The 113346-nt window shown below is 65.5% G+C and carries 104 protein-coding genes, 1 tRNA gene and 2 riboswitches (1 of these 107 cut by a window edge); of the genes, 39 read left to right on the top strand and 66 right to left on the bottom strand.

What is annotated here, in order from left to right; all coding sequences use genetic code 11:
* The 3 genes from AC1MCD_RS04335 to AC1MCD_RS04325 form a co-directional block, all read left to right on the top strand.
* Positions 1-977, top strand: the 3' portion of a protein-coding gene (locus AC1MCD_RS04335) for a TerC family protein (RefSeq protein ID WP_498676163.1). It extends 220 nt beyond the left edge of the window; 977 of the gene's 1197 nt are visible here — the last part of the coding sequence; the start codon falls outside the window, past its left edge; its stop codon occupies positions 975-977.
* A gap of 185 nt (positions 978-1162) precedes the next feature.
* Entirely contained in the window at positions 1163-4951 is a 3789-nt protein-coding gene (locus AC1MCD_RS04330) for a TM0106 family RecB-like putative nuclease (RefSeq protein ID WP_498678178.1), read from the top strand.
* Between the two features lie 42 nt (positions 4952-4993).
* On the top strand, positions 4994-6229 hold the full coding sequence (locus tag AC1MCD_RS04325; RefSeq protein WP_498676161.1) for an MFS transporter: 1236 nt from the start codon (positions 4994-4996) through the stop codon (positions 6227-6229).
* 36 nt (positions 6230-6265) lie between these two features.
* Here AC1MCD_RS04325 and AC1MCD_RS04320 read toward each other — a convergent pair whose 3' ends face one another.
* The 4 genes from AC1MCD_RS04320 to AC1MCD_RS04305 form a co-directional block, all read right to left on the bottom strand.
* Entirely contained in the window at positions 6266-6562 is a 297-nt protein-coding gene (locus tag AC1MCD_RS04320) for an acylphosphatase (RefSeq protein WP_498676159.1), read from the bottom strand.
* A 5-nt stretch (positions 6563-6567) separates the two neighbouring features.
* Complete coding sequence (locus AC1MCD_RS04315; protein ID WP_498676158.1) at positions 6568-7113, bottom strand: YceI family protein; 546 nt, start codon at positions 7111-7113, stop codon at positions 6568-6570.
* Between the two features lie 131 nt (positions 7114-7244).
* Positions 7245-8186: a pullulanase X25 domain-containing protein gene (locus tag AC1MCD_RS04310; RefSeq protein ID WP_498676156.1), complete on the bottom strand. Its 942-nt coding sequence runs from the start codon at positions 8184-8186 to the stop codon at positions 7245-7247.
* A gap of 238 nt (positions 8187-8424) precedes the next feature.
* The gene (locus tag AC1MCD_RS04305) at positions 8425-9474 is read right to left on the bottom strand and encodes an adenosine deaminase (protein ID WP_498676153.1); all 1050 of its coding nucleotides are present in this window, start codon (positions 9472-9474) and stop codon (positions 8425-8427) included.
* Between the two features lie 48 nt (positions 9475-9522).
* Between AC1MCD_RS04305 and AC1MCD_RS04300 the strand changes: the two genes are divergently transcribed.
* The gene (locus AC1MCD_RS04300; RefSeq protein WP_498676152.1) at positions 9523-12090 is read left to right on the top strand and encodes an excinuclease ABC subunit UvrA; all 2568 of its coding nucleotides are present in this window, start codon (positions 9523-9525) and stop codon (positions 12088-12090) included.
* A 217-nt stretch (positions 12091-12307) separates the two neighbouring features.
* Positions 12308-12949, top strand: a complete 642-nt coding sequence (locus AC1MCD_RS04295; protein ID WP_498676150.1) for a transglycosylase family protein — start codon at positions 12308-12310, stop codon at positions 12947-12949.
* A 130-nt stretch (positions 12950-13079) separates the two neighbouring features.
* Here AC1MCD_RS04295 and AC1MCD_RS04290 read toward each other — a convergent pair whose 3' ends face one another.
* Positions 13080-13670 (bottom strand): hypothetical protein, encoded by a 591-nt coding sequence (locus AC1MCD_RS04290; RefSeq protein ID WP_498676148.1) that lies wholly within the window; start codon positions 13668-13670, stop codon positions 13080-13082.
* Positions 13671-13836: 166 nt separating this feature from the next.
* On the opposite strand from AC1MCD_RS04290, the gene AC1MCD_RS04285 reads away from it, so the two are divergent.
* The 4 genes from AC1MCD_RS04285 to AC1MCD_RS04270 all read left to right on the top strand — a co-directional run bounded on the left by AC1MCD_RS04285 (position 13837) and on the right by AC1MCD_RS04270 (position 16852).
* Positions 13837-14763 (top strand): MSMEG_6728 family protein, encoded by a 927-nt coding sequence (locus tag AC1MCD_RS04285; protein ID WP_498676146.1) that lies wholly within the window; start codon positions 13837-13839, stop codon positions 14761-14763.
* Between the two features lie 4 nt (positions 14764-14767).
* On the top strand, positions 14768-15628 hold the full coding sequence (locus tag AC1MCD_RS04280; RefSeq protein ID WP_498676145.1) for an SDR family oxidoreductase: 861 nt from the start codon (positions 14768-14770) through the stop codon (positions 15626-15628).
* Positions 15629-15688: 60 nt separating this feature from the next.
* Positions 15689-16072 (top strand): DUF1622 domain-containing protein, encoded by a 384-nt coding sequence (locus AC1MCD_RS04275; protein ID WP_282330909.1) that lies wholly within the window; start codon positions 15689-15691, stop codon positions 16070-16072.
* Between the two features lie 105 nt (positions 16073-16177).
* Positions 16178-16852 carry a YqjF family protein gene (locus AC1MCD_RS04270; RefSeq protein WP_498678176.1) on the top strand — a complete coding sequence of 225 codons (675 nt, stop codon included), beginning with the start codon at positions 16178-16180 and terminating at the stop codon, positions 16850-16852.
* A gap of 55 nt (positions 16853-16907) precedes the next feature.
* Here the strand turns inward: AC1MCD_RS04270 and AC1MCD_RS04265 are convergent, their stop codons facing one another.
* Complete coding sequence (locus AC1MCD_RS04265; RefSeq protein ID WP_498678175.1) at positions 16908-19448, bottom strand: Tex family protein; 2541 nt, start codon at positions 19446-19448, stop codon at positions 16908-16910.
* Positions 19449-19550: 102 nt separating this feature from the next.
* Here AC1MCD_RS04265 and AC1MCD_RS04260 point away from each other — a divergent pair, with 102 nt between their 5' ends.
* On the top strand, positions 19551-19847 hold the full coding sequence (locus AC1MCD_RS04260; RefSeq protein WP_498678174.1) for a hypothetical protein: 297 nt from the start codon (positions 19551-19553) through the stop codon (positions 19845-19847).
* A gap of 214 nt (positions 19848-20061) precedes the next feature.
* Here the strand turns inward: AC1MCD_RS04260 and AC1MCD_RS04255 are convergent, their stop codons facing one another.
* From AC1MCD_RS04255 to AC1MCD_RS04245, 3 genes are all read right to left on the bottom strand, one after another.
* Positions 20062-21132 carry an alkene reductase gene (locus AC1MCD_RS04255; protein ID WP_498676143.1) on the bottom strand — a complete coding sequence of 357 codons (1071 nt, stop codon included), beginning with the start codon at positions 21130-21132 and terminating at the stop codon, positions 20062-20064.
* A gap of 102 nt (positions 21133-21234) precedes the next feature.
* Positions 21235-21819 (bottom strand): PKD domain-containing protein, encoded by a 585-nt coding sequence (locus AC1MCD_RS04250; protein WP_498676141.1) that lies wholly within the window; start codon positions 21817-21819, stop codon positions 21235-21237.
* A gap of 350 nt (positions 21820-22169) precedes the next feature.
* A complete protein-coding gene (locus tag AC1MCD_RS04245) occupies positions 22170-22595 on the bottom strand; it encodes a DUF6318 family protein (protein ID WP_498678171.1) in 426 nt (141 codons plus the stop codon).
* A gap of 49 nt (positions 22596-22644) precedes the next feature.
* On the opposite strand from AC1MCD_RS04245, the gene AC1MCD_RS04240 reads away from it, so the two are divergent.
* From AC1MCD_RS04240 to AC1MCD_RS04225, 4 genes are all read left to right on the top strand, one after another.
* A complete protein-coding gene (locus AC1MCD_RS04240) occupies positions 22645-22836 on the top strand; it encodes a hypothetical protein (protein WP_498678507.1) in 192 nt (63 codons plus the stop codon).
* 232 nt (positions 22837-23068) lie between these two features.
* Entirely contained in the window at positions 23069-23503 is a 435-nt protein-coding gene (locus AC1MCD_RS04235; protein WP_498676139.1) for a pyridoxamine 5'-phosphate oxidase family protein, read from the top strand.
* Between the two features lie 19 nt (positions 23504-23522).
* Entirely contained in the window at positions 23523-23960 is a 438-nt protein-coding gene (locus AC1MCD_RS04230; protein WP_498676137.1) for a very short patch repair endonuclease, read from the top strand.
* 215 nt (positions 23961-24175) lie between these two features.
* Positions 24176-24586 carry an Hpt domain-containing protein gene (locus AC1MCD_RS04225; protein WP_498676134.1) on the top strand — a complete coding sequence of 137 codons (411 nt, stop codon included), beginning with the start codon at positions 24176-24178 and terminating at the stop codon, positions 24584-24586.
* On the opposite strand, the gene AC1MCD_RS04220 is transcribed toward AC1MCD_RS04225, so the two are convergent.
* Positions 24559-25317, bottom strand: a complete 759-nt coding sequence (locus tag AC1MCD_RS04220; protein ID WP_498676131.1) for a response regulator transcription factor — start codon at positions 25315-25317, stop codon at positions 24559-24561. The two genes, AC1MCD_RS04225 and AC1MCD_RS04220, sit on opposite strands and share 28 nt — an antisense overlap.
* A 100-nt stretch (positions 25318-25417) precedes the next feature.
* Between AC1MCD_RS04220 and AC1MCD_RS04215 the strand changes: the two genes are divergently transcribed.
* A complete protein-coding gene (locus AC1MCD_RS04215; protein WP_498676129.1) occupies positions 25418-27073 on the top strand; it encodes a sensor histidine kinase in 1656 nt (551 codons plus the stop codon).
* A gap of 41 nt (positions 27074-27114) precedes the next feature.
* Here AC1MCD_RS04215 and AC1MCD_RS04210 read toward each other — a convergent pair whose 3' ends face one another.
* From AC1MCD_RS04210 to AC1MCD_RS04155, 12 genes are all read right to left on the bottom strand, one after another.
* Positions 27115-28308: a 5-methylcytosine restriction system specificity protein McrC gene (locus tag AC1MCD_RS04210; RefSeq protein WP_498678169.1), complete on the bottom strand. Its 1194-nt coding sequence runs from the start codon at positions 28306-28308 to the stop codon at positions 27115-27117.
* Positions 28309-28438: 130 nt separating this feature from the next.
* The gene (locus tag AC1MCD_RS04205; protein ID WP_498676127.1) at positions 28439-30673 is read right to left on the bottom strand and encodes an McrB family protein; all 2235 of its coding nucleotides are present in this window, start codon (positions 30671-30673) and stop codon (positions 28439-28441) included.
* Between the two features lie 87 nt (positions 30674-30760).
* Positions 30761-31000: a PLDc N-terminal domain-containing protein gene (locus AC1MCD_RS04200; protein WP_498676125.1), complete on the bottom strand. Its 240-nt coding sequence runs from the start codon at positions 30998-31000 to the stop codon at positions 30761-30763.
* 60 nt (positions 31001-31060) lie between these two features.
* Entirely contained in the window at positions 31061-31477 is a 417-nt protein-coding gene (locus AC1MCD_RS04195; protein ID WP_498678168.1) for an acyl-CoA thioesterase, read from the bottom strand.
* Between the two features lie 98 nt (positions 31478-31575).
* Positions 31576-33639, bottom strand: coding sequence for an ABC transporter ATP-binding protein (locus AC1MCD_RS04190; protein ID WP_498676123.1), 2064 nt, complete (start codon positions 33637-33639; stop codon positions 31576-31578).
* On the bottom strand, positions 33636-35369 hold the full coding sequence (locus tag AC1MCD_RS04185; RefSeq protein WP_498678166.1) for an ABC transporter ATP-binding protein: 1734 nt from the start codon (positions 35367-35369) through the stop codon (positions 33636-33638). The genes AC1MCD_RS04190 and AC1MCD_RS04185 overlap by 4 nt, the downstream gene beginning before the upstream one ends.
* A 165-nt stretch (positions 35370-35534) precedes the next feature.
* Positions 35535-37133 (bottom strand): MFS transporter, encoded by a 1599-nt coding sequence (locus AC1MCD_RS04180; RefSeq protein WP_498676120.1) that lies wholly within the window; start codon positions 37131-37133, stop codon positions 35535-35537.
* 10 nt (positions 37134-37143) lie between these two features.
* Complete coding sequence (locus AC1MCD_RS04175) at positions 37144-37620, bottom strand: MarR family winged helix-turn-helix transcriptional regulator (RefSeq protein WP_498676118.1); 477 nt, start codon at positions 37618-37620, stop codon at positions 37144-37146.
* Between the two features lie 156 nt (positions 37621-37776).
* Positions 37777-39513: a thiamine pyrophosphate-binding protein gene (locus tag AC1MCD_RS04170; protein WP_498676117.1), complete on the bottom strand. Its 1737-nt coding sequence runs from the start codon at positions 39511-39513 to the stop codon at positions 37777-37779.
* Positions 39514-39515: 2 nt separating this feature from the next.
* The gene (gene speB, locus AC1MCD_RS04165) at positions 39516-40583 is read right to left on the bottom strand and encodes an agmatinase (RefSeq protein ID WP_498676114.1); all 1068 of its coding nucleotides are present in this window, start codon (positions 40581-40583) and stop codon (positions 39516-39518) included.
* Between the two features lie 88 nt (positions 40584-40671).
* The gene (locus AC1MCD_RS04160; protein WP_498676112.1) at positions 40672-41247 is read right to left on the bottom strand and encodes a helix-turn-helix domain-containing protein; all 576 of its coding nucleotides are present in this window, start codon (positions 41245-41247) and stop codon (positions 40672-40674) included.
* Positions 41248-41375: 128 nt separating this feature from the next.
* Complete coding sequence (locus AC1MCD_RS04155) at positions 41376-41600, bottom strand: hypothetical protein (protein WP_498676111.1); 225 nt, start codon at positions 41598-41600, stop codon at positions 41376-41378.
* A 266-nt stretch (positions 41601-41866) separates the two neighbouring features.
* Here AC1MCD_RS04155 and AC1MCD_RS04150 point away from each other — a divergent pair, with 266 nt between their 5' ends.
* Positions 41867-43009: a VIT1/CCC1 transporter family protein gene (locus tag AC1MCD_RS04150; protein WP_498676109.1), complete on the top strand. Its 1143-nt coding sequence runs from the start codon at positions 41867-41869 to the stop codon at positions 43007-43009.
* Here the strand turns inward: AC1MCD_RS04150 and AC1MCD_RS04145 are convergent.
* From AC1MCD_RS04145 to AC1MCD_RS04130, 4 genes are read right to left on the bottom strand one after another with little or no spacing between them, the layout of a single operon-like run.
* Complete coding sequence (locus tag AC1MCD_RS04145; protein ID WP_498676108.1) at positions 43006-44139, bottom strand: LOG family protein; 1134 nt, start codon at positions 44137-44139, stop codon at positions 43006-43008. The genes AC1MCD_RS04150 and AC1MCD_RS04145 overlap by 4 nt on opposite strands.
* An 8-nt stretch (positions 44140-44147) precedes the next feature.
* A complete protein-coding gene (locus AC1MCD_RS04140; RefSeq protein ID WP_498676107.1) occupies positions 44148-44618 on the bottom strand; it encodes an SRPBCC family protein in 471 nt (156 codons plus the stop codon).
* A 53-nt stretch (positions 44619-44671) separates the two neighbouring features.
* Entirely contained in the window at positions 44672-45517 is an 846-nt protein-coding gene (locus AC1MCD_RS04135) for an aldo/keto reductase (protein ID WP_498676106.1), read from the bottom strand.
* Between the two features lie 37 nt (positions 45518-45554).
* Positions 45555-46799, bottom strand: coding sequence for an MFS transporter (locus AC1MCD_RS04130; protein ID WP_498676103.1), 1245 nt, complete (start codon positions 46797-46799; stop codon positions 45555-45557).
* A 169-nt stretch (positions 46800-46968) separates the two neighbouring features.
* Between AC1MCD_RS04130 and AC1MCD_RS04125 the strand changes: the two genes are divergently transcribed.
* The 5 genes from AC1MCD_RS04125 to iolB all read left to right on the top strand — a co-directional run bounded on the left by AC1MCD_RS04125 (position 46969) and on the right by iolB (position 50381).
* Positions 46969-47418 carry a MarR family winged helix-turn-helix transcriptional regulator gene (locus AC1MCD_RS04125; protein WP_498676101.1) on the top strand — a complete coding sequence of 150 codons (450 nt, stop codon included), beginning with the start codon at positions 46969-46971 and terminating at the stop codon, positions 47416-47418.
* Positions 47419-47595: 177 nt separating this feature from the next.
* Entirely contained in the window at positions 47596-47937 is a 342-nt protein-coding gene (locus tag AC1MCD_RS04120; protein ID WP_498676100.1) for an ArsR/SmtB family transcription factor, read from the top strand.
* A gap of 16 nt (positions 47938-47953) precedes the next feature.
* Positions 47954-48436: an SRPBCC family protein gene (locus AC1MCD_RS04115; protein ID WP_498676098.1), complete on the top strand. Its 483-nt coding sequence runs from the start codon at positions 47954-47956 to the stop codon at positions 48434-48436.
* 294 nt (positions 48437-48730) lie between these two features.
* Complete coding sequence (locus tag AC1MCD_RS04110) at positions 48731-49471, top strand: GntR family transcriptional regulator (protein ID WP_190988069.1); 741 nt, start codon at positions 48731-48733, stop codon at positions 49469-49471.
* Between the two features lie 16 nt (positions 49472-49487).
* Entirely contained in the window at positions 49488-50381 is an 894-nt protein-coding gene (iolB, locus tag AC1MCD_RS04105; RefSeq protein ID WP_498676096.1) for a 5-deoxy-glucuronate isomerase, read from the top strand.
* A 109-nt stretch (positions 50382-50490) separates the two neighbouring features.
* On the opposite strand, the gene AC1MCD_RS04100 is transcribed toward iolB, so the two are convergent.
* The 9 genes from AC1MCD_RS04100 to AC1MCD_RS04060 form a co-directional block, all read right to left on the bottom strand.
* Positions 50491-51525, bottom strand: coding sequence for a Gfo/Idh/MocA family oxidoreductase (locus tag AC1MCD_RS04100; protein WP_498676094.1), 1035 nt, complete (start codon positions 51523-51525; stop codon positions 50491-50493).
* A 24-nt stretch (positions 51526-51549) separates the two neighbouring features.
* Complete coding sequence (locus AC1MCD_RS04095) at positions 51550-52350, bottom strand: TIM barrel protein (protein ID WP_498676092.1); 801 nt, start codon at positions 52348-52350, stop codon at positions 51550-51552.
* Positions 52350-53444: a Gfo/Idh/MocA family oxidoreductase gene (locus tag AC1MCD_RS04090; RefSeq protein WP_498676090.1), complete on the bottom strand. Its 1095-nt coding sequence runs from the start codon at positions 53442-53444 to the stop codon at positions 52350-52352. The genes AC1MCD_RS04095 and AC1MCD_RS04090 overlap by 1 nt, the downstream gene beginning before the upstream one ends.
* Before the next feature lie 75 nt (positions 53445-53519).
* Complete coding sequence (locus AC1MCD_RS04085; protein WP_498676088.1) at positions 53520-54578, bottom strand: Gfo/Idh/MocA family protein; 1059 nt, start codon at positions 54576-54578, stop codon at positions 53520-53522.
* Complete coding sequence (locus AC1MCD_RS04080) at positions 54575-55573, bottom strand: Gfo/Idh/MocA family oxidoreductase (RefSeq protein WP_498676086.1); 999 nt, start codon at positions 55571-55573, stop codon at positions 54575-54577. The genes AC1MCD_RS04085 and AC1MCD_RS04080 overlap by 4 nt, the downstream gene beginning before the upstream one ends.
* 101 nt (positions 55574-55674) lie before the next feature.
* Positions 55675-56601: an ATP-binding cassette domain-containing protein gene (locus tag AC1MCD_RS04075; protein WP_498676085.1), complete on the bottom strand. Its 927-nt coding sequence runs from the start codon at positions 56599-56601 to the stop codon at positions 55675-55677.
* Between the two features lie 14 nt (positions 56602-56615).
* Positions 56616-57683: an ABC transporter permease gene (locus tag AC1MCD_RS04070; protein ID WP_498676083.1), complete on the bottom strand. Its 1068-nt coding sequence runs from the start codon at positions 57681-57683 to the stop codon at positions 56616-56618.
* Between the two features lie 64 nt (positions 57684-57747).
* Positions 57748-58743: a substrate-binding domain-containing protein gene (locus AC1MCD_RS04065; protein ID WP_498676079.1), complete on the bottom strand. Its 996-nt coding sequence runs from the start codon at positions 58741-58743 to the stop codon at positions 57748-57750.
* A gap of 146 nt (positions 58744-58889) precedes the next feature.
* On the bottom strand, positions 58890-59894 hold the full coding sequence (locus AC1MCD_RS04060; RefSeq protein WP_498676076.1) for a LacI family DNA-binding transcriptional regulator: 1005 nt from the start codon (positions 59892-59894) through the stop codon (positions 58890-58892).
* A gap of 161 nt (positions 59895-60055) precedes the next feature.
* On the opposite strand from AC1MCD_RS04060, the gene AC1MCD_RS04055 reads away from it, so the two are divergent.
* The 3 genes from AC1MCD_RS04055 (at position 60056) to AC1MCD_RS04045 (ending at position 62671) form a co-directional block, all read left to right on the top strand.
* Positions 60056-61234 (top strand): Gfo/Idh/MocA family protein, encoded by a 1179-nt coding sequence (locus tag AC1MCD_RS04055; protein ID WP_498676074.1) that lies wholly within the window; start codon positions 60056-60058, stop codon positions 61232-61234.
* A complete protein-coding gene (locus AC1MCD_RS04050) occupies positions 61231-62250 on the top strand; it encodes a sugar phosphate isomerase/epimerase family protein (protein ID WP_498676073.1) in 1020 nt (339 codons plus the stop codon). The genes AC1MCD_RS04055 and AC1MCD_RS04050 overlap by 4 nt, the downstream gene beginning before the upstream one ends.
* Before the next feature lie 100 nt (positions 62251-62350).
* Positions 62351-62671: a Gfo/Idh/MocA family protein gene (locus tag AC1MCD_RS04045; protein WP_498676071.1), complete on the top strand. Its 321-nt coding sequence runs from the start codon at positions 62351-62353 to the stop codon at positions 62669-62671.
* Between the two features lie 162 nt (positions 62672-62833).
* Here AC1MCD_RS04045 and AC1MCD_RS04040 read toward each other — a convergent pair whose 3' ends face one another.
* The 12 genes from AC1MCD_RS04040 to AC1MCD_RS03985 all read right to left on the bottom strand — a co-directional run bounded on the left by AC1MCD_RS04040 (position 62834) and on the right by AC1MCD_RS03985 (position 76785).
* Complete coding sequence (locus AC1MCD_RS04040) at positions 62834-64297, bottom strand: sugar porter family MFS transporter (RefSeq protein WP_498676069.1); 1464 nt, start codon at positions 64295-64297, stop codon at positions 62834-62836.
* Between the two features lie 11 nt (positions 64298-64308).
* On the bottom strand, positions 64309-65181 hold the full coding sequence (locus AC1MCD_RS04035; RefSeq protein ID WP_498676068.1) for a sugar phosphate isomerase/epimerase family protein: 873 nt from the start codon (positions 65179-65181) through the stop codon (positions 64309-64311).
* A 93-nt stretch (positions 65182-65274) separates the two neighbouring features.
* A complete protein-coding gene (locus AC1MCD_RS04030) occupies positions 65275-66288 on the bottom strand; it encodes a Gfo/Idh/MocA family protein (protein ID WP_498676067.1) in 1014 nt (337 codons plus the stop codon).
* A gap of 29 nt (positions 66289-66317) precedes the next feature.
* Positions 66318-67235, bottom strand: a complete 918-nt coding sequence (locus tag AC1MCD_RS04025) for a sugar phosphate isomerase/epimerase family protein (protein ID WP_498676065.1) — start codon at positions 67233-67235, stop codon at positions 66318-66320.
* Between the two features lie 100 nt (positions 67236-67335).
* Positions 67336-68850 carry a CoA-acylating methylmalonate-semialdehyde dehydrogenase gene (locus AC1MCD_RS04020; RefSeq protein ID WP_498676063.1) on the bottom strand — a complete coding sequence of 505 codons (1515 nt, stop codon included), beginning with the start codon at positions 68848-68850 and terminating at the stop codon, positions 67336-67338.
* 43 nt (positions 68851-68893) lie between these two features.
* A complete protein-coding gene (iolD, locus tag AC1MCD_RS04015) occupies positions 68894-70822 on the bottom strand; it encodes a 3D-(3,5/4)-trihydroxycyclohexane-1,2-dione acylhydrolase (decyclizing) (RefSeq protein WP_498678164.1) in 1929 nt (642 codons plus the stop codon).
* A gap of 26 nt (positions 70823-70848) precedes the next feature.
* Positions 70849-71772, bottom strand: a complete 924-nt coding sequence (locus tag AC1MCD_RS04010) for a Cgl0159 family (beta/alpha)8-fold protein (RefSeq protein ID WP_498676061.1) — start codon at positions 71770-71772, stop codon at positions 70849-70851.
* On the bottom strand, positions 71769-72803 hold the full coding sequence (gene iolC, locus AC1MCD_RS04005) for a 5-dehydro-2-deoxygluconokinase (protein ID WP_498676058.1): 1035 nt from the start codon (positions 72801-72803) through the stop codon (positions 71769-71771). The genes AC1MCD_RS04010 and iolC overlap by 4 nt, the downstream gene beginning before the upstream one ends.
* Before the next feature lie 202 nt (positions 72804-73005).
* A complete protein-coding gene (locus tag AC1MCD_RS04000; RefSeq protein WP_498676056.1) occupies positions 73006-73410 on the bottom strand; it encodes a tautomerase family protein in 405 nt (134 codons plus the stop codon).
* A gap of 361 nt (positions 73411-73771) precedes the next feature.
* Positions 73772-74674, bottom strand: coding sequence for a succinate--CoA ligase subunit alpha (sucD, locus tag AC1MCD_RS03995; protein WP_190991545.1), 903 nt, complete (start codon positions 74672-74674; stop codon positions 73772-73774).
* Positions 74675-74684: 10 nt separating this feature from the next.
* On the bottom strand, positions 74685-75854 hold the full coding sequence (gene sucC, locus AC1MCD_RS03990; RefSeq protein WP_498676053.1) for an ADP-forming succinate--CoA ligase subunit beta: 1170 nt from the start codon (positions 75852-75854) through the stop codon (positions 74685-74687).
* 223 nt (positions 75855-76077) lie between these two features.
* The gene (locus AC1MCD_RS03985) at positions 76078-76785 is read right to left on the bottom strand and encodes a hypothetical protein (protein WP_498676051.1); all 708 of its coding nucleotides are present in this window, start codon (positions 76783-76785) and stop codon (positions 76078-76080) included.
* Positions 76786-77176: 391 nt separating this feature from the next.
* Here AC1MCD_RS03985 and AC1MCD_RS03980 point away from each other — a divergent pair, with 391 nt between their 5' ends.
* Positions 77177-77845 carry an MBL fold metallo-hydrolase RNA specificity domain-containing protein gene (locus tag AC1MCD_RS03980; RefSeq protein WP_498676049.1) on the top strand — a complete coding sequence of 223 codons (669 nt, stop codon included), beginning with the start codon at positions 77177-77179 and terminating at the stop codon, positions 77843-77845.
* Complete coding sequence (locus AC1MCD_RS03975; RefSeq protein ID WP_498676048.1) at positions 77842-77970, top strand: hypothetical protein; 129 nt, start codon at positions 77842-77844, stop codon at positions 77968-77970. Before AC1MCD_RS03980 ends, AC1MCD_RS03975 begins: the two co-directional genes overlap by 4 nt.
* Before the next feature lie 53 nt (positions 77971-78023).
* On the opposite strand, the gene pcrA is transcribed toward AC1MCD_RS03975, so the two are convergent.
* Positions 78024-80579, bottom strand: a complete 2556-nt coding sequence (gene pcrA, locus AC1MCD_RS03970; protein ID WP_498676047.1) for a DNA helicase PcrA — start codon at positions 80577-80579, stop codon at positions 78024-78026.
* Positions 80580-80680: 101 nt separating this feature from the next.
* Positions 80681-81508 (bottom strand): inositol monophosphatase family protein, encoded by an 828-nt coding sequence (locus AC1MCD_RS03965; protein ID WP_498676045.1) that lies wholly within the window; start codon positions 81506-81508, stop codon positions 80681-80683.
* A gap of 32 nt (positions 81509-81540) precedes the next feature.
* On the opposite strand from AC1MCD_RS03965, the gene AC1MCD_RS03960 reads away from it, so the two are divergent.
* On the top strand, positions 81541-82191 hold the full coding sequence (locus AC1MCD_RS03960) for a hypothetical protein (RefSeq protein ID WP_498676043.1): 651 nt from the start codon (positions 81541-81543) through the stop codon (positions 82189-82191).
* 49 nt (positions 82192-82240) lie between these two features.
* Here the strand turns inward: AC1MCD_RS03960 and AC1MCD_RS03955 are convergent, their stop codons facing one another.
* Positions 82241-83002: a DUF998 domain-containing protein gene (locus tag AC1MCD_RS03955; protein WP_498676041.1), complete on the bottom strand. Its 762-nt coding sequence runs from the start codon at positions 83000-83002 to the stop codon at positions 82241-82243.
* An 83-nt stretch (positions 83003-83085) separates the two neighbouring features.
* On the opposite strand from AC1MCD_RS03955, the gene AC1MCD_RS03950 reads away from it, so the two are divergent.
* The 3 genes from AC1MCD_RS03950 to AC1MCD_RS03940 all read left to right on the top strand — a co-directional run bounded on the left by AC1MCD_RS03950 (position 83086) and on the right by AC1MCD_RS03940 (position 84070).
* Positions 83086-83158: transfer RNA gene (locus AC1MCD_RS03950), tRNA-Arg, on the top strand.
* A gap of 1 nt (position 83159) precedes the next feature.
* Complete coding sequence (locus tag AC1MCD_RS03945) at positions 83160-83642, top strand: DUF6314 family protein (RefSeq protein WP_498676039.1); 483 nt, start codon at positions 83160-83162, stop codon at positions 83640-83642.
* Positions 83639-84070 carry an NUDIX hydrolase gene (locus tag AC1MCD_RS03940; RefSeq protein WP_498676037.1) on the top strand — a complete coding sequence of 144 codons (432 nt, stop codon included), beginning with the start codon at positions 83639-83641 and terminating at the stop codon, positions 84068-84070. Before AC1MCD_RS03945 ends, AC1MCD_RS03940 begins: the two co-directional genes overlap by 4 nt.
* Positions 84071-84150: 80 nt before the next feature.
* Here the strand turns inward: AC1MCD_RS03940 and AC1MCD_RS03935 are convergent, their stop codons facing one another.
* Together AC1MCD_RS03935 and AC1MCD_RS03930 are read right to left on the bottom strand one after the other, a co-directional pair.
* A complete protein-coding gene (locus tag AC1MCD_RS03935; RefSeq protein ID WP_498676035.1) occupies positions 84151-86064 on the bottom strand; it encodes an ABC transporter ATP-binding protein in 1914 nt (637 codons plus the stop codon).
* A complete protein-coding gene (locus tag AC1MCD_RS03930; RefSeq protein ID WP_498676033.1) occupies positions 86061-87731 on the bottom strand; it encodes an ABC-F family ATP-binding cassette domain-containing protein in 1671 nt (556 codons plus the stop codon). The genes AC1MCD_RS03935 and AC1MCD_RS03930 overlap by 4 nt, the downstream gene beginning before the upstream one ends.
* Positions 87732-87986: 255 nt before the next feature.
* Between AC1MCD_RS03930 and AC1MCD_RS03925 the strand changes: the two genes are divergently transcribed.
* Together AC1MCD_RS03925 and AC1MCD_RS03920 are read left to right on the top strand one after the other, a co-directional pair.
* Positions 87987-88769 carry a hypothetical protein gene (locus tag AC1MCD_RS03925; protein ID WP_498676031.1) on the top strand — a complete coding sequence of 261 codons (783 nt, stop codon included), beginning with the start codon at positions 87987-87989 and terminating at the stop codon, positions 88767-88769.
* On the top strand, positions 88766-89503 hold the full coding sequence (locus AC1MCD_RS03920; protein WP_498676029.1) for a hypothetical protein: 738 nt from the start codon (positions 88766-88768) through the stop codon (positions 89501-89503). The genes AC1MCD_RS03925 and AC1MCD_RS03920 overlap by 4 nt, the downstream gene beginning before the upstream one ends.
* Before the next feature lie 272 nt (positions 89504-89775).
* Here AC1MCD_RS03920 and AC1MCD_RS03915 read toward each other — a convergent pair whose 3' ends face one another.
* The 10 genes from AC1MCD_RS03915 to AC1MCD_RS03870 form a co-directional block, all read right to left on the bottom strand.
* Positions 89776-92802, bottom strand: coding sequence for an alpha-mannosidase (locus AC1MCD_RS03915; protein ID WP_498676027.1), 3027 nt, complete (start codon positions 92800-92802; stop codon positions 89776-89778).
* 132 nt (positions 92803-92934) lie between these two features.
* Positions 92935-93831, bottom strand: a complete 897-nt coding sequence (gene fdhD / locus AC1MCD_RS03910) for a formate dehydrogenase accessory sulfurtransferase FdhD (RefSeq protein ID WP_498676026.1) — start codon at positions 93829-93831, stop codon at positions 92935-92937.
* 125 nt (positions 93832-93956) lie between these two features.
* Complete coding sequence (locus tag AC1MCD_RS03905) at positions 93957-95366, bottom strand: molybdopterin molybdotransferase MoeA (RefSeq protein WP_498676024.1); 1410 nt, start codon at positions 95364-95366, stop codon at positions 93957-93959.
* A gap of 10 nt (positions 95367-95376) precedes the next feature.
* The gene (locus AC1MCD_RS03900; protein ID WP_498676022.1) at positions 95377-95730 is read right to left on the bottom strand and encodes a DUF6457 domain-containing protein; all 354 of its coding nucleotides are present in this window, start codon (positions 95728-95730) and stop codon (positions 95377-95379) included.
* Positions 95727-96404, bottom strand: coding sequence for a molybdenum cofactor guanylyltransferase (gene mobA / locus AC1MCD_RS03895; protein WP_498676020.1), 678 nt, complete (start codon positions 96402-96404; stop codon positions 95727-95729). Before mobA ends, AC1MCD_RS03900 begins: the two co-directional genes overlap by 4 nt.
* A 45-nt stretch (positions 96405-96449) precedes the next feature.
* Positions 96450-96950, bottom strand: coding sequence for an HNH endonuclease (locus AC1MCD_RS03890; RefSeq protein WP_190991504.1), 501 nt, complete (start codon positions 96948-96950; stop codon positions 96450-96452).
* A gap of 237 nt (positions 96951-97187) precedes the next feature.
* Entirely contained in the window at positions 97188-97943 is a 756-nt protein-coding gene (locus AC1MCD_RS03885) for an NlpC/P60 family protein (protein WP_498676016.1), read from the bottom strand.
* 172 nt (positions 97944-98115) lie between these two features.
* Entirely contained in the window at positions 98116-98787 is a 672-nt protein-coding gene (locus tag AC1MCD_RS03880) for a C40 family peptidase (protein WP_498678163.1), read from the bottom strand.
* Positions 98788-98857: 70 nt separating this feature from the next.
* Positions 98858-99018, bottom strand: a riboswitch (cyclic di-AMP (ydaO/yuaA leader).
* Between the two features lie 149 nt (positions 99019-99167).
* Positions 99168-99995, bottom strand: coding sequence for a M23 family metallopeptidase (locus tag AC1MCD_RS03875; RefSeq protein ID WP_498676014.1), 828 nt, complete (start codon positions 99993-99995; stop codon positions 99168-99170).
* Positions 99996-99998: 3 nt separating this feature from the next.
* Positions 99999-100217, bottom strand: a riboswitch (cyclic di-AMP (ydaO/yuaA leader).
* A 204-nt stretch (positions 100218-100421) separates the two neighbouring features.
* Positions 100422-101114 carry an iron-dependent transcriptional repressor DtxR gene (locus AC1MCD_RS03870; protein WP_498676012.1) on the bottom strand — a complete coding sequence of 231 codons (693 nt, stop codon included), beginning with the start codon at positions 101112-101114 and terminating at the stop codon, positions 100422-100424.
* 276 nt (positions 101115-101390) lie between these two features.
* Between AC1MCD_RS03870 and serC the strand changes: the two genes are divergently transcribed.
* Positions 101391-102521: a phosphoserine transaminase gene (serC, locus tag AC1MCD_RS03865; RefSeq protein ID WP_498676009.1), complete on the top strand. Its 1131-nt coding sequence runs from the start codon at positions 101391-101393 to the stop codon at positions 102519-102521.
* Between the two features lie 39 nt (positions 102522-102560).
* On the opposite strand, the gene AC1MCD_RS03860 is transcribed toward serC, so the two are convergent.
* From AC1MCD_RS03860 to AC1MCD_RS03850, 3 genes are read right to left on the bottom strand one after another with little or no spacing between them, the layout of a single operon-like run.
* Positions 102561-103880, bottom strand: coding sequence for an MFS transporter (locus AC1MCD_RS03860; protein ID WP_498678160.1), 1320 nt, complete (start codon positions 103878-103880; stop codon positions 102561-102563).
* Positions 103881-103925: 45 nt separating this feature from the next.
* Positions 103926-104468 carry a DUF3027 domain-containing protein gene (locus AC1MCD_RS03855; protein WP_498676007.1) on the bottom strand — a complete coding sequence of 181 codons (543 nt, stop codon included), beginning with the start codon at positions 104466-104468 and terminating at the stop codon, positions 103926-103928.
* Positions 104469-104477: 9 nt separating this feature from the next.
* Complete coding sequence (locus AC1MCD_RS03850; RefSeq protein WP_498676005.1) at positions 104478-104861, bottom strand: cold-shock protein; 384 nt, start codon at positions 104859-104861, stop codon at positions 104478-104480.
* Between the two features lie 270 nt (positions 104862-105131).
* On the opposite strand from AC1MCD_RS03850, the gene AC1MCD_RS03845 reads away from it, so the two are divergent.
* From AC1MCD_RS03845 to AC1MCD_RS03820, 6 genes are all read left to right on the top strand, one after another.
* Positions 105132-105365 carry a hypothetical protein gene (locus AC1MCD_RS03845; protein WP_498676003.1) on the top strand — a complete coding sequence of 78 codons (234 nt, stop codon included), beginning with the start codon at positions 105132-105134 and terminating at the stop codon, positions 105363-105365.
* A 10-nt stretch (positions 105366-105375) separates the two neighbouring features.
* Positions 105376-107874 (top strand): helicase-associated domain-containing protein, encoded by a 2499-nt coding sequence (locus AC1MCD_RS03840; RefSeq protein WP_498676001.1) that lies wholly within the window; start codon positions 105376-105378, stop codon positions 107872-107874.
* Between the two features lie 12 nt (positions 107875-107886).
* Positions 107887-109530 carry a DNA repair helicase XPB gene (locus tag AC1MCD_RS03835; RefSeq protein ID WP_498675999.1) on the top strand — a complete coding sequence of 548 codons (1644 nt, stop codon included), beginning with the start codon at positions 107887-107889 and terminating at the stop codon, positions 109528-109530.
* Between the two features lie 61 nt (positions 109531-109591).
* Positions 109592-110302: a response regulator transcription factor gene (locus AC1MCD_RS03830; RefSeq protein ID WP_058929981.1), complete on the top strand. Its 711-nt coding sequence runs from the start codon at positions 109592-109594 to the stop codon at positions 110300-110302.
* Positions 110303-110304: 2 nt separating this feature from the next.
* A complete protein-coding gene (locus tag AC1MCD_RS03825; RefSeq protein ID WP_498675996.1) occupies positions 110305-111852 on the top strand; it encodes a sensor histidine kinase in 1548 nt (515 codons plus the stop codon).
* A 108-nt stretch (positions 111853-111960) separates the two neighbouring features.
* Positions 111961-112248, top strand: coding sequence for a WXG100 family type VII secretion target (locus tag AC1MCD_RS03820; protein WP_498675995.1), 288 nt, complete (start codon positions 111961-111963; stop codon positions 112246-112248).
* A 5-nt stretch (positions 112249-112253) separates the two neighbouring features.
* On the opposite strand, the gene AC1MCD_RS03815 is transcribed toward AC1MCD_RS03820, so the two are convergent.
* The gene (locus AC1MCD_RS03815) at positions 112254-113267 is read right to left on the bottom strand and encodes an RNase H family protein (RefSeq protein WP_498675993.1); all 1014 of its coding nucleotides are present in this window, start codon (positions 113265-113267) and stop codon (positions 112254-112256) included.
* Positions 113268-113346: the final 79 nt, after the last annotated feature.

Here is a 113346-nt window from a genome sequence, read left to right as displayed (position 1 = left end):
CGGAGAAGGCCCTGTCCGTGGACAACCTCTTTGTGTTCCTGATCATCATGTCCAGCTTCAAAGTCCCCCGCGCGGATCAGCAGAAGGTGCTGCTGTTTGGCATCGTCTTCTCCCTGATCGCCCGCACGGCCTTCATCTTCCTGGGCGCGGCACTGATTAACAGTTTCGCGTGGGTGTTCTATATCTTCGGGCTCATCCTGCTGATCACGGCCGGCAACCTGCTCAAGCCCGATGACCACGACGACGACAGCGAAGGACTGGTGGTCCGGCTCGCCAAACGTTTCCTCCCGGCGTCGCAGCACTACGACGGCGACAAGCTGTTCACCATGGAAAACGGCAAGCGCGTCCTCACCCCGATGCTCCTGGTGATGGTGGCGATTGGCGGCACCGACCTGCTCTTTGCCCTGGACTCCATCCCCGCGATCTTCGGGCTGACCCAAAACGTTTTCATCGTCTTCACTGCCACCGCGTTCTCACTGATGGGCCTGCGCCAGCTGTTCTTCCTGATTGACGGGCTCCTGGACCGCCTGATCTTCCTCGCCTACGGGCTTGCGGGGATCCTGGGCTTCATCGGCGTGAAGCTCATCCTGCACGCGCTGCACGAGAACAACCTGCCGTTCATCAACGACGGCGAACCCGTCAACGTGGTGGAAGTCAGCACCGGCGTTTCCCTGACGGTGATCCTGGGAGTCCTGGTGGTCACCATCCTGGCCTCCATCTTCAGCCCCAAAGGCAAGGCCAAGAACGCGGTGTCCGGCGCCAGGCGGCACGCTGTGGAGTACCTGGACCTGAACTACGAAACGGACATTGTGGAGCGGGACCGGATTTTCGCGAAGATGGTCCGCGAGGAAGACCAGATCCGGAAGTTGCCGGAGAAGTACAAGCGGCTGGTCCGCAACGAAACCGAGTTCATGGACCTCCTCCGCAGCGCCCACGCCGAGCACGACAAAGCCCAGGTGCGGGCCGCGAACTCCTAAATCAGCGCCCCCTTAGAACAACACGGCCTAGAACAACGCGGCCTGGAGCAACGCGGGGGCATTTGATGCCCTCCGGGAGGCCCCGGACGGGCGTGATGTGGCCCCGCGTTGTCAGTCCCTGTTGATAGATTCGAATCATGGCCGGGGAATCAACCGCTGGCCAGGGAATTCAATGGGGAGGCCCCGTGTTTCTGCTCGATCCTGCCAGTGCTGGTCCCGGCAGTGCCCATCACGGCGCGGGCGCGCCGCAGGACCTGGTGTTTTCAGCCAGCGACCTGGTGGCGGCCAGCGAATGTGAGTACCGCACGCTCCGCATCCTGGATGAGAAACTGGGCCGCTCCCCCAAAGCCCAGTTTCCCGAGGACGAGATGCAGCGCCGGGCCGGGAAACTAGGCGACCGGCATGAGGAAAAGGTCCTGGCCGGCCTCATCCAGCAGTACGGCAGCTGGGATGCCGGCCGCGGCGCCGGGGTGTACTCCATCGACCGCGGGGACAACTCACGCGGGGATCTTCTGGCAAAACAGGCCGAAACGGAGCTTGCGCTCCGGGCCGGGGCAGACGTTGTCTTCCAGGCGACCTTCTTCGACGGCGAGTTCCTGGGCTACGCGGACTTCATCGTCAATGAGGCCGCCGGCACCGCCAGCTCTGGCCGCTACGAAGTATGGGACACGAAGCTTGCCCGGCATGCCAAGGTGGGGGCTCTTCTGCAGCTGGCCGCCTACGGCGACCAACTCATCGGCATGGGCCTGGAACCCTCCCCCCGGGTCACGCTGGTCCTGGGCGCCGTGGTAGACGGCGATTACGTCCGCACCCACCACTCCTTGCCGGACCTGCTGCCCGTGTTCCGCGAGCGCCGCGACCGTTTCCGTGATCTGACCGCCGCCCACCGGGACCAGGATTCGTCGGTGCAGTGGCAGCAAGCCGGCATCACCTACTGCGGCCGGTGCAACTACTGCGCCGAGCAGGTCCAGGACCACCGGGACCTGCTCATGGTGGGTGGCATGACCACGATTCGGCGCAAGAAGCTCATTGCCGAGGGCATCACCACCATCGACGCACTGGCCGATCTCCCTCCGGGCAAGGCCTCAGGTTCGGTGGTACGGCTCCGCGACCAGGCAAGGATGCAGCTGGGCCGGGACCTGCCAGACGGTTCCCGCACCTTCACCAAGGACGGCGAAGACCACACGGTGGCATTCAAGGTCCTGCCGGAGAATGCCTTGGCCGGCATTCCGGCGCCCAGCCCCGGCGATATCTTTTTCGACTTCGAGGGAGATCCGCTGTGGCAGGACCCCGCCACCAGCCAGTGGGGGCTGGAGTACCTCTTTGGCGTGGTCGAGGCACCCGCCGGCCCGGCAGGAGACGGCCCGGCGGCTGACAGGCAGAATGGCAGACAAGCCGTCAGGCAGGATGGCGATGTCAGCAGCCCCGTGTTCCGGCCGTTCTGGGCGCATTCCCGTTCCGGGGAACGGCAGGCGTTCCTCCACTTCCTGGCATACGTGGAAGAACGCCGCGCACGGTTTCCTGACATGCACGTCTACCACTACGCCGCGTACGAGAAATCGGCCCTCCGGAACCTGTCCGTGCGCCATCTGGCCGGCGAGGACATCGTGGACAACTGGCTCCGCGAAGGGGTGCTCGTGGATCTCTACGCCACGGCACGGCATTCGCTCCGGATCTCCGAGCCGTCCTACTCCATCAAGAAACTCGAGCCGCTGTACATGGGGGACAATCTTCGCTCCGGAGACGTGAAGGACGCAGGCGCCTCCGTGGTGGCCTACGCCGCCTACTGCGCTGCCCGGGACGGCGGCGATGCCGCGGAAGCTGCGAAGATTCTCGCCTCGATCTCCGATTACAACGAGTACGACTGCCTCTCCACTCTCCGCCTGCGCGACTGGCTGCTGGAACTGCGGGACTCTCCTGCTCACGCTCCGGGCCACACCGCTGCGGGGCCGGGAACAGGTCAAACGCTCGACGGCGGCGCACCGGCTCCGCTTCGATCTGAGACTCCCGACGTTCCGGAAGCCCAGCCCACACCCGGTGAGCTCAGGCTCCAGGAGTATCTGGCGGGTCTCCCGGACACCCGGCCGTGGACGAACGACGAACGGGCCATCGCGATGGTGGCCGCGGCCACCGGGTACCACCGGCGGGAACGGAAGCAGTTCTGGTGGGAACACTTCGACCGCACCGAAGCCGAGATCGACCTCTGGTCCGATCACCGCAACGTGTTTGTGGTGGACACAGCAGAGGTGGTGGCCGACTGGGCGCTGGCCAAGCCCACCGTGCGCATGCGCACCCGCACGCTCAAGCTGACCGGAACCATGAGCGAGGGCTCTGACTTCAAGCCCGGCACCACCTGGTGCCGGCTTTATGATTCACCGCTCCCCGACGGCCTGGAGGATCCGTCCGGAACCACCGGCCGGGGCTTCACCTTTGGCACCCTCGTGACAGCCGTGGAGGACCACCCCCGGATCGCCGGCCAGAGCATCGTCACCATCGAGGAGAAGGAAACCGGCAAGGTTCCGGCGTATCCACACATCCCGGTGGCCCTCACTGAGGACCAGCCGGTCCGCACCGCCAGCATCGAAGCCGCGCTGGCGGAGCTTGCCGCGGTTGTCGGTGCCGCAGTTCCCTCCCTCCCCAAGCATCCCGGCGTCGACATCCTCCGCAAACTCCCGCCGCGCTTCCGTTCGCTCCCCGGGCCTGCCCCTGCCGGAGACGGCGGCCCCCGAACTGACAGCGCTGGCGTACCGGACTACGTCAGCGCCATCACTACCTCGCTGCTCGATATCGATCATTCCTACCTGGCCGTGCAGGGTCCTCCCGGGACAGGCAAAACGTATGTGGGCTCCCACGTCATTGCCAGGCTGGTGGCCCTGGGCTGGAAAATCGGTGTGGTAGGGCAGTCGCATGCCGTAGTGGAAAACATGCTGTGCACCGCCATCGAAACCGCCGGAGTGGATCCCGCCCGGGTGGCCAAGAAGGTGGTCGGCGACCATGCCGTGCCGTGGCAGAAGAAGAAGGACGACGACGTCTCGGCCCTCCTCGCGTCCCCCGGCGGCGCGCTGGTTGGCGGCACCGCCTGGACCCTGACCGGCAAGTCGGTCCCCGCGGGATCGCTGGACCTGCTGGTGATTGACGAGGCAGGGCAGTTCTCGCTGGCCAACACGCTGGCCGTGGCCCGTTCCGCCAAACGACTCCTGCTCCTGGGCGATCCACAGCAGTTGCCGCAGGTCACCCAGGGCTCACACCCCGAGCCGGTGGACGAATCGGCCTTGGGCTGGCTCGCCGCGGGCCATGCCACCCTGCCTGAAAACCTGGGTTACTTCCTGGCCGACAGCTGGCGCATGCATCCCGATCTGTGCCGCGCCGTGTCCGTTCTCAGCTATGACGGCAAGCTCGAAGCGGCGCCCGCTGCTTCGCTGCGGAGCCTGGCAGAGCTGCCGGCCGGCGTCGAAACCGTGTTCGTGGCGCACAGCGGGAACAGCACGTCCTCCCCGGAAGAGGCGGCCGAGGTGGTCAGGCAGGCGCAGCGGCATCTCGGGCTGAAGTGGATTCCGGGAGGCGACAAACCCGCCCGGGCGCTGACCGCCGAGGACATCCTGGTGGTGGCCGCCTACAACGCCCAGGTCCAGCTGATCCGGCAAGAACTGCAGCACGCGGGCCTGCCCGGCGTGCGGGTGGGCACGGTGGACAAGTTCCAGGGCCAGGAGGCGCCCGTTGTTGTGGTCTCCATGGCCTGCTCCGCAGTGGCTGAAGCCCCGCGAGGTGCCGAGTTCCTGCTGAACCGGAACCGGATCAACGTGGCCGTGTCTCGGGGGCAATGGCGTGCGGTGATAGTACGTTCACCCGAACTCACCAACTACATGCCGTCCAAACCTGCGGTACTCGAAGAGCTCGGCGCCTTCATTGGCCTCAGCCCGGGCCGCCGGCGCATAGGAAGCCACGAACGCCCAGGGAGCCATCAACGCGGGTAGCCGTCAACGTCCAGGTAGCCGTCAACAGGGTAAGTTCAGTGGGTGACATCCCAGACCAACAAACTGCCTGTCGGCGCCCTGATCGTCCTTGCTGCCATCGGGTTCACGGCCATCACCACCGAGCTCCTGCCGTCCGGCCTGCTGCCGCAGATCAGCGCCGATTTTAAGGTTTCGGAGGCAACGGCCGGCTACCTGACCGCAGGCTACGCGGCCATCATCGTCATCACCGTCATCCCGTTGTCCATGACCCTGGCGCGGATTCCGCGGCACTACCTGCTCATCGCCCTGATCCTGACCTTCGCCGCGAGCAACGCACTGGTGGCGCTGGTCTCCGACTTCGGCGCCGCCATGGGTTCGCGGGTGGTGGGCGGCATTGCCCACGGCCTGCTGTGGTCCGCAATGGCCCCGTTCGTGGCCCGGATTGTCCCCGCCCACCAAGTAGGCAAGGCCCTTGCCATCGTCTTCAGCGGCAACAGTCTGGGCCTGGCCATTGGCGCCCCGGTGGGCACTGCACTTGGCAACCTCCTCGGCTGGCGCTCAGCCTTCCTGGTCCTGGCTGCCTCCGGCGTGCTGCTGGCCCTCCTTGCGGTGTGGCTGCTCCCACCGGTCCGGCGCATCCCCGATGCTCCGCGCCCGTCGCTCCGGAAAGCGATCAGCCAGCCCGGTGTGAAAACCATCGCCGTGGGGTGGCCGCTGATGCTGATGGCACACTTCGCACTGTTCACTTACATAGCCCCGTTCCTGCGCGAGGTCCGGCTCCCCGACTTCAGCATTCCGCTGTCCATCAGCGTCCTGGGCGTCGCCGGCCTGGTGGGCATCTGGATCGCCGGCATCACCGTGGACTCAAAGCCGCGGCGCTGGCACGGCATCACCGTCGCCGGTGTGGTGGTTTCGCTGCTGCTGCTGCCTCTGGTGGGAACCGCCCTGCCCGGCTTTGCACCGGGCGGCGTCACCACGCAAGGCCTCGCACTGCCGGCAGCCTTGCTCCTCATGTTCGTGTGGGGCACAGGCATCGGCGCCATGGGAATCTACAACCAGTCCGCCATCCTCCGCGCGGGCGGTGAATACCGGGACGCCGCCAACGGCCTCACCGTGCTGACCATTCAGGTGGGCATCACCATAGGTGCGATGTTCGGCGCGGCCGCCCTCACCGTGGCCGGACCTCTCCTGATCCCTGTCGCAGCCGCCATCCCTGCCGCCATCGCGTTTGTGCTGATCATGGCCGGCAGGCGCTACGCCTACCCGCCGGGCCAGCGGGAACGCGTCAGCGGGCCCTGAAGTCCCGGAAGGACCCGTCGGGCCAGCGGGAACGCGTCAGCGGGCCCTGAAGTCCCGGAAGGACCCGTCGGCGTCCGAGATGGCCTCCTCCACGCGTTCCACGCGCCCCGGGGCGTTCTCGGACCTCAGCCAATCCAGCAATTGGTGCACCTGCTCCTGCGGCCCTTCGGCAACCACCGATACGGAACCGTCGTCGAGGTTCTTCACCACTCCCCTGAGCGCCAGCTCGTCAGCCTTGCCCATGGTCCAGAAACGGAATCCGACCCCCTGCACCACGCCAAAGACGCGGGCAGAGAGCCGGATATCACCCCGCTGGGGGCTTCCAGTGGTCATTACACTCAGGCCTGCTTGACCAGCGCAGCTTCGACGTTGATCTTAACTTTGTCGCTGACCAGCAGGCCGCCTGCTTCCAGCGCCGCGTTCCAGGTGAGGCCGAATTCCTTGCGGCTGATGTCGGTTTCAGCGGAGAAACCCGCACGGGTGGCACCGAACGGGTCAACGGCAACCCCCGTGAATTCGACTTCCAACTCCACCGGCTTGGTGACGCCGCGGATGGTGAGATCGCCGGTGAGCGTGTAATCCTCGCCGTCGCCTTCCACCGAGGTGGCACGGAACGTCATCTCCGGGAATTGCTCCACGTCAAAGAAGTCCGGGCCCTTGACGTGCCCGTCACGGTTGGCGTCACCGGATTCGAAGCTGGCGGTTTTCACCGTGGCATGAAGTGACGCATCAGCCAAGGATTCGCCAACTCGGGCTTCCGCCGAAGCGTCCGTGAAGCGGCCACGGACCTTGCTGATGCCTGCGTGGCGGACGGTGAAGCCGATTTCACTATGGGACATGTCCAAGTTCCAGACGCCTGATGTCAGGCCTGAGGGAAGGGTCACTTTTTGCATCTCCTTGTGCTGGGAAACAGTGTGGGAACCGGCTGGTACAGCCGGTTCCCACACTGCTTCACTCAGGACCTTTTGTCCAGAGAATGCGCCGCCCGGATCACCGCGGGCAGCAGTTACCGCTCTCAGCTGTTGATGGTGATGTCCCGCGTGCGGTGGTCGTAGCGGATGGTGACAGTGCCGCCGTCGTGGTGCAGCTCGTGGTTGGGACCATCGAACGTACCGAACGCGCCATAGTTCTCGGTCCACGACCGGTTCAGGGCAATCTTGAAGGTGTAGTAACCGGCAGGCAGTTCGGTGCTCTTCGTCCACAGCTGCGAGCTGAAGTCGAAGTCCATCTGCGACTCGTCATACTGCGGTGCCCAGTTCTCCGGAGCACCCAGGAAGGTGTTGAAATCGCCGGCCACGGCCACGGCTTCGGGCTGCGGGAAGGTTTCCTCATCCGGGCCTTCAAGCGGCTCTGGCGCAACGCCGGCAGCGGTGGCCTTCGTGGCGGGCGCCTTACGCGAACGGACGGCTTTGACCACCGGCTCCACAGCTTCCTCGATCAGCTTCGCGGCCTTGCCCACAGCCTCGGCAGCCTTCTTTGCCGGAGCCTTTTTGGCGGGTGCCTTCTTCGCCGGCGCCTCAGTGGCCACTGCCTTCGCACCGGAAGTCTTGCTGGCGGCCGCCACCTTTGCTGGGACCTTCTGTACCGCGGGAGCGGCGGGAACCGGGGTGCCGGCTGGGACGGGAGTCCCGGCGTCGAGCGCTGCCGCGAAAGTATCCGGATCGGCGAAGGCGACCGTGGCGCGCATGCCGTCCTCGCTGACGGTCCAGCCGGAACGGCCCTTGACCAGCCAGCCGGCCTTGACCAGTTTGGCCGTGGCGGAGGTGAGGGTCTTGTGGCCGCGGGGAATGCCGCCGCTGAGCAGCGTGGCTTCATGTTCGGTGAACGGCACGCGGGCGGTGGCTTCCGCCAGGACCTCACCGGCGTTGCGCGCCTCGCCGTTCCACGTGCCCTCTGTCAGGACATCCAGCACGGTCTTGAGTCGAAGGTAGGTGTTTTCTGCGGTGGACTTGGCCATGATTCCCCTTAGTGAAGCGATCTGTCTTAAGGCATCTTGCCAAGACCGTATTAAATCGCACGACTTGAAATGGTTAACTCTGCGTGTCGTGACCGACTATGACGTCGATTACAGCGGAACTGAGGCAGGAGTCTCGGCTAGTGGGCTGTTTTCTCAACCCTTGACCGCTTTTCCGGGAACCGCCACTCACTTCCCAGACGCGCGCGAGTCCCAGTTTAGCGACCACTTCGGGCCGTAGCTACCCGCGGTTCAACTCGTCAAGAAGCTCGGCTTTCCTCTCTTCGGAAGCAAAGGACGAGTGGATGGAATTGGCTGCGAGCCGCGACCGGTCAAAATCCGACAACTCAAACACTGCCTGCAGCTGCGCGAAGTTGTCATCCACGTAGCCGCCGAAGTAGGCAGGATCGTCCGAATTCACCGAAACGTTGAGCCCGGCGGCAAGCATCGCCGGCAACGGGTGGTCAGCCAAGGTGTCCACGGCCCGGAGCCGGACGTTGGACAGCGGACAGACCGTCAGCGGAATCCGCTCATCCACGAGGCGCTCCACTAGGTCGGGGTCCTCCATGCAGCGGATGCCGTGGTCAATGCGCTCCACGCCCAGGACGTCTAGCGCTTCGATGATGTACGACGCCGGTCCTTCCTCGCCTGCGTGCGCGGTGAGCCGCAGTCCCGCTTCGCGGGCTTTCGCGAACAGCCGCTCAAACTTTGCTGGCGGGTTACCCACTTCGGCCGAGTCCAGGCCGATGGCGGCGATGGGCGCGTTCATGGCCAACAGGCCGGCCAGGACCTCCAGCGCCGATTCCTCGGAAAGGTCGCGCAGGAACGCGGCGATCAGCAGGGTAGAAATTCCGTAGTCCTCCACGGACGCCGCCAGGGCCGAGGCCACACCGTTAACGCAGGTTTCCAGGCTGACGCCGCGGGAGATGTGGGCCTGCGGGTCCATCATGATCTCGGCATGCCGGACGCCGGCAGCGGCGGCCCGGGCCAGGTAGGCGCGGGTCATGTCGGCGAAGTCCTGTTCAGTCTGCAGCACTGCCATGTTGGCGTAGTACAGGTTCAGGAACGACTGCAGGTCACTGAATTCATACAGCGCCCGCAACTCTTCAAGGTCCGCATAGGGAAGTGCCATGCCGTTGCGCTCCGCCAGCTCAAAGATCAGCTCGGGCTGCAGCGTGCCCTCAATGTGCAGGTGCAGTTCCGCGAGAGGCAGAAGTTGCGGCGCTTCGTCGGTCTCGGGAAGCTCCGATTCCGGCAGCGGATCGGCGGCAATGTCCGGGTAATTGTCCATCGGCTCAGGATATCGCCCGCCGGCCGCTTCACGGCTAGAGTCGAACCAATGCGGAACCCTCAGCAGGCTGACCATCCTAACCTCAACGCTTCCGGCCATCTCGCCGACGGCTTCGTCCGGGTCCGGGGAGCCCGCGAGAATAACCTGCGCAACGTGGACGTGGATGTTCCCCGCGACTCCATCGTGGCCTTCACCGGCGTGTCCGGCTCAGGAAAGTCATCACTGGCATTTGGGACCATCTACGCCGAAGCCCAGCGCCGCTACTTCGAATCCGTAGCCCCCTATGCACGCCGCCTCATCCAGCAGGGCCACAATCCCAAGGTGGAGATGATTTCCGGGCTCCCGCCCGCCGTCGCGCTTCAACAGCGGCGCGGCGCACCGAGCAGCCGTTCCACCGTGGGCACGGTGACCACACTGTCCAATTCGCTCCGCATGCTGTTCTCGAGGGCGGGAACCTATCCGCAAGGGGCCGCCCAACTGGACTCCGATGCCTTCTCACCGAACACTGCGGCGGGCGCCTGCCAGGAATGCCACGGGCTGGGTGTGGCCCACACGGTCAGCGAGGATTCCCTGGTGCCGGACACCGGCCTGACCATCCGTGAAGGTGCCATCGCCGCGTGGCCGGGTGCCTGGCAGGGCAAGAACCTCCGCGACATCCTCAGCCACCTCGGCTACGACGTGGACGTCCCCTGGCGGAAGCTGCCCAGGAAGCAGCGTGACTGGATCCTGTTCACGGAGGAGCAGCCCGTCGTCGAGGTCACGCCCGAACGGGACCGTGTGGCCAAGCCCTATAAGGGCCGGTTCTGGAGCGCCAAAAGCTATGTCCTGCACACCCTGGCGGACTCCCAGAGCGCTGCCATGCGTGAGCGCGTGCTGGCGTTCATGGAATCCGGGCCCTGCCCCCGCTGCGGGGGAACCGGGCTCCGGCCGGAGGCTCTCGCGGTGTCCTTCGCCGGCAGGAACATCGCCGAACTGAACGCCGCCCCCATGGTGGAACTGGCCGAGATCATCCGCCCCACTGCAGGCCTTAAGGACGCCGGAACCGCGTCCCGCCGGCAGTCGTCCGGGGAGGAGAACGAGGTGGCCGTCGCCATCACCGCCGACCTCCTGCACCGCATCACGGTGCTGCTGGACCTGGGACTCGGCTACCTCGCCCTGGGCCGCTCCACTCCCACCCTCTCCCCCGGCGAAATGCAGCGGCTGAGAATCGCCACCCAACTCCGGTCCGGACTGTTCGGCGTGATCTACGTGCTGGACGAACCGTCCGCAGGCCTTCACCCGGCCGACGCCGAGCCGCTCCTGGCGGTCCTTGACCAGCTCAAGGCGTCAGGCAACTCGGTCTTCGTGGTGGAACACAACATGGATGTGGTCCGCCGGGCCGACTGGCTGGTGGACGTCGGACCCCGCGCCGGGGAAGGCGGCGGCGAGGTGCTCTACAGCGGGCCCGTCGCCGGCCTGGCTGACGTTGCGGAGTCGGTTACCCGCCCGTTCCTGTTCGACGGCGGCGCGTCCGACGGCGGCGCGTCCGGCGCACGTTTGCCGGCCGCGCGCGGAGGCGCCCGCAAACCCGACGGCTGGCTGGAGCTGACCGGAATCAGCCAGCACAACCTCAAGGACCTTGACGCCCGTTTCCCGATAGGAGTCCTGACGGCAGTCACAGGCGTGTCCGGCTCAGGCAAGTCGACCCTGGTGAGCCGTGTCCTCGCCGACGTAGTGGGTTCCAGCCTGCGGAACCATCCGGCGGCGGAGCCGGGCGAACCGGAGGAGGCAGATCCGTCCGAGCCGTTGACGGTGGGGACGGTCAGCGGCACGGACCGGATCGACAGACTGGTTACCGTGGACCAGAAACCCATCGGCCGGACGCCGCGCTCCAACCTGGCCACCTACACCGGGCTCTTCGACGCTGTGCGCAAGGAGTTCGCCGCCACGGACGAGGCCCGGGCACGCGGATTCGGGGCCGGGCGGTTCTCCTTCAACGTGGCCGGCGGCCGCTGCGAGACGTGCCAGGGCGAAGGCTTCGTTGCGGTGGAACTGCTCTTCCTACCCGGGAGCTACGGTCCGTGCCCTGAGTGCGGCGGTTCACGCTACAACCCGGAAACCCTTGAAGTGACGTACCGCGGCAAGAACGTGGCCGAGGTCCTGCGTCTAACGGTTGACGCCGCTGCCGGGTTCCTGGCTGACATTCCGGCGGCGGCCCGCAGCCTGAAGAGTCTCCGCGACGTGGGCCTGGGCTACCTCCGGCTGGGCCAGCCCGCCACCGAGCTCTCCGGCGGCGAAGCCCAGCGCATCAAGCTCGCCACCGAACTCCAGCGGGCCCGGCGCGGACACACGCTCTATCTTTTGGACGAGCCGACCACCGGACTGCATCCCGCCGACGTCCAACTGCTGATGACCCAGCTCCATGGCCTGGTGGACAGCGGCAACACCGTAGTGGTGGTGGAACACGAGATGGATGTTGTGGCTGGCGCCGACTGGGTCATCGACCTTGGCCCCTCGGGTGGCGATGCGGGCGGACGGATCGTCGCTGCCGGGACCGCTGCCGCCGTCGCGCGTTCCGGCGAAGGCCGCACCGCGCCGTATTTGGCGGCGGCACTCCCCCAGGCCACCACCAGCTAACACCCAGTAAAGATCTCGGTTTGATAACGTTCGGTTGATGGCCTAGCGTGGGACGCATGCCCGCCACGCCGCGGGCGCATGAATGCCCGGTGCTGCCTCCACCTGAACTGCCCGGCCGGCAGACACCGAATTGACCTCTCTTTGTCAGAGGGCGGGCAGTGGCGTGATGACTTCCGGGGACGGAACGAGCGCTGGTGGCCTTCAGGAGCATCACACCATGAAAAACACCACCATTCGTACTGCCGCACGCCGTGGCGCAACAGTCGCCGCCATCGCAGGGGCCGGAATTGTGCTTTCCACCACCGGCGCCAGCGCCGCCACCAGCGGCTCAACCTGGGACGCCCTGGCACAGTGTGAAAGCGGAGGCAACTGGGCCATCAACACCGGCAACGGCTTCACGGGCGGCCTGCAGTTCACCGGCAGCACGTGGGCTGCCTATGGCGGCACGGGTTCCGCTGCAAACGCCAGCCGTGAGCAGCAGATTGCCGTGGCCGAACGGGTCCAGGCCGCACAGGGCTGGGGCGCCTGGCCGGCCTGCGCGGCCAAGCTTGGCCTGAGCGGCGGCGGTGGCGCGCCGGCGCCTGCAGCACAAAGCGTGCCGGTTAACCTGGCGCCGGCTGCTCAGGCGCCCGTTACCCAAACGCCCGTAGTCTACGCACCGGTGGCGGCTCCGCAGCACGTCGCCCCCACGGCGCTGAGCGGTGAGACCTACACCCTGGAAGCGGGCGATACCCTCAGCACCGTTGCCCAGAAACTTGGTATTCAGGGCGGCTGGGAGAAGCTGGCGGACGCCAACCTTGCCACCATTGCCGACCCGAACCTGGTGTTCGCAGGGCAGGTCATCCAGCTCCCCGCCTAGAGGTCAGCCGTTCCGGTGCCCCTTTCCCCTGCCCCGGAACGGCTGAGCAGCAAAACAACGACGCCGGAGCTTCCCCACCCAGGAAGCTCCGGCGTCGTCCGTTGTTCAGTTTTTCGCTGTTGCCCAGCGGCTAAGCGGCCACCGGGATTTCCCGGACGATCCGCACTTTCCAGGCACCGGCATCGCTGGTGTCCAGCAGTGCCACCGTGCCGTGGGCTACGTTCAGTGCCACGCGCTTGGCAGCAAGCAGCTCGAGGTAGAGGTGCTCGTTCATGCGGCTGGGAGTGTCGATGATGTACTTCACGGCGTCGCGGACTTTGCGGTAGTTGGCGCTCTTCTCGCGGTGCAGGTGAAGCTCCAACAGCTGGCGTTGACGAACTTTCGGCTCGTGCTTGTTGAGCCAGGAAACGGCCAAGTGGACGGCGACCACGAGGGTGAGGGACACTGCGTAGATCCACATGCCGCTCGTCAGCAGGAACAAAGGCAGATTACCGATGGCTACGAGCGCAATCACAATCCGCAGCGCAACGATCCGCCGAAGAGTCAGGGCTACGGAGGCCATGGCGGCGCGGAAGCCGTGCTGTTCTTTCTGCGCTTCGGCCGGGTCAAGCGTAAATTCATCAAGGACCAGGATGCCTTTGGCCTCCGGGCCCAGCATCTGCCCGAACTTGGGCTTGAAATGCGACGATGGACCGGCGGTCGTTTCAAGTGAAATTGTCATGGGGGGCTTCCTGGACGGTGGGGCGTTTCGGTGATCTTAGTGGGTAACGGCGTCCGGTGTATGTATTGGTCCACTATGTGAACACCATGGGCCGTCGCCGGAGGCGCCGCGTGTGGCGTCGGGCACTGCAATTGGCACATCCGCCGCGTGCCGTCAGACTGAAGGGATGCAAACCTTCCTTCCGTATCCCGATTTCCGGCAGAGCGCCGCAGCACTGGACACCGCCAGGCTTGGCAAACAGCGTGTCGAGGCGCTGCAGACCCTCCGGGCTCTGGTGATTCCCGAGTACGGCTGGCAGACCCACCCCGCAGTCCGCATGTGGATGGGCCACGTGCCGGCCCTGACCATGTACGGCCTGGCGATGGTGGACGAATGGACCACGCGCGGCCATGCAGACAACACGCGCGCCAACATCACCGAGTTCGCACCCCAGGCAGCCCATCCCGATTACGCCGCCAAGATTCCCATGCCGGAGTGGCTCGGGAACCCTGACTTTCATTTGAGCCACCGCGCCAAACTGCTCCGCAAGGAACCCAAGTTCTACAAGTCGGTGTTCCTGGACGCCGACTTGGATATTGACTACATCTGGCCCGAGCCCAAGCACGAATTCCTTCCGGCCGACCCCGAGGATGACTTCCTGTGGATCCTCCGCGACCCGCACACCGAAGTTGATCCGGAGAAGCTGGACACCGTGGCGCTGCCACCGGTCCGGCGCGCCAACGCCGCCGCTGCTGTCCCGGAGGCCGATGGTTATTCCCCCGTTTACATTGATGACGGGTCGCGCCGCCCCTCCAAGCAGCCGCGCAAACTGCCTCCCAAGCTCGTCAAGAAGCCCACGCGGAAGCGGCAGGCGCAGGAGGAAGCGTTCGCCACGCTGCCCGGCAAAACCACCGTTGCCGTGTCGTTCGAGGACGGCCGCAGGTTCGCCGTGGGGCAGGTCCTTGGCCGGCCCATCACGCTCGACGACGGCCGTTTCGGCCGCAACTTCAGCATCACCGAAGTGATCGACCGGTCCACGTTCGATTACCCCGCACTGCTGCAGGATCCGCGCGTGTTCTTCCCGGTTCCGGCTCCTTCCGTTCTCGCCCCCTGATCGCATGACGATTCTCCTGGCCGGCTGTGGCGATCTGGGAACTGAGGCCGGGCTGCGGTTCGCCGCCGCAGGGCACAGGGTGGTGGGCTGGCGACGTTCGCCGGAAAAGCTGCCGGCGGCGATCGAAGGCGTGGCGGCTGACCTGGGCTCTGCGGATCTGCCACCTGTCCCGGCGGACACTACCGCCGTCGTCGTCGCTGTTGCCGCGGACTCCCCCACGGAATCGGCCTACCGGGCCGCGTACGTGGACGGGCTAACCCACGTCCTCGATGCTTTGAAGCGTGACGGCGTCAAGCCCCGGCGGGTGCTGTTTGTGTCCTCCACCGCGGTTTACGGGGACGCTGCCGGCGGCTGGGTTGATGAGAGTACGACGGTGGCGCCTGGGGGATTCTCCGGGCGCGTCCTCCGCGAGGCGGAGGAACTCCTGCTTTCGCGGCTGCGCGGCACCGGTTCTGCACCTGTGGTGCTGCGGCTCGGCGGGATCTACGGTCCGGGGCGGACGCGTCTGATTGACCAGGTCCGGAGCGGTACTGCCCTCATTCCCGACGAGCCGCGGTTCACCAACCGAATCCATCGGGACGACGCCGCTGCGGCGATCGTGCATTTGGCTTCGATGGCCGCCGACCCCGCCCCAATCTATGTTGGCGTGGACAACGATCCGGCAGATCTGGGCGACGTCCTGCGGTTCCTTGCCGGCGAAATGGGGTATCTCGAGCCACCCGTTGGTCCGGCAGGCGAGGCCCGCGGCGGTAACAAGCGCTGCAGCAACGCGCTGCTCCGGGCTTCCGGGCTCGAGTTGGCCTACCCGACGTTCCGGGAAGGTTACCGCGCGGTTCTGGCACGCACCGGAGTCCGTCACCCGTAGGCTGCTGTCGTAAGGCGCCCCTTCCAAGGGGTGACGGTCACGTGACATACGAGGAGCAGGGTGGATTTCCAGCAGATCATCGAGGCCGTGGGCAAGTTCATGGACTTGGCGGGGGTATCCGTGATGGTTATCGGCGCTGTGGTGTCCATTCCGATGGCCTTGCGCGGTTACCAGCCGCGAAAACTACCGGCCGGGGCCGAGAAGCTGACGGTCTACCGCGCTTATCGGCAACTGTTGGGGAGGTCCATCCTGTTGGGCCTGGAGCTTCTGGTGGCAGCCGACATCATTCGGACAGTTGCCGTGACGCCGACCTTCGAGAGCGTCGGGGTGTTGGCCATCATCGTTCTCATCCGTACCTTCCTAAGCTTCTCGCTGGAGCTGGAAATCACAGGACGATGGCCGTGGCAGAAAGCACCCGCCGGTACGGCGCGAACGGACGCTTAATCCCCCACCGGCGCAAACGCAGTAAGGACAGCAGGAGTGGCGATTTCCCAACCGAAGAAGCTGGATCCTTGGCCGGACGCGCCCCAACTGCCGGGGCCCATCATTATGGACCAGCAATGGAATGATGCCCTGTTCCTGCACTGGCGTTTGCCTGAAGCCGAAGCAGCACACTTCATGCCGCCCGGGGTGGTACCTGACGTTTTCGACGGCTCGTCCTGGGTGGGCCTGATAGGTTTCCGCATGCGGAAGGCCGGGCTCGGCAGCGGTCCCGCGATACCTTACTTCGGGAACTTCGACGAGATCAATGTCCGCCTTTACTCCCGGGAACAGGATGGCACCCGAGGCGTGGTGTTCCTGAGCCTGGACGCCAACCGGCTGCCTGTGGTCTTGGCGGCCCGGGCGGCGGGAATCCCCTACGTCTGGTCCCGCGCGGGCTTCCGTCGGTCGCAGATAGATGACTCCATCGGCTTCACTGTCCGCCGGTTCAGGGACGGGGCGCGGAGCGACTTCGGCGCCGTACCCGATTTGGACACGGTCGCTGCCGATCCGCTGTCCGTTCACTTGACAGCGAGGTTCGGCCTCCACACCACCGTCGGGCGCCACACGCTGTACGTTCCCAACACGCATGCGGCGTGGCCCCTTCACCGGGCCGAGGTGACAAGACTCAACGACGAACTGATCAGCGCCTCGGGAATTAACGTGTCCGGTCCCCCTGACTCTGTCCTCTTCTCCCCCGGAGTTCGGACCCAGTTCGGGCGCCCCCGCGTGCTGCTTCCTTAGCGGCTTTGGCTGGCCCCGACGCTACCGTGGCCAGGCGTCCAACCGGCTTGACAGGTTACTTGCCGAGGCCGGCCTTCCGAAGCGCCTCCGCCATGGCGGTATCGACAGGAGCCGGCATGCTCGCCTGAGGCCGATGGTCGGGACGTTTGCGGGACGTTCCCCGTTCCGGTTCAACGTTCTGACTGCGGGGGCGGGGCCCACCGGAGGCGCCGGGCCGTCGCGCGCCGGCGGAGCCGCTGTCCCGCTCGCCTGCGTTCCGCCCGCCACGCTGGGCATCGTTTCCCCGCGGGTTGCCGTTTCCGCGCGGGTTGCCGTTTCCGCGCGGGTTGCCGACGGAGGGCGGCAGCTCGTCGTCGAGCCTCAACGTCAGCGAAATCCGCTTCCGCTCCGGATCGGCCTCCAGCACTTTCACGCGCACAACCTGCCCCGACTTGACCACTTCGCGCGGGTCGGAGACGAATCGGTTTGCCAGTGCGGACACGTGTACCAGGCCGTCCTGGTGCACTCCCACGTCAACGAAGGCACCGAACGCGGCAACGTTGGTTACAGTCCCCTCGAGCACCATGCCGGGTTTGAGGTCAGAGATCTTTTCGATGCCCTCGGAGAACGTCGCCGCAGCAAAGGCCGGCCGCGGGTCGCGTCCCGGCTTGTCCAGCTCGGCCAGGATGTCCTGGACCGTGGGCAGGCCGAACGTCCCGTCCACAAAGGTCCGTGGGTCCAGGGACGAGGCCGGCGCAGGGCCGGCCGCAACCAGGATTTTCCGGGCAACCGCGTACGCCTCGGGGTGCACACTCGAAGCGTCCAGCGGCTCCGCTCCCCCGGTGATCCGCAGGAAGCCGGCGCACTGTTCAAAGGCCTTCGCCCCCAGCCGCGGAACCTTCTTCAGTTCGCTGCGCTTGGCGAACGGCCCGTGTTCGTTCCGGTAGGCCACAATGTTTTCGCTCAACAGAGGCCCGACGCCGGCCACGCGGCTGAGCAGCGCCGGTGAAGCGGTGTTCACGTCCACGCCCACCGCATTCACGCAGTCTTCCACCACAGCGTCCAGGCTGCGGTCCAGCTTCGATGCCGTGACGTCGTGCTGGTACTGCCCGACGCCGATGGATTTGGGATCAATCTTCACCAGTTCGGCCAGTGGATCCTGCAACCGCCGGGCGATGGAAACCGCGCCGCGTAGGGAGACATCCATGCCGGGAAGCTCCGCGGCGGCGAGGGCGGACGCCGAATACACCGAGGCCCCCGCTTCGGAAACCACCAGTTTCTGTGGTTTTTTCTCGGCTGCGGGCAGCAGCTTGATCAGTTCCGCGGCGAGCTTGTCCGTCTCGCGGGACGCCGTGCCGTTGCCAATGGCCACCAGCTCAACCTCATGCTTCCGTGACAGGGCCACCAAGGTGGCCAGCGCTTCGTCCCATTTCCGGGCCGGCGCGTGCGGGTACACGGTGTCCGTGGCCACAACTTTGCCGGTACCGTCCACAACGGCCACCTTCACGCCGGTCCGCAGCCCCGGGTCCAGGCCCAGGGTGGCGCGGTTGCCTGCAGGCGCCGCCAGCAGGACGTCGCGCAGGTTTGCGGCAAACACCCGGACCGCCTCGTCCTCGGCGGCCGTGAACATGCGGCCGCGAAGGTCGGAGGTCAGCCTGGCGAGCACCCGCGAGCGCCAGGCGATCTCCGCGGTCTGCATCAACCATGCGTCGGCGGGCCGGCCGCGGTCCGCCACTCCGAGACACCTCGCCACCGCAGCCTCATAGCGCGCACGGGCGGCGGCGAGGGCGGCGTCGTTATTCGGATCAGCTTCGGCGAGATCCAGCTCCAGGACGCCGTCCTTCTCGCCGCGCAGCAGGGCGAGGACGCGATGCGATGGCATTCCTGAGGGAACCTGGGTGAACTCAAAGTAGTCGGCAAACTTCTGCCCTTCGGACTCCTTGCCCTTCTTCACGCGCGACACCATCCGCCCCTGGCTCCACAGCCGCTCGCGCAGGTTCGCGGCAAGGTCCGGGTCCTGGGCCGCGCGTTCCACGAGGATGGAACGCGCACCGGCGAGCGCGGTTGCGGCGTCGCCGACGGCATGCTCGGCGTTCAGATACTTGGCTGCCTCGCGTTCGGGGTCCAGGTCGGGCCGCTTGAGCAGCGCGTCGGCGAGTGGCTCAAGGCCGGCTTCGCGGGCGATCTGCGCCTTGGTGCGCCGCTTCGACTTGAACGGAAGGTAGATGTCCTCCAGCCGGGACTTGGTGTCCGCGGCCAGGATCGCCGTCTGCAGCTGCGCGGTCAGCTGGCCCTGCGCGGCGATCGCCTCCAGGACAGTACGACGGCGGTCCTCGAGTTCGCGGAGGTAGCGCAGGCGTTCGTCGAGCTCGCGGAGCTGGGTGTCATCGAGCGTCCCGGTGGCTTCCTTGCGGTAGCGGGCGATGAACGGGACGGTGGACCCGCCGTCGAGCAGTTCCACGGCGGCTTTCACCTGCCAGGTCTTCACGCCGAGCTCAGCAGCGATCTGGGCGTGGATGGCGCTGTCCGAGGTATCGGCGGACGCGGGTGCGGACGGGGCATGCGGAAGTTGGGTGGTCACCAGAACATTTTGCCTTACGGGCCCGGCCGCCTCCATCCGGGTCCGGGGGACGCGGCCGGCCGGGTATTCCACTGCGGGCCGCGAAGTGCTGTAGTGGATATGCAGTCACAGGGAATTACTCTCGAGGAAGAGGCCGCCATGCGGGAACTGCTCATCGTCTTTCAGGATGGATTCGACGAGGCCAACATCACCGTCATGGTCAACGGCAAGGAGGTCCGTCGCGATATTGGTGTCTCAACCAACCCGCTCATCGGCGAAGCCTACGAAGCATCCGTTGAACTCCCGGCCAAAGGTGCCCAGGTCGGCGTTGAGGTCACCAACCGCGGCCTGAAGGCCATCACCAAAGTCAGCGGAAAGCCCAAAAGCCTGCTCGTGTCCATCCAGGACGACAAACTGGTGATGCGGGAAGGAACCGGCCGGGAAGCTTTTATGTAGAGGCCTAGCGATAATCCATTCGCTGGAGTATTCTGGCGTTACCGCTCATTGTGCAGGGCCGAGCGAGCATTCTTCTGATAAAAGAGCCCCACAGCCGTCGGATGGCTTTCGGCTCGAGCTGCCGGGACAGCACACCGAGCAGCCAACGACGGCGGCACCCAAGCAGGGTGCCGCCGTCGTCGTTAAATCAGTGGTCTTGCCGACCCATCGGCTGTCAGGCCGAGTGCACGGGATAATCCGTGTAGCCCGCAGAGCTGTCTGCGTAGAACGTGGACGGGTCCGGTTCGTTCAAGGAAAGGTTCTCCTTCCACCGCCGCGCCAGGTCCGGGTTGGCGATGGCGGGGCGACCCACCACCACAGCATCAGCGTGGCCGTCGGCCACCAGAGCGGCCGCTTCCTCGCGGGTGGTCACGGTGCCGAAGCCGGAGTTCACCAGGAACGTGCCGTTGAAGCGCGCCCGGAGGTCCTGCACCAACTCGCTGGTGGGGTCTTGGTGGAGGACGCTGAGGTAGGCGAGGTTCAGCGGCGCAATGCTGTCTACCAGCACCTCGTAAGTGGCGCGGACATCTGCCGCGTCTGCTTCAATGGCGCCCTGGACATTGTGCTCGGGTGAAATGCGGATGCCGACGCGCTGGGCACCCACTGCCGCCGCCACCGCGTTGACCGTCTCGATGACGAAGCGGGCACGGTTTTCCGGCGACCCTCCGTAGCTGTCCGTGCGGACGTTGGAGCTGGGCGCGAGGAATTCGTGGAGGAGGTAGCCGTTGGCTGAGTGCAGCTCCACGCCGTCGAAGCCTGCGTCTATGGCACTGAGGGCGGCCGTCACGATCTCCTGCATCACCACGGGCAGTTCGTCACCGGTCAAGGCATGCGGCACGGGGAATGGCTTCTTGCCGGACGGAGTGCGGACTTCGCCGCCGATGGCCACGGCGCTCGGGGCCACGATGGTGTGGCCACCGGTGATGTCCTCGTGGGACACGCGTCCACCGTGCATCACCTGGGCGAACATCCGGCCGCCTTCGGCATGAACGGCGTCGGTGACTTTCTTCCAACCGGCGATCTGCCGATCAGTGACAAGTCCGGGCTGGCCCGCGTAGGAGCGGCCGGCCGGGCTCGGATAGGTGCCCTCGCTGATGATCAGGCCGAGGGACGCGCGCTGACGGTAATGCTCCACGAGCAACGGGCCGGGAACACCTTCCTGACCCGCGCGAAGACGGGTCAGGGGCGCCATCACCAGGCGGTTGGACAGTTCGAGCTCACCAAGAGTCAACGGGGAAAACAGCACAGGCAGTTCCTTTCAAAGTGAATTAGTTCTGCTGTGCGCAACTGGTTAGGGACTGCATCTATTCCGGTCGAGAGGACCGTCACACCTGATTGCGGGGAGTGGTTAGTGCGCTGACGGTACCCCTGGGCAACCCTGTCCCTGGGGGTTCACGTTGCAGTCGTCGGCGTAGTTTCGGGTGATGGACCGCCAGACACTGATGGCTTGCGGCGGCGCGCTGAACTGGCCTTGGCCGGGGATGGGCAGCGGCGGTCCGTCGTTCACGGAGTAGGTGCCTTGGAATGACGTGGTAAGGACCACTTGGAAGTCGCCTGTTTGCGCATAAACGTGGCTGGTTCGTGTCTTCTCGCCCCAGCGCTCCTGCGGCAACGGGCCGCCCATCGATGGCTGAGGGCCGAACACGGTGCCGTCGCCGTAGTTCCAGGTGTACTGAACCGGCGTGGCAACGACATGAACTTTCTGCCCGAACATCGTGACGTCGAACTGCTGCTCCGCTGCGTTGGTGTAGAAGTTCGTTTCGGCACCACGGAGCGTGTGTGGACTCGGCTGCGCGACGACAGTGCCGGCGTTGATCGGCAGGCTCTCGAACTGCCGCTGGATATCGGCCGCTATTCGTGGCAAGAGGTCTTCAGGCTGGGCATCGTAGAGACAGGTGGGGCCGGAATGGATCGCCCACACTGGGTTAGCCACACCGGCCGGAGCCTTTAGCCAGATAACAGGAATGCCCTCAGTCCCCTCGGGACCCTTTTCACACTTCAACTGGTATCCGAGGCAGACCGTGTCAAAATCCCCTCCACCAAGGTGGCATTGAAGTTCGTACTTGTACTGATTCGGGTCGCGCTCTAGCTCCCCCGGCTCTGCCCGTCTGATCTTGCCTGTTGAAGGATCGTGGACCCACACCATGACGCCGATACCGGCGTTCTGAAATCCGGAGTCCGCTCCACTCCCAGGCACCGTTGGAGGCAGCGGAGGAACTGCAACGCTGAGCCCAACAACAAGTGACAACGTCGAGAGCCACTGAAAAACCTGACCTATCGCCATTAGCGCAGTGGATGGAGTCCGGAAACGCGCCACACTGTGTCTTCAAATCTCACCAGCAGGACGTTACCGCTATCTGACGGAGTAGTTGCGGCTCTAAACTCTGCTCCGCTCGGGTCGTAGTAACCTATGCTCGCCTGCTGCACCTGAACGACCACTTGGTAGCTTCCATCGTCGCCACGCTCAAACGTACTCGCTGAGGAGGGGACCACAATCTTGCCCCCGACCAGCCAGCGTCCCCCCTGATAATTTGTGGTCAGAGAGTTCGTGATGTTCGCACAAAATTCGCAACCGGGGGAAGTCACGGCTTGTACTCCACTAGTGTCCCCAGTCTGATATGCAAAATTGAGCTGTTCAAACCAGTACCGGGCGAAGGCCTCCAGCCCTTCCTTCGTCTCCGTCTTCGCCACCTCGGGAAGTACCGGCACCGGCACGTTCTGGGCGCGGCCGCTGGCGGACGCCGGCACGTAGGCCGGCGTGGCAGTCGGGGTTGGTGTGGGAGTAGCGCTGGGCGTCTGCGAGACCGCGGGCGATGCGGTGTCCGTTGCACCGGGCCCGCCACCGGCGTTACAGCCGGAAAGCGCCAAGGCCGCCGCCGCCACCGTCGCGACAGTGGCGGCACGCAGGTGCGTCGCGGTGAAGAAGGTATGCGATGTCATGGGCAGCTAATCCCCCGATAGTTTCAAGACGCCTCGCTCCGAACAATGATCTAAGGGTAGCCCAGGACACATCAGAGCGATCAAAGTTATCCACAGGCACCAAGCATCGGTTCTACCACCGCGCGGGTCCCCGAAGAAGTCACAAAGATCCGCGCCTGGCCACAGCGCAGATTAAGCGGCCACAAAAGAAATTCCCACACCCAGCCCTAGAATTCTTCTACTGAACGTAGAACAATGGCCCCATGATGTACACGCACTCCGACGGCCAGCCCGTCCTGGAACTCAACGACGAGCAGTCCTGGAAACTCCTGGAAGCCACCCGGCACGGCCGGCTGGTGGTCTCCGTTGCCGGCGAACCGGACATCTTCCCGGTCAACTACCTCGCTTCGGACCGGAAGATTTACCTCCGGACGGCACCGGGAAACAAGCTGGCCCAGCTCACCATCAACTCGAGTGTCCTGCTGGAAACAGACGGCATTCTCTCTGATGAAGCGTGGTCGGTGGTGCTCAGGGGAACGGCACGGGTCCTGAGCAACTCAGCGGAACTCGCCGCCGTTGAAGAGCTGGGCCTGAAAACCTGGGTGCCCACGCTCAAGGATTTCTACGTGGAGGTTGTGCCCACCTCCGTCAGCGGTCGCCATTTTGAACTGGGCGAACAGCCGGAACGGGAAATCTAGGAACTCCTAGACTGGAACCATGTCGGACAGGCTGACGCCCGAGCAGCGTAGCTGGAACATGTCCCGCATCCGGGGCAAGAACACCAAGCCGGAGTTGCTGGTGCGCCGCCTCCTGCATGCCAAGGGATACCGGTACCGGCTCCACGGCAAGTCCGGCAGCATCCGCCTGCCCGGAAACCCGGACCTGGTCTTCACGGGCCGGCGCAAAGTCATCTTCGTCAACGGCTGCTTCTGGCACTTCCACGACTGCCGCGCGGGCCAGCATGCTCCCAAGGCGAACGCCGCCTTCTGGGAAGCCAAGCGGTCCCGGACCCGGGAGCGCGACGACCAGCAACGCCGCCAGTTGGAAGCCTCCGGCTGGGAGGTACTCACCGTCTGGGAGTGCGAGCTCAAGGACGGCTCAGCCCTCGAAGCCCAACTGGTGGCGTTTCTCGGCGCGCACGCAGCGTCCGCCTGAACTTGAGCCATTCTTGAGTGTTTGCCCGCGCCCGACTTGATCGGCACCGGCAAAGATGAACTCTTACGGCAAACCCGCATACTCCACAAAAAACCCCTATGCCTTGATCCCGGAGGACCTCCGGGCAAAGGAAGCGATTTACCCTGAAGATGCAAGACGACCCACGCCTCCACCCCAGCTTTCTGGAGTGGGCGACACACGCGGAAAGGATAGGAATGGCTCCCTCCGACGATGCAGGGCGCCCCTTGGTGGATCCTTCGGTCCTTGACCGCCTCCGTGATGAGCTCGCTGAGGACGAGGGTTACTGCACCGTTTTTGTGGGCAATTTCATCGACTATTTACCCGTCCGGATCGGCAGGCTTCGCCTGGCGCTGACCACAGGCGACCTGCCAGGAGCCGTTGACGCTGTCCTCAGCCTCAAGACGTCAAGCCAGATGGTGGGCGCAGAAAGGTTGGCCGGGCTGGCCATAGACCTTGAACGCTCCATCCGCGAGGGCTCACCCCGCAAGGAGCCCTCGGTCGCGCTGCCGCAACTGGCCGCCGACTACCTCCGGCCCATCAACCTCTGCTGCCGCCAGACGCTAAACCGCCTGGAGTCTCAGCGCTCCGCCGGCGCCAAGCGGTAGCCGACGCCGCGGACCGTCTGCAGCCAGCGCGGACGCTGTGGTGAATCGCCGAGCTTCTTCCGCAGATTGCCCATGTGGACCTCCACGGACCGCTCGTCTGCCTCGCTGATGTAACTTCCGACGTCGTAATCTTCGTCCCGGAGGCGACGCACCAGATCCGATTTGGTCCGGACAGTCCGTCCCGCCTCGAGCAGCGCGTAGAGCAGTTCAAACTCCGTACGCGTCAGGTTGAGCTCCTCGCCGTCCACGGTGACGGAGCGTGAGGCGTACGTCAGGTCGAGGCCATTGTGGCTGTAGTGGCCGGTTCCGGGATCGCCCAGCTGCTCCCCCGCCGGGCCATCCTCCACCGGTTCAGGACCCGAGCGCGGCCTGCGCATCATCGCCGCAATCCGAGCCCGGAGCTCACGGGGGCGGAACGGCTTGGTGAGGTAGTCATCCGCCCCGGACTCGAGACCGATCAGCGTGTCCAGTTCTTCTGCCCGTGCCGTAAGCATCACGATGTAGGCGTCCGAGAATTCACGGATCTGCCGGGAGACCTCAAACCCGTCAATATCCGGCAATCCCAGATCCAGCGTGATGACATCCGGATTCAGCGATCGTGCCGCCAAAACACCTTCAGTTCCGCTGGCGGCAACGCTCACGTCAAACCCAGCCTGGGTCAGGACCGCGCGGACCAGCTCGCGGATATCCTGGTCATCCTCGATGACCAGGCCCACTCGTGCTTCACTCATACAAGCCCCCTCAGCCAGCTTGACAACGTGAGAAGTATAGCCCGCTGCCGATACCCTGTTGGTATGCGTCTCACAACTCCCACCCTTCTGGCCGCCGTTCATGACTGAGCCAGTAGCGTGGGCGACGGGCCGGCTGCGGTTTTTCCGTCGCCCTTTCTTCGAATACCGGCTCACCGACAAGGTAGTCCTCAGCCAGACGCCACTGTTCATTACTACTCTCCTGACGGCGTTCCTCATGTGGGCGTTCTTCTCAGGGACCATGGACAACCCGCTGTTCGTGGCGTTCCTTCTGTCCCAGCTGGCCATCATGGCGCTGTGTTACCTGGTGCCGTGGGACCGGCTCCCGTACACCAGCTTCCTGGTCATACCCCTCCTGGACTTCATCTCAATCGCGGTGGGCCGGGAGGGCGGGCAGGAGAGCCTGACCGGCATCAGCTTGCTGTCGGTCTTCCCCGTCATCTGGCTTTGCGCGTCGGGCTACTATCCACGGATTTCACTGTGGTTGTCCTTTCTTGCGCCGTTGGCCATCATCTGGGTCCCGCTGTTCATCCACGGGGATGTTTCCGGCCCCAGCCTGGCCAGGTCCCTGCTCCTGCCCGTCATGATGCTGGGCATCGGCGTGTCGGTCAGCGTCCTGACCCTGAGCATGATGCGCCAGCAGCGGACCCTTGAGGAAAAGGACGGGCAACTCCAGGACAGCCTCCGCGGCACCAAACAGCAGGAGGCGCTGCTCAACTCCGTCCTGGAAACCGTGAACATCGGTGTCCTGGCCGTGGACGCAGACGGCCACGACATCCTGATGAACCGGAAACAGCGCGCCAACCACGAACTAGCACGCCCCGCAAACATCGAGGATCCGAACGAGACGCAGCTGCTGGTCTTCGCCCCTGACCGCACCACATCTATTCCCGTGGCGGAGCGACCGGTGCGCAGGGCTGTCCTGGGCGAGACCTTCACGGACTACCTCGTCTGGCTGGGAGAGGGGAAGGAGCAGCGGGCCATCACCACCAGTGCCCGTGCCATGAAAGACTCGGACGGCCAGTTCGCGGGCTCGGTGATTGTGTTCAGCGACGTGACCGACCTGGTGAATGCGCTGGCCGCCAAAGACGAATTCGTCTCCAGCGTGTCCCACGAGTTCCGGACGCCCCTGACGTCCATCCTGGGCTACGTGGAAATCCTGCTGGAGGACGAACCCCGGGAGGACCAGCTGGAGCCGCTGACCATCATCAGGCGCAACTCAGAGCGACTGCTGACTCTGGTATCGGACCTGCTCGCCACCAGGAACGGCCAATTGATCGTGACGCCGCATGCCGTAGACGTTGCCGAGCTGGTGCGTGCCAGCGTCTCCGCGGCCATGCCCAAGGCTGACGCCGCCCGGGTGGTACTCAAAGCTGACGCGCCAGCCCGGCTGGATGCCCACGTGGATGGGCCCCGAATCTCCCAAGTGCTGGACAATCTGGTCTCGAACGCCATCAAATACTCGCCCGACGGCGGGAACGTGGTGGTGTCCCTGGCTCAGGAAGACGGCCACCTGGCCTGCCGCGTCAGCGATACCGGGATGGGCATGAGCAGCGAGGACCAGGCCGAAGTGTTCTCAAAGTTCTTCCGGACCAGCAGTGTACGCCGGACCTCCATCCCCGGGGTTGGGTTGGGGCTGTCCATCAGCAAGGCGATTGTGGAGGCCCACGGCGGCACCATTCAAGTGGAAAGCAAGCTGGGCGAGGGCACCACATTCATCTTCCGCGTGCCGGTCTAAGCCCGCCCGTAAGGCCGCACGGCTGCGGCCCTGGCCGCCGCCTAGCGTCTTAGGGACGTGCGGACGACTTCGTCCCAGGACTGCCGTGCCAGCTCCGCCACCGAGGCAAGGATGTCCGACGGCGGCAGCGACAGATCCAGCGGAAACTCCACTATGTCGATATCAGTGTTGAGGATCCGCCGCAGCTTCATCTCGCCGGCCCCCGCATAGACGAGCCAGGCCGTCGGCACGCCCAGGGCGGTGCAGTGGGCCAGCATCTGATAGTGGTCGACAGTCAGGGACGCACCGAGATCCGCGGCGGCTTTGTACTTGGCGTTGTAGACCACCACGGGGCGGCCGTCCAGAAGGTGCACGGCATCCGGGCTAACCGAGAGCCTGTCGGCATCGTGGACGGCCTCGCTGAGGAGTGCGTTGTACTGCAGCCGGGTCTCCCCCGGATACACCGCCATGGCCTCGCGGAGCGCCGCGCCCACGAAGTCCTCAAACACCTGCGCCATGTCCACCACGAACGACGCCGTCTGCTGCTTGCCCTCGCCCGCTTCGGCCGACGCGTTCCGGAGGATCAGCCCGGCCAGGCGCAGCACCGAGTGGTAGCGGGCGTTCATCCTGCTCGGCGTCCACGACGGCAGCGGAGCACCGGCCGGAAGTCGGGTGACGGCGTCGAGCTTTCCCTTGAGCTGGCGCAAGCGGCTCAGGACCTCAGGCCGGACGCGCGGGACCTGGCCCATGCGTTCCAAAGCCGCGCGCAGGATCCGGTTTTCGGCGATGTCCTCGGTGAACTCGTCGTACGACACCTCCAGCGGCACCAGCATGCCAGGGCGGCGGGAAATCTGGTCCGAAATCCTGATGCGGCCCTTGACCGTGCGGAGGGACTCATCCACCGTCAGGTAGCCCTGCAGTACCCCGCGGCCCAAGGCACGCTCCGCCAGCTGCGCTAGCGACTCCGCCAGCGCACTCCACAGTTCGCGGTCCTCGACAGCGGACACAGAATCGGCCCGGAAGCCCTGGTTACCGCCGTAGCTGAGGAGGAAAAGCAGCCGGCTCAGGCCCAGCCGGTCCTTGGGCCGGACATCAAGCTGCATAGTTGCCGTGCGGACCGAACCCACCTTGCCCACCGGCTCGATCCGGTAAAGGCCCATGCCCATCGGGGACGCCTTAGCCAGCCCGCTCGAGTTTAGGAACGCGGCGCTGGCGGCGTCGAGCCGCTCCACAACGCCGCCGGACAGCTCGTCCAGGACCAGGTGCTTGCTCCCCTTGGCGGGCACGCCGTGCGCCGGAGCCTGCACGGGCTTAGCCGGCACGGGCTTGGCAGGCACTGGCTTCGCCGGTAGCCGCTTGGCCGGGCCAGACTCAGCCGGGAACTCCTTAGCTGGCCGCAAGGCGTCCCAGCAGCGGCTCCAGCCCGAACCGCTCCTCCAGCTGCGCCCGGGTCAGCTGGCCGTGGTAGTGCTCTTCCAGCAGCGGCATCAGCTCGTACTTCCAGATCCGGCGCAGCCCGGCGGGGGTCTGCGCGGCGGGCTTCATGAAGTACGACGGCCCGATCATCAGGTCCCGGTCCCACTCGTCAATGGCCGCGTTGAGCGCATCGAGCAGCAGCGCCGGGGTGGTGTCGAGTTGCCGTGCCTGCAGGAAGCGCAGCAGCGAGCCCTTGACCGGTTCGGTCTGCGGGTGCAGCTCGATGAAGGCGAACCGGCGGCGGATGGCGGCGTCCATCATGGCGATGGACCGGTCTGCGGTGTTCATGGTGCCGATGATGTAAAGGTTGTCCGGCAGCGTAAACGGCTCGTTGGGGCTGTACTGCAGGTAGATCCTGTCGTCGCGATACTCGAGCAGGAAGTACAGCTCACCGAAGACCTTGGCCAGGTTGGCGCGATTCATCTCGTCGATGATCAGGAAGTAGGGCTTCTTTTCGTTTCCTGGCTTGGCTGCTTCCTCCGCCAACCGGCGCAGCGGCCCCGCCACCAGCTTGAAGGACACCTGGCCCTCATCGGTTTTGTCCGGCCGGTAGCCTTCGAAAAAGTCCTCATACGCGTAGGACGGGTGGAACTGCACCAGCTTCACCCGTTCGTCCGTGCTGTCCTGCGCGAGCTCCGCGGCGAGGTGCTTGGCGAGGTACGTCTTGCCGGTTCCGGGCGGACCGTAGAGAACCAACTGGCGGTTCTCCTCCAGCAGTTCAGCGATCTCCTGCAGCGGCTCAAGGTCCATGTGGAGCGAATCCGCGAAGGCGCGGTCCAGCGGGCGAAAGCCCTCCGGCACGGGGACGACTTCGACGGCGGCTGTTGCGGGGTCGTCGTCGTCCGGTTCCGCTTCGCCGGGGACGAGCGCCTGCAGCGCCTGCACCACCTTGGTGACGTCCACGATGATGCCGGCGGTGGCCAGCTGGCGCTGCACGTGGCGGGGCAGCTCGGCCGTGGCGTGCCCTTCGTCGTCGAGCCAGCGGACCTTCCGCCGCATCTGGCGGTTGTCCTCATTGTGCTCAGGTTCGCCCAGCACCACGCCGAGCCGTACCGTGCCCGAGTTCTGGTACAGGACAAGGTCGCCGGGTTTCATGACCGTCAGGAACGCGAACACGGCGGTTTTGGTGTCCTCCCGCTCCACGTAGCCCAGGTGCTTGTAGTCTTCATCCACCGCGTGCTGCACCAGCCCGGCAGTCACGCCGGGGTTGAGGTGGCGGAGGTGTTCGACGTCGAGCGTCACCTTCTCCTCCTCGTGCCAGGAGGTGAGGAGCTCGGCGTTGTCGCTGTGGGTCCGCAGCAGCCAGGCGCGGCGCCCCGGGTCACCGACCTTCCGCCACTGGCTCACCAGCTGGCGGGCGTACCAGTCGATGCGCTGCCCGGCCTGTTCGTCCAGGTGCAGGCGGATGCGGTGGATATCGGCGGTAATGTCCTCGTCCGAGTCACCGTTGGCACCGCCCACCAGGGAAGCGAAGGCGTCACGGATCTCCCGGCGTTCCACATCGGCCACCACCGGTTCAAAATAGCTCGGCCAGGCAAGGTACTCGATGCTGCGGCGGATGGCGGGCTGGTCCTCGGGTGCGCCGGCGGCCAGCTCGTGGAACTTTAGAGGATCCTTCAGCGCCTTGGTGATGGCCGCTGGAACCTGCTGGTCCACGTGCTGCACGAAGCGGCAGAGCCATTTCAGGTGGTCCCAGATGGTCCAGTTGAATTCGGCGGTGCGGTCCCTGATCACGCCGTGGTCCGTCATGTCCTTGTACAGTTCTTCGGGCAGCTCCAGCGCAGGCTCCAGCCAGGACGCAGCTTCTGCCACCCGGGCGCGCTTCACCTTGAGCGACTTCACCTCGTGGGCCAAGGGCAGCGACTGCAGGAAGAGGAGTTCCACGGCGAGCTGTTTCGCCTCGCGGGAGGCGCCCTCGAGGTTCTGCCGCAGGTTGGTCATCATGGGCGCCTTGGCGTCTGCCACTCCCCGTTCCAGGCGTTCCAGCAGCTCTGCCGCGGCGTCGGCCGTCCAGGTCAGGGTCTTGCCGTCCAGGGCCGAGGGCTTGCCCTGCAGGCCCGGACCGAGCACAAACCACGCGGCCTCCTCGATCTCCTTGGAGACGCCGAGGGCGCGGTGCATTGCAGGCTTGGGAGGCGGGGTCATATGTTCAAATTTACAGGCTCAAGCTGGGTGCCTGCTCCTAGGTACCGGTTCCCGCGGACCTTGCGCGGCGGATCTTGACGGTGCGACCTAAGTAACCGCACCGGGCCGCTTGCGCCCAAGAATGAAATAGCCCATGGGTCCGATGAAATTGATGAGGGCCGCCGCCCGCCAGGCCGCCTTTGGCCCGTTGATTTGGGCTGCCGGGCGCTTGCTGATGTCCCGCTGGGCAGCCAGCATCAGCGCCACCTGCACGATTCCTACGGCCACGAATCCCGCCCGTGCCGCCGGTGACATCTCTTTCCAGGTCTTTTTGGTTTTCTTGGCCATGGTCAACGCTCCTTAGTGGATATACCCAGTTTCAGGTCTGCACCGCCGCCGTGCAACGGGTCAAAAGGTGAACGGAGCCATCCGTTCCTTCTGCTCGGGTGTCAGACGCAGGACGCGCCCGGAGGCCTCGTCCACAAAGGCAAGATGGCTGCTGGCCCGGACGCAGTCCTCGCCGGTCACCGGGTCCTGCACCACGTAGTGGATGTCGAAACTGGCGCCCTTCACGGCCCCGATCCACACCTGGACCACGGCCGGGACATTGCGGTACTCAAGGGTCCTGACGTATCGGATCTTGTGGTCCACCACGAGAGCCAGGGTTCCCTCGGGGACCTCGTTGAAGAGCCCGACTTCGGGCTCGACGCCCGGCATGCCGGTACCCCGCGGCGGGCCAAACGCAGCGATCCGGGCTTCCTCCATCATCCGCACAATCTGGACGTTGTTGATGTGCCCGTAGGCGTCCATGTCGCCCCAGCGCATGGGCACCAGGACCTCGATGCGCCGGGGTTCGGCGCTACTTGGAGCCACAGCCGCCGTCTCCTCTGAACCAGCCCGCTGCAGGCCGGTTTCCTGCGCGCTCAGCTGTGGACCGCCGTCGAATCGTCCACAACCGTTTCTTCAATGTCGGAACCGGAGAACTGGGACATGTACAGGCGGTAGTAGGCACCCTGGGCTGCCAGCAGCGTCTTATGGTTGCCCTGCTCCACGATCTTGCCGTTCTCCATCACCAGGATGGTGTCGGCATCGCGGATGGTGGAAAGCCGGTGGGCGATCACAAAGCTGGTGCGGTCCGTCCGCAGCGCCGCCATGGCTTTCTGGACGAGCAGTTCGGTGCGCGTGTCCACGGAGCTGGTGGCCTCGTCCAGGATGAGCAGCGACGGGTTGGCCACAAAAGCGCGGGCGATGGTGATGAGCTGCTTCTCACCGGCGCTGACGTTGTTGCCTTCCTCGTCGATGACGGTGTCGTAGCCATCCGGCAGGGCGCGCACGAAGCGGTCCACGAAGGTGGCCTTGGCCGCTGCCATGACCTGTTCCTCGGTGGCGTCCAGGTTGCCGTAGCGGATGTTGTCGTAGATGGAGCCTCCGAACAGCCAGGCATCCTGGAGGACCATGCCCACCTTGGACCGCAGCTCGGAGCGGCTCAGCCTGGTGATGTCCACGCCGTCCAGGGTGATGGACCCCGAGTTGAGCTCGTAGAAGCGCATCACCAGGTTGACCAGGGTGGTCTTGCCCGCGCCGGTGGGGCCGACGATCGCCACGGTGTGCCCGGGCTCGGCCGTGAAGGACAGGTTCTCGATGAGGGGTTTGTCCTCGGTGTAGCTGAACGTGACGTCCTGGAACTCCACGTGCCCGTCGGTTTTGGCCGGCAGGTGCTCGGTGGCGGTCTCGGCGTCCTGTTCGTCGGCGTCGAGGAATTCGAAGACCCGCTCGGAGGAAGCCACACCGGACTGCAGCATATTGGCCATGCCGGCCATCTGCCCCAGCGGCTGGGTGAACTCGCGGGAATACTGGATGAAAGCCGTCGCGTCACCGAGGGACATCGAACCCGAAGCCACCCGCAGCCCGCCCACCACGGCGATGCCCACGTAGCTGAGGTAGGAGACGAACTGCATGACCGGGAAGATCATGCCGGAGACGAACTGGGCGCCGAAGCTGGCCTTGTAGAGGGCCTCGTTCCGCTCTTCGAAGCGTTCCAGCATGTCGGCGTCACGGCCGAACACCCGCACCAGATCGTGCCCGGAGAAGGATTCCTCAATCTGGCCGTTCAGCTCACCCGTATTCTTCCACTGGGCGGCGAAGAGTTTTTGGCTCCGCGAACCAATCAGTCCTGCCGCAACACCCGACAGCGGAAGTGCGATCAGGGCGATCAGGGCGAGCTGCCAGGACACGATGAACATCATGATGACAATGCCGATCACTGTCAGGACCGAGCTGATCAGCTGCGCGAAGGCCTGCTGCAGCGCCTGCTGGACGTTATCGACGTCGTTCGTCACGCGGGAGAGCACGTCGCCGCGCTGGCGGGTGTCGAAGTAGTTCAGCGGGAGCCGGTTCAGCTTCTTCTCGGTGTCGTCGCGGAGCCGGCGGATCACCTTCATGACGATGCGGTTCAGCACGTAGCCCTGCAGCCACAGGAAGATGTTGGCCACGAAGTACATCAGCAGCACGATGGCGATCAGGACGGACAGTTTCTGGAAGTTAATCCCGGTGCCGGGCACCAGTTCCATCTTCGCGATCATGTCCGCGAAGTTTTCCTGGCCCTGCTGGCGCAGCCCGTCAACGAACTGTTCTTTGCTCGCGCCTGCGGGCAGTTGTTTGCCCACCACGCCGCCGAAGATCACGTCCATGGCCTGGCCCAGGATCTTCGGGGCGATAACGTTCAGGACGACCGACACCACCACCAGGCCCACCACGGCGTAGATGCCTGCGGCTTCAGGCTTCAGCAGGCCCAGCAGCCGTTTGGCAGAGGGCCAGAAGTGTTCCGCCTTTTTGGCGGGCATGCCGCCGAACATATCGCCGTCGGCCTCGGAGGGCTTGAATTCCTCCTCGAAGAATTCGTCGTCCTCCAGGAGGTCCTCCGGGGTTGCCTCGGATTCCGTCTTTTCGAGGTTCAGGCCGGTGGGGTCCTTCTTGGCGGCGCTCATGCCATTTCCTCCACGCTCAGCTGGGATTCAACAATTTCCTGGTAGGTGGGCGAGGTTTCCAGGAGTTCCTCGTGCGTTCCGCGGTCAACGATCCTGCCGTTGTCCAGGACCAAAATCTGGTCCGCTTCGGTGATGGTGGAGATGCGCTGGGCCACGATGATCACGGTGGCATCGGCGGTGGTCCGTTTCAGCGCGGCGCGGAGCCTGGCATCAGTGGCCACGTCCAAGGCCGAGAAGGAATCGTCAAAGAGGAACACCTTGGGCTTGGTGACCAAAGCGCGGGCAATACACAGCCGCTGCCGCTGGCCGCCGGAGACGTTGGTGCCGCCCTGCGCGATGCGGGAGTTCAGTCCGTTCTTTTTCGCCCGGACAAATTCCTCGCCCTGGGCGATGTGCAGCGCATCCCACAGTTCCTGCTCCGTGGCTTCGGTCTTGCCGAAACGCAGGTTGTGCTCGATGGTGCCGGAGAAGAGATAGGGCCGCTGCGGGACCAGGGCAACGCGCCTGGTGATCTCGGCCCGGTCCAGGTTACTGACGGAGACGCCGTCCAGCAGGACTTCGCCCTCGGCAATGTCGTAAAGGCGTGGCAGCAGGGACAGCAGGGAGGTCTTGCCTGCACCGGTGGAACCGATGATGGCCACGGTCTCGCCCGGCTTCGCTGTGAAGCTGATGTTGCTCAGCACCGGCGACTCGGCGCCGGGGTAGGCAAAGGTGACGTTCCTGTACTCCACGACGCCGGCGAGGGCGGCGGGTGTTTCGGGACGTTCGGGATCGTGGATGGAGGGTTCGACGTCGAGCACTTCACCAATGCGGTCCGCGCAGACGGAGGCGCGCGGGATCATCATGGCCATAAATGTGCCCATCATGACGGCCATCAGGATTTGCAGCAGGTACTGCAGGAAGGCGGTCAGGGAGCCCACCTGCATGTCGCCGGAATCCACACGCTGACCGCCGAACCACAGCACTGCGGCAGTGGAAAGGTGCAGGATCATGCCGATGGCAGGGAACATCAGGACAAACAGGGCCCCGATCTTCAGGGAGACGTCGGTCAGGTCCTTGTTGGCGACACCAAAGCGGCCGGTCTCGTAGGGTTCGCGGACAAAGGCGCGGACCACCCTGATGCCGATGATCTGCTCTCGCAGCACGGCGTTGATGCGATCGATTTTCTTCTGCATGGCGCGGAAGAGGGGCATCAGCCGGACCACCAGGTAGCCCACCACCACAACCAGCACAGGCACGGACACCCAGACCAGCCAGGACAGGCTGAGGTCCTCGCGCAGCGCCATGATGATGCCGCCGATGCACATGATGGGGGTAGCCACCATGAAGTTCAGGCCCATCAGCACCAGCATCTGAACCTGCTGGACATCGTTCGTGCCGCGGGTGATGAGGGTGGGGGCGCCGAACGTGTTTACGTCCTTCGCGGAGAAACTGGTGACCTTGCGGAACACCCCGCGGCGGAGGTCGCGCCCTATGGCCATGGCCGTCTTGGAGCCGAAGTAGACCCCGGCGATGGCCGCGCCGACCTGGACCAGGGCCACGAGGAGCATCACGGCTCCGGTGCGCCAAATGAAGTCGGTGTCACCGCGGGAAACGCCTTCATCGATGATCTGGGCGTTGAGGCTGGGCAGGTAGAGCGCCGCGATGGTGGACGCCAGCTGGAAAAAAATCACGGCCACGATGTACGGCATATACGGCTTGGAATAGCGCCGTATCAGGGTCAGGAGCATGCCCATGGGTCCTTAAGGGAGAGAGCGCGAAATGGTGAGACAAGTAGTAGCAGCAGAGGCTGACATTCTTAGCCTACCTACTCTACGAAATCCGTTGCCCGGGCGAAATACGCCCGGGCAAAATCATCCCTGGGGGGTACGCGAAGGTGATCAGTTTGCCGTGGATCAGCGCGCCGCGTTGGTGAGTTCCGGCGTCGAGCTTTCAGCGTCTGCCTTCGACCGGGCGGCCGGCTGGATGTCCACCGTGCGCCGCAGCGGGCGTTCCTTGATGAACAGGACGGAGAGCAGGGCCACTACGGCCACGCCGGCAGAAATCAGGAAGACCTCAGCTGTGGCATCGCCGTAGGCAGCGCGCATGATCTCGCGGACGGGTGCAGGCATGTCCACGAGGTCCATGCTGGCCCCGGCAGAGCCACCCGTCACCGGGATACCGGCTGCTGCCAGACCCTGCGTGGCGAGTTCGTTGACCCGGCTGCTGAGCACGGCACCAAGCACGGCCACGCCGATCGCCCCGCCCACCGACCGGAAGAAGGCCACCGACGCGCTGGCTGTGCCGATGTCCGAAGCGCGGACCGTATTCTGGACGGCCAGCACCAGGTTCTGCATCAGCATGCCGAGGCCAAGGCCAAGGATGGCCGTGAAGAGCCCGGCCTGCCAGAGCTCGGTGGTGTGGTCCATGGTGCCGGCAAGGCCCAGGCCGCCGATCAGCAGGATGGAACCGCCGATCAGGTAGCCCTTCCATTTGCCGGTGCGGCTAATCAGGAGACCCGAAAGAACGGAGCCCGTCAGGTTGCCGGCGATCATGGGAAGGGTCAGGAGCCCGGCTTCCGTGGGAGTGGCGCCGCGTGCCACCTGGAAGTACTGGCCCAGGAAGGTGGTGGAGCCGAACATTGCGACGCCCACTGCCACGGAGGCGATGATGGCCAGCGCGGTGGTGCGTTCGGAGATGATCTTGAGCGGGATGATGGGCTGCTCCACTTTGGATTCAACCAGAACCAGGAGGGCCAGCAGCACTACGCCGCCGCCCACCATGGCGGCCGACTGCCAGGAAACCCAGTCGTAGTAGGCCGGCTTGCCGGCGAAGGAAACCCAGATTAGGAGCAGGCTGACGCCGGACGTCAGCAGGATGGAGCCGAGCCAGTCGATCTTGGCGGGACGCCTGATGTGCTGGATCTTCAGGGTGACCTGCAGCAGGATGAGGGCGACGACGGCGAGCGGCACGCAGACGAAGAACGTCCAGCGCCAGCCCAGCGGGCTGTCCACGATGAATCCGCCGAGCAGCGGTCCGCCGGCGGTGCCGACTGCCATCACGCCGCCCATGTAGCCGGAATATTTGCCGCGGTCACGGGGCGGGATCATGGTGCCGATGATGGCCTGGGCCAGGGCGGTGAGCCCACCCATGGCAGCGCCCTGGATAACGCGTGCTGTGAGCAGCAGCGGGATGGTCTCGGAAAGTCCGGCCATCACCGAGCCGGCCACGAAGATGACGATGCTGAGCTGGACCAGGACCTTCTTGTTGAAGAGGTCGGCCAGCTTGCCCCAGATGGGGGTGGTGACGGCGTTCGCCAGGAGCGCGGCCGTGATCACCCAGGCGAAGTCGGTCTGGGTGCCGTGGAGGTCGGACATGATGGTGGGCAGCGCGTTCGCCACGATGGTGCTGCTGAGAATGGCGGTGAAAAACGCTGCGAGGAGCCCGGTCAGGGCTTCCATGATCTGGCGGTGGGTCATCGCCAAGGGCGGTGCGGCGGGTGGTTGGCTCGACATGTCAATCCTTCTACGGGGTCGGGGTGGTGATGTGTCCGGCCGCCGTTGCCCGGGTTGATTGTTTGAGGGAGTCGGAGAGCTTGGTCAGCATTCGCGCCGTGTCTTCGGCGTCCTCCTGGCTCCAGTCGCTGAGGTAGCCCTGCAGGGTGGCAGTGCGGTGCTCCTCGATCTGCCGGAGCTTCTCCACGCCGGCCGTCGACAGGGCCACCAGCTGGGCGCGCCCGTCCGCCGGGTCCTGCCGCCGGATAACGTAGCCCTGCTCCTCGAGGTCCGCGATATGGCGGCTGAGGACTGGAGCGGAGACGCCGAGGCGCTCCGCGAGGTGCGTGGCGCGGGACTCCCCCTCCCCCACGAACCGCAGCACACCCTGCAACGCCACACCGGTGTCCTGCCCGCTGAAGCTCGCCGCGGCCACACACCGGACCATGCGCTGAAGGTCGAAAATGCGGTAGACCAGGTCCGCTGCGGTGTCCGGCGCGACTGCCATGATGAATGCTCCTCAGTGTTTGCCTCAAGCAACTATATAATTAAATGGTTGCTTTGGGAAACTAAGAAGATGGGCGAGGCCCCCACTCCTTCCGGACCGGGGGCCTCATGGGCCGCTCCGCGCTATGGCGGAGCGGAGTTTTGGTTCCTAGACCGGTCAGCCGTCCAGATGGGTGGGAGCGAACATTTTAAGGAGCGTTTCGACGACGACGACGTTCGGCCCGTCCGCCGCGAAGCCCGCTTTAAGCGCGTCCCCCACGCCCTCAGGGGCCACGCGCGTTGCCGGTATCCCGAACGCTTCAGCGAGCTTGACGAAGTCCGGCCGGGCGAGCTCGGTGGCGGTTGCCTTACCGAAGGCGCCCACCATGTATTCACGCAGGATGCCGTAGCCGCCGTCGTCCACAATGAGCCAGGTGACAGGGATGTTGTGCTGCTTGGCGGTGGCGAGCTCGGAGATGGAGTACATGGCCGATCCGTCCCCGGAGACGGCTAGTACCCGGCCGGCCCTGCCCACCGTTTCCAGGCCTACGGCGCCGCCGATGGCCGCGGGGAAGCCATAGCCAAGGCCGCCGGCGCCTTGGGCAGAGTGGAACTGGCCTTCCCGGGCGTCCCAACAGCTCCAGCCCCAGTACGCGGCGATGGTCATGTCCCAGAAGGTCTGGATGCCCGCCGGCACCGCCTCCCGGATATCGGCCATGAACTTCAGTTCCTTGGCCAGGTCCTGCGATTCCAGCCGGGCGCGGACCTTGGCGAGGGACTCCTTGACCAGCGCTTCGGGGGTGGCGCCATGCCAGTTGGGCCGTTCTGCCTGGCCGGATTCAGCACGCTCACCCGTCAGGGCTTCGTCGAGGGCGGCGAGCGCCTGGCCGGCGTCAGCACGGATACCCAGGCCCGGGCGGTTGGACTCGAGCACCCGCGGCTCGGCGTCGATCTGGATGATCCGGCCGCGGGGCTCGAAGGTGAAGTAATTGGAGGTGACCTCACCCAGGGACGAACCGATCACGATCAGGACGTCCGCAGCCTCCAGGACGTCGGTCATGTACCGGTCCTCGATCCAGGACTGCAGCGACAGTTCGTGGTTCCAAGGAAACGCGCCGTTGCCGCCCGGGGTGCAGATCACCGGCGCCCGCAGTTTTTCCGCGATCGACAGCAGGGACTTCTCCGCCCGGCCCCGCCGGGTACCTCCGCCGGCAATGATGGCCGGACGTTCCGCCGTCGACAGCCACCTCACTGCCTCCCGGATCAGTTCCACCCGCGGAGGGTTGTCCGCCGCCTCGGCCAGCGCGTCCTCCACCGGCGGGACCATGATGGGATCCAGCAGCACGTTCTGCGGGATTTCCAGCCACACCGGACCCTGCGGCGAGGAGATGGCCTCGGTCCAGGCGTCCTGGATGGCCGACGGGATCCCGGACGCGTGCTGGATCAGGCGCTGGCTCTTGGTGACGTTCGCGGCCGAGGCCTTCTGGTCATCGAGCTGGTGCAGCATGCCCTTGCGCCGGGCACCCAGGCCCTCGAGGGGGATCTGGCTGGCCACCACCACCATGGGCACGCCGGTGGCGTAGGCCTCCTGCAGCCCGGCGAGGGACGTCAGCGCGCCCGGCCCGGTGGACAGGAACAGCACACCCACCTCCCCCGTGGCCCGGGCATAGCCGTCGGCCGCGAAGGCGCTGTTGTTCTCCACCCGGGAGGACACAAAATGCAGGTTGCCGCGGCCCATGGCATCAAACAGCCCCAGTGCGTGCTGGCCCGGGATGCCAAAGACGGTCTTGGCGCCGAGCGCTTCAAGGGTCTCGACGACGAGGTCCCCGCCGTTGCGCTGGCCGGCGCCGGTCCCGTCCCCCGCGGAGGCGGAGGCGGAGGCGGTAGCTGCTGTGCCAGGTTCGAAATCAATCATCCTTAGGACTCCTTCGTGGCGGCGGCGAAACCCGCGGGCTGGCGGACATCCTGGCCAAGGGCCTGGGCAGCGTAGCCGTTGGCTGCGCCGAAGCGGTCACCTTCCACTGCATTGTCCGCCATCAGGGTGACCAGCTCATAGGCCACGTGACTGGCGGCCACGCCGGTGATTTCTGCGTGGTCGTAGGCCGGGGCCACTTCGACGATGTCGGCTCCAACGAGATTCAGCCCACGGAGGCCGCGGATGATTTCCAGGAGCTCTCGGCTGGTGATGCCGCCGGCTTCGGGGGTTCCGGTGCCGGGTGCGTGCGCGGGATCCAGGACGTCGATGTCCACGGAGATGTACAGCGGGCGGTTGCCGATCCGGTCGCGCACCTTGGCCACAGTCTCCAGGACGCCCTGGTAGTAGACGTCGGCGGAGGTGACGATGCCGAACCCGAAGCGGTGGTCGTCGTCGAGATCCTTCTTGCCGTAGAGCGGCCCGCGCGTGCCAACATGGCTGATCGCGTCGGTGTTCAGGATGCCTTCCTCGACGGCCCGCCGGAACGGAGTTCCGTGCGTATATTCCGCGCCGAAGTAGGTGTCCCAGGTATCCAGATGCGCATCGAAGTGCAGCATCGCAACGGGGCCGCCCGCACGTTCAGCGGCTGCGCGGAGCAGCGGCAGGGCGATGGTGTGGTCCCCGCCGAGGGTCACCAGTTTGCTGCCGGCAGCTGTGAGGTCCAGGGCGTTCTGCTGGATGGTTTCAATGGCTTCGTTGATGTTGAAGGGGTTGACCGCCATGTCACCGGCGTCGGCCACCTGCACGTTTTCGAACGGGCTGACGTCCCAGGCGGGGTTATAGGGACGCAACAGGCGGCTGGCCTCCCGGACGTGGTTGGCCCCGAACCGCGCGCCGGGCCGGTACGAAACGCCGGAGTCGAAGGGCACACCCACCACCGTCACATCAGCTTTGGCCACCTGGTCCAGGCGCGGGAGGCGCGCATAAGTGGCGGCTCCGGCGTACCGCGGAACGCGGGCAGAATCGATGGGACCGAGGTTCCCATTGGCTTCAATGCGCAGCTCTTTCACGGCGGGCCTCTCCTATAAGGGTTGATCTGTGACAGCCATCATAGACCTGGGTTGCCCCCTGCGCATCAACTGTTTACAAAACCGCGCCCTACCGGCTGGCCGCGGGGACCAGGACCCAGAGAACCTCCGCCGGCTCGTCCGTCGGATTGACCCAGGTGTGTGGTTCGCGCCCGGGGAAGGTCACGGTATCGCCGGTGGTGAGCTCGAATTCCTCGTTGGTCATGATCAGGCGGATGTGGCCCTTGATCACATGGAGCACATCGACATCGCAGTCCACGGCATACAGTTCAGCTTCGCCCCGGCCGTGCGGCCCGATGACGGCCTGGATGATTTGGATGCGCCGCTCGGACCGGGCCGTCAGCAGGCGCTCCACAATGCCTTCGCCACCCAGAGAGATTCGGGGACCTTCATCCCGCTTGGTCAGGTGCGTCTCGGGGGCAGCGAACAGGTCGCCAATGGAGATGGACAGAACCTGGCACAGGGTCACCAGCGAGGCCACGGAGGGAGAGGTAAGGTCCCGCTCCACGCGGCTGAGGAAACCCTTGGTCAGGCCGGTGGCGTCCGCAACCTGTTCGATGGTCAGGCGCTGCGACTGCCGGGCAGCACGGATCCTGGACCCGATGGCCACCGGAACGTTGCTCGGCTCTACTGGCAGTGCCTTCATGTGCGGACCTTTCGTGGCCGGCGGTCCGGCCCCATCCCTGGAGCAATCCTAGTGAACTACATTAGGCGCACGACGGCGGCACTTTCGGTTCCGCATCAACGAAACCGGAAGTGCCGCCGTCGTCCGTTCTATTCAGTTCCGCGGAATTCGTCATCATCCAAGGGAACCACGCGCTCCTCGGCATCCACTTCCACCGGGGGCGTCGGGACCACCGCGTGTTCGGAGTCCACGAGTTCGTCCCCGGCGTCCCAATCATCCTCGCTGATGGGGACATCCTCGGCGTAGTCGTACGCGGGATCCGCTTCAACTGACTCGAGGTGCGGCATGTCCGGTTGGGGTCCGGCGGTGTTCATGGTTCAACCTCCGTTTGATCGCCTGACGTGCTCGTTGTGGTGTCGCCAACGGGCTCCACACCTTCATCACAGCACCGCCCGACAGCCCGGTCAAGGGTCTTTGGAACCGCCTCTGGAACCACCTCGGGAGCGGCCTTGGAGGGGCAAAATTTTAAGGGAAGCCGAAACTCTGCAGTGAGGTCAGCCAGCCGAAAATCCGCGGAATTACGCGGTAAGCTGGCTCCGCAATGGGGCCGAACCATGCCCAGTCCAGCATAGGAGCCCCCGTGACTCACCACGCCAATTCAAGCCCAACCCAGCCGTCCGCCGATGCGTCCCCGGAAGCCGGCACGCCCACCACGGCCGACCTCCGCCGGTGGCGCCAATACCTGGCGGACGAACGCGCAGAGGCCGCCGTCTATCGCGATCTGGCACAGAACCGCGAGGGTGAAGAGCGCGCCATCCTGCTGGCCCTCGCCGAAGCCGAAGGCCGGCACGAGGCACACTGGCTCCAGCTCCTCGGTGAGCACGCACACAAGGCCCGGCCGGCGTCTCTCCGCAGCCAGCTGCTGGGCTTTTTGGCCCGCCATTTCGGCTCTGTCTTTGTCCTGGCCCTGGCCCAGCGCGCCGAAGGCCGCTCCCCCTACGCCAAGGATCCCAACGCCACTGCCGCCATGGCGGCAGACGAACAAATCCATGAGGAAGTGGTCCGTGGCCTGGCCACCCGGGGCCGCAACCGGCTCGCCGGCACCTTCCGGGCCGCCGTCTTCGGTGCCAACGATGGACTGGTCAGCAACCTCTCACTTGTGGTGGGGATGGCCGCATCCGGCGTTGCCAGCAGTGTGGTGCTCCTCAGCGGCATAGCCGGGCTCCTGGCGGGAGCCATGTCCATGGCGGCCGGCGAGTTCGTTTCGGTGCGCTCCCAGCGGGAGCTGCTGGCGGCCACCCGCCCCACCCAGATCACCCTCGCCGCGGCCCCGAAGCTGGACCTCGAACACAACGAGCTCCTGCTCGTCTACTTGGCGCGAGGCATGTCCCGCGAGGCAGCCGAGCACCGCGTTGCCGAACGCATGGGCCTGCTCGGCTGCGACTGCGATCCCAGCCTGTCCCTGCAGCCCGAACTGCCCGAGACCGAGGACCAGCACGAAGCCGTGGGTACGGCGTGGGGTGCTGCCCTGTCCAGCTTCTGCTTCTTCGCCTCCGGCGCCGTGGTCCCCATCCTGCCGTTCCTCTTCGGCCTGACCGGACTGACGGCACTGATTGTGGCCGGCGTGCTCGTGGGGCTGGCGCTGCTGGTGACCGGCGGAATCGTTGGGCTACTGTCCGGGACGTCGCCTCTGAGCCGCGGCCTGCGCCAGCTTGCCATTGGCCTCGGGGCCGCCGCCGTGACTTACGTGCTGGGACTGGCTTTCGGCACCGTGGTGGGCTAGCCGCCCAGCACCGCGAGCGCTTCACCCACGCTGTCCACGAGGAAGATCCGCTCCGCCATGGGCCGGCCTGCGGCCAGTTTGTGCAGCATCGGCCACGCAGGTAACTCCATTTCCCAATGTCGCCTGCCAACGAGCACCATGGGCGTGACTGCTTCCCGGGCGCCGTAGTAGTTTTCGCAGGCGTCCTGGAAGATTTCCTGCACGGTACCCGCCGCTCCCGGCAGGAAGATGACTCCGCCGTCGCAAAGTTCCAGCAGGATCGCCTCACGGATTGAATTGGCGAAGTACTTGGCGATATGCGTGGCGAAGTAGTTGGGCGGCTCATGCCCGTAGAACCAGGTGGGGATACCCAACGAGGGGGTTCCGTTCGGATAACGTTCGACGACGGCGGCCGCCTCGCGTGCCCACGCGGACACTGAGGGCCGGAACCCGGGGACGGTTCCAAATCCGGCCAGCACGTCCTGGAACTCGGCATCCGGAATCCGGCTGAGGTACGCGCCCAGGTTGGCTGCTTCCATGGCGCCGGGGCCGCCGCCGGTGGCCACCATCCGCCCGGACTCTGCAAGGAGCCCGCCGAGCTGCGCTGCCTGGGCGTAGTCCGGGGTGCCTCTTTGTGCGGCATGCCCGCCCATCACTCCCACGGTGGTTCTGCCCGTGGAATGCTCCGACCGCATGAATTCCTCCAGGGCGTCGCCGATGGAGTGGTCGTGCAGCGCCGAAGCCAGCGTGGCATCAAGCCGGCGACGCTGACCGGGGCGGATGCTCCACTGATAAACGAGCGCATCGGGCAGTTCCTCGTAGGGCCTCGATGCCAGCCCGGCGTAGAGTTCCTGCGGCGTGTACAGCCGGGCCCGGTAGGCATCGAACGGCACCCCCTCCAGCCTGGGAAAGATCAGCGCGCCGCGGTGCCGGAGGGCGTCCTCCACCCCCTGATCGAAGGTGCAGCCGAGGAAAATTGCGCCTTCCACGTCCAGTGTCTCCAGCGCCACCTTCCGGCCACGCAGGTCCAGTGACTGGGCGTGCCAGCCGCGCATGGCCACGGCCCCTGCCGCCAGCAGGCGGTCGAAGGCGTCGAGGCTTTCGACCTCAAGGGTCCGCGGGCTCGGGGTCAGGCCGCCGGAGGGGTTCATGCCGGGGCTTAGTCTGTTACCCCGGCGGCGCCCGTCAGGTGCTGATCGAGCCGGAGCAGGGTCTTCTCGATGCTGGCCGGGTGGCGGCGCAGGTAGCCTGCCATCCGGAGGAAAAACTTGCCCCGGACTGCCCTGGCATCCCACTGTTCAGTGACGCGCGTCCCGGCGGTACCGGCGTTGTCGGTGGCCGGTACCAGGATGTAGCGCCAGACGTGGCCGTAGAAATGGCGCCAGGCAATGCGCCGGCCTTCCTCGAATTCGCAGACGGTGTTGAGGATTTTGTAGTCCACTTTCATGTTCATCTCCATGCCGAAGCGGGCTCCGAGTTCGAGCCGCTCCGGGCCGCGGGGCTGGGCACCCTTCACGGTGCCGGAGCCGTCAATCACGCTATGCAGCGCCGGCGTGGCCAGCACCTCGAAGATCTCTTCCGGCGATGCGGGGATGAATCGTTCACGGGACACCAGGTATCGGTTATTCATTCCCCCAGCCTAGGGCCATGGTTAGCCGGGCCCGGCACCGCAGCCGGGACCCTTTAGCCGTTGAACTCTGCCGGATGCGGACCTGTGCGGCCGTCCCGCTCGAGGGCGTCGATCACGGACAGTTCGTCCGCGGTCAGCTCGAAGCCAAAGACGTCCAGGTTCTCCCGGATCCGCTCCGGCGTCACCGACTTGGGGATGATGATCCTTCCCTGCTGCAGGTGCCAGCGCAGGATGACCTGCGCAGGGCTGACACCGTGGCTGTCTGCTATCGCAACCACCGCAGGATCGGCCAGCACGGCGCCCTGGGCAAGCGGGCTCCAGGCTTCCGTAACGATCCCGTGCTCGGTGTTGAAAGCGGCAAGCTCGCGCTGCTGGAGCGCCGGGTGGAGCTCGATCTGGTTGATTGCCGGTACCGTGCCGCCCAGATCAATGACTTTCTGCAGGTGTTCCGGGAGGAAGTTGGAAACGCCGATCGCCCTGACCCTGCCGGCGGCCAGCAACTGTTCCAGCGCACGCCAGGCCTCCAGGTACCGGTCGGTGGCCGGTGCGGGCCAGTGGATGAGGTAAAGGTCGAGGTAGTCCAGTCCCAGCTTCTCCAGGCTGGCCTCGAAGGCAGTCAGGGTGGCGACATAGCCGAGGTCGGCCACCCAGAGCTTGGAGGTGATAAACAGCTCTGCGCGGTCGATGCCCGAATCTGCGATGGCGCGACCGGTGCCCGCCTCGTTGCCGTAGATCGCGGCGGTGTCGACGCTGCGGTAACCGGCAGCCAAGGCGAGGCTGACCGCGGCGGTGGTGTCGGCGTCGGAAACCTGGAAGACGCCGAATCCAAGCTGCGGCATCCGCACCCCGTTATTAAGGGTGATCGCCGGGATGGTTGGGGTGATGGGGGTGGACGTCATGGGTTCTCCTTGGGTGGCGTGTGCGGACGTGGAAAAGCTAGAGCAGGGCGTCTGCGCGTTCGACGGCGCCTTGCTCGCCGGGGGCGGACGGCGCCAGCTGCGCGGGTGAGGGCAGCGCGGCAGCCCGCGCTCCGGTCCGCTTGGCCCCTGCGGCGGCGATGACCATAACGACGAGGCCCAGCAGGGTGATGCCGGCGCCGGCCCAGATGGGTGAGGTGTAGCCGAGGCCGGCGGTGATGGTTACGCCACCGAGCCATGCCCCGAGGGCGTTGCCCACGTTGAAGGCGCCAATGTTGGCTCCGGACGCGAGCGTTGGTGCGCTGGACGCGTACTTCATCACCCGCATCTGCAGGCCGGGAACGGTGGCGAATCCGAAGCCGCCCATCAGGACGATGGAGGCGATGGTGAGCACCTGGTTGCCTGCAGTCAGGGCAAAGCCGACCAGCACCACCACGAGTACGGAGAGCACCACCACGAGCGTGCGGTCCACGTTGCGGTCCGCGGCCTTGCCGCCGAGGGTGTTGCCGATGAACAGGCCAACGCCGAAGACGATGAGCAGCCACGGCACGGTGGACGCCGCGAAGCCGGAAACCTCGGTGAGCGTGAAGGCGATGTAGGTAAAGGCGCCGAACATCCCGCCATAGCCGAGGATGGTGACCAGGATGGAGAGCCAGACCTGGCCGGACCGGAAGGCGCGCAGTTCAGTGCGCAAGGATCCCGGCACCGTGTCGCCGTGTCCGGTCTTGGGCACCAGCGTGAGGATTCCTGCGAGGGCGATGACACCAATCACGGTGATGGCCCAGAACGTGGAGCGCCAGCCGGCAGCCTGTCCCAGCATGGTGCCGAACGGTACGCCCAGGACATTGGCTGCCGTGAGCCCGGTGAACATGATGGCGATGGCGCCGGCTTTTTTGGTGGGAGCCACCATGTCCGCGGCCACCACGGCGCCAATTCCGAAGAAGGCTCCATGGGCCAGGGCAGCAATGATGCGGCCGATCATCATCATCCCGTAATCGGGGGCAATGGCTGAGATCAGGTTGCCGGCGACGAACAGCACCAGCAGGACGGCGAGAACTGGCTTGCGCTCAAAGCGTGTCACCGCCGCGGTGAGCAGCAAGGCACCAACGACGACGGCGAGGGCGTAGCCGGAGATCAGCCAGCCCGCCGTGGCTTCGCTGACCTGGAAATCGGCGGCAACCTCGGGCAGCAGGCCCATGATGACGAACTCGGTGAGTCCGATGCCGAACCCGCCGAGGGCGAGGGCTATCAGGCCGATGGGCATGGGAGTGCTCCTTTGAGAATGTACGGGAAGAGATAGGAAGCGTAAGCTAGTAGTTGTAGACGCGTTATTTATTGTTGCACGAGCAGATACAACGCGCAAGCAACTACTTTGATATGTGTGCCGGTTCACGCCCCAGGCGTCCCTGCATATACCCGGAAAGGACAGGAAAATGGGCATCAAGGACGACGCCGTCGAGGTTCGCGCGCAAGGCTGGCGCACCTTGGCGGCGCTGCACGGCCTGATCGAAGGCGAGCTGGAGCGGTCACTGCAGGCCGAATCAAAACTCTCCGTGGTGGAGTACACCGTCTTGGACGCCCTCAGCCGGCAGGACGGCTGGCACATGCGCATGCAGCAGCTGGCACGCGCCACCGCCCTCAGCGCCAGCGCCACCACCCGACTGGTCAACCGCCTCGAGGACCGCGGGCTGCTGACGCGGATCCTTTGCGCGGATGACCGCCGGGGAATCTACACGGAGCTCACCACCAGCGGCGTGGCCCTGCTTGAGGAGGCCCGGCCGGTCCATGACACCACGCTGGAGCGCGCCCTGGCCGAGGCGCAGGACATTCCGGAGCTTGCCGCTTTGGTCGACGCCCTGCCGCGGCTCCACGCCGCGGCCTAGCCACCACGCTTTTGCGCGTGAGGCTTTAGGGCGCGACCGCCAGGACTCCCCCACACCGCATTATCTGGACAAAAACTCCTTGACCGGAGGCGGCTTCAGGCATAGATTTGTAATCAATCAATCAGTTGATCAATGAAGAAGTTGATTACCGGTTTGATGACGTAGAAAGGCCACACGATGAGCTCCGACGACGGCACCCTGGACTCGGCCTTTATGGCCCTGGCCGATCCCGTCCGGAGGAGCATCATCGCCCGGCTCAGCCGGGGCCCGGCCACCGTGAATGAACTGGCGGAACCTTTCGAGATCTCCAAGCAGGCGGTCTCGAAACACATCCAGGTACTTGAGCAGGCGCAACTGGTCACCCGGACCAGGGATGCACAGCGCCGGCCCGTGCACCTGAACCCCGCACGGCTCGAGGCGCTCACAGCGTGGATTGACCAGTACAGGCTGGTCCGCGAAGGGCAGTTCCGCAGCCTTGACGCCGTACTCAGATCAAACGCCGCGGGCAGCGGCGGCTAAATTCCAAGGAGTCATTATGAGCAATTCCCTGAAGCTCAGCGTTCCGGACGGCGTCCCCTTTATCGACTATGAACGCGAGTTCGATTTCCCGGTTGCCGACGTCTTCCGCGCCCACAAGGAACCGGACCTGATTGTCCAGTGGCTTGGCCCCAGGGGCTACAAGATGGACATCGACCACTACGATTTCCGTACCGGGGGCAGTTACAGCTACCTCCACACCGGGCCTGAAGGGACGCCATACGAATTCAAAGGCATCTTCCATACGGTCCGCGAAAACGAGTTCGCCATCCAGACGTTTGAATTTGGCGGCTACCCGGACGTGGTCAGCCTGGAATTTATGACTTTCGAGGACCTCGGCAACGGCCGCACCCGGCTGCGGGGCCACTCCGTCTACCCCAGCCTGGAGGCCCGGGACGGGATGGCGCAGTCCGGGATGGAAGGCGGCATGACCGAAGGCTACGAGCGGCTCGACGAACTGCTGAGCGGCGCAAAGGTCTAAGACAGCAAAAAGTACGACGGCGGACGGTCACCTTCCCGGCGAAGGTCACCGTCCGCCGTCGTCTGCGGGATGCACAGGGAACACGCGTCCCGAAATCATCTGGACTGACGTCAGGACATTGACACTCGAGCATTTCGCCACCAACTAGCCAATTACACCCCCTTGACGCTCGCCGGGTTGCTGCTAATATCGAGAAAAGGAAGCATGTCCTATCAAAAGAACAAAGGGTGACATACTCGGCCCGTCCTGTTGTTGGACGGGGCGGGATTGAGCCTGGAACGCGGGGAACATTCAGTGGCGAATCAGCTTGGTCTCACCATCGACCGATCCTCCCCCGTGCCCTTGTACCACCAGGTGGTTCAGGGTATTGAGGCCGCGATCCACAGCGGCGTGCTGGAGCCGGGCAGCCGGCTGGAGAACGAAATCGACCTTGCGGCCCAGTTGAACCTCTCCCGGCCAACCATGCGCAAAGCCATGGACGAACTGGTCCGCTCCGGCCTGCTGGTCCGAAAGCGGGGCGTGGGAACGCAGGTGGTTTCCAGCCAGGTCCGCCGGCCCCTGGAACTTTCCAGCCTGTTTGATGACCTGACCAACAACGGGAAGAAGCCCACCACACAGGTGCTGAGCTTTTCCCACATGGAGGCCGACGCCCCCACCCTCGCCACGCTTCAGCTTCCTGCCGGCTCCAAGGTCTACCACTTCACGCGGCTGCGCAAGGTGGGCGGCAAGCCGCTGGCGCTGATGGAGAACTGGGTCCGCGATGACATCGCCACCATGGACGAAGCCATGCTGGCGGCCGAAGGACTTTATGCGATCCTGCGCCGGGGCGGCGTCAACTTCCGCCTGGCCACCCAGCGGATCGGCGCGATGATTGCCAACGACTACCAGGCGCCCCTGCTTGAGACGGACGTGAACTCTGCCCTGGTGACCATGGAACGCACGGCCGTGGACGATACCGGCCGCCGGGTCGAGACCGGACACCACGTGTACCGCGCCGATTCCTACAGCTTTGAAATGACACTCGTACAGCGCTAACGCAAGGATTTCTGCCATGACCAATTGGGTCTATCCCCTGGGCTCCGCCATGGACGGCGACTGGGACGTCTCGCTCGGCACCTCCGATTCCGCCACGGCAGTGGACGGCTGGGCCCACACGGGCCTGAAGGTCGCCACCCTCGCGGCGGGCGCCGCCGTCGAACTTCCCGCGGCCGGAGAGGAACGGATTGTGGTTCCGCTGAACGGCTCTTTCACCGTCACCGTGGACGGCGTGGACCACCTCCTTACCGGACGGCGCTCGGTGTTCCACGGTCCCAGTGATGTCCTGTACTCAGGCACCGGAAAGGCCGTCACCATCAGCTCAACCGACGGCGGGCGCGTGGCCGTCGCCACGGCCCCGGCGCAGGCCTCGCACCCCACCCGCCTCGTGACCGCAGCGGAAACACCTGTGGAACTGCGCGGCGCCGGCAACTGCTCCCGCCAGGTCCACAATTTCGGCACCCCTGCCGCCCTGGAAGCAGACCGCTTTATCGTCTGCGAGGTACTGACGCCCGCCGGCAACTGGTCCTCCTACCCCCCGCACAAGCACGATGAGGAAAAGGACGGGGAAACCAACCTCGAGGAGATCTACTACTTCGAGACCCAGGTTGCCGCCGGATCCAGGGCACCTGCCGACGCCGACGCCATCGGCTACCAGCGCGTCTACGCCTCCGATGACCGCCCCATCGATGTGGCCGCCGAGGTCCGCACCGGCGACGTGGTGCTCGTCCCCTACGGCTGGCATGGCCCCGCCATGGCCGCGCCCGGCTACGACCTGTACTACCTCAACGTGATGGCCGGGCCCGGCCCGGTCCGCGAATGGCTCATCAGTGACGACCCCCACCACGGCTGGGTGCGGCAGAGCTGGGACGGACAGGACATCGACCCCCGGCTGCCGTTCACCGCGTAGCCCGGGTCACGGGGCACATACCCGCAGCCAAGGCAGGCCGAGACAAACAAAAGTGCCCCTTCCTGAAACCAGCGGTTCAGGAAGGGGCACTTTCGTGTGGCGAGGTAGCTCAGCTGGCTACCTTCAGGGCCACCTTGACCGGCGCGCCCGTTGCCAGCGATTCCTGGGCTGCATCGGCCACCCGGGATGCTGCCACGGCGTCCTCCGGCGTGCAAGGGTTCTCCCGCTCGCCCAGGATCAGTTCCACAAACGCTTCCATCTCGGAGCGGTACGCCTGGTCGAACCGCTCGGCGAAGGTCTGGTGCGGTTCACCGGCGGGAAAGGTGATCCCGGCTTCGGCGGACTTCATAGCCGTCTTCCCGTCCAGGCCCACCATGACCGAGCGGCTCGACCCTTGGATCTCCAGCCGGACATCGTGGCCGGCCCCGTTGTACCGGGTGGCGGAAACCGTTCCCACCGTGCCGTCGTCGAACGTAATGACGGCGAGGGCCGTGTCCACGTCGCCCACTTCGCCGATGGCCGGATCACCGTTGTTGGACCCCTTTGCGTAGACTTCCACGATTTCGCGGCCGGTCAGCCAGCGCAGGATGTCGAAGTCGTGGACCGAGCAGTCGCGGAACAGGCCACCGGACGTCGCCAGGAATTCCACCGGCGGCGGCGTCATGTCGCAGGTGACCGCGCGCAGCGAATGGATCCAGCCCAGCTCGCCGGCCTGGTAGGCACGCTTGGCTTCGAGGTAGCCGGCGTCGAAACGGCGCTGGTGGCCGATCTGCACCACGCCGTTGTTGTCCCTGATGTAGTCCAGCACCGGCAGGGCATCGGCCACGTTCATGGCCACCGGCTTTTCGCAGAACACCGGAATGCCAGCGTCCACTCCGGCCCGGATGAGTTCCGGGTGGGTCCCTGTTCCCGTGGCGATGACCAGGCCGTGCACGCCGGAGGCGATCAGGTCCGCCACGGAGGGCAGGAACTCGGCACCGAGGCCTGCGGCAATATTCCGCGCGTGGCCTTCCGCCACATCCGTCAGCCTGAGCCGGACATTGATCCCGCGCGGGTTGAGGACTCCGTTGAGTGCGGCGATGTTGTTGGCGTGCATCACGCCGATGCGCCCCACTCCCACCAGGCCGAGAATGACATCCTTCATAGTGTTCCTTCGTCAGTAGTAGTGCTAATGGATTGTGGCGGGCTGAAGGGGCGCCGGATGGAGGGTGAAGGCCGCCCGGAACGCGTCCAGCGCCGCGTCGCTGTCGCCGCTGGCCCAGGCTTCCAGGCCGACGGTTCCGTCATAGCCGGCCTCGGCGAGCGCCCGGGCGACTGCCTGGTAATTGATTTCACCGGTGCCGGGCTCACAGCGGCCCGGCACATCCGCCACCTGGATTTCGCCGATGTGCGGCAGAGCGGTCCGCACCAGTTCAATCAGGTTCCCCTCCCCCAGTTGTGCGTGGTAGAGGTCCAGCATGAGCTTCACGTTGGGGTGCGCGGCGGCTTCCACCAGGGCCAGGGTGTCCTTGGCGCGGGCCAGCGGGATGCCGGGATGGTCCAGTACGGTGTTGAGGTTCTCCAGGCAGAACGTCACCTGGTGTTCCTCCCCCAGCGCGCCGAGGCGTGCCAGGGTCCGGGCCCCGGTGCTCCACATGCGGCCGGTGGAACGGAAGACGGGCCGTGCCGCTTTCCCGTCCACCAGTTCGGCAGAGTGCACCACCAGGCGGCTGACACCGAGCTCCAGGGCAGTGGGGATCAGGGTCGCCGCGGTCCGGACCACGTCGTCGGCGGTGTCGGGATCCACCAGGCTGCCGGCGGTGTATCCCGTCATCGAGGAAAAGACCGCGCCGGTTGCCTTGAGCGCCTCCAGGTCCTTGGTGCGGGAGTCCCACAGCTCCACGTCGAACCCGGCGTCGTGGATGCGCTGCACCCGTTCGGCAAACGGCAGGTCGGTGAAGAAAATCTCCGCGCAAACGGCCAGCCGCATCAGACTCCTGCCTTAGCGGCCGCGGGGACAGCAACAGGGCCGCCCTGTTTGACGGAGTCGATGCAGGCCAGTGCCATGGAAAGGGCACGGCGGGCGTCTGCGGTTCCAGGCGTGAGGGTGAAATCGCCCGACGGCGGCGGCGTACCGTCGCGCCGGGACCTCACCACAGCGGCGAAGTCTGCGAGTTCATCCGTGTAGGCGTCCCGGAAGAGCTCCACATTGAGCCGCGGGGTGTCTGCCGCAAGGCCGTCGGCGGTGTAGCGGCGGGCTGCAGTTTCTGTGGAACGGCCGGCCTGGACCATGCCCTTGGAGCCGAAGACCTCGCCACGGACGTCGTAGCCGTAGAGGGCGCTGAAGTTTGCCTCGGCCACGGCGATGGCACCGTTGCTGTAGCGGATGGTCACCACAGCCGTGTCCAGGAAACCCTGGTCCCGCAGCCCGGGCTCCACCAGCGCATCGGCGATGGCGTAGACCTCCACCGGCTCGGCCCCTTCGTTGAACCAGTTCAGGGTGTCGAAGTCGTGGATGAGGGTTTCCAGGAAGATGGTCCAGGCGGGGACCCTCGCCGCGTTCGGGATGCTGCCGTTGCCCGGATCGCGGGTCAGCGAGCGCAACAGCTGCGGTTGACCGGCGGTGCCGGCCGCGAGGTCCTTCTTGGCGGCCTGAAAGTCCTCCGCGTACCGGCGGTTGAAGCCAATCTGGAAGTGCACGCCGGCCGCCTCCACAGCGGCGATTGCGGCGTCGAGCTCGTCCAGGCCCTGGCCGGCGGGCTTCTCGCAGAACACGTGCTTTCCGGCCGCGGCGGCCTGGCTGATCAGGGCTGCGTGGAAGCGGGCCGGGCTGGCGATGATCACGGCATCGATCTCGGGATCGGCCAAGATGTCATCCGCGCTGGCGGTGACCTTGGCCGTGCCGAGCGATGCTGCAAGCGCCCCGGCGGATTCGAGGTTGGGGTCGGCGATGGCGGCGAGCACGGCATCGGGGACACGGCGGGCAATGCTTCCGGCGTGGAATGCGCCCATCCAGCCCGAACCGATAAGTCCGATGCGGACCGGTGCCGGGACGGGAACGGGGTTCTGTGCGAGGTAAGCCATGGCTTGTCCTTTCGGGTGGGTCCTAGCGTTTGAGTGGATCAGTGGCGTGCGGGTGGTCTCGTTGGTTGTGGTGCGTCAGTGCCGGGCGGTGCGGACCGGAGTGGCCGCTTCGCCGGGGAACACAACCCCGAGCTGGCGGCGGATCTCATCGGCCACTTCCAGCGTGCGGATGGAGGCCGCCAGCGATCGTTGTTTCACTTCCGTGTTGCCTGCGGCAATCGCCCGCGCCACCGCCGCGGCCTCATAGTGCAGTCCTTCGAAGTGGCCGCCGGCAGGTTCGTTGTGGCGCAGGCGTGTGCCGTCAGGGAAGCGGACCTCGAACCCGCCGGGCATGTTGAAAGGCCCGTCGATGGTCAGCGTTGCTTCGGACCCCACCACTATGGCGGCGGTGGGCGTGAAGTTGTGAACATGGGTGTTCACCACAGCCTGGGCGCCGCCGTCGAACTGTATGACGGCGGACAGCTGGGCGTTGACCCCGGACTCGTGGGGCTGCCCGATGGCGGCCAGTTGCTGCGGGCTGCCCAGCACCTCGGTGACCAGGGCCAGCGGGTAGGTGCCCAGATCAAGCAGCGGGCCGCCGGCCAGTTCGGGATTGAAGATGCGGTGGGAGGGCTCGAAGTGCTCGCCGTACTCCGCGACAACCGTAGTAATGGTACCCAGAGTGCCGGCTTCGATGATCTGCCGGATCACATCAAACTTGGGCAGGAAGAACGTCCACATTGCCTCTGCGGCGAAGACCCCGGCGGTCTCGGCCCGGGCGGCGATGTCCCGCGCCTGGTCCGCATTGAGCCCGATCGGTTTTTCGATCAGGACGTGTTTGCCGGCGTCGATGGCCAGCACCGCGGCCGCGTGGTGGCCGGTGTGGGGCGTGCACACGTAGACGATGTCGATGTCCGGGGCGGCGGCCAGCTCCTCATAGCTGCCGTACGCCGCAGGCACGTCGAAGGTGTCCGCGAAGGCCTTGGACCGGCTCAGCGAACGGGACCCGACGGCGGCGATTACCTGCCCGGTGTGCGCCTGGATCGATTCGGTGAAGCGTTCGGCAATCCAGCCCGGGCCCATGATTCCCCAGCGCAAAACAGGGGCATCTCGGGAGTCGGGGACGCGGGACTGTGGGAGTGCATTAGAGGTCATGCGTAGCTGACTTTCGTGGCAGCACCGTCGCTGTGCAGCGACTGGATCATGGCTTGGGCACCGAGCGAGGCGTTGAGTCCGTCCTGCGCGCCGGCGAGCAAAGGCTTCTCTCCGGCGGCGAGCGCGGAAATCCACGCCTGCAGCTGCAGCCGGTAGGCGTCGGCAAACCGGGGACGCCAGTCCGCCGGGATCTGCTCCTGACGGGTTCCTTCTTGCTGGATCCGCAGCATGGCCGAATCCTGGAGGTCTATGGTTCCCCGTTCCGAAACAACCTCGCAGCGGGTGGTGTAGCCATACTGCGCATTCAGGAACAGCTCCAGCGTGGTGAGGGTTCCGTCCGCGGTGCGGAGCGTCATAAAAGCGGGATCCCGCAGCCCGGCGTCGGCCTGCCGGGTGGTCTTTCCGGCCTGCCATGACACTTCCGTGATGGGAGAGTCCAGCAGCCAGGGAATGATGTCCAGCTCGTGGATGGCCGAATTGGTGATGGCCGATTCGGCGGTGGCACCGGGAGCCGCGGACGCGTTCCGGCTGATGCAATGGACTATCAGGGGCTCGCCCTGCGCCCGGCCATGCACGGCCTGCCGGAGGGCCACGTACCCCGGGTCGAAGCGCCGCATGAAGCCTAGTGAAAGCAGGGAAGCTCCCGTCGCGGCCACCATGTCTGCGTCCGCGGCCACCACTTCGAGGCTTTCCAGAAGGGTCGGTGCCAGCGGTTTTTCGCACAGCACCGGGGTCATCGCCTCAAAGCACTCCAGGACAAGGCCGGCGTGCGTGGAATCGTGGGAGGCCACCACGACGGCGTCCACCTCGCTGGAGTTGATCAGCTCCGATGGATCAGTGGTGATGCGTGCCGACGGCGGTGCTGCCGCGGCGGCGCGGTCGGCGTCGAGATCTGCCACAAAGGTGACTTCGGCACCGCCGATGCTGGTGGAGAGGTTCCTGATGTGGTCCGCGCCCATGATTCCGGCGCCGATGACGCCTACCCGGATCGGCATGGTGTTCCCTTCGTTAACGATCGTACGTGCGTGGATACCTGATGGTGCACACATGGCGGGGCGCTCCGGAGGGGTCCGGAGCGCCCCACCGTGTGCTGCCGCTAGGCGTGTTTCGGGCCGCCTGCGTTAGCGCTGTCCGAGACGTCGGCCACTTCGGCTTTGACTTCTTTCACCACGTCGCCGTGGCCGCCGAGCTGTTCGAGTTCGTGGGCGAGTTCGGCCAGTTCGGCGCCGCCGGCCATCTGGGCGGTGAGTTCGTCGAGGGTGATGTCTTTTTTGTCGTAGTAGCCGATCGATTTGCCGCGCTTGAGCAGCAGGAACCGGTCACCGACGGGGAACGCGTGGTGCGGGTTGTGGGTGATGAAGATGACCCCGAGGCCGCGGTCGCGGGCCTGCAGGATGTACCGCAGCACCACACCTGACTGCTTCACGCCCAGCGCCGCCGTCGGCTCGTCCAGGATCAGCACCTTCGCACCGAAGTACACGGCCCGGGCGATCGCCACACACTGGCGTTCACCGCCGGAGAGCTGGCCGATGGGCTGCTCCACATCGCGCAGGTCGATGCCCATCTCGGCGAGTTCCTTGAGCGTGATCGTCTTCATCTTCTCGACATCCATGCTTTTGAACGGGCCAAAGCCGGACGTCAGTTCCGAGCCGAGGAAGAAGTTCCGCCAAATCGGCATCAGCGGCACCACGGCCAGGTCCTGGTAGACGGTGGCGATGCCCGCGTCCAGGGCATCCCTCGGTGAGGAGAATTTGCGTTCCTCGCCCATGATGTTCAGGACCCCGGCGTCGTGCTGGTGCAGGCCGGCGATGATCTTGATCAGCGTGGACTTGCCCGCGCCGTTGTCGCCCAGCACGCAGGTGACCCGGCCGTTATCCACCGCCATGGTGACGTCGGACAGGGCGATGATGTTGCCGTAATGCTTGCCGACGCCCTCGAGCGAGAGCAGGTGCACGGGGGTGTGGGTCAACGGGTCCTTTTCATCCTTGAGCAGGGTCTGCTGGTCGATCTGATTGGCATTCATTCTTGTTCCGCCCCTTACTTGAGCTCTGCGCGGCGTTTGACGATGAGGTTGACGATGGTGGCCAGCAGCAGCATCAGGCCCAGGAAGAACTTGAACCAGTCCGGGTTCCACTGGGCGTAAACGATGCCCTTGTTGGCCATCCCGAAGATGAACGCGCCGATCGCGCCGCCCACCGCCGAGCCGTAGCCGCCGGTCAGGAGGCAGCCGCCGATCACTGCGGCGATGATGTAGAGGAACTCGTTGCCCACGCCCTCGCCGGACTGCACGGCGTCGAAAGCGAAGAGGTTGTGCATGCCCAGGATCCAGCCGCAGAAACCGACCGCCATAAACAGGCCGATCTTGGTTTTGGTCACCGGAACACCCACTGCGCGGGCCGCGTTAGCGTCACCGCCGACGGCAAAGATCCAGTTGCCCACCCGGGTGCGGAGCAGAACCCAGGACGCCACAGCGACGAGGATGATCCAGAAGAACACCGTGATTTTGACCTCGACCCCGCCGATGCTGATGGACGAGGCAAACACCGCACGGGCGGATTCGAAGCCGTCCAGCTTGGAGATGGACGGCGAGGACACACTGCCGCCGATGAGTCGGGTCAGGGCCAGGTTCAGGCCGGTCAGCATGAGGAATGTCGCGAGGGTGACGATGAAGCTGGGAAGTTTCGTCTTCACGAGGATCCAGCCGTTGATGAAACCGATTCCCAGTGAAACCACGAGCGCCAGGATCACGCCGACCCACGCGTTCATCGAGAAGTTCCAGCTGAACAGGGAAGCCGTCAGTGCTGAGCTGATGACGGCCACACCGGTGGAGAGGTCAAACTCGCCGCCGATCATCAGCAGCGACACCCCCACCGCCATGATCCCGATCGTGGAACTGCCGTACAGGATGGTGGCCAGGGCGTTGGGCTGGGTGAACGTTGAGGACACCAGCGCGAAGAAGACGAAAAGCACCACCGCTCCGACGAGCGCGCCCACCTCGGGGCGGCCCAGAAGCTTCTGGACGGGGCTTCGTTGGCCCACTCTTTCGTCGGCGCGTGGCACGGGGGCCGAAGCCGGTGCCGGCGGCAGGGTTGCTGTCTTTGCCATAGGAAGAACTCCTTGTTGGTCAGGCCGCGCGGCGGTCACCCGCCCCGCGGCCAGAAGCCTGGATCTAGCGGACGCCCTGCTGGGCGAATTTGAGAACGTCGGAAGCGTTGGACTTGTCCACAATGGTGGGACCGGTCAGAACAGGCTGGCCGCCGCCGAGCTTGAAGCCGCCGCGCTTGGCCTGCCAGAGCGAATCAACGGACATGTAGCCCTGAAGCCACGGCTGCTGGTCCACGGTGAAAATCACGGCACCATCCACGATTTTTTGAGCAAGGTCGGCGTTCAGGTCGAAGCTGGCTACCTTTGATGAACTGCCGGCATCCGTGACTGACTTGAGCAACGTGAGGGTGATCGGTGCGCCGAGGCCGATAATGACATCCGCGTCCTTGGCCGCCTGAAGCTTCGCGGTCGCTGTGGACTGGACTGAGGTCATGTCCTTGCCGTCAACGTAGAGGATCTCGGTGCCCGGAACCTTGGCCTTGACGCCCGCACAGCGTGCCTCAAGACCTACGTGGCCCTGCTGCTGGATGACGCAGACGGGGTGCTTGTAGCCTTGCTCGGCGAGCTTGGCGCCCACCGCCTGGCCCGCGAGCTGCTCGTTCGAACCGAAGTGGGTAAATGCGCCGAGCTGAGCCGAGATAGACTCGCCGGCGTTGAGGCTCACCACGGGAATGCCGGCGTCGGTGGCTTTCTTCAGGACATCCTTGAGCGCGTCCGGGGTGGCGAGGGTGACAGCAATGCCGTCAACCTTCTGGTCGATGGCCTGCTGGACGAGCTGGGCCTGGCGGCCGGCTTCGGGATCGCTGGTGTAGAGCAGTTCCACGTTGTCTTTCGCGGAAGCCTCCTCGGCACCCTTGCGGACAATATCCCAGAACGTATCGCCCGCCGCAGCGTGGGTGATGAGGGCTACCTTCATCCGGTCAGTACTGACGGCCTGTCCACCGCCGGCGGCATTGCCGCTGTCGGCAGGCTTGCCGCCTTGGCCGGAACAAGCACTGAGAGCCATCATCGGAACGACGGCCGCCACCAGGGCCGCCTTCCGCCACGAAAACTTATTCACGATTTATCTCCTTTGATCGGGGTTACGGCCCTGCCACTCTGCAGACGCTCAAAGCCCTCTACACCGATCATCGTGACTCAACTCACAGAAGTCAAGACTTTGTCCTGACATTAGGATGTTTTGACGTCTTGGGCGGCTAATGAAACTCAGGACGCGGCACGAGCCGTAGTGGAGCGCAGCACCAGGACTGGCTCAATCAGCACCCGCTCCGGGTCGATGGCTGGGTCTTGGATCCTGGCCAGTAGCCTGTTCGCCACCTCAGCCCCCAGGAGGTCGCTGCGGTTATCAACCGATGTAATGTCCAAAAACCGCGACTGCGCCAGCGGCGAGTTGTCGTATCCCATCACCGAGATGTCCTGCGGTACCCGAAGGCCGCGGGCTTTGAGCACCGCCAAGGCTCCCAGCGCCATCGTGTCGTTGGCAGCGAAGATCGCCGTTGTGTCGGGATACTGCTCAAGGAGGTGGGCCGCGGCAGCGTAACCATCCTCCTCGGAGGTGCCGCCGGCTTCGCCAACGGTTCGGTCCCGGAGGCCCGCCTCCAGGATCCGGCTCCGGAAACCCGCCCGTCGATGATCGCCCGCGCCACCCTTCCCCGACAGGTGCCCGATGCCGGTGTGACCAAGCTGGAGGAGGTGCTCGACGGCGGCACGAGCGCCGCCGTCGTCGTCGCCGGTGATCAGATCGGCCCCCTCCGGGACACCACTGCGCCAGCCGGCCACAACGGTGGGCACCCTGCTCCGGGCCAGCATGGAAACGCTCGGTTCCGCCGCGATGACCAGGCCGTCCACGTGCATGGCCAGCAGTCCGTCGGCGGCGTCGCTGATGCGGTCTTCGCCGGGCTGCGAGTCGGCGAGGGTCACGTGGTACCCATGCGCAGACAGGGCGGACTGCATGCTCCGCAGGAGGTCAACGAACCACAGATTCCGGTAGTCCTCGATCAGCAGGCCAATGCTTTTGGTCCGGCTGCTGGCCAGGGTTGTGGCCGCCCGGCTGGGGCGGTATCCGAGCTCCGAAATCGCCGCCAGGACAGCCTCGCGGCGCTTATCGCTGACCTTCGCCGGCGACCGGAGGACCAGGGACACCAGCGACGGCGAAACCCCCGCCCGTTTCGCAACGTCGTAGAGGGTGGGCCGCCCGGATCCGGGACTCATCGCACTCATTCGTGGCCCGCACTCTCTTCCAATCCGGATTCACCCGGAAACATTGACAGGACATATAGACATGGCTACGCTTAGACTCAGCATACAAAATTGTAGCGCTACAAAAAGCCGTCGTGTGTCCCCGCCGCGGCTGAATTTCAAAGGAGAAATCAATGGCTGAAAGCCTTGGCGTCGCGGTCATCGGTGCTGGAATGGCCGGAAAGGCCCACGCGGCGGCCTACCGGACAGCGTCCACCCTCTACAGCCCGGTCCTCCCCCAGGTCCGCCTCGTCTCCATTGGTGACGTGAACGCCGAATTCGGTTCCCTCGCTGCCCGCCGCTTTGGCTACGAGCGCCATGACACGTCATGGCAGGCCATCGCCGAAGCTGACGACATCGACGTCGTCAGCGTTGTCATTGCGAACTCGCTGCACCGCGAAGTGGTGGAGGGACTGCTGGCCGCCGGCAAGCACGTGCTGTGCGAAAAGCCGCTGAGTGACTCGATCGAAGACGCCCGGGCCATGGCCGAGGCCGCCCGGAACGCCAGCTCCATCGCGCGCATTGGCTTCACCTTCCGCCGCACGCCGGGCATCGCCTACATCCGCGACCTCATCCGCAACGGCGTGCTCGGCAACGTCCTGCACTTCAGTGGCCGCTACTGGACCGACTACGGATTTAGCCCGTCCGCCCCTATGAGCTGGCGCTACAAGGGCGGCCCCGGTTCCGGTGCGCTGGCCGACGTCGGAAGCCACCTTGCTTATGTTTCTGAGTTCCTCTGCGGCGACATCAAGTCTGTCACCGGCGGGCAGTTGAGCACTGTCATCGGCAAGCGCCCCCTGCCTCTTGCGGCCGTTATGGGCCACGACCATGCTGCCGTCAGCGACACTTTCGAAGCCGTCGAGAACGACGACTACGCTGCGTTCAACGCGGAGTTCGAAAACGGTGCCGGCAGCTTTGAAGTTTCCCGGGTCGCAGCCGGGCACGCCAACAGCCTGCAGTTCGAGGTGTTCTGCGAAAACGGTGCCGCCAAGTTCGACCAGCGACGCCCGTCCGAAATCCAGCTGTTCCTCAACGACGGCTCCGGCAACGAGAACGGCTACCGCCAAGTAATCCTCGGCCCGGGCCACCCGTACATCACCGGCGGGCTGGCCATGGACGCCCCCGAAGTCGGCTTTGGCCAGAACGACGCGTTCGGTTACCAGGCCCGCGCTTTCCTCGAAGAGGTGGCCGGCCTCAGCGAAGCGGAGTCACTGCCCCGCTGCGCCACGTTCGACGAGGGCGTACGCAACATGGAACTCCTCGGCGCCGTAACCGAATCCGCGCTCAACAACGGAAAGAAGATCACGCTGTGAAACTTGGCGTCTACAACGCAATCCTGCACGACCGTCCGCTGCCCGAGGCTCTCAAAGTCATCGCGGACCTGGGCCTGACAGGCATCGAAATCAACACTGGCGGCTTCCTGCCCGCCGTCCACGTCCCCACGTTCGATGAGATCCTCACAAGCGACGCAGCCCGGGACGACTATCTGGCGATCTTCGAAGGAACCGGCGTCTCGATCGCCGGCCTGAACTGCAACGGCAACCCGCTGCATCCGAAGCGGGAGATCGGCGAGAAGCATGCCGAGGACATCCGCCGCTCCATCCGGCTGGCACACCGCCTCGGCCAGGACCGTGTGGTCACCATGTCCGGCCTGCCCGGCGGCGAGCCGGGCGCCACCACGGTCAACTGGGTGGTCAACGCCTGGAACTCGGCGGCACTGGATGTGTTGGACTACCAGTGGGGCGTTGCCGCGGAATTCTGGAAGGAAACCGACAGGCTCGCCGCTGACCACGGCGTCAAGGTGGCCCTGGAACTGCATCCGCAGAACATCGTCTTCAACACCGCTGACGTCTACAAACTCATCGAACTCACCGGCGCCACGCATGTCGGCGTCGAGCTGGATGCCTCCCACCTGTTCTGGCAGCAGATGGATCCCATAGCGGTGGTGCGCGAACTCGGACCGCTCGTTTTCCAGGCTGCCGCAAAGGACGTCCGGGTCAACACCGCGAACGCCGCGCTCTACGGTGTGCTCGACAACAGCTTCCGCCGGCTCGCTCCGGAGGAAAACCGGACCAACCTCGGCGGCGACGAGTGGGCCAACGAGTGGCCGAAGAACTCCGCCTGGGACTTCGTGGCCCTGGGCCGCGGACACGACACCGCCTTTTGGACCGAGTTCCTGCGGGCGCTGCACGAGGTGGACCCGGAGATGCTGGTCAACATCGAACACGAGGACACGTCCCTGGGCCGGATCGAAGGGCTGCAGGTGGCAGCCAAGGTCCTGCTCGACGCTGATGCCGCACTTGCCGCGTCCCTGAACCCGACGGCCTAAACACCCACGCCACAGGGCTGGCAGCAGGGGCGTCGCTTTCGCGGCGTCCCTGCTGTTGTGTCTCCTGAGCATTCCCCCGACAAGAGAAGGAAAAGGAAGTATGCGCATTGGCATCGTTGGATACGGAGCAGGAGGAAGATACTTCCACGCGCCCTTCATCGAAGCGGCCCCCGGCGTGGAATTGGTTGGCATTGTGGCCCGCTCGGAAGCGAAAAAGGCGCAGGCGGAAGCTGACTTCCCGGATGTGCCCGTTTATGGGAGCCTTGCTGAGCTGCTGGACGCCGGCGTGGACGCGGTCACCATCACCACGCCGCACCACACCCGCCATGACCTGCTCCTGGAAGCCATCGAAGCAGGCGTGCACGTGGTGGCCGACAAGCCCTTCGCCCCGAATGCGGAGGCAGCAGTGATCGCGCTGTAGCACCCTCTCTCACTTAACGCGGGTTTTCCACCATCCCTCTCTCACCGGGTGAGAGAGGGATGGTGGTTTTCCTGCATTAAGTGAGAGAGCGTCCTGGGCACCGCACCCGCTGGAGACAAAAAACGCCCGACGCCCGCCGGCGTCGGGCGTTCTTGCGTCACCTTAGCCGGATACGCCGGAGCGCTGCTTGAACAGGTGCTCCAGCTCCTCCAAGGATTTGTCCTTCGTTTCCGGGACGACGCGCTTGACCCAGACAATGGCACCCAGCTGCAGTGCCACGAAGATGAAGAACGTCGCCGAAACACCGATCCACGAGACCATCTGCGGGAAAAAGAACCCGATCAGGAAGTTGATCATCCACAGCACAAAGACGCAGATGCCCATGGCGATGCCGCGGACGTGCATGGGGAAGATCTCGGACATGGTCAGCCACGTGACGGTGCCGATGCAGCCCTGCATGGAAGCCAGGAACGTCACCATAAACAGCAGCACCAGGTAGCCGCGCAACGTGCTCTCCGGCAGGAGCATGGAGACGAGCGCGATGGCCGTCAGGGACGACGCCGTGCCGCACAGTCCCACAATCAGCATGGGTTTGCGGGGCACCCGTGTCATCAGATACATGCCGACGACGACGGCAGCCACCGACGTGATGCCGTTGAGGACGTTGGCAATCAGGGCGCCCTGGTCGCCGAATCCGGACGAGGACAGGATGGACGTCCCGTAGTACATGATGGCGTTGACGCCGCTGATCTGGTTGATGATGGCCATGCCGAGGCCCACCACGAAGATCCTGCGGATCCACGGCACGGTGAGGTCCTTGAACGTGCCCATCTTGGCCTGGTAGTCCTCACGGGCTGCCTGCCGGACCTCGTCGAACTCCGCGGAGACGTCACCGGCGGCGCGGGTGGAGCGCAGCACCTCAAGGACGGCTCCGAAGCGGCCGGCCGACGCAAGCCAGCGCGGGCTCTCCGGCAAGACCAGCATCCCGAACCACAGGATGACGGCCGGGAGCGTGGCGATCACCAGCATCCACCGCCAGACGTGCGTTTCTTCGGGGAAAAGGTTGCCCAGCACGGCGTTGAACGTGAAGGCCAGGAACTGGCCGGTGACGATCATCAGTTCGTTTTGTGTGACGATGCGGCCGCGCTGGGCCGCCGGCGACATTTCCGCGAGGTACACGGGGACAATCACGGAAGCCCCGCCCACCGCCAGGCCCAGCAGGGTCCGGGCCGCAATGAGCAGTTCAGTGCTCGGCGAGATGGTGCAGGCGATAGTGGCCACAATGAAGATCAGTGCCAGGCCCATGATGGTCTTGCGCCTGCCGAAGCGGTCCGAGAGCCGGCCTGCACTGATGGCGCCGAAGGCCGCGCCGAACAGGAGCGTGGACGTGACCAGCCCTTCGGTCAACGGGGTGAGGCCGAGGTCCCGCTGCATAAACGGCAGGGCGCCGTTGATGACACCGGTGTCATAACCGAAGAGCAGTCCGCCGAAGGTGGAGAAGAGCGCCACCTTCCGCATAAATTTCTTCGGATTGGCGGGCCTCGCGGGGTTGTTCTGTTTGGTGCTGCGGGGTGCGTCGGATTGGACTGTGCCGGGATTCGTGATGGTTCCGTTGCTTTGGTCCATCTTCCCCACCACTACTTGGCCTGTGCGACGTAGCTGCGCATCGTCTCCAGCTGGTAGCGGGAGACGTCCTCGGCGTTGTCGTCCTCGGCAAAGACACTGGACACCATGACGGTGTTGTCCTTGTCCAGGAAGCCGATTTCCTTGAGCCCGCCAAAGAAATCATCCCAGTTGACGTCGCCGTCGCCGATCTTCAGGTGCTGGTGGACGCGCACTGCGTTTCCGGGCGGGTTGGTGATGTAGCGCAGCCCGTGGGAGGCGTGGTGGTCCATGGTGTCCGAGACGTGGACCAGGCGAAGTTTGTCACCGGCGGCGCGCATGATCTCCAACGGCTTGTTGCCCATGTGGAACGAGTGGGAGGCCACGTAGACCATGCCGATGTTGGGCGAGTTGAGCCCGCGGATGACGCGGATGGCAGCCAGGCCGTCTTCGACGAAGTCGTCCGGGTGCGGGTCGATCAGGACGTCCATTCCTTCACGCTCGATGATCGGCAGCAGTTCCTCCATGGAGCGGTAGAAGGCGCGCTCGGACTCTTCGGCTTTCTCGGGCCGGCCGCTGAATTCGGTGTTCATGGTGCTGACGCCGAGGTCCACGGCAATCTGGATGGCACGCTTCCAGTAGCGGACGGCTGCCTCGCGGGCATCCTCGTCCGGGCCGGACCAGCGCAGGACCGGAAGCACCGAGGCGATCTCAACACCGGCGTCCTTACAGGCTTTGTTCAGCTGGACCACCAGTTCGTCGTCGGCCTTGGGGTGGTTGTAAAACGGGATCATGTCGGCGTGCGGGGTCAGCTGCAGGTATTTGTACCCGAGGTCGGCGGCCACGCGCGGAAATTCCAGCAGGCTGTGGCTGTGGTGGAACGGGGTGGGGTCCAGGGCGATTTTCATCGTCACTCCTTTGTGGATCGGAAACTTCGATGCTGCGTGCAGAGGCGGCCTGCCGGTCTGCTGCCGGCGGGCCGCCCCTGGTCCGGCCGGCTGTTAGCTGTACAGCGCCGGCTTGGTGTTGAGCTGGACTTTGACCTTCTCGCCCGACTTCTGTGCCTCGACACCGGCTTCGCAGCAGGCGGCGGTGGCGTAGCCGTCCCAGGCGGTGGGGCCGCCGATTTCGCCCCGGCGGGCGGCGTCCGCCCAGGCCTGGACCTCGACGTCGTACGCCGCACCGAAGCGGTCCTCGAACCCCGGGGCGACGTTGCCGCCCCACTTGCCGGCGGACTGGATGTACGGTCCGCTGTCCCCGCCGATGCTGACGATGCCGTCCTCGAACGAAGCCTGCGTGGCCACCTGGTAACCGAACTTGGCGTTGACGTAGATTTCGACGTCGGCCAGGACACCCGATTCGGTCTCCAGCAGGACGTGCTGCGGGTCGTGCTGGCCGTTGGGGGCATTGCGTGTGGCTTTGCCGAGGCGGACCTGGACGGAGGTGATTTCCTCACCGGTGAAGTAGCGGATTGCATCAAACTCGTGGACCACGGAGTCGTTGATGAGCATCTCGTTGGTGAAGCCCTCGGGGGTGCTCGGGTTGCGGTGCTGGTGGTGCAGCATCAGCAGCTCCCCCAGTTCGCTGTTACGGATGATCGAACCCAGCGCCGCGTACTCCGCGTCGAAACGTCGCATAAAACCGACTTGGATGCGCTTGTGGCCCAGTGCCGTTTCGGCTTGGACCACCTTCCAGGCGCTCTCCGCATCGGGCGTGAGCGGCTTTTCACAGAGGATGGGAAAATCCTTCTCCAGTGCCTTGTACAGGATTTCCTCGTGCAGGAAGCCGGGGGTGGCAATCAGCACGGCGTTGACGTCGCCGTTGTTGAGCGCTTCGTCGGCGCTGGCGAGCGCCACCGCGCCGTCGATGCCTTCGATGGCGGCCTGCGCCCGTGCAAGATCGACGTCGACGACGGCGGCTACTTCGGCGCCGTGGATGCGGGTGCTGAGCCGCTTGATGTGGTCGGCTCCCATCCGGCCTGCGCCGATGACGGCCACGCGGAGAATGTCAGTCATTGTTCTGTCCTTTGGTGAGGTTCGGCTGGTTACTGGACCCGCGTGCGGGAGCCACAGGAGAGCAGGTAGTTGCGGGTGCGCTTGGCGATGGGCATCGGGACGTCGAAGGCAACGGGGTACATGTCCTGTTCCACGATGCCGAAGATCGGGCGGTTGAGGGCTTCAACGGCTTCGATGACTGCACGCAGGTCGGGCAGGCCGTTGGGCGGCTCGGTCATAACGCCGGCCAGGTTGGCCGCGGCCCAGGTCATGTTTTCCTCGTTGACCTTCTTGAGGATCTCCGGGTTGATCTGCTTCAAGTGCAGGTAGCCGATGCGGTCCGGGTAGTTTTTGATTAGCTCCAGGCTGGATGCCCCGCAGTATTCTGCGTGGCCGGTGTCCAGGCACAGGTTCAGGTACTTCGGGTCCGTAGCTGCCAGCAGGGTTTCGATGTCCTGCTGGGCACCAACGTGCGAGTCGGCGTGGGAGTGGAACTGCTGCTTCAGGCCGAAGTCCTCCAGCAGAACCTTGCCCATGCGGTTGTGGCCGTCGAACAGGTCAGCCCACGCCGCCTCGGTGAGCTGACCGCTTTCGACCGCTTCGCCGGTGACATCGTCACGCCACATGGCCGGTATGACCACGATGTGTTCGCCGCCCATGGCCGCCGTCAGTTCGGCCACCTTGCGGGCCGGCTCCCAGGCTTCGTCGTACTGATTGGCGCCACGGTGGAAGGCGGTGAAGACCGTTCCGGCGGTTACCTTGAGGTCGCGTTGTTTGAGTTCCTCAGCCAGGCGGGTGGGGTCGTTGGGCAGGTAGCCGTACGGACCGAGCTCGATCCACTTGTAGCCGGACTCTGCAACTTCATCCAGGAAGCGTTCCCACGGGGTTTGCTGGGGGTCGTCCGGGAACCAGACACCCCAGGAGTCGGGTGCGGTGCCGATGATGAGCTTGTTCTCGACGTCTGTCATGACTTTTCCTTCTCATCGATTGCTCCGTAATGGCCCTTTTGGACGCTCAAAACGGCGGTTACGGAGCAGTCGATGGTGGTTGTGAGGGTGGCGGTGGTTGTTAGTTGGAGGGGAAGTTGTAGCTTGCTCCAGAGGCGTGGGTGGGTTCGGGCCAGCGGGAGGTGACCACTTTGCCGCGGGTGTAGAAGGAGACGCCTTCGGGGCCGTAGATGTGCTTGTCGCCGAAGAGGGATGCTTTCCAGCCGCCGAAGGAGTGATAGGCCACGGGGACCGGCAGCGGCACGTTGATGCCGATCATGCCCACGGTCACGGAGCGCTGGAAGGTGCGAGCGTTCGCGCCGGAGGAGGTGAAGATGGCGGTGCCGTTGCCGTACGGGTTGGAGTTGATCAGCTTGATGCCGTCTTCCAGGGTGTCGACGCGGACGACGACGAGCACGGGTCCGAAGATTTCCTCGGTGTAGGCGGTCATTTCGGTTTTGACGTGGTCCAGGACGGTGGGGCCGACCCAGAAGCCATCCTCGTGGCCGGGAACCACGAGGTCGCGGCCGTCCACCACCATGGCCGCTCCTGCGGCCTCGGCTTCGGTGACGATCTTCACGATGCGTTCCTTGGACGCGGGCGTGATGACCGGGCCCATTTCGGCGTCGGGCACGGTGCCGTTGTTGACCTTGACGGCCAGGGCACGTTCTTCGACCTTTTTGACGATCAGGTCTGCGGCGTCACCGACGGCGACCGCGACGGAGATGGCCATGCAGCGTTCGCCGGCGGAGCCGAACGCAGCGGCGGCGAGGTGGTCGGCGGCGTTGTCGAGGTCGGCGTCGGGCATCACGATGGCGTGGTTCTTGGCCCCGCCGAGGGCCTGGACGCGCTTGCCGTGCTTGGTGGCGGTCTCGTGGACGTACTGGGCGATCGGGGTGGAGCCGACGAAGGAGATGCCGTCCACGTCCGGGTGGGTCAGGAGCCCCTCGACGGTTTCCTTGTCGCCGTGCAGGACCTGGAAAACGCCGTCGGGCAGGCCGGCCTGCTTCCAGAGCTTGGCCAGCAGCATCGAGGCGGACGGGTCACGTTCGGAGGGCTTGAGGATGAAGGCGTTGCCGGTGGCGATGGCCATCGGGGCCATCCACAGCGGCACCATCACCGGGAAGTTGAAGGGGGTGATGCCGGCGACGACGCCGAGCGGTTCGCGGAAGGAGAAGACGTCGATGCCGGTGGAGACCTGGTCCGAGTAGTCGCCCTTGAGCAGCTGCGGGATGCCGCAGGCGAACTCGATGACTTCCAGGCCGCGGCCGATCTCGCCCTTCGCGTCGGAGAGGACCTTGCCGTGCTCGGCGGTGATCAGTTCGGCGAGGTCATCCACGTGGGCGGCGACGAGTTCGCGGAACTTGAACAGCACGGCGGTGCGCTTGGCCAGGGAAATATCGCCCCAGGTATCGGCGGCCTTGCGGGCCGCGGCGACGGTGGCGTCCAGGTCCGCCCGGTTGGCCAGTCGCAGCTGGGCCGAGACGGCACCGGTGGCCGGGTTGTAGACGGGCTGGGTGCGGTCGCCTTCGCCGGCGGTCTCGGCGCCGTTGATGAAGTGGCTGATGGTGGTGGTCTCAGTGGAGGTGGCAGTCATGGGACTCTTCCTTGAGTAGTCGAAGGGGATGAAAAGCGGGAGCTTAGCCGAGCAGCTTGCGCTGTCGGTTCTTGTGGTCGGTGTAGGTCTTGTAGGCCTGCTGGGTGGACTCGAGGTCGGAGACCTGCGAGACGGGCACGTCCCACCAGGATTCCGAGCTGGGTGCATCCAGCAGCGGATCGGATTCGACGTGGATCAGGATGGGTCCGCCGCGTTCGGGGGCGGCCTTGGCGTCCCGGATGGCCTGTTCGAGTTCGGCGATGACCTTCTCCCCCGGTTCGATCCGGACCACCTTCACGCCGAGGGACTCGGCGTTCAGGGCCAGGTCCACCGGCAGGGTGTCACCTTCGTCAAAGCTGTGGGCTTCCTCGTTCAGGGCCCGGTACTGGGTGCCGAACCGCTGCGAGCCGAGGGATTCGGACAGGGATCCGATGGAAGCGTAGCCGTGGTTCTGGATCAGGACCACAATCAGCTTGATGCGTTCGGCGACGGCGGTGACCAGTTCGGTGTGCATCATCAGGTAGGAGCCGTCCCCCACCATGACCACAACGTCGCGCTGTTCACCACCGCGCGCGGCTTCCGCCAGCGCCGCTCGCTTCACACCCAGGCCGCCCGGGATTTCGTAGCCCATGCAGGAGTAGGCGTATTCCACGTGGTAACCGAACGGGTCCCGGACCCGCCACATCTTGTGCAGGTCCCCGGGCAGGGACCCGGCAGCACAGATGACCACGTCTGCCGGCTCCATGGCCCGGGACGTAGCGCCGATGATCTCGTTCTGGGCCGGCAACGGCGTGAAGCGGGTATCGAAGGCTTCGTCCACGGTGGCGTCCCAGCGCTTCTTTTCGGCTGCGATCTGCTGTTCGAGGTCCGCGCCGACGCGGTAGCCGCCCAGGGCTGCGTTGAGCTTGACCAGGGCCTTGCGCGCGTCGGCCACGATCGGCAGCGTGGTGCCGTGCTTGTATGCGTCGATCGCGGCCACGTTGATGTTGATGAAGCGCACGTCCGGGTTCTGGAACGCAGTCCGCGACGCGGTGGTGAAGTCCTCGTACCGGGTGCCGATACCGATGATCAGGTCCGCCTCCGCCGCGATGGCATTCGCCGCCGTCGTGCCGGTGGAACCGATCGCACCGAGCGAGAACTGGTGGTCCCAGGGCAGGACGCCGACGCCGGCCTGCGTGTTGCCCACCGGGATGCCGGTCAGTTCGACGAACTTGGCCAGTTCATCGTTGGCGTAGGCGTAGAGGACGCCGCCGCCGGCCATGATCAGCGGACGCTTCGCGGCACGGATCGCCGCAGCGGCACGGGCGATGTCCTCGTCGTCGGCGTCCGGGCGGCGGATCCGCCACTCACGCTCGGCCAGGAACTCCTCGGGCACGTCGAACGCCTCCGCCTGGACATCCTGCGGCAGCGAGATGGTCACGGCGCCGGTCTCAGCCGGATCCGTCAGGACCCGCAGGCCGTGGTGGAACGCCGAGAACAGCTGCTCGGGCCGGGAGACGCGGTCGAAGAACTTGGACAGCGGCCGGAACGCATCGTTGACGGTGATGTCGTAGGCGTAGGGCTGCTCCAACTGCTGCAGGACCGGGTCCGCGGCGCGGGTGGCGAACGTGTCAGATGGCAGCAGCAGGACCGGCAGCCGGTTGGTGGTGGCCAGCGCCGCACCGGTCAGCAGGTTCGAGGAACCCGGCCCGATCGAGGTGCTGATCGCGAACGTCTGGCGGCGCCGGGTGTGGCGGGCGTAACCCACGGCCTGGTGGGACTGGGCCTGCTCATTGCGCCCCTGGTAGTAGGGCATGATCGCCGGATCCAGCTGCTGGTACTGCTTCAGCGCCTGCCCAACACCGGCCACGTTGCCGTGCCCGAAAATCCCGAACATGCCCGGGATCAGGCGCTCCCGGTACTCCTCGGCACCAACCGTGTCGACGGTGTACTGCTTGGACAGGTACTCGACGACAGCCTGGGCCACCGTCATTCGGCGGGTTGTTGTTCCCACGATGATTACTCCGATACTTTCGCTGAGGACTGCAGCACAGGGGTCTTGAGGAGCGAGGCGGCGGTGGCGACGGCTCCGGCCACGTCGCCGTCGGCCGGATACAACAGTGTCCGGCCGACCGTAAGGCCTTGCACCCCGGGCAGCGCGAGGGCTGCCTGCCAACTGGCGAACACCTCGTCCTGGGTGCCTTCCGGGTCCCCGCCGAGGAGCACTGTGGGCAGCGTGGTGGCCGCCATGACGCGTTCCATCTCCGCCACCACGGGCAGCTTCATCCACGTGTAGGCGCTCGTGGAGCCCAATCCCTGCGCGATCGCGATGGATTTGATCACGGCGTCCGGGCTGAGGTCGTTGCGGACCTTGCCGTTCTGCCAGACCGAGAGGAACGGTTCCACCATGGCGATCAGCTTACGTGCGGCAAGCGAATCGACGGCCCGCGCCGTGGCTTCCAGGGCGGAGGCGGTGTCCGGGTCGCCGAGGCAGATGCGGGTCAGCATCTTGCCGCCGTCGGCACCCAGTGCGGACAGGGCCTCGGCGGTGTGGCCGGTGAAGCGGTCATCAATTTCATTGACGAGCCCGGCCAGGCCACCGCGGTTCATGGAACCGAAGACAAGTTTGCCTTCCAGTGCCCCCAGCAGGAGCAGGTCATCCATGATGTCCGGTGACGCGAGCACACCGTCCACGGCCGGGTTTGCCAGGGCGATCTGGAGGCGGTCCAGCAGGTCAAGGCGGTCCGCCATGGCGACGGGGTCGTTGCCAACGGAGAGGGCTCCGCGGGCGGGGTGGTCGGCGGCGACAATAAAATTCTGGACGCCGTACTTCAGCCCCGGGTGGCGCCTGCGCGTCGCTGCGGCGCGGGCCACGGCGTCGGGATCTTCGAGCCGGAGGGCGCTGAGGTGCTGGTAGCGGCGGGGATCGTCGTTGGCGCTCAAGACGCTGCTCCTTCGGAAACTGCTCCGTGGGACGTAGCTGCGGCTGCACCGGCGAACGCGGGCACCAGCCGGCCGCGCTCGGCCAGCAGTGAGGTGACCTCTTCCGGCGTCGGCATCGCATCAGCACAGGACAGGCGCGAGGCCACAATGGCACCCGCCGCGTTGGCGAAGTCAAGCACCTCGGCGAGCGGCCAGCCGGCCAGCAAGCCGTGGCAGAATGCGCCGCCGAAGGAATCACCGGCGCCCAGTCCATTTACGGTCTCCACCTTGACCGGTGCCGATACCACGCGTTCCGTGCGGGTTTTGGCCATCACACCTTCTGGCCCGAGCTTCACGACGGCGATCTCGACCCCGGCAGCCAGCAGGCGGTCAGCCTGTTCGTCGGGTGTGCCTTCTCCAACCGCGACGGCGCATTCCTTGTCATTGCCGATCGCGACGGTGACGTGCGGCAGGATCCTGGCGATCTGTTCCCGGGCTTCCTCCTCGGATGCCCAGAACATGGGCCGGTAGTCCAGGTCAAGGACCGTGAACTGGCCGATCTTCAGCTGGTCGCGGTCCCGGGCCTCATGGGCCTTCAGATGCGCTTCCCGGCTGGGCTCCTGGCACAATCCGGTCACGGTGGACCAGAAGATGCGTGCGTCCCGGATGGCGTCCAGGTCAAGCTCTTCGGCCCTGATCTGCAGGTCCGGGGCCGTGGGGAACCGGCCATAGAAGTAGAGCGGGAACTCATCCGTAGCCGGCTTGATCGCACAGAACGTCACAGCAGTGGGCCATTCCTTGACGGGGGTGACGAATGAGTCGTCCACGCCGAACTTGCGAAGCTCGCGGTGTAGGTAGATGCCGAAGGCGTCATCGCCGGTGCGGGTGATCACGCCGGTCCGGCGGCCATGCCGGGCGGCTGCCACGGCTACGTTTGAGGGTGAGCCTCCGAGGTACTTCCCAAAGGACTGCACGTCCTCCAGATCCACCCCGATATCGTTCGGGTAAATATCAACGCTGATGCGCCCGATCGTGAGCAGTTCGTGGTTCACGGTAATCGCGGACCTTTCTGTTGTGAACTCTTGCGGGACGGAGCTCCGGTGCCTGGCCGGACCGCACGTGAGCGGGGCCACAACCACTACTCTGCACCACAATTCATGTCCTGTCAAAGGTTTGTACTGACATAACTACAACGAAACGTAGTCTTCTAAAAAAGTGTTCCCGGCGGCCCCAAAATGGGCGCCCGGAAAGCCTTTATTTGCGCGGAATCGCCAGTTCGCCCGTGACATATTGCGCGCGGCCGAAACCAAATGACCAGTCGCTGGCGCTGTTTTCCACATATCCCAGGAAGACGTCTTCGCCAGCGACCCCGACCTCTGCGAGTCCCGTGGCAATGGCCGCGAAGAGGGACTGCTTGGCTTCCTGGCTGCGGCCGCCCTGCGTGAAAATCTGAATCATCACCACGTCCGACGACCGCTCAAAACCGAGACCCGCATCCTGGGCGAATATCTGGCCCGGGGCGTGCTCTGTGAGGATATGGAAGTAGTCCCGCTCCGGAATGCCGTACTCGGCCAGGATGGCGTCATGGATCCGGCGGCTGAGGCTGCCGAGTTCCTCGGGGCTCCGGCCTGCGTTGACATCGATTCGAACCAGCGGCATCGCGCGTCTCCTTCATGGTTTGTCCTGACATACTAACAAATTAAAGCATTGCCGAACAAGAGGGTTGCGGGCTTTCTTGGTGGGCAGCGCCGGATTCTGCTCCATCCTTGGCTCCGCCGCAGAGCGCATCAGCGGCATGCCGCGCCCCGGAGTCGTGCCCCGCCGAATGATTGGGCAGAATCCGGCACGGAAGGAGTTAACGACGACGGCGCCCGCCGCCTTCCAAGGGAAGGTGACGGGCGCCGTCGTACTTTGAGCAGCACTGCGCCTTAAACAGCAACGCGGGGTCACTCCCTGCCCAATCCAGCCTCTGGAAGGGGCAGGGAGTGACCCCGCGTTGTGGTGCTGTGGTGCTTGGAACCTAGAGCGCTGCGTAAACTTCGCGCAGCAGCGTAGCGGTCTCGGACGGCGTCTTGCCGACCTTCACGCCAGCAGCCTCGAGGGCTTCCTTCTTGGCCTGGGCGGTTCCGGCGGAACCCGAGACGATGGCGCCGGCGTGGCCCATGGTCTTGCCTTCGGGAGCGGTGAAGCCGGCCACGTAGCCAACAACCGGCTTGGTGACGTTGGCCTTGATGAATTCGGCAGCGCGCTCTTCAGCGTCGCCACCGATTTCACCGATCATCACGATCGCCTTGGTCTCGGGGTCAGCTTCGAACGCAGCCAGGGCGTCGATGTGGGTGGTGCCGATGACGGGGTCGCCGCCGATGCCAATGGCGGTGGAGAAGCCAAGGTCGCGCAGTTCGTACATCATCTGGTAAGTCAGGGTGCCTGACTTGGAGACGAGGCCGATGGGGCCCTTGCCGGTGATGTTGTTCGGCGTAATGCCAACCAGCGCTTCGCCGGGGGTGATGATGCCGGGGCAGTTCGGTCCGATGATGCGGGTGACCTGGTTGCCGTCAGCGTCAACGGTGGACTGGGCCAGTGCCCAGAACTCGGCGGAATCCTGGACGGGCACGCCTTCGGTGATGACAACTACGAGGCCGATGCCGGCTTCGATGGCTTCAACAACGGCATTCTTGGTGAATGCCGGCGGGACGAAGACGATGGAGACGTCGGCACCGGTTTCAGCCATGGCTTCCTTGACGGTGCCATAGACGTTGATTTCGGCGTCACCGTGCAGGACGGTGGTGCCGGCTTTGCGGGCGTTGACGCCGCCGACGATGTTGGTGCCGGCCTTGAGCATCAGGGCGGTGTGCTTGGTGCCTTCGCCGCCGGTGATGCCCTGGACGATGACCTTGGAGTCCTTGTTCAGATAGATAGACATGGTGCGTCCCTTACTTAGCTGCGTTGGCGAGCTCGGCGGCCTTGTCGGCGCCCTCGTCCATGGTGGCGGCCAGGGTAACCAGCGGGTGGTTGGCCTCGGCCAGGATGCGGCGGCCTTCCTCAACGTTGTTGCCGTCGAGGCGGACGACCAGCGGCTTGTTCGCGTTCTGGCCCAGCTCGGCCAGCGCACCGACGATGCCCTTGGCAACGGCGTCACACGCGGTGATGCCACCGAAGACGTTCACGAACACGGACTTGACCTGCTCGTCGCCGAGGATGACGTCGAGGCCTGCAGCCATGACCTCGGCGGAAGCTCCACCGCCGATGTCCAGGAAGTTGGCGGGCTTGACGTTGCCGTGGTTTTCACCGGCGTACGCAACAACGTCCAGGGTGGACATGACCAGGCCGGCACCGTTACCGATGATGCCAACTTCGCCGTCCAGCTTGACGTAGTTCAGGTCCTGAGCTTTGGCCTTGGCCTCGAGCGGATCCGCAGCGTCCTTGTCCTCAAGGAGGGCGTGCTTGGCGTGGCGGAACTCGGCGTTCTCGTCCAGCGTCACCTTGCCGTCCAGTGCCACGATGTCGCCCGCGCCGGTCTTGACCAGCGGGTTGACCTCCACGAGGGTGGCGTCTTCCTTCTTGAAGACATCCCAGAGCTTAAGGATCACGGCGGCGACCTTGCCGCGCAGTTCCTCAGCGAAGCCTGCGGCTGCAACGATTTCGTCAGCCTTGGCCTGGTCGATGCCAACGGCGGGATCGATAGCGACCTTGGCCAGCGCATCGGGGCGTTCGACGGCGAGCTGCTCGATTTCCATGCCGCCTTCAACCGAGCACATGGCCAGGTAGTTGCGGTTGGCCCGGTCCAGCAGTACGGAGAAGTAGTACTCCTCGGCGATGTCGGCACCCTGGGCAATCATCACCTTGTTAACGGTGTGGCCCTTGATGTCCATGCCCAGGATGTTGGTGGAGTGCTCAAGTGCCTCATCAGCGGTCTTGGCTACCTTGACGCCGCCGGCCTTGCCGCGACCGCCAACCTTGACCTGTGCTTTAACAACTGTCACGCCGCCGATTTTTTCGGCTGCTGCTTTTGCTTCTTCTGGGGTGTACGCCACGATGCCGGCAAGCACGGGTACACCGTGCGCCTCGAACATATCGCGCGCCTGGTATTCAAACAGGTCCACGGGTTAGTGTCCTTCTACGTCGAAGTAGTTTCTGTACAGTCGGGCACCATCGTCAGACGATGACCGGGCTGCGGATTGCAATCACCTGCGACCAGTTCGGAAACGAGCCACAGCGTGCGATGCTCCACTCGGAACTCTAGTCCTCTCTGAGGACCGGCCCGTTCCACAGTACCTCTTATGTGAGTAAGCACACTATTCTATGGAGCGTAGAAAAACCCCTAGATTACGGGGTTTTTGCGGCTTCTGACGGGGCCGGCGCAGCGGTCCGGGCAGCTTTGGAAAAAGCTTCGTAATGATCCTTGGCGACGAAGAAGGCGACACCGCCGGAGACATTTCCGCACGCCACGCCATGGTTGTACGGCGAGCAGCGGATGCCGTTCCGTTCCAAGTTGGCGCCGTCGGCCAGAACGGGCAATTCGCTGATCGGGCCGGTCTTGCTCCCCTTGGGCCCGTAAGTCGCCTCCATTTGTGTGACACCTGAACGGCATTCCCCGTAGGTGGCTTTCTCCGGGCTGAGCAGCGCCGTCCCCCCGAGGTAGCCCAGACCGGTGCCGGCGCAATCGTCTTTGATATCGACGGCGGCAGGCTTAGGGTAGTTCGCCAACTGGCAGTGCGCCACCGGAACAGTGGCTAGTTTGTCGTTGGCGCTGTCGGTGAAGCTGTTCAGCTCGTACGGGAGGTTGAGGTGCTCGCCTTTGGCGGACGTCAGCGAGCACACGATGTTCCTGTCCTCGGTGATGAACGACAGTACGTCCTGGCCGGCCCGGAACCCTGCCGGGTCCACCAGTGCCGCCCGTTCAAGCTGTTCCAGGGGCGGCAGCGGCGGCGGCGCAACGTAGCCCCGGTCCTCAGTGGTGATGGTGCAGGCAGTGGCCGCCAGCAAAGTGAAGGCGGCGAAGATCCCCAGAACAGTCCGTCGCATGGTCCCCATTATGCTTCATGGCTGCGGCTGCACCGGAGCGCCCGCCCGGCCGCTGGCGCTGGGATCAGCCCACCCCGCCGTTCAACCGTGGCCGAATAAATTTCCGCGGCGTGGGCTGTTTCCACTCAGGCACATACTTGGCGTGCCTCAGCCCATTCCCGGAATCCCGCATCTAAGGAGCGCCCCGTGGAGAAGCAGCAGTCGCCGGGGCTGAGGTTTCTCGGCGCAACGGACACTGTGACGGATCCAGGTACCTGGTCCAGTCACACGGGAAGCAAATTCTGGTCGAATGCGGGCTCTTTCAAGGCTACAAACAGATTCGGGATCGAAACCGCGTAACTTTTCCCGTCAGTCCCGCAAGCATTTCACCGGCGATCTCGGCCGGGCTGGCGATCCCCTCATGTATCCGCCCAGAGCCCTGGAATCCGTCGACGTGCTGGTGACTGAATCCACCTACGGGAACCGGGCACACCCCGGCGGAGACCCCGAGGCCGAACTGGGCGAGATCATCACGCGCGTCGCCAAAAGGCAGGGTGTGATCATGATCGTGGCCTTCGCCGTGGGGCGGGCCGAGACGGTGTTGCTGCACCTGTCCCGCCTAACGAGCAAGGATGCCATTCCGAACATCCCTGTCTATCTCAACAGCCCGATGACCATCGATGCCTCCGGCATGTATCAGCGCCACCGTGAAGAACACAGGCTCGAACAACACGAATTTGAAGCGATGTACAAACTGGCCACCCCCGTCCGAAGCGCCGATGATTCCAAACTGCTCAATCTCCGGGGCGGGCCCATGATTATCCTGTCCGCCAGCGGCATGCTCACCGGCGGCCGGATCCTGCATCATCTGGAAAACTACGGCCCGGACCCGCGTAACGTGATCATCCTCAGTGGATACCAGGCCGCCGGAACCAGGGGCGCGTCCCTCGCGGCGGGCGAGCAACATCTGCGCATCTACGGCCGGGACATCCGGATCGGCGCGGAAGTCATCCAGATGGAAGGCCTGTCCGCCCACGCGGACGCCGACGAGCTGATCCAATGGCAGACGCCCCCACAGCACCGGCCATGACGTACATCACCCACGGTGAAGCCGACTCGTCCGATGCCATCCGCATCCGGATCAAACGCGAGCTGGGGTGGAAGGCCCGTGTGCCCGAGTACCTTGAATCCGTCCCAGTAGACGATCCTTACTAGCCTCGGCCTGCCCGCAGTTCCGTTCAGGCGTCCGGTGCCTAAGCGTGCGGTGCTTAGGCGTCCAGTTTGGTCAGCGGCGCGTAGCGGAGCAGGAGCCGCTTCTCGCCGACGTCGAACTTCACCTTGGCGACGGTCTTGTCGCCTGCGCCTTCGAGGGCCAGCACGGTGCCGTTGCCGAAGCTGGTGTGGTTGACCTTGTCCCCCACACTGACGGCCACGATTTCCTTCTGTGGCTGGACCCGGTTCTTGGCGATGACCGCAGGAACGTCTGCGTTGAACCCGGCTGAGGAGTCTGCGGCGGCCCCGCGGGACGTGCCGGCGCCCCAGAACGATCCGTTGTAGCGGCCGGAGCCGATCGACGCACCGCTCCCCCACCCGCCGGACTGCCGGCTGGTGCCTTCGCGCTTCCACTCCACCAGCTCGGACGGGATTTCCTCGAGGAACTGACTGGCCGGGTTGTACTGGCTCTGGCCCCACATGCTGCGGACTTCGGACCGGGTGACGTAGAGCCTCTTGCGGGCGCGGGTGAGGCCCACATAGGCCAGCCGGCGCTCTTCGGCGAGCTCCTTGGGATCCGTGGCCGAACGCTGGTGCGGGAACAGCCCGTGCTCCATGCCGGTCAGGAACACCACCGGGAATTCGAGGCCCTTGGCGGTATGCAGGGTCATCAGCGTGACCACGCCCAGGCGCTTGGCCTCCGCCACGGCGGCGTCGATGTCCGCCCCGGGAGCGTCCGGGATCTGGTCCGCGTCGGCCACCAGGGACACCTGCTCCAGAAAAGCACCCAGGGACCCTTCCGGGTTCTCCTGTTCGTATTCACGCACGACGGCGACGAGTTCCGCCAGGTTCTCCACGCGGGACTCATCCTGTGGATCAGTGCTGGAACGCAGCCCGGCGAGGTAGCCGGTCTGTTCCAGTACTGCTTCCAGTGCCGCGGCAGCACCCGAGCCGGTAGCGACTTCGGCGAGGTCATCAAGGAGTTTCACGAACCCCAGGACGGCGTTAACGGAGCGCGTTGCCATGCCGGGGGCTTCCTCGGCCCGCCGGGCCGCAGCCATGAACGACATCCGCTCCCGCGACGCAAGCGCCGCCACGGCGCCCTCGGCGCGGTCACCGATGCCGCGCTTGGGTTCGTTGAGCACCCGGCGCAGGTTGACGTCGTCGTCCGGGTTCACCAGGACCCGGAGGTAAGCGAGGGCGTCCTTGATTTCCTTGCGTTCGTAGAAGCGGGTGCCGCCCACCACCTTGTACGGCAGGCCCACGCGGACCAGCACGTCCTCTATGGAGCGTGACTGAGCGTTGGTGCGGTAGAAAATGGCCACGTCACCGGGGCGGAGGTTGTCCTCGTCCTGGAGCCGGTCGATTTCTTTGGCGATGAACCGGGCTTCATCGTGTTCGTTTTCGCCGACGTAGCCGATGATCTTGTGGCCATCGCCCTCGGCCGTCCACAGCCGTTTTTCGGGTCGGTTGGGGTTGCGCGAGATCACGGAGTTTGCCGCGCTGAGGATGTTCTGCGTGGAGCGGTAGTTCTGCTCCAGCTTGATGGTGCGGGCGGCCGGGTAGTCCTTCTCGAACTCTACGATGTTGCGGATATCCGCACCGCGGAACGCGTAGATTGACTGGTCCGAGTCGCCCACCACCGTGAGCTCGGACGCACCCGGGCCTTCGCCCACAATCTCCCGGACCAGGGCGTACTGGGCGTGGTTGGTGTCCTGGTATTCGTCCACCAGGACATGCCGGAACCGGCGGCGGTAGGAGTCCGCGAGCGCAGGGAACGCCCGGAACATGTAGACGGTCTCCGCGATGAGGTCGTCGAAGTCCATGGCGTTGGCCTGGCGCAGCCGCTGGGTGTAGCCCTTGAAGACGTCCGCCACGGCGCTTTCGAATGGATCGTTGAAGTTGGCGGTGGAGGCGAACGAGTCGGCGTCGATGAGTTCGTTCTTCAGCGCGGAGATCTTGTGCTGAATGGCCTTGGGCGCGAACTTCTTGGGGTCCAGGTCAAGGCTTTTGGACACCTGAGTGACCAGTCGCAGGGAGTCCGCGGAGTCATAGATGGAGAAGTTCGACTTCAGGCCCACGTTCGCCGCTTCCTGGCGCAGGATACGGACGCACGAGGAGTGGAACGTGGAAATCCACATGATCTTGGCCCGGCCGCCCACCAATACCGCGATGCGCTCCCGCATCTCGGCGGCAGCCTTGTTGGTAAAGGTAATGGCCAGGATTTCGCCGTAATGGGCGCGGTGCGTGGCAATCAGGTAAGCGATCCTGTTGCTGAGCACGCGGGTCTTGCCTGAACCGGCGCCAGCCACAATCAGCAGGGCGCTGCCGGCATGCATAACGGCCTCCTCCTGCTGCGGGTTCAGCCCCTGCAGCAGCTCCGCGGCATTCGGCCGGTGGTGCGGCTGGTCTTCATTGCCCTCACCGCGGGGCTGCTGGCTGGCCCAGCCGCCGGTGCGCTGGGCGCTGTCAGCCGGGCGCTGGTGGCCGGTCCCGCCGCCACCCAGTTCGGCAGCCTGGGAAAGGCCTTCCGGGCGCGACTTGGTGCGGGCTGAGGCTACCGATGCGGCCTTGAACGGTCCGTCAGAGTACGGGTCAAACAACATATCCATGGTGCCTACAAGTCTAGGCGGTGGGGCTGACAGTCAGGTCCAACCTGTGGATAACACCGGTTCCTGGCACCGCGCCGCCCGAAGCAGCCCCCAGCCGCGGCTCAGGTCACCGAGCCGGACAGGAGGGCCGCACGCAGCTCCCGCACCGCCGTCGTGCCTCCCGCCATGAACCACTGCAGCCCGTTGACCTGCACGGTGTCCGTGGCGCCGCCGGCGGCGCGGACAATCGCCTTGCCGGGCAGCCAGTCCCATTCCGGGCAGCTGTGCTGGAACCAGCAGCCCAGCTGCCCGTCCGCCACGCGGCCCAGGTCGCAGGACCCGGACCCGAACATCCGCAGGGCGGCGGCGGAGGTCGCGGCCGCGTGCCAGGGCATAGCGCAGAGCGGATCCATCAGCCAGGTGGGGTGGATGTAGGTGGCAGCCCCGAGTTCTGCAAGGGGGTTGTGGTTGCGTGCCCCACCGTCCTGGTAAGCAGCCAGTGCCTCCCCGTTCAGCGTCGCGGCCTGCGCCTTTCCGCCGAGCCACAACTTGTCCTCCTCAGGCTGGAAGATCGCGCCCAGCAGCACGTCCGCGGAGTCTTTCAGGGCAATGGCCGAGCACCAGTAGGTGGAGCCGTGCAGGAAGTTGTAGGTGCCGTCCACGGGGTCGATCACCCAAGTCCGGCCGCTGGTACCGGCCACCGAGGCGCCCTCCTCGCCCAGGATGCCGTCGTCGGGCCTGCACCGCTGGAGCTGCTCCAGCACATAGGCTTCGGCGGCGTGGTCGGCCGCCGTCACCACGTCGGAGATGGACGTTTTCTGCTGCGACTGCAGGCCGGCCATGCGCATCAGCAGCGCCAGCTGCCCGGCCTCGCGCACCAGCGCCGATGCCAGCTGGTAGTCATCCAGGGCGGGGTCGAGTTCTAGGGCGCTGTGCCTGCCAGTGGTCATTGCACCAGTCTATGCAGCGCCATAATGGTGCCATGGCCAAAACCCCAGCGCAGCGGATCAAGAAGCACGGCTCCAAGGCGGTTGTCCCGCAGCACAACCTCCCGCCGGTGATCAACCCCACCACCAGCCGTACGCCGCAGAAGGCCCAGAACAACACCAACCTGATCCTTATCGCAGGCGTGACAGTCAGCCTGTTCCTGTTCTGGTATGTCCACCTCCTGACTTTGGACCAGCTCACCCAGCTCACCACGGGACGGGCCATGCCTGATTCCCTGGTGGGCGGCTTCGATGCAAAGTACATCAGTGACCTGCGCACCGTGATGGACGACGACGCCCGCGGTCAGCTCAACTACGTCCACAAAACCGCCGGCACACTGTTCCCGCTCATCTTTGGCTTCACCTGGCTGCTGCTGATCGGCACCAACGTGGCGAAGAAGTCCCTCCGCTGGGCCCTGTGGGCCGTCCCGCTGCTGTTTGTGGTGGTCCGGCTATGGGGCAACGTCACCATCGATTCGGTGCTGGCCGCGGAAACGGCCGACGCCGGCCAGGTCGCGTTGGCATCCGCGCTCACCGTTGCGGGCTGGGTGCTGTTCGTTGTGAGCCTTCTGGCCGGGGCCGCTGCGGTGTTCCTGGGCAAGAAACCGGGGGGCAACAAGGCGAACTCCCCATCGATTGCTCCGTAACGGCCCTTTTGAGCGCCCTAAACGACTCTTACGGAGCAGCGGATGGGGGTTACGGCGTACTGGATGCGTGCAGGCGAAGCTCCCGGCGGTGCTGGCTGACGCGCTGGGCGATGATCAGCCCAGCTGTCGCCACCCCTACCGTGACCGGGTACCCCATCAGCCGCTCCAGCGTGCCGGGCTCGGGCACGTTCATCCCGGTCAGTCCGCCGGTCACAAGTGCTGCGAGCGACGCCAGCCCGCACACCAGCACAAACCATCCGAGCGGCGTCTGCCGCAGCCACAATGCGCCCAGCACCAGCACCGCGAGCGCGCCGGCGATGAAGTACATAAGCGCGCCGGTGTAGTGCCAGCCGGAACCGACGTCCTCCGGCACCAGTCCCACGATCATGGTCCCGGCGCCGGCGGTGCCGGCCAGGATCCGGACCCAGACCGCGGCCAGCCAGGGTTTCCGGTGTCCGGGCTGCACCCTGGCCCCGGGCCGGGCGGCGACACACAGGAGTCCCGACGTCAGCAGCAGTGCGCCCAGGAGCATGCCCAGTCCCTGGACCACAAATGATACGTTCATCAGCCAGTGCAGCGGCGAACAGACATTTCGGCCGTCAAAAATCCCGCAGTGGACCGCGCCGAGGTCGCTGATGAAACCGGTCCGCCGGTCATAGGGCTGTGGCCCGGCCCAGCCTCCGATCACGGCTGTTTCGGCCACAAAATACTGCAGGACGCTCAGGACGGACCAGGCGCCGATGTAATGGCGGGTGGACGCAGTGTCCGGGATAAAGACCGCTGCGGGAGCGGACGACGGGGCTGAACTCATGCCAAGAGCGTAGTACGGCCTCCCACCTTGTATGCTTGTATCCGTGTCCGGACGGACCGGCCCTGCCGGAACAGCGGACACGCGCCCTCGTAGCTCAGTGGATAGAGCACGGCTCTCCTAAAGCCGGTGTCGTTGGTTCGATTCCAATCGAGGGCACTTGAACCTTCCTGCTCCGGAGTTCAGCCTCCGTGCCTACCTGCTCGGCCCTTCGCCGGCCGGCCCCGCCACGGCGGGAAAGTGGTCCGTTGAACGGCACCTGCTGGATCGGTCCACCGGCACCCGCGGAACCTTCTCCGGCGTCGTACTTTTTTCTCAAACTGACGACGGCGGCCTGGCCTTCCGTGAAGAGGGCACCATGCGCTGGCCCACCTTCACCGGCCCCGCCTCCCGTGAATACCTCCTGCAGCCCGCCGACCGGATAGACGCCCTGGACGTATTCTTCGAAGATGGGCGCCCCTTCCACCGGATGAGCTTCACCCCGGAAGCCAACCTTGACCAGCATTGGTGCGATCCCGATACCTACCGGGTGACCTACAGCTACGAGGGCCCAGACGCGTTCGGCTACACCTGGGACGTCAGCGGGCCGAGCAAGGATCTGCTGCTGACGTCGGCGCTCCTGCGGCTAGGCTCGAAGGCGTGAAAGCACGCATTGTTGTCTCCGCCGTCTGCGTGTTCGATGACGCCGGGCGGCTCCTGACCGTCCGCAAGCGCGGCACCGGCATGTTTATGCACCCCGGCAGCAAGCCGGAACCCGGTGAGACGGCCGTCCAGGCCGCGTCCCGGGAGCTGGCAGAGGAAGTGGGAATCATCATTGCGCCGCGCGACCTCGAACTGATGGGTGTCTGGATTGCCGACGCCGCGAACGAGGCCGCCACCGACATCGAAGCCACGGTGTTCCTGGCACCCGGCACGTGGACAGCCCGCCGAGCGGCAGAGATCGCCGAAATCCGCTGGCTGGATCTGGCCGCGCTTGAGCTGGAACTTGAACGGGGTGCGGAACCCCCGGCGGACCTCGCCCCGCTGCTGACGGACCACATCCTGCCCGAGCTGGCCGCCGCGCGCCGCTGACCCGCCATCCAAAGGCGAGATCTCGGCGCTATAAGCCCGTCTTAGCGCCGAAGTCGCCGCTCGGCGCCGCACTCCGGGACCTAGTACTCGGGGACGGCTTCCTCAGCCACCGCGGTGGCCTCGGCGAACTGCGTCCGGTACAGCTCGGCATAGCGTCCCTCGGCCGCGAGCAGCTCGGTGTGCGTGCCGCGTTCCACGATCCGGCCGTCCTCCACCACCAGGATGACGTCGGCGGCGCGGATGGTCGAGAGCCGGTGGGCAATCACGACGGCGGTGCGCCCCTCGAGCGCCGCGCCGAGGGCCTCCTGGACAGCAGCCTCGTTGGTCGAGTCCAGGGCCGCGGTGGCCTCGTCCAGGATCACCACGCGCGGCTGCGCAATGAGCAGGCGGGCGATGGTGAGCCGCTGGCGTTCCCCGCCCGAAAGCCGGTAACCGCGCTCCCCCACAACGGTGTCCAGGCCGTCGGGCAGGGACCGGACCATGGCCTCCAGCCGGGCCTGCCGCAGGACATCCCACATGAGCTCGTCGCTGGCGTCCGGACGGGCCAGGCGCAGGTTGGAGGCAATGCTCTCGTGGAACAGGTGCCCGTCCTGCGTCACCATGCCAAGGGTCTGCCGCATCGAATCGAAGGTGAGGTCGCGGACGTCAACGCCGGTTCCGGGCGTGGCCCCGCCAAAGCGGACGGCCCCGGAATCCACGTCATACAGGCGCGAGAGCAGCTGCGCGATGGTTGACTTGCCGGCCCCGGAGGAGCCCACGAGGGCAACGGTCTGGCCGGGTTCCACCCGGAAGCTGATTCCGTGCAGCACCTCTTCGCCGCCGCGGGTGTCCAGGGTGGAAACGTCCTCCAGCGAGGCGAGCGAGACCTTGTCCGCCGAAGGGTAGGAGAAGCGGACGTCGTCGAACTCCACGGACAGCGGACCGCGGGGAGATGAGACCGCATCGGGCTTCTGCTCGATGAGCGGCTTGAGGTCCAGGATCTCAAAGACCCGCTCGAAGCTGACCAGGGCGCTCATGATCTCGACCCGGGCGTTGGAAAGCGCCGTGAGCGGCGCGTACAAGCGGGTGAGCAGCAGTGCCAGCACCACGACGTCGCCCGCGGCCAGTTGCCCCTGCAACGCCAGGAAGCCACCGAGGCCGTACACCAGCGCGAGAGCCAGCGCCGAGACGAGAGTCAGGGCGGTCACGAAGGTGAACTGCAGCATCGCCGTCCGGATGCCGATGTCGCGTACCCGTCCTGCCCGCACGGCGAACTCGCGGGATTCCTCATCCGGCCGGCCGAAAAGCTTCACCAGGGTGGCGCCCGGAGCGGAGAACCGCTCGGTCATCTGGGTGCCCATGGACGCGTTGTGCTCCGCAGCTTCGCGGCGCAGGTCCGCCAGCTTCGAGCCCATCCGCCGGGCGGGAATCAGGAAGAGCGGCAGCAGGATCATGGCCAGCACGGTGATGAGCCAGGATTTGCCCAGCATCACCACGAGGGTCAGCGCAAGCGCCACAACGTTGCTTACCACGCCGGAGAGGGTGCCGGCGAAGGCCGACTGCGCACCGATCACGTCATTGTTGAGCCGGCTCACCAGGGCACCGGTACGGGTGCGGGTGAAGAACGCGATGGGCATCTTCTGTACGTGGTCGAAGACCTTCGTGCGGAGGTCCACGATCACGCCTTCACCGATCGTGGAGGATAGCCAGCGGGTGACCAGTCCCAGCCCGGCTTCGGCGACCGCCACAATGGCGATCAGCACGGCCAGCCAGACGACGACGTCGGTGCCCGCGCCGGCGATGATCGCATCAACCACCTGGCCGGCGAGGACCGGCGTGGCGACGGCCAGGACGGCCATCACGATGGACAACAGCACAAAGGCGATCAGCTTGCCCTTGTGTGGCCGGGCGAAGGTGAACACACGCCTGAGCGTCTCTTTCGAGAAGGGCTTCGAGCCACTCGAGGCGCGCGTGATGTTGTACAGGGAGCTCCAGGCTACCCGGTCCATGCTCATGAGTTGTTGCCTTTCGGGGCGGCGTGGCCGATCAGTTCGGAGACGGCGCCGTTGTCCACATTCCACCGTACATCCAGCCGCACGTTCTCGAGCAGCCTCCGGTCGTGGGTGACCAGCAGCAGGGCTCCCTCGTAACTTTCCAAGGCTTCTTCCAACTGTTCGATGGCGGGCAGGTCAAGGTGGTTTGTTGGTTCGTCCAGGACCAGCAGGTTCACGCCCCGCGCCTGCAGCAAGGCCAGCGCAGCACGTGTCCGTTCGCCAGGTGAGAGGGAATCCACGGAACGCGTGGTGTGGTCGGCCTTCAGCCCGAATTTAGCCAGCAGGGTGCGGACTTCAGCCGGGGTCAGGTCCGTCAGGACAGCTTCGACGGCGTCCGCCAGGTTGAGGTGGCCGGCCAGCAGTCCGCGGGCCTGGTCAATTTCGCCGATGGCCACCGAGGCGCCCATGGCGGCGTCGCCTGCGTCCGGTGCCTGGACGCCCAGGAGCAGGCGCAGCAACGTCGATTTGCCCGCCCCGTTGGGGCCGGTGATCCCGATCCGCTCCCCCGCATTCAGCTGCAGGTTCACCGGGCCCAGGGTGAAGCTGCTCTGATGGACGACGGCGTCACGCAGGGTGGCAACCACCGCACTGGACCGCGGCGCCTGGCCGATGCTGAACTGCAGCTGCCATTCCTTCCGGGGTTCCTCCACCACGTCCAGCCGTGCGATCCGGGACTCCATCTGCCGGACCTTCTGGGCCTGCTTTTCGGATGATTCGGTGCTGGCCGCGCGACGGATCTTGTCATTGTCCGGGCTCTTCTTCATGGCGTTCCGCACACCCTGGGAGCTCCACTCACGCTGCGTCCGGGCCCGCGACACCAGGTCTGCCTTGGTGGCGGCGAACTCCTCGAACTTTTCGCGTGCATGCCGCCTGGCGACGGCCCGCTCCTCCAGGAAAGCCTCGTAGCCGCCGTCGTACACCGCCACGGAATTCTGGGCAAGATCCAGCTCCACGATGGTGGTGACGCAGCGGGCCAGGAACTCACGGTCGTGGGACACCAGCACCACACCGCCGCGCAGGCCCTGGACGAAGGCTTCCAGTTTGGCCAGCCCGGCCAGGTCCAGGTCGTTCGTGGGTTCGTCCAGGAGCACCACGTCGAAGCGGCTGAGCAGGAGGGCGGCCAGTGCTACGCGCGCGGCCTGGCCGCCGGAGAGGCCGGTCATGAGGGCCTCCGGCCCGGTTTCCAGCCCGAGATCGGCTAAGACGGCCGGGATGCGTTCGTCCAGGTCCGCCGCGCCGGACGCCATCCAGCGGTCGAAAGCGAGGGAATAGGCATCGTCAGCGCCGGGGGCCCCCGAACCGAGCGCTTCGGCCGTGGACTCCATGTCCGCCGTCGCCTGGGCACAGCCGGTGCGCCGTGCGATGTAACCGGCCACGGTTTCTCCCGCCACGCGCTCGTGTTCCTGGGGGAGCCAGCCCACAAACGCGTCGGCGGGTGCGAGGCTCACGCTCCCGTCCTGCGGCTGGTCGACTCCGGCCAGAAGGCGCAGGAGGGTGGATTTTCCGGCGCCGTTGGCGCCCACCACACCCACCACGTCGCCGGGAGCCACCGTGAGGGAGAGCTTGGAGAAAAGTGTCCGGTGGTCGTGGCCACCGGAAAGGTCTTTGGCAACAAGGGTTGCAGTCATGGCTTGGTCTGTCCTCTCGCCCGGCCGGCGGAAGGCCTGATGACGCCGCCTGAATCAGCCGGAATTGCGGGGAATCCGCAGCATGCCAGCCCGCAAAAGTGCCGGGACACTAAAGAGCCCGCCGGTCCGGACTTGGGGGGTGTGCGGACCAACGGGCTCGACCGTCAAGCATAGTCGACTCCGTAGCCTGCATCAAACCGTCAGCCGCAGGCAGGCTAAAATCAAGTGCAATCATCCGTTCAGCAGAGAGCCGATATGCCCATTCCTGCCAAGGCGTTCCAGCGCTGGCTGCACGATATCGCCCCCGAGGCGAGTACCTCTGACATCTGTCGGGCGGCCGGCATCAAGCGGAGCACCCTGGCCCAACAGCTGGTGCGGGGCAAAGTGGCCGGGGCGACGGTAGTGAGCATCAGCCGCGCCTACAGCATCAACCCCGTCTCAGCGCTGGCCGGCTTTGACGCCTTCCGGCAGCTTGCCGCCCCGCCGCTCCAGCCGACCAGGGCCGAGCTGGTCAGCCAGATTTCCACGCCGGATCTCCTGCGGGCGCTCCTTTCGCGCACTGTCGCCGAACCAGGCGGACTGGCGAAAGCAGGGCAGGGCGTCGTGGAGGCCCCTGGCGCCGGTCTTCCGGATACCAGGTCAACCCCCTTGGGCCCGCCGCCGCATGCCACGTCCGTGCGGGACTGGGTGGAGGCAATCGACGACGGCGAACTGCGGCACCGCGTCTCGTCCGCCACCGGGATAGCACCACAGAATTATTCAGCGCAGTTGACCGCCAACCGGCTCACCCCCGCCTTGGCCGTCGCCACCGCTTCGGCTGCGGGCGTCGCTGCGGCTGGCGGGCTGGTGGCCACCGGACTCGTCACCGAGGCCGAGGCCGGTTGGCCTCCCGGGGCCCGGCAGGCAGCGCTGGACAGCATGACCGACGGCGAGCTGACGGTGCTGGCCGGAGAACGGCTGCAGACTCTCGGCAGGGCCCTCCGCCGGCAGGAACATGATCAAGAACGAACCGACAAGATCTGGGAGAACCTGGGATGATCGAGATCCTGCAATGGTCCACCCTGGCTGTCTGCGGCCTGGTGGCCGTGACCCGGGTTCCCAGCGCCTTGCGCGGGAAAAACAGGACGCTCTTCTACATTTTTGCCCTGATGACCCTCGCCATCATCCTCAGCATCGAGGCGCCCTATGTTGCCATAGACCGGGCGCTGGGGGGCGTCAACGTAGCCAACCTCATTCTCCGCCTGGTCATTTTCGCCGCCATCTATTTCGTGGGAATCCGCATCACCAGGGGCTTTGGTGCTGACAATGCCTACCGGCTGATTACAGGACGGATCGGGATGGCCGTCCTGGCACTGACCTCCCTGGTTGTCGTGGTTGTCTTCCTGATGATGGATACCGCCGGTTCCTCAGCGGGCATGGTCGCGGTTTCCGCCAAGGACAGCCGCAATGGACTGCTGGTCGAGTACTACGGAGCCGCCGGCCGAGCCTACCCGGCCTATGTGTCACTCGTACTGCTGCCGGCCATGGGGCGTGCAGTCAGGAGCACGCTTCCGGCGCTGGTTCGCGTGTCGGCGTTCTTATTGGCCGTCGGCGCCGTCGCCATTGGCCTGAGCCTGGTGTTCCCGCTGATCCCACCGGAGTTCGGTGTTGTGGAGTTTGTTATCAACTACACGGCGGTGCTCTGCTTCGTGTTGGGGCTGGCATTGATTGGCGTCGCCAGCCTGGTGCACAGGCGGCACCATCCGCGGCAAAAGACTTCTACTGAAAAGTAGCCTGCTCAGCTTTCACAAAATCATTAGACGTGACACAATCATGAATGTGTGAAGGTGGCGCGCGGGTGTTTGCGAACGGGGATAACTTCTTGGACGCCGCGCTGCCCCTAAGCCTTTGCGCGCATTGGGGGGATGAGTGGTGGCGGCCGTTGGGGACCGCCCCCACTCAGCCTGCTTAACGGCCCAACTCGTTACCGCTCCGCATCCCTACAGCGCCGCTCCCGGGATCGCGTGGAGGTCCCTGACCGTAAATAGTTCGAGTTCCCTGAGGACTACCGGGCGAACCTCAACGTGACCAACTGAAACGGGCGAAGAGCCAGGCTGACGCTTCCCTGCCCCGCCGGCGTCACCCCGGGTGCATCCACCGGGCGTTCCAGGAGGTCCGTTGCCTGCACGCCCTGAACCGGGAAGGCCGCTTTGATGACGCCTGCCGAGCGCTGGCCCAAGGACTCGTAGAGCCGGACCACCACATCGCCCGAACCGTCCTCCGCAAGCTTGATGGCCTCGATGACCAGGGCCGGGTTGTCCACGATGAACAATGGCTCCACCCCGCGGCCGCCGCGAACCAGGCGCGGCGCCAGGTTGGTGCGGTACCCCTCCTCCACGGCCTCAGCGATTCCTGCACCGGGACGGATGGTGACCGTTAGCTCATGCTGTCCGCGGTCCGCCGCCGGGTCGGGGAACTTGGGTGCCCGCAACAGGGAAAGACGCACTGACGTGGTGGTCCCGCCGTCGGCCTCCCTGACGTTCCTGGTGACATCGTGGCCGTAGGTGGCCGAGTTTGAAATCGCCACGCCGTAGCCGGGTTCGGCTACGTGGATCCAGCGGTGCGCGCAGATCTCGAACTTCGCTGCCTCCCAGGAGGTGTTGTTGTGCGTGGGCCGGAAGAGATGCCCGAACTGCGTTTCCGCGGCGGAGCGGTCCGCTTTGACGTCAAGCGGGAACCCCAGCTTGAGGAGTTTCTCGCTCTCCTGCCACTCAACGGCCGTGGTGATGGCCAAGGAGTCGCTGCCCACGTCCAATGTGATCCGCTGGGTCACCGGCGACGAACCGGCAAGGCGCTGCACCACCACAACGGCACTGTTTCCGATGCGCTCCAGCCGGACGTCCTGCGCGTGCGTCAGGGCCGTGACGTTGCGGCGGTAGAACTCATCGATGTCCCAGGCGTCCCATTCGTTGGGGGTGTCCCGGTGCAGTTCCAGCAGGTTGCCGCACGATCCGGGGGCGATGGCTTCCCGGCCCGTGGCGTAGTCGGTGAGGGATGTGAGCAGGCCGTCGCCGTCCAGGACAGCCCTGATGATGCCGTTGTCCAGCACAAAACCGCCATCCACCTCAGTGGCCCGGACAGGCTGTCCCTCGACGGACGGCTCGGCGGCGCCGAGTGCCGGCACGCCGTTCCGCGCGTGGGGTGCGGCGTTGAGCAGGAAGGTCCGTGAACCTTCCCCGAGCAGTGCGGCCGCCGCCTGGCCAATGATCGTTTCCAGGCCGGCGCTGATGGCGGCGTAGTTCCGTTCCGCGTCCTGGTGGACCCAGGCGATGGAACTGCCTGGCAGGATGTCGTGGAACTGGTGCAGGAGCACCAGTTGCCAGAGGCGTTTCAGCTCGGCAGCCGGGTAGGCGAAGGAGCTGCGGATGGCGGCCGTAGTGCACCAGAGTTCGGCCTCGCGCAGCAGGTGTTCGCTGCGCCGGTTGCCTCGCTTGGTCTTGGCCTGGCTGGTGTAGGTACCGCGGTGTAGTTCGAGGTACATCTCCCCTACCCACACGGGCAGGACGGCATAGCCCTCTTCCGCCTGGGTGAAGAAACTTTCGGCGGACCCTATCCTGACCTTGGGTGAGCCTTCCAGGTCCGCTGTGCGGTGGGCGGCGGCCAGCATTTCACGTGTGGGCCCGCCGCCGCCGTCGCCGTAGCCGAACGGCACCAGCGAGGTGTTGGCGCGCCCATGGTCGCGGAAATTCCGTTCAGCATGCGCCAGTTCCCGCCCGCTCAGTTCAGCGTTGTAGGTGTCCACAGGCGGGAAATGCGTAAAGAGCCGCGTGCCGTCGATGCCTTCCCAGTTGAAGGTGTGGTGCGGCATCCGGTTGACCTGGTTCCACGAAATCTTCTGTGTCAGGAACCAGCGGCTTCCGGCCGACCTGACAATCTGCGGCAGCGCCGCGGAGTACCCGAACGAATCCGGCAGCCAGGCTTCGCGGCATTCGACGCCGAATTCCTGCAGGAAAAAGTTCTTGCCTTCCACGAACTGGCGGGCCATGGCCTCGCCGCCGGGCATGTTCGTATCCGATTCGACCCACATGCCGCCCACCGGAACAAACTGGCCTGCCTTGACCTTCTCCCGGATCCTGCTGAACAGCTCGGGGTAGAACTCCTTCATCCACGCAAGCTGCTGGGCCGAGGAGCAGGAGAACACAAAACTTGGATCCTCGTCCATCAGTGACACGACATTAGAAAACGTCCTGGCGCACTTGCGGATGGTTTCGCGCACCGGCCACAGCCACGCGGAGTCGATATGCGCATGACCGGTAGCCACCAGCTGGTGCGCAGACGCATAAGCGGGACGGGACAGGACCTCGGCCAGGGCTGCGCGTCCGGCGGCGGCAGTGCCGGGGATGTCGTCCGGGTCCATCCGGTCCATCATGCGCTCCAGCGCGCGGAGGATCTCATGGCGCCGCGGCTGCTCCATGGGAAGCTCATGCATCAGTCCGGAGAGGGTCCAGACGTCCTGCTGGAGTTCCCAGACCGTCTGGTTCAGCTCCGCAATGCCGATCCTGCCGAGCCGGTACTGCGGGGCCGTACCGGCAGTCGCTGTGTCCCCCAAAGGGGTGGCGGCGAAGGTCCAGCCTTGCGCCATGTCAGGGTTGGCTGCCGCCTCAACATAGAAGTCAACGGCCATGCCGCTCCCCAGCAACTTCAGCGGGATGTATTGGTTCCGCGGCGAAATCGCCTTGATGATAGTGCCGTCGGGACGCCACGCGATGCCTTCGCACTGGAAGCCCGGGGCTTCGTTGATGAACCCGAGGTCCACCACAATTTCCACCGTGGTGTCCGCGCCTGTACCCCAGGCCTCAGGAACGTCGCCCTGGAGCCGAAGCCATTTGGTGCCCCACGGCTGGCCCCAGGCTGCACCGTGTTCCTGTGGGAGAAAGTCATGACGCAGGGCTTCCATCACGGAGACTGGTTCGCCGGGTGCGTCCCAACTGCTCAGGGTGAGGGGAACGCTGCGGGCGTAAATGGCGGGATTGATCCGCTCGCGGACAAACCGGGCCAGTCGGACTTCGGTAATCCGGCGGTCGTCATGCACTTTAAACCCTCTTAGATACGTGAATTGGATTACTCGAATCCGGACAACGCCGTCCAATCGATGGATAAAAATCTACCGGCTAGTAGACCAATAGCCAAGTGCCAGTTCCCGCCCCAGGAGCGTTGACGGGGCTTATCCCGCGACCCCGGCAGCGTCCGCTGCCACGTCCCGGGCGGACAGGGTGACCCGTTCCTGGCCGGCGTAGACGTTCATGCTCGTGCCGCGGCTGAACCCTGCCAGTGTCATGCCACTGGCCTCCGCCAGTTCTACGGCGAGGCTTGAGGGCGCACTCACTGCCGCCAGGACCGGGATCCCGGCCAATGCTGCCTTCTGGACGAGTTCAAACGATGCCCGTCCCGATACCTGCAGGACCAGCCCGGTCAGCGGCAGCATCCGCTCCCGCAGCGCCCAGCCCACCACCTTGTCCACGGCGTTGTGGCGGCCCACGTCTTCGCGCAGGCACAGCAACTCCACGTCGCCGTCGTCCTTTATTCGAAAAAGGCCCGCGGCATGGACGCCGCCGGTGGTATCAAAAACCGCCTGCTCTTCCCGAAGCCGGTGAGGCAGGGTGGCTAAAACCTCCGCAGGTATGGTCACAGGATCCGCGGCCGGGCTGTAGCGGGAGGACTTCCGTACGGCTTCGATTGAATCGGTACCGCAGATGCCGCAGGAGCTCGAGGTGAAGACGTTCCGTCCCTTGGACGGAAGTTCCACGTCAGGCCGCAGCTGGGCCTCCACCACGTTGAAGGTCTGCACACCGTTTTCATCCTCACCGGCACAGAACCGGAGCGAAACAAGCTGCTCGGGAGCCCAAATGATGCCCTCGGACACCAGGAATCCGGCCACCAGGTCAAAGTCGTCACCGGGGGTCCGCATTGTTACCGAGAATGAAAGCTCGCCGAGGCGGATCTCGAGCGGCTCTTCAACCGCGAGGACGTCCTCGCGGTGGCGGATAGGGAACTCCAGGGCGTTGGGCGAGCCATCCAGGACGTATTTGTGCACCTTGCGGCGCTGGGTAACGCGTCCCATCAGCGGGCTTCCATGCTGTTCATAGGTCAATCATCGCACCACGGATGAGCCCGTGCAGTACGCACGGGCCCCGTACAGCGGGGCCAATACAGCGGGGCCCGTCAGCCGAGCCCGCACAGGATCTATCAGCCGAGCAGGGCGCTCCAGTCCACCGGACCGGCAGGCTTCGCAGCATCCTTGCCTGCGGCCTTAGTGGCGCCCTTGGCCGCCGGCCGGGTTTTGGGCTTGCCTCCGGCGGGCTCCGGTACCGGCAGCGGCGGCCCCCACGGCAAGGCGAAGGCGGGCACGGGCTCGCCGAGCTGCACTCCGTGCGGCGGGACAACCATCACGCCGTGTGCCGACGCCAGCCCGCGCATCATCCCGGGACCGGTGTGCTTGGCTGGCGAAGCCATACCGTAGAGGAGGCGGAAAGGCATCAGGCGTGTCCTGCCCGGCTCCGGTTCGAGGGTGGCCCCGCAGGGGACGTGCTGGATGGGCGGCATGGCGCGGTGGCTCAAGGCTGCCAGCAGGGGTTCGCCCACCGTGGACAGCGCCATCATGGCGGCCAGCGGGTTCCCGGGCAGCCCCAGCACGAAACGCCCGTCCGGCAATTCGGCCAGGACAGCAGGGTGGCCGGGGCGCATGGCGATGCCGTCGATGATCAGGCGTCCGCCCAGCTCCGCCACGGCCCGGCGCAGGTGATCCGTGTCGGAGACTCCCGTCCCGCCTGTGGTGATGACGACGTCGGCGGGCAGCGCGGCGGGGTCCGGAACCTCCGGTGCGGAGTCCTCCAGCCCTGCCAGCCATTCGGGATAGGAATCGCCGATCCTTTCCTGACCGGCGTAAAGGCCGCCGAGCATGTCCACTACGGATGCAAGCTGGGGGCCGAACGTATCGCGGACCTGCCCCGGCACGGGCAAACCGTGCGCCACCACTTCGGATCCGGTGAGCAGGAGCTTCACCACGGGCTTCCCGCGGACCAGCAGGTCATCATGCCCGGCCAGTGCGGCGACGGCCAGGTGAGCCGGGTTCAGGGTCACACCGGCCTGCACCAGGACGTCCCCTTCGGCTGCCTCCTCGCCCGCCTTCCTGATGTGCTGGCCGTTCCTCGGCTCGCCGGGCCGGGCGGTGCCGCCCGTGAGCAAAAGCGGCAGGCCGTCATCGTCAGTGCCCAGCACCGCGCTCTCGCTGCGCAGCACCGCCTTGGCGCCGGGCGGGATCAATCCGCCGGTGAAAATGGGACTGGCCTGATGCGGAGCCAACCGCTGGCCGGCCTCCGCCACGATCCATGGACCGCTGCCGTTGACAGCCCAGCCGTCCATGGCCGAGGACGCGTAGTGCGGCATATCGTGCAGCGCCGTGATGTCTTCAACCAGGACCCGGCCCAAGGCATGGCTGAGCGGGACCCGTCCCGGCGGAATCGGGGTGGCACTGTCAAAGGCTGCTTGCCGCGCCTCTTCCCAGGTGTGGGCCAGGTGAGTTGAGTGGGCCTCGGGTGACGGCGGGGAATGCTGCGGGTCGGGGCTCCCGGCTTCATCGCCGGGGGCGGCGGTCATTCGACGGTGATCATTCGACGGGGGCCCCGGTGGCTTTGGCAGCCGTGGCTTCAGGCGCGGTGGCTGCGGGCGCGGTTGCTTCGGAAGCGGTAGCTTCAGAGTCGTAGTCCGCGGCCAGGGTCCGGGCACGGTCCAAGGCCGCTGTCATGGCTGCGGCGTCGGTTGCCTGCCCCGATCCTGCAGCCAGACCTGCCGCGAGGCCGGCAATGAAGGTCGTCAGCGGCGCGGCTGGCCGCACTACTGAGTGGGCCGCAACTCCGGCCAGCGACAGAATGGCATTGACGTCAATCTGCACGTCCTCCAGGTCATACGCCTGCAGCAGGGACCTGCACCACTCTTCCAGCGTCTCGTCCTGGCTCTTCACGCTTTGCCTCCCAAATCTTCTGCGGCCGCATTGCTCCGGAATCCACCGAGTGGATCAGGGCCGGCCACCCCAAGGGTGGCGGCATCGTCCCAGGTGTCCACGTCAGCCGTGGAGCCGGCCGGAACGGCGACAGGCTTTAGGTCAAGACTAGCAAGGAGTGCCCGGACCGACCCGTTATTTAGGGCACCGTTGGCGGCAAGCTCCATCGCGGAGCGTTGTAGCGCAGCCGTGCTATAAAAGCCCACCAGTGGCTGCCGGCGACCATCCTCTGAGACAGCCATCACCCCGTCCCGTTCCGAGTCCGGGCCGGCGGCGCTCAGCCCCTCCCGAAGGGCAGCCACCGCCCGCCGGACATTGGGCATGTCGCACGCCAGAACCAGGGTCAATGGAGGCCGGGTGCCGCCCGCCTTCTCCAGCGCAGCAAGCCCGGCCGCGATGGCCGCGGCCGGGCCGCCGAAGGGGGGCTCCTCACGGCAACTGAGGGTCCCCGCCGGAGTTTCCCCAGCGGGCGGACCCACGATGACGACGGCCCGGGCACCTCTGGCGGCGGCGACCGAACGGCGCAACAGGGTCTCGCCGTCGTACGTCAACCCCTGCTTGGGTACGCCGCCCAGACGCGCCGAACGTCCGCCGGCAAGAATGAGCGCATCAAAGTCGAAAGGGTCTGCATCCACGTGCCCAGCCTAAGCGTGCTGGAACCTGGCTGCGCCGGACGGAATTCAGGCCGCCCGTTCAGGCAGCAGGAAGGGATCCCAGGCCGGCGTCGGCTTCTCGAGTTCCTTGATCTGCCAGATGGTGCCGTGCGGCGGTTCAGGCACAAACCTCAGCTTCCAACCCATCTCAGCAGGCGTATGGTCGCCCTTGCTGTTGTTGCATCGAAGGCACGCGGCCACGAGGTTCTCCCAAGAGTCCGCGCCGCCACGCGATTTGGGCTGCACATGGTCGATGGTGTGGGCCCCCTTGCCGCAATAAGCACATCGATGGCCGTCCCGCCGCAGGACGCCGCGGCGGCTGACCGCGGTGCTCTGGTTATATCTCGGGCGGATGTAGCGGTTCAGGAGAATCACGGACGGGCGGCCCAGGATCTCCTGCGGCCCCACCACGGGGTCATCGCCCTCGGCAATTACACTGGCCTTGCCCGTAAGCACAAGCACCAGCGCCCGGCGGAAGGTGACTACCGCCAGCGGTTCATATCCAGCATTCAGAACGAGAGTGCGCATGCACTTACCTCTTTGTGGCCGCACCCGTCAGGGGCACGAGGGCCGGCTGCCCCCGGCATATCCGGGCTATGGATCGACACCACAAGAGTAAACAAAAAATACCCGGAAAAACTAATCGCCGGGTCCGGCCAATCTGACGTGTCGGGGCCGCCACCCGCCCGACCGGTCCCGGATTGGCAGCAGACAGCCAAGGACCCCCGCCATCAGGCGGAGGTCCTTTGAAAGTTCAAACAGTTACTAGGAGACGCGGATGAAAACCGGTCCCGAGCCAACGTTGGCGCTGAACACAACGGTCTGGTTGCCGTTGTAGCCGCCGTGCACGGCCTGGCCGTTGCCTGCATAGACCGCGATGTGGGCCATGCCTGCGCCGCCGTCCGCGTAGTAGATCAGGTCGCCGGGCTGTGCTTCTGCTGCACTCACGGTGCGGCCCAGGGAGAGGTAGCCTGCGGGCCAGTCGTGGAAGTTGATTCCCACGGCGGCGAGCGAGTTGGTCACCAGCATGGTGCAGTCCTGGTTGACACCCAGCTGGGCGTACGCTGCGGACAGAATGGCCTGGCCCTTTCCGCTGGCTGCGACCGGAGCGGCCGGTGCAGCGGGGGCGGAAGCGGCCACCTTGATGGTTGCCGCAGGCTGGGCTGCGGTTGCAGCCGGAGCGGCCGGCGCCTCAACAACGGGCTCGGGCTCTTCAACCGGAGCCGGCGTGGTGGTGACCGCCGGCTTCTCGTAGGAGATGGCAATGGTGGATTCAGCCGAAATAACGGCCGGTGCTGCCGTCCCAACCTCAAAGCTGGGGGCCGCTTCATGCTGAACGTTGGTGTCGGCGGCGTTGGCCGCGATACCGCTAGTCAGAACCAGGCCGGAAGCAGCGGCGATAACCGCGGCCTGACGGCCCATGCCGCCGGCGTTGTCGCCGACTGCCTTGGCAATGACAGCCAGCGAGTTGGTCTTGGTGACCTCGGCGCGGTGCCGTGCAACAGTTGCACGTGTAGTCATTAAATATTCTCTCTTTCGTGTTCCTCAGGACCGCGAAGGCAGCCCAAGGGCTTTGGACGCGCCGGCATCTTGGGGGTACGCCGGCACGCCCCGAACGGGGATTTAGCGAAGAGTTTCCAGGGAAGAAACGGGGAGGAAGTCCGGAGGACGGACTAGCCCGGGGTGAGGACTATCAGCCCAGGGTGAAGAACGAGGACGTGCCCGTTGCTGCAGCGGCGTGCAGCAGGGTGCCCTGTCCGGGGTTCAGCGCGCTGATCATCATGCCGTTGCCGACGTAGATGCCCACGTGGGCTCCACCGTTCTGCATGACCAGGTCACCGGGGGACGGGGTGGAGGTGGGCCGCATGGCAGTCCAGGCGTTCGTGCGGGGAATGCTGATGCCGGCCTGGGCGTAAACCCACTGGGTGAAGCCGGAGCAGTCCCAGCCATTGGGAGTGGTGCCGCCCCAGAGGTAGGGGTGGCCGATTCCGGTGTAGGCGATGGCTGCCAGGCCCGACGCTGCTGCGGAGGAAACACTGTCCGCAAGCTTGGCCGGGGCATCCTTGGTTGCGTCAGCAGCCCGGGTTGCCGTTTCCGCAGCCGTGGACTGTGCACGGACCCGCTCAATCACGGGCGCGGCGGTGGTCTTGACTACCGGGCGCTCGAAGGAAACGGTGGCCGTGGGTGCGGCGGTCACGGCAAGCGCAGCCTGCGCGGACCCGGACTCGGTGGATGCGGACACACCAGCGGTGGTGTCCGCGGCGTTGGCCGGAAGCCCCATGGTCAGGATGAGACCTGACGCGGCTGCGATGACAGCAGCCTGGCGACCTACGGTCCCGGCATTTGCACTAACGGCCTTGGACACGGAGCCCAAGGGGTTGGTGCGAACCGTTTGCGCACGGTGGCGCGCAGAATTATGGCGTGAAGACACGAAGGTAGCCTCTCCCAATGCCTGCGAGGTGAGCTGTCGGATTCGGATGGGAGTCACCCGGCCGCGCTGCTTCCTGGGAAGCTTTGCGACTTAACCCCAAGGCCTTCAGAATCGAAGACCAAAATTGGTTCCCCCGCCCCTGCCAGACGATGTCATGCGAACGGACCTTGAGCGGTGGCAGAGCTAGGCAATCCACTCAAGAACGTCAACTTCGGAAAAGTTGACGCGCTTTAGACGGTACAGGAGTTCAGAGCCAATGTCACATTCAGGTCACGGCATGTCACTGTGATTTGAGAGTTGGCCATCATTTGGACTCAGAGCCAGCCTGTGGGGTCAACAACTTCGCCGTTGACCTGAACCTCGAAGTGGAGGTGGCAGCCCGTGGAAGCGCCCGTGGTGCCGCTGAGGGCCACCACCTGGCCGCGGCTCACAGTCTGGCCAACCGAAACGGTGGCGGACGACAAGTGGTTGTACGTGGTTTCCAGGCCGTTGCCGTGATCCACTACAACGCGGTTGCCGCCGCCGTACTGGTGCCAGCCGACGAACGTCACGGTGCCGCTGGCTGCAGCCAGGACTGAGGTCCCGCACTGGGCCACGTAGTCCTGGCCCCGGTGGAAGTCACCGGTGCCGCCGGTGATGGGGCTGACCCGAAAGCCGAACGGTGAAGCGGTGACCAGCTGGGCGAGCGGCGCACCCAGGCTCCCTGCGGAGGCCGCACGGGTGATGGATCCTGCCGACTGTGCGCTCAACAGCTGCTTCAGCTTGCCGTCCGGGTCGCCCTGGGTAACAACAGCCGAGCGGCTGAAGTCAATCTGCGCGGCGGCTTCGGCGGAAATCTCAGGCTGCGGGGCGGCCGACACGGCCGAAACGGAGTGGCCAGGCTGCTGGTCCGCCATGACCGGGCCCGTCACCGGAACGGTCACGGTCAGGACCAGGCCCGTTGCAGCGAGGGCGATGCCGGCCTTCTGCCCAACGCCGCTGGCGGACGCGAATTCGGTGACCTGCCGGAACGCACCCCGGCGGCGGCGGCGCGCTTCGCGCTGCGGATCACGGGGCCTCTCCGCGGTGGAATCCTCAGCCGCGCGAGGCGCCAAAGCGGGGCCTGCCGCCCGGCGGCGGCCCCTGGAGTATTGCGTGGTCAAGAATGTTCCTCTCTGGATAGCCTGCGAAGTTAGCTGTCGGATTCGGGTCAGAGAGTTCATAGACCCGGTCCGCCGCTGCAAGCACTTGGCGCAGAACTATCCCGTGAGGATCCTTCGCTGGAAGAGGCTTGCTGCTGACGGACTTCACCCCAAGGCAGCCTTGCGACTGCCGGTTGTGGTTCCCCCGCCTCTGCCAGTTAGTGATTCGTGCACCCGATCCGCTGGCAGAGCTCGGCTCCAGATCAGGTAACGCTTTTATATCGACGCTTGGTTTTAAACTATAGGCGATCAAAACGGACAGTAACAATTCCGTTATATTTGCCATACGGCAGAAGGTGCGCTAACGCCGAAGTGGAACGGCAGCGCCATAGGCCCGCTTCACCGGGCTGCCTTCACCGGGCTGCCTTCACCGGGTTGCGGTGGGTGTCAGCTGACGGAGACGAAAACGTGGGCAGCAACTTCCGGGGGCAGCTCGAGCGCGCCCTCGATCCCCGGGACCCGTACGGAAATGTACTCACCCACGCGCTCCAGCGAGACCGCCGCGCCGGGCCTGATTCCACCCTCATCCAGCTGTACCAGCAACTCAGGTTCCACCTGGATGGGCTCGGCCAGTCTGCTGACCGTCACAGTCGACGCCGGCCCGTATCCGCGCATGGCCTCAACGAGATTAATCACACCAGCTTCGGGCACGGCTGCCGCCCCGCCGAGCGCTGCCAGACCGGGGATGGGGTTGCCGTAGGGCGACTTGGTGGGGTGGTCAAGGAGTTGGTAGATGCGCCGTTCAACCCGTTCGCTCATCACGTGCTCCCAGCGGCACGCTTCATCATGAACGTAAGCCCAGTCCAGGCCAATCACATCAGCCAGGAGCCGCTCCGCGAGCCGGTGTTTGCGCATCACCTCGGTGGCGCGTTTGCGGCCGGTCTCCGTGAGTTCCAAATGACGGTCCCCGGACACTACAACCAGTCCGTCACGTTCCATCCGGCCGACGGTCTGGGACACCGTGGGTCCCGAGTGGCGCAGCCGCTCGGCGATGCGTGCGCGAAGAGCAACGATGTTCTCTTCTTCAAGCTCCAAAATGGTTCGAAGATACATCTCCGTGGTATCGATCAGATCCGTCATCCAGCTCAGCTCCTCGAGCACAGTACCTTGCGTTGACCCACCGTATCGCGTTCAAGCCGCAGCGAGGTCCAGTAAAAAGCTTAGCCTATTTTGAATTTGTCCGGATAATCGCGGGGCGCCGCGAATCGTCTCACTGACCAGACTATGACGGTGCCGGTTGCCGCCCGATCAAAGGTTTCAGGCAGAATAAAAGCGGCCCTCGTTGCAGCCGTCACTGACTGCCGGCCACCCCACCGTCCCGGACGCCAACCCCGTCCATGCCGAATTGGAGCCCTTGTGAGCGAAACCAGCATCACTATTCCTGCCGACCTCCTGCCCAAGGACGGACGCTTCGGCGCGGGACCATCCAAGGTCAGGCCGGAGCAGATTGAAGCACTGTCCGCAGCGTCCCGGACCATCCTCGGTACTTCCCACCGCCAGGCGCCCGTCAAGAACCTGGTGGGTTCCGTCCGTGAGGGCCTCAGCCAGTTCTTCCGCGCCCCGGAGGGCTACGAGGTTGTCCTGGGGGTCGGCGGCTCCACAGCGTTCTGGGACATCGCGGCCTTCGGCCTGGTGGAAAAGAAGGCCCAGCACCTGTCGTTCGGCGAGTTCGGCTCCAAGTTCGCCTCGGCCACCAACAAGGCGCCCTTCCTCGAAGCCTCCACCATCATCAAGTCCGAGCCCGGCACCCGCCCGGCGGCCCAGGCGGAGGCCGGCGTGGACGTCTACGCGTGGCCGCAGAACGAGACGTCCACGGGCGTTGCGGCTCCGGTCAAGCGCGTCGAGGGAACCGATCCCGGCTCCCTGGTCCTGGTGGACGCGACGTCCGCCGCCGGTGGGCTGGACGTTGACGTTGCCGAGTCGGATGTGTACTACTTCGCCCCGCAGAAGAACTTCGCGTCCGACGGCGGCCTGTGGCTGGGCCTGTTCTCCCCTGCCGCGCTGGAACGCGCCGCGCGGATCAAGGCCGGCGGCCGCTGGATCCCGGACTTCCTGGACCTGCAGACGGCCATCGATAACTCCAGGCTGAACCAGACGTACAACACTCCCTCGCTCTCCACGCTGGTGACGCTCGATTCCCAGGTGCAGTGGTTGAACAAGAACGGCGGGCTCGACTTCGCCAGCAAGCGCACTGCCGACTCGGCGGGCCGGATCTACGCCTGGGCCGAAGCCTCCGAATACGCCACCCCGTTCGTGGCCAAGGCCGAGGACCGCTCCAACGTCATCGCCACCATCGACTTCGACGACTCGATCAACGCCGCGGCAATCGCCAAGGTGCTGCGCGCCAACGGCGTGGTGGACACTGAGCCGTACCGCAAGCTTGGCCGCAACCAGCTCCGGATCGCCACCTTTGTGGCCATCGAGCCGGAAGACGTCTCTGCCCTGCTGGCAAGCATCGACTACGTTGTGGGCGAGCTGCGCAAGTAGCTTCCCTGCAGCACGCGTGCTTGCGGAAAGCCGCAGGCGTCAGCGTTCGACGGCGTCGTCCGGGCTTTGGTCCCGGGCGGCGCCGTTTGCTGTGTCCCCGATTTGGGAGACGACGCCGAAGTGGCGCAGGCCGCGCGCACGCCGGTTGAACGTCAGCCGGAGCTGCTGGGCACGGATGATCCAAACCATGCCAATCAGGGCAGCGATGATCCCGGAGGCGGCCGCTACGGCCAGGGACCAGCGTCCCCCGGCGACGTTGGCCACCCAGCCCACCAGCGGCGCCCCGATGGGCGTGCCGCCCATGAAGATGGCCATATACAGGGCCATCACCCTGCCCCGCATGACCGGATCGGTGGTGGTCTGGACGTAACCGTTCGCACTGGTCATCATGGTGATCGCAAACAGCCCCACCGGCACCAGCGCAACGCCGAACCAGAAGTAGTTCGGGGCCAGTGCGGCCAGTCCGGAGGTCACACCGAAGGCAGCCGCGGCGCCGAAAATCATCCGCAACCGGGGTTTGCCTCGGCCGGCGGACAGGAGTGCGCCCGTCACGGAACCGATCGCCATGATCGAATTCATCAGGCCGAAGGCGCCCGCATCCAGCCCGAATTCCGTGCCCACCATGGCAGCGATGAACAGCACAAAGTTGAGCCCGAGGGTTCCCACGATGAAAACGGCCACCAGGACCACCACGATGTCCGGCCGGAACCGCACATAGCGCAGCCCCTCCCGGATACGCCCTTTGCCGGGCGCCGCGCGGGGAAGCTGCCGCAAGGACGCCGTCGGGATCCTCCACAGGCTCAGGAGCATCGCCAGGAACGTGACGGTATTGATCAGGAACACCCAGCCGGGCCCGACAACCACCGTGAGCATCCCTGCCACCGCGGGCCCGATCATGCGGGCCACATTGAAGGAGGCGCTGTTCAAGGCGACGGCGTTCGGCAGGTAGTCGTCGCGGACCAGCTCAGAAACGAAGGTCTGGCGGACCGGCGCATCCAGCGCGGACACCATGCCCAGCAGCAGGGCAAAGCCATAGACGTGCCACAACTGGCCGACGCCGAGCACCACCAGGATGCCCAGGCCTGTACTCAGCAGGGCCATCACCGACTGGGTCATGATGAGCAGCTGCTTGCGGCTGTAGCGGTCCGCCACGAGACCGGCGACTGGGGCCAGGAAAAGCTGGGGTCCCAGCTGGAGGGCCATGGTGATACCCATGGCACCTGCGTCGTGATCGGTCAGGTGGTCGAACACCAGCCAGTCCTGGGCCGTCCGCTGCATCCAGGTTCCGATGTTGGAAACCAGTGCGCCAATGAACCAGATCCGGTAATTGAGGATGTGCAGGGATTTGAAGGTGGACATCATGGCCGGCCTCCGTGCTGTTCAACCCTGCGCGTCACCAACCGCCTAGTCAGCCTCGCCGGCAGATTCGGGTTCGTCGGCAGGTTCGGGTTCGCCGGCCTGGTCCGCGTCCGGCTCGTCATTGCTGGCTGGCTCTTCCTCCACTGCCTGTGCATCCTCGGGGCGCACGCGTTCGGCCCACGGCACCCATTCCGGGGACAGGATGGAGTCCGCCGACGGGAGGAGACCCAACTCGCTGACGGTAACCACTTTAGAGCGGGAGTTCCGGGTCACCACTGCATACCACTGCCAGCCCTGGTAGCCGGGCAGCCTGCATTCGAAAAGGTGGGTGACCAGGCGGTCGCCCTCGCTCTTGGCCGCGAGGTGTGCCCCGATGTCCGACGGCGCCGTGATGCCTTCAACGGCGGCCCGCGCCACATCGACGGCCGCCGCGAGGAAAGCATCCGGCTTGCCGATCCGCCACACGGGCACGCCGGCGCGGCGTTTGGGCTCAGGTTTGACGCCTGACTGCTCCGTTGCCGGTGCCTGCTCGCTCGAGGGTGCCTGCTCCCCTGACGTGGTGTCCGGCTGTTCAGCTTCCAGGTTCATCGTCAAAGCCTAAACGTCCAGCTCGTCGGCAACCTTGCGCAGGGCCGCCGCGATGGCTTTGCCCTTGTTGCCTTCCGGGTACTTGCCCGCGGCCAGGGTGCCGGAGAGGTTGTCCAACACACTCACCAGGTCCTGCACCAGCGGTGCCAGGTCCCGGGCGTTGGGCCGCTTGGCCTTGGCGATGGACGGGGTCTTGTCCAGGACGCGCAGCCCCAGGGCCTGGGCACCCTTTCGGCCGTCGGCTACGCCGAACTCAACGCGGGTGCCGGCCTTCAGCTCCGTGACGCCTTCGGGCAGCGATGATTTGGGCAGGAAGACTTCCTGGCCGTCTTCGCCCGCGAGGAATCCGAAGCCCTTTTCCTTGTCATACCACTTGACCTTGCCGGTAGGCACGTAATCAACCTTCTTCGTTCTGCGTCTTGAGACACGGCCGGCAGTCACCGCATCCGCACCGATATGCGGGTTCAGGGTATGACAGCGACGGACCGTGTTGGTCTGTTCCCTCAAGGTTATCCTGCCGGGGGCGGATTACCGCTTTCAGCGGCCCTTGGTCACGCCCTTCGTCACGCCGGTTGCCACGCCCGTCGCCGCGGCTCCTGCCCGACCGTTCAGATGCCCACGATTATCCCGCCGGCGGCGGCGGGCCCTGTTAGCGTTACGTGCATGACACCCTCGCGTTACCGACGCCCACTGATGATCTCTGCAGCGGTAGTTGCCGTCCTTTCCCTCGTGGCCGTGGGGGCAGTTATGGCCATGGCCTTCGCGGGCGTGGCCGCCCCGGTCTGGGTCACGTCCACCGCTTTGTACGGACTGCCGGTTGCCTTCCTCCTGATGCTCGTCCTGGTCCTGGACAGCGTGGCCGGCAGGCGCCGGGCGGGAAAGTCCGGCGGGCTGTAACGTTGGACTGATGTCCCTTATCCGCGCGCTCAGCAAAGAATTGGAGGCACGCAGCGATGACTCGCTGCGGGCCCTCTTTGCAGCGCGGCCGGACCTGTTGTCCCCGCCGGTCCCGGATTTTCCCGCGCTGGCGGCAAGGGCCAGCGCCCGGGTCAGCGTCCAGCGCGCCCTGGAACGACTGAACAGACCCCAAATGCAGGTGCTGGAGACGCTCCATCTGTGCACCAACACGGACACTGAACACAGCGCCTCGGCCGCAGGCGTGCGGAAGCTCATTGCCGGGTCCACAGCGGCGGCCGTGGAACGAATCCTGGCCTCGCTCCAGGAGCTGGCCCTGGTCCACAGGGCCGAGCCGCCGCACGGGACGCCGGCGTCGGGGCACCGGCTGCGCTACTACCTGCCCGTGGGTTGCCTCAAGGATGTAGTGGGCATCTATCCCGCCGGACTGGGGCGCAGCTACACCGAGCTGGTCCGGCTCCAGCCGGCGTTCGCCCAGCGGGCGGTCCAGCTCGTTGCCGAGCTGCACCGCAGCGGCGTCGCCATCCAGGAAGCCACCACACCCATGGAGGCAGCGCTCGCGCTGCAGCACTGGACGTCCTCGCCGGAGGCGCTCGCCCAGGCCCTGGCGGGAGCCCCGGAACGGACGACGGCGTTGCTCGCCAAATTCCGCAACTGGGCCATGGGTGCCGTCCCCCAGGCGCAACGGAAAGCGTCCGTGACGAACCAGGGCGCCGACGTCGGGCCCGTTGACTGGCTGCTGGCGCGCGGACTCCTCGTCCCGCTGGACGCCGCCCACGTGGAACTGCCGCACAGCGTGGGGCTGTCCCTGCGCGGCGGTGCCATCATCAACGATTTCACCCTTGCGCCCCCGGTTCCGGAGCTGGGCAGCACCACTGCTGCACTGCGCCGGAACGCAGCGCTGGGCGCCATCGCCGAGACGCTTCGGTTGGTTGGCGAGCTGCTCCACGCGGTCAGGGCACAGCCGTTGGCCACGCTGCGCAGCGGCGGAGTGGGGGTCCGCGAAATGAAGCGGCTGGCCGAAACCTTGCGCATCGACCAGCAGCAGGCCGGCCTGCTGCTGGAGCTCAGCGCGCTTTCCGGCCTGCTGCGCCTGGATGTTGACTCCTCCACCTGGGTGCAGCCGCCGCAGCTGGAATGGCTGGATCTCACCCGGCAGGAGCAATGGCTGTGGCTGGTCAACGCCTGGCTCGCGAGCGAGCGCGTGCCGTCGCTGGTGGGGCAGCCCGTCAGCGGTCCCGCCGGCGCCTCCGCAGCGCACCGGGGCCTGGCCGGAACCACCGTCAACGCCCTCTCCGGCGAGGCGCAGCGGCCCGACGCCCCGGTTGTCAGGAAACGGATCCTGGAGATACTGAACGAGCTCACACGCGAGGCGGGCGCGGGAGACGGCACGGCCCCGGTCCTGGACGCGGCCGCCGTCCTGCAGCGGGCTGAATGGGCACAGCCCCGCATGGCCCGCCGCTTCAGCTCCCTGATCAAGGGTGTGCTGGCCGAAGCGGAACTGCTGGGACTGATCGGCTCCGGCGCCCTGAGCCAGCTGGGCAGCGCCATCGCCGACGACAACCCGGATGAAGCCTTGAACATCCTCGGCGAACACCTGCCGGCAGCGCTCAACCACGTCCTGCTCCAGGCAGACCTCACGGCCGTTGCCCCCGGTTACCTGGCCCCGGAGCTGAGCGAAAAGCTCCTGTTGATGGCCGACGCCGAAGGCCAGGGCCCCGCCACCATCTATCGGTTCTCCACCGACTCCATCAGACGCGCGCTCGACGCCGGGCACGACGCGGCCAGCCTGTTGGGCTTCCTCCGTGAACATTCAGCCACCGCCGTGCCCCAGCCGCTCGAGTACCTCGTGGAAGACACCGCATCCCGGCACGGCCGCCTCCGGGTGGGAACAGCCGCCAGCTTTATCCAAAGCGATGACGAGGCCGCAGTGCTGGAGCTCGCCTCCGAGTCGAAGGCGGCCGCCCTGGGGCTGGCCCGCATCGCGCCCACCGTGCTGATTTCGGCAGTCCCGCCCCGGGAAACTGCCCAGGTCCTGCGCGGGCTGGGTTTCTCCCCCACGGTGGAATCGGAGCCCGCACTGGTCCGGCTCCGGCGAACCACCAGCGCCCCCGGCAGCGCCCGGCCCGTTTACACTGCGCCGCGGACTGCGCCTGCGGAGGAGGACGTGGCCGCCCAGCTGGCTGTCCTCCGGAACGGCCGGGCAGAAGGCCGGGCAGAGGGCAACGGAAGCCATCCGGTCACCGCACTTGGCTCCGGCGAAACAGCCACCCAGCTAGGCCTCGAGACCCTGCAGCGGGCCATCCGGCTCAAGCAGCTGGTGAGCATGAACGTGGTGGACAGCCACGGGAATTCCAACCTGGAAACGGTTGTTCCCCTTTCCGTAGGCGGCGGCCGTGTCAGGGTCTTCGATCCTGCCAAGGAAACCGAGCGCGTGCTCTCCATCCACCGCATCATCGATGTCGAAGCCGCAGAGGAACTGCGCCAGTAAGGATTGCCCCACGTGAACGACGGCCCGCTGATTGTCCAAAGCGACAAGACCATCCTGCTCGAAGTGGACCACGAACTGGCTACCGAGGCACGCCATGCGATCGCCCCCTTCGCCGAGCTGGAACGCGCTCCGGAGCACATGCACAGCTACCGGCTGACGCCGCTGGGCCTCTGGAACGCACGCGCCGCCGGGCTGGACGCCGAGAAGGTCCTGGACACCCTGCTGAAGTATTCAAGGTTCCCGGTGCCGCACTCGCTGCTGATCGACGTCGAAGAGACCATGTCCCGGTACGGCCGGCTACGGCTTGAAAAGGACCCCCAGCACGGTCTGGTGATGCGCACGGATGATTACCCGGTACTGGAGGAAGTGATCCGGGCCAAGAAGATCCAGCCCCTGCTGGGGCCTCGGATCGATGGCGAGACCATTGTGGTCCACTCCTCCCAGCGCGGCCAGCTCAAGCAGTTGCTCCTCAAAATCGGCTGGCCCGCGGAAGATCTGGCCGGCTATGTGGACGGCACTCCGCACCTGATCGCCCTCAACGAGGACGGCTGGAAGCTGCGCCCCTACCAGCAGCTCGCCACCGAAAATTTCTGGGCCGGCGGCAGCGGCGTGGTGGTGCTCCCCTGCGGCGCCGGCAAGACCCTGGTGGGCGCAGCAGCCATGGCCACCAGCTCCACCACCACGCTGATCCTTGTTACCAACACGGTGGCCGCCCGGCAGTGGAAGGATGAGCTGCTCAAGCGCACCTCCCTCACGGAGGACGAAATCGGTGAGTACTCCGGCGCGGTCAAGGAGGTCCGGCCGGTTACCATCGCCACGTACCAGGTGCTCACCACCAAACGCGGCGGCCTCTACCCGCACCTGGAACTCGTGGACGGCCACGACTGGGGCCTGATTATCTACGACGAAGTCCACCTGCTGCCGGCGCCCATCTTCCGCATGACGGCCGACCTCCAGGCCCGCCGCCGGCTGGGCCTGACCGCCACCCTCGTGCGGGAGGACGGCCGTGAAGGCGAGGTTTTCAGCCTCATCGGACCCAAACGGTACGACGCTCCCTGGAAGGACATCGAATCGCAGGGCTACATCGCACCCGCGGACTGTGTGGAGGTCCGCGTTGACCTGCCCCGGGACGAGCGCGTGGCGTACGCCATGGCCGAGGACGCGGACAAGTACCGGCTTTGTTCGACGTCAGAGTCCAAGACCCTGATCGTGGAGCAGTTGGTGGCCAGGCACCAGGGCGAGCAACTGCTCGTGATCGGGCAGTACATCGACCAGCTGGACGAGATCGGCGAGCGCCTCGGCGCTCCTGTCATCAAGGGAGATACCTCCGTTAAGGAACGGCAGAAGCTTTTCGACGCTTTCCGTGCCGGTGAGGTGCACACCCTGGTGGTTTCCAAGGTGGCCAACTTTTCCATCGACTTGCCGGAGGCGTCGGTTGCCATCCAAGTGTCGGGCTCGTTCGGGTCCCGCCAGGAGGAAGCGCAGCGGCTGGGACGCTTGCTCCGGCCCAAGAAGGACGGCCGGGCAGCCCGCTTCTACTCACTGGTGGCCAGGGACACCCTGGACCAGGATTTCGCAGCCAAGAGGCAGCGGTTCCTTGCGGAGCAGGGCTATGCGTACCGCATCATGGACGCCAAGGATGTGGGCGCCGCGTAGGCACATGCAACACACATCAGCCATCCAGAAAACTCACAGACTCTGGGAGCATGATGGGAGTATGAAGAAGACTGGTCCCGAAGCCAAGCTCCTCGTTGTTGACGATGAACCCAACATCCGTGAGTTGCTGTCCACGTCCCTGCGCTTCGCCGGTTTCGAGGTGGTTTCAGCTGCCAACGGGCGCGATGCCCTGGCCGCCGCCGAGCTGCACGCACCGGATCTGGCCGTCCTGGACGTTATGCTGCCTGACATGGACGGGTTTACCGTGACCCGCAAGCTCCGGGCGTCCGGCAAGCACTTCCCCGTCCTGTTCCTGACTGCGAAGGACGACACCGAGGACAAGGTCACCGGGCTCACCGTGGGCGGAGACGACTACGTCACCAAGCCCTTCAGCCTGGACGAAGTGGTGGCGCGCATCCGGGCCGTCCTCCGCCGCACCCAGCCGTTGCTCGACGACGACGCCGTCATCCGCGTTGATGATCTGGAGCTCGACGACGACGCGCACGAGGTGCGCCGTGGCGGCACCGTCATCGAACTCTCCCCCACCGAGTTCAAGCTCCTGCGGTACCTGATGCTGAACCCCAACCGTGTACTGTCGAAATCCCAGATCCTTGACCACGTCTGGGAGTACAACTTCAACGGTGATGCCTCGATTGTGGAGTCCTACATTTCCTACCTGCGGCGCAAGGTGGACATCGATCCTGACGCCCCTGCCCTGATCCAGACCAAGCGCGGCGTGGGCTACGTGCTCCGGACGGCAGAGAAGCGCTGACCTTGCTGCAGCGATGGAAGTCGGCTTCCCTGAGGTCCCAGCTGGTCGCCATCATCATGGCGCTACTGATTGTTGCCCTGACCGCCACCGGCGCGGGCACCCTTGCGCTGCTGAACAGCTATCTCCAGGGCCAGGTGGATGACAAGCTGCACGCCGCCGTCGAACTCGCGAGCAAGCAGCGCTCGTTCACGCCGCTGCAGGCGCCCAACCCGATGTCGGTCCCCACTGATTATTCGCTGACTCTTTTTGTACCCGGCGAGGAACCCTACGCGTTCGGCGGGGACGCCGACACCCGCCCGGACATCAGCAGCATCTCTTTGGACGAGGCCCAGAAACGGGGCTCCCAGCCTTACCAGGTCAGGGGAACGGACGGCCAGAACTGGCGCGTCGTCGCCGTGACGGTCCTCAGCGGCGGGCGCCTTGCCGTTGTGGTCATCGGCTTGCCGCTGCAGAGCGTGGATGACGTCCTCAAACACGCCACCCTGGTGATCTGCGTGGCAGGCCTGCTCACACTGCTGCTTGCTTCCCTGATCGCCAGCTGGACCGTGTCCCGGTCGTTCCGGCCCTTGGCAAGGGTGGAGAAAACCGCCGCTGCCATCGCCGCCGGCGACCTCTCCCGGCGTGTGGACATCGACAATCCCCACACCGAACTGGGCAGGCTTGGCAGCTCGCTGAACGCCATGCTGGCCCACATCGAGTCGGCATTTGCCGCGAGGACCGCCTCCGAGGCCAGGATGCGCCGGTTCGCGGCTGACGCATCCCATGAGCTGCGTACGCCGCTGGTGACCATCAGGGGCTTCTCCGAGCTTTACCGCCACGGCGCCCTGGCCACCGACGAGGACGTGGCCACTGCCATGGGGCGGATCGAAAGCGAAGCCAAACGGATGGGGTCCATGGTGGAGGACCTCCTGCTGCTGGCGCGCCTGGATGAACAGCGTCCCCTCCAGCAGAAACCAGTTGACCTGCAGCTGATCGCGCACGATGCAGTGGTGGACACGCAGGCCAGCGACCGGACGCGTCCCATCTCCCTGACAGGGCTCGACGGCGGCCCTGCCGTGCACGCGCCTGTGCTGGGTGACGAAGCCAAGCTGCGCCAGGTGGTGGGAAACCTCGTAGGCAATGCGCTGCGCTACACGCCTGAAGACAGTCCCATCGAACTGGCCGTAGGCATCCGCGCGTCCGATGCCGGGCAACCCCGCGCCGTGATTGAAGTCCGGGACCACGGCCCCGGCATTTCGGAAGAGGAAGCTGCCAAGGTCTTTGAGCGTTTCTACCGCGCGGACACGTCCCGGACCCGGGAGACCGGTGGAAGCGGGCTGGGGCTCGCGATTGTTGCCGCCATCGTCGGTTCGCACGGCGGGTCCGTCAGGGTGGCCACGACCGACGGCGGAGGCGCCACTTTGGTGGTCAGCCTGCCCGTCCGCCATGAAGCTGCTGACGGCGTCCACGGAATCCCAGCGGAACGGGCCGAATTGGACGATAGGGACAACCGGCACGATGGGAACGCACTGGGCGGCGGTCAGGGCGACGGCAGGGTTATCCACATATAGCATTCGGGCGTGGCGGGCCGGCAGCGCCCCTCCGTAGGCTCGATGCAGGGGCCCGGAGCAGCCGGGCGGGCAGCGAAAGCTGTCCCACTTCATCGAGAGGCATCAGCCATGAGCATCATTTCCGTCGACACCGAACTTCTCCAGCTCAAGTCCGCCAACGTCAAAGCAACAGTGGACCGGATTAGTTCCGACGTGCAGACCATGAAGCGGGGCCTGGACGAACTGCAAGCCACCTGGCGTGGCTCTGCGGCCAACAATTTCCAGGCCCTCGTGGCGGAGTGGACCCTGACGCAGGGCAAGGTTGAGGCCTCGCTGGCATCGATCAACCTGGCCCTGGCATCTGCGGCGAACACCTATGCCCAGGCCGAGCAGGGCAACACGCAGCGCTTCAGCTGAGCCGGTCAGGCTTCGGGTGTCCCCTGATGGAACCGCAGCCGCCACTTGGTGCCATCCAGCACCCACAGTGAGCTCCGGAGAACCGTGCCCGAGCGTGTATAGCTTCGGTACGTCAGCAGGACCGCGCTGATGCCGATGCGGTCGGCGCCCAGGATTTCGAGCTCCGTCTGGTGCCCCGGGTCCTCTTCCAGTGCCATCATCATGGCGTCCCGGGTCCAGACCCTGCCTGAACTTCCGATCTCCATAAAGTCCGGGTGCAGGAGGACACCGGTGCGGCCAATGTCGCCCCTGGCCTCCGGGCCGGCCAGCTCGCGTTCGAGGGCCTCGACGATCGCCTCCGGGCCGGGTTCTGCCCCGGTTGGCTCCGCTTCATTGAACGCCTCGGCCTCCAGCTCGCTGAACAGGTCCGGCTCCTCAAAGGGTGCCTGTCCGAAGGGGCTCGCGCCGACGGCGGGAGAGGGCTCCGTACGGGCAGCGCCAAGGCCGCTCCCGGCCTTGGCGGCAGGGCTTCCGGCCCCGGCGGCACTCTGGGACTGACTCGCCGCGGTGGGGGCACCGGCGAACCCGGGGCCGGAACGGGCCGCGACCCCCTGCTGGTAGGCGGTGGCTGCGGCGCGGGCGCGTTCATCGGCTGCCTCGTTGAGGTCATGGCCGGCGTGGCCTTTGACCCATTCGAACGTGTACTTGCGGCCGGCGAGTTCACGGTCCAGTTCTTTGAGCAGCTCCAGGTTCATGACAGGCTTGCCGTCACCTTTTCGCCAGCCCTTCCGCTTCCAGCCCGGCATCCATTTGGTGATCGAGTTGATGACGTACTGGCTGTCGCAGAGGACCTTCAGGTGCTCGTCAGGGATATGGGCGGTAGCGCGGAACAGGTCAAGCACTGCCATCAGCTCACCCTGGTTGTTGGTGCCGTGCGGCCATCCCCCTGCCCGCCAGCACTCGTCGTCGACATACCAGGCCCAGCCGGCCGGGCCCGGGTTTCCTAAAGCCGAACCGTCGGCTGCTGCAGTAATTGTCACGGTTCCATCCTGCCAGAGTTCCTGCCACCCTTAACGCCGGGGTTAACGGCCGACGGCGGCCCCCACCTTTGGTGAGGAC

The sequence above is a fragment of the Arthrobacter sp. BF1 genome (genome assembly GCF_056680215.1).
This window is presented reverse-complemented; position numbering and strand designations above follow the sequence as displayed.

What these genes read in the sequence shown, in the direction of transcription:
- AC1MCD_RS04320 (WP_498676159.1), bottom strand. Translation starts at nt 6,562, where the DNA reads ATGACCACTGGAAGCCCCCAGCGGGGTGATATCCGGCTCTCTGCCCGC.
- AC1MCD_RS04310 (WP_498676156.1), bottom strand. Translation starts at nt 8,186, where the DNA reads ATGGCCAAGTCCACCGCAGAAAACACCTACCTTCGACTCAAGACCGTG.
- AC1MCD_RS04305 (WP_498676153.1), bottom strand. Translation starts at nt 9,474, where the DNA reads ATGGACAATTACCCGGACATTGCCGCCGATCCGCTGCCGGAATCGGAG.
- AC1MCD_RS04300 (WP_498676152.1), top strand. Translation starts at nt 9,523, where the DNA reads ATGCGGAACCCTCAGCAGGCTGACCATCCTAACCTCAACGCTTCCGGC.
- AC1MCD_RS04295 (WP_498676150.1), top strand. Translation starts at nt 12,308, where the DNA reads ATGAAAAACACCACCATTCGTACTGCCGCACGCCGTGGCGCAACAGTC.
- AC1MCD_RS04290 (WP_498676148.1), bottom strand. Translation starts at nt 13,670, where the DNA reads ATGACAATTTCACTTGAAACGACCGCCGGTCCATCGTCGCATTTCAAG.
- AC1MCD_RS04285 (WP_498676146.1), top strand. Translation starts at nt 13,837, where the DNA reads ATGCAAACCTTCCTTCCGTATCCCGATTTCCGGCAGAGCGCCGCAGCA.
- AC1MCD_RS04280 (WP_498676145.1), top strand. Translation starts at nt 14,768, where the DNA reads ATGACGATTCTCCTGGCCGGCTGTGGCGATCTGGGAACTGAGGCCGGG.
- AC1MCD_RS04270 (WP_498678176.1), top strand. Translation starts at nt 16,178, where the DNA reads ATGGACCAGCAATGGAATGATGCCCTGTTCCTGCACTGGCGTTTGCCT.
- AC1MCD_RS04265 (WP_498678175.1), bottom strand. Translation starts at nt 19,448, where the DNA reads ATGGAGGCGGCCGGGCCCGTAAGGCAAAATGTTCTGGTGACCACCCAA.
- AC1MCD_RS04260 (WP_498678174.1), top strand. Translation starts at nt 19,551, where the DNA reads ATGCGGGAACTGCTCATCGTCTTTCAGGATGGATTCGACGAGGCCAAC.
- AC1MCD_RS04235 (WP_498676139.1), top strand. Translation starts at nt 23,069, where the DNA reads ATGATGTACACGCACTCCGACGGCCAGCCCGTCCTGGAACTCAACGAC.
- AC1MCD_RS04230 (WP_498676137.1), top strand. Translation starts at nt 23,523, where the DNA reads ATGTCGGACAGGCTGACGCCCGAGCAGCGTAGCTGGAACATGTCCCGC.
- AC1MCD_RS04225 (WP_498676134.1), top strand. Translation starts at nt 24,176, where the DNA reads ATGGCTCCCTCCGACGATGCAGGGCGCCCCTTGGTGGATCCTTCGGTC.
- AC1MCD_RS04220 (WP_498676131.1), bottom strand. Translation starts at nt 25,317, where the DNA reads ATGAGTGAAGCACGAGTGGGCCTGGTCATCGAGGATGACCAGGATATC.
- AC1MCD_RS04215 (WP_498676129.1), top strand. Translation starts at nt 25,418, where the DNA reads ATGACTGAGCCAGTAGCGTGGGCGACGGGCCGGCTGCGGTTTTTCCGT.
- AC1MCD_RS04205 (WP_498676127.1), bottom strand. Translation starts at nt 30,673, where the DNA reads ATGACCCCGCCTCCCAAGCCTGCAATGCACCGCGCCCTCGGCGTCTCC.
- AC1MCD_RS04200 (WP_498676125.1), bottom strand. Translation starts at nt 31,000, where the DNA reads ATGGCCAAGAAAACCAAAAAGACCTGGAAAGAGATGTCACCGGCGGCA.
- AC1MCD_RS04195 (WP_498678168.1), bottom strand. Translation starts at nt 31,477, where the DNA reads ATGCGCTGGGGCGACATGGACGCCTACGGGCACATCAACAACGTCCAG.
- AC1MCD_RS04190 (WP_498676123.1), bottom strand. Translation starts at nt 33,639, where the DNA reads ATGAGCGCCGCCAAGAAGGACCCCACCGGCCTGAACCTCGAAAAGACG.
- AC1MCD_RS04185 (WP_498678166.1), bottom strand. Translation starts at nt 35,369, where the DNA reads ATGCTCCTGACCCTGATACGGCGCTATTCCAAGCCGTATATGCCGTAC.
- AC1MCD_RS04180 (WP_498676120.1), bottom strand. Translation starts at nt 37,133, where the DNA reads ATGTCGAGCCAACCACCCGCCGCACCGCCCTTGGCGATGACCCACCGC.
- AC1MCD_RS04175 (WP_498676118.1), bottom strand. Translation starts at nt 37,620, where the DNA reads ATGGCAGTCGCGCCGGACACCGCAGCGGACCTGGTCTACCGCATTTTC.
- AC1MCD_RS04170 (WP_498676117.1), bottom strand. Translation starts at nt 39,513, where the DNA reads ATGATTGATTTCGAACCTGGCACAGCAGCTACCGCCTCCGCCTCCGCC.
- AC1MCD_RS04160 (WP_498676112.1), bottom strand. Translation starts at nt 41,247, where the DNA reads ATGAAGGCACTGCCAGTAGAGCCGAGCAACGTTCCGGTGGCCATCGGG.
- AC1MCD_RS04155 (WP_498676111.1), bottom strand. Translation starts at nt 41,600, where the DNA reads ATGAACACCGCCGGACCCCAACCGGACATGCCGCACCTCGAGTCAGTT.
- AC1MCD_RS04145 (WP_498676108.1), bottom strand. Translation starts at nt 44,139, where the DNA reads ATGAACCCCTCCGGCGGCCTGACCCCGAGCCCGCGGACCCTTGAGGTC.
- AC1MCD_RS04140 (WP_498676107.1), bottom strand. Translation starts at nt 44,618, where the DNA reads ATGAATAACCGATACCTGGTGTCCCGTGAACGATTCATCCCCGCATCG.
- AC1MCD_RS04135 (WP_498676106.1), bottom strand. Translation starts at nt 45,517, where the DNA reads ATGACGTCCACCCCCATCACCCCAACCATCCCGGCGATCACCCTTAAT.
- AC1MCD_RS04130 (WP_498676103.1), bottom strand. Translation starts at nt 46,799, where the DNA reads ATGCCCATCGGCCTGATAGCCCTCGCCCTCGGCGGGTTCGGCATCGGA.
- AC1MCD_RS04125 (WP_498676101.1), top strand. Translation starts at nt 46,969, where the DNA reads ATGGGCATCAAGGACGACGCCGTCGAGGTTCGCGCGCAAGGCTGGCGC.
- AC1MCD_RS04120 (WP_498676100.1), top strand. Translation starts at nt 47,596, where the DNA reads ATGAGCTCCGACGACGGCACCCTGGACTCGGCCTTTATGGCCCTGGCC.
- AC1MCD_RS04115 (WP_498676098.1), top strand. Translation starts at nt 47,954, where the DNA reads ATGAGCAATTCCCTGAAGCTCAGCGTTCCGGACGGCGTCCCCTTTATC.
- iolB (WP_498676096.1), top strand. Translation starts at nt 49,488, where the DNA reads ATGACCAATTGGGTCTATCCCCTGGGCTCCGCCATGGACGGCGACTGG.
- AC1MCD_RS04100 (WP_498676094.1), bottom strand. Translation starts at nt 51,525, where the DNA reads ATGAAGGATGTCATTCTCGGCCTGGTGGGAGTGGGGCGCATCGGCGTG.
- AC1MCD_RS04095 (WP_498676092.1), bottom strand. Translation starts at nt 52,350, where the DNA reads ATGCGGCTGGCCGTTTGCGCGGAGATTTTCTTCACCGACCTGCCGTTT.
- AC1MCD_RS04090 (WP_498676090.1), bottom strand. Translation starts at nt 53,444, where the DNA reads ATGGCTTACCTCGCACAGAACCCCGTTCCCGTCCCGGCACCGGTCCGC.
- AC1MCD_RS04085 (WP_498676088.1), bottom strand. Translation starts at nt 54,578, where the DNA reads ATGACCTCTAATGCACTCCCACAGTCCCGCGTCCCCGACTCCCGAGAT.
- AC1MCD_RS04080 (WP_498676086.1), bottom strand. Translation starts at nt 55,573, where the DNA reads ATGCCGATCCGGGTAGGCGTCATCGGCGCCGGAATCATGGGCGCGGAC.
- AC1MCD_RS04075 (WP_498676085.1), bottom strand. Translation starts at nt 56,601, where the DNA reads ATGAATGCCAATCAGATCGACCAGCAGACCCTGCTCAAGGATGAAAAG.
- AC1MCD_RS04070 (WP_498676083.1), bottom strand. Translation starts at nt 57,683, where the DNA reads ATGGCAAAGACAGCAACCCTGCCGCCGGCACCGGCTTCGGCCCCCGTG.
- AC1MCD_RS04060 (WP_498676076.1), bottom strand. Translation starts at nt 59,894, where the DNA reads ATGAGTCCCGGATCCGGGCGGCCCACCCTCTACGACGTTGCGAAACGG.
- AC1MCD_RS04055 (WP_498676074.1), top strand. Translation starts at nt 60,056, where the DNA reads ATGGCTGAAAGCCTTGGCGTCGCGGTCATCGGTGCTGGAATGGCCGGA.
- AC1MCD_RS04045 (WP_498676071.1), top strand. Translation starts at nt 62,351, where the DNA reads ATGCGCATTGGCATCGTTGGATACGGAGCAGGAGGAAGATACTTCCAC.
- AC1MCD_RS04040 (WP_498676069.1), bottom strand. Translation starts at nt 64,297, where the DNA reads ATGGACCAAAGCAACGGAACCATCACGAATCCCGGCACAGTCCAATCC.
- AC1MCD_RS04035 (WP_498676068.1), bottom strand. Translation starts at nt 65,181, where the DNA reads ATGAAAATCGCCCTGGACCCCACCCCGTTCCACCACAGCCACAGCCTG.
- AC1MCD_RS04030 (WP_498676067.1), bottom strand. Translation starts at nt 66,288, where the DNA reads ATGACTGACATTCTCCGCGTGGCCGTCATCGGCGCAGGCCGGATGGGA.
- AC1MCD_RS04025 (WP_498676065.1), bottom strand. Translation starts at nt 67,235, where the DNA reads ATGACAGACGTCGAGAACAAGCTCATCATCGGCACCGCACCCGACTCC.
- AC1MCD_RS04020 (WP_498676063.1), bottom strand. Translation starts at nt 68,850, where the DNA reads ATGACTGCCACCTCCACTGAGACCACCACCATCAGCCACTTCATCAAC.
- iolD (WP_498678164.1), bottom strand. Translation starts at nt 70,822, where the DNA reads ATGACGGTGGCCCAGGCTGTCGTCGAGTACCTGTCCAAGCAGTACACC.
- AC1MCD_RS04000 (WP_498676056.1), bottom strand. Translation starts at nt 73,410, where the DNA reads ATGCCGCTGGTTCGAATCGATGTCAACGCAGGCCGGAGCCCCGAGGAA.
- sucD (WP_190991545.1), bottom strand. Translation starts at nt 74,674, where the DNA reads ATGTCTATCTATCTGAACAAGGACTCCAAGGTCATCGTCCAGGGCATC.
- AC1MCD_RS03985 (WP_498676051.1), bottom strand. Translation starts at nt 76,785, where the DNA reads ATGGGGACCATGCGACGGACTGTTCTGGGGATCTTCGCCGCCTTCACT.
- AC1MCD_RS03980 (WP_498676049.1), top strand. Translation starts at nt 77,177, where the DNA reads ATGTATCCGCCCAGAGCCCTGGAATCCGTCGACGTGCTGGTGACTGAA.
- AC1MCD_RS03975 (WP_498676048.1), top strand. Translation starts at nt 77,842, where the DNA reads ATGACGTACATCACCCACGGTGAAGCCGACTCGTCCGATGCCATCCGC.
- pcrA (WP_498676047.1), bottom strand. Translation starts at nt 80,579, where the DNA reads ATGGATATGTTGTTTGACCCGTACTCTGACGGACCGTTCAAGGCCGCA.
- AC1MCD_RS03965 (WP_498676045.1), bottom strand. Translation starts at nt 81,508, where the DNA reads ATGACCACTGGCAGGCACAGCGCCCTAGAACTCGACCCCGCCCTGGAT.
- AC1MCD_RS03960 (WP_498676043.1), top strand. Translation starts at nt 81,541, where the DNA reads ATGGCCAAAACCCCAGCGCAGCGGATCAAGAAGCACGGCTCCAAGGCG.
- AC1MCD_RS03955 (WP_498676041.1), bottom strand. Translation starts at nt 83,002, where the DNA reads ATGAGTTCAGCCCCGTCGTCCGCTCCCGCAGCGGTCTTTATCCCGGAC.
- AC1MCD_RS03935 (WP_498676035.1), bottom strand. Translation starts at nt 86,064, where the DNA reads ATGAGCATGGACCGGGTAGCCTGGAGCTCCCTGTACAACATCACGCGC.
- AC1MCD_RS03930 (WP_498676033.1), bottom strand. Translation starts at nt 87,731, where the DNA reads ATGACTGCAACCCTTGTTGCCAAAGACCTTTCCGGTGGCCACGACCAC.
- AC1MCD_RS03925 (WP_498676031.1), top strand. Translation starts at nt 87,987, where the DNA reads ATGCCCATTCCTGCCAAGGCGTTCCAGCGCTGGCTGCACGATATCGCC.
- AC1MCD_RS03920 (WP_498676029.1), top strand. Translation starts at nt 88,766, where the DNA reads ATGATCGAGATCCTGCAATGGTCCACCCTGGCTGTCTGCGGCCTGGTG.
- fdhD (WP_498676026.1), bottom strand. Translation starts at nt 93,831, where the DNA reads ATGGGACGCGTTACCCAGCGCCGCAAGGTGCACAAATACGTCCTGGAT.
- AC1MCD_RS03905 (WP_498676024.1), bottom strand. Translation starts at nt 95,366, where the DNA reads ATGACCGCCGCCCCCGGCGATGAAGCCGGGAGCCCCGACCCGCAGCAT.
- AC1MCD_RS03890 (WP_190991504.1), bottom strand. Translation starts at nt 96,950, where the DNA reads ATGCGCACTCTCGTTCTGAATGCTGGATATGAACCGCTGGCGGTAGTC.
- AC1MCD_RS03885 (WP_498676016.1), bottom strand. Translation starts at nt 97,943, where the DNA reads ATGACTACACGTGCAACTGTTGCACGGCACCGCGCCGAGGTCACCAAG.
- AC1MCD_RS03870 (WP_498676012.1), bottom strand. Translation starts at nt 101,114, where the DNA reads ATGACGGATCTGATCGATACCACGGAGATGTATCTTCGAACCATTTTG.
- AC1MCD_RS03860 (WP_498678160.1), bottom strand. Translation starts at nt 103,880, where the DNA reads ATGTCCACCTTCAAATCCCTGCACATCCTCAATTACCGGATCTGGTTC.
- AC1MCD_RS03855 (WP_498676007.1), bottom strand. Translation starts at nt 104,468, where the DNA reads ATGAACCTGGAAGCTGAACAGCCGGACACCACGTCAGGGGAGCAGGCA.
- AC1MCD_RS03845 (WP_498676003.1), top strand. Translation starts at nt 105,132, where the DNA reads ATGACACCCTCGCGTTACCGACGCCCACTGATGATCTCTGCAGCGGTA.
- AC1MCD_RS03840 (WP_498676001.1), top strand. Translation starts at nt 105,376, where the DNA reads ATGTCCCTTATCCGCGCGCTCAGCAAAGAATTGGAGGCACGCAGCGAT.
- AC1MCD_RS03830 (WP_058929981.1), top strand. Translation starts at nt 109,592, where the DNA reads ATGAAGAAGACTGGTCCCGAAGCCAAGCTCCTCGTTGTTGACGATGAA.
- AC1MCD_RS03820 (WP_498675995.1), top strand. Translation starts at nt 111,961, where the DNA reads ATGAGCATCATTTCCGTCGACACCGAACTTCTCCAGCTCAAGTCCGCC.